Annotated in this window: 97 protein-coding genes, 1 tRNA gene, 1 other RNA gene and 2 pseudogenes (1 of these 101 running past the window's edge); 52 read left to right on the top strand and 49 right to left on the bottom strand. The window is 45.3% G+C overall.

Annotation, left to right across the window (positions count from 1 at the left end):
- Positions 1-347: the end of a DUF3549 family protein gene (locus AC6R16_RS10525; RefSeq protein ID WP_500674338.1), read on the top strand. The gene continues 691 nt to the left of window position 1, outside the view; the window shows 347 of its 1038 coding nt (coding positions 692-1038); the start codon falls outside the window, past its left edge; it ends in the stop codon at positions 345-347.
- 2 nt (positions 348-349) lie between these two features.
- Entirely contained in the window at positions 350-649 is a 300-nt protein-coding gene (locus tag AC6R16_RS10520; RefSeq protein WP_500639514.1) for a DUF3301 domain-containing protein, read from the top strand.
- Here the strand turns inward: AC6R16_RS10520 and AC6R16_RS10515 are convergent.
- Entirely contained in the window at positions 597-1115 is a 519-nt protein-coding gene (locus AC6R16_RS10515) for a GNAT family N-acetyltransferase (protein WP_367938910.1), read from the bottom strand. The genes AC6R16_RS10520 and AC6R16_RS10515 overlap by 53 nt on opposite strands.
- A gap of 787 nt (positions 1116-1902) precedes the next feature.
- On the opposite strand from AC6R16_RS10515, the gene AC6R16_RS10510 reads away from it, so the two are divergent.
- Positions 1903-2190: a hypothetical protein gene (locus tag AC6R16_RS10510; protein WP_500674337.1), complete on the top strand. Its 288-nt coding sequence runs from the start codon at positions 1903-1905 to the stop codon at positions 2188-2190.
- Positions 2191-2281: 91 nt separating this feature from the next.
- On the opposite strand, the gene sucD is transcribed toward AC6R16_RS10510, so the two are convergent.
- The 8 genes from sucD to sdhC all read right to left on the bottom strand — a co-directional run bounded on the left by sucD (position 2282) and on the right by sdhC (position 11910).
- A complete protein-coding gene (sucD, locus tag AC6R16_RS10505) occupies positions 2282-3154 on the bottom strand; it encodes a succinate--CoA ligase subunit alpha (protein ID WP_500674336.1) in 873 nt (290 codons plus the stop codon).
- Entirely contained in the window at positions 3154-4320 is a 1167-nt protein-coding gene (gene sucC, locus AC6R16_RS10500; protein WP_004744517.1) for an ADP-forming succinate--CoA ligase subunit beta, read from the bottom strand. Before sucC ends, sucD begins: the two co-directional genes overlap by 1 nt.
- 207 nt (positions 4321-4527) lie before the next feature.
- Positions 4528-5736, bottom strand: coding sequence for a 2-oxoglutarate dehydrogenase complex dihydrolipoyllysine-residue succinyltransferase (gene odhB, locus AC6R16_RS10495; RefSeq protein ID WP_500674335.1), 1209 nt, complete (start codon positions 5734-5736; stop codon positions 4528-4530).
- A 28-nt stretch (positions 5737-5764) separates the two neighbouring features.
- Positions 5765-8590, bottom strand: a complete 2826-nt coding sequence (gene sucA, locus AC6R16_RS10490) for a 2-oxoglutarate dehydrogenase E1 component (RefSeq protein ID WP_500639510.1) — start codon at positions 8588-8590, stop codon at positions 5765-5767.
- Between the two features lie 93 nt (positions 8591-8683).
- Positions 8684-9394, bottom strand: a complete 711-nt coding sequence (locus tag AC6R16_RS10485; RefSeq protein WP_500674334.1) for a succinate dehydrogenase iron-sulfur subunit — start codon at positions 9392-9394, stop codon at positions 8684-8686.
- 18 nt (positions 9395-9412) lie between these two features.
- A complete protein-coding gene (sdhA, locus tag AC6R16_RS10480) occupies positions 9413-11179 on the bottom strand; it encodes a succinate dehydrogenase flavoprotein subunit (RefSeq protein ID WP_500639509.1) in 1767 nt (588 codons plus the stop codon).
- Positions 11180-11524, bottom strand: coding sequence for a succinate dehydrogenase, hydrophobic membrane anchor protein (gene sdhD / locus AC6R16_RS10475; protein WP_004744512.1), 345 nt, complete (start codon positions 11522-11524; stop codon positions 11180-11182).
- Entirely contained in the window at positions 11518-11910 is a 393-nt protein-coding gene (gene sdhC, locus AC6R16_RS10470) for a succinate dehydrogenase cytochrome b556 subunit (RefSeq protein WP_239852018.1), read from the bottom strand. The genes sdhD and sdhC overlap by 7 nt, the downstream gene beginning before the upstream one ends.
- 395 nt (positions 11911-12305) lie before the next feature.
- Here sdhC and AC6R16_RS10465 point away from each other — a divergent pair, with 395 nt between their 5' ends.
- Positions 12306-13595 (top strand): citrate synthase, encoded by a 1290-nt coding sequence (locus AC6R16_RS10465; RefSeq protein WP_500639508.1) that lies wholly within the window; start codon positions 12306-12308, stop codon positions 13593-13595.
- 371 nt (positions 13596-13966) lie between these two features.
- On the opposite strand, the gene AC6R16_RS10460 is transcribed toward AC6R16_RS10465, so the two are convergent.
- Positions 13967-14725: a Nif3-like dinuclear metal center hexameric protein gene (locus AC6R16_RS10460; RefSeq protein ID WP_500674333.1), complete on the bottom strand. Its 759-nt coding sequence runs from the start codon at positions 14723-14725 to the stop codon at positions 13967-13969.
- 122 nt (positions 14726-14847) lie between these two features.
- On the opposite strand from AC6R16_RS10460, the gene AC6R16_RS10455 reads away from it, so the two are divergent.
- Positions 14848-15597, top strand: coding sequence for a DUF1853 family protein (locus tag AC6R16_RS10455; protein WP_500674332.1), 750 nt, complete (start codon positions 14848-14850; stop codon positions 15595-15597).
- Between the two features lie 283 nt (positions 15598-15880).
- Here AC6R16_RS10455 and pgm read toward each other — a convergent pair whose 3' ends face one another.
- Both pgm and seqA read right to left on the bottom strand, forming a co-directional pair.
- Positions 15881-17527, bottom strand: a complete 1647-nt coding sequence (gene pgm / locus AC6R16_RS10450) for a phosphoglucomutase (alpha-D-glucose-1,6-bisphosphate-dependent) (RefSeq protein WP_500674331.1) — start codon at positions 17525-17527, stop codon at positions 15881-15883.
- 90 nt (positions 17528-17617) lie between these two features.
- Positions 17618-18157: a replication initiation negative regulator SeqA gene (gene seqA, locus AC6R16_RS10445; protein ID WP_500639504.1), complete on the bottom strand. Its 540-nt coding sequence runs from the start codon at positions 18155-18157 to the stop codon at positions 17618-17620.
- 92 nt (positions 18158-18249) lie between these two features.
- Here seqA and AC6R16_RS10440 point away from each other — a divergent pair, with 92 nt between their 5' ends.
- From AC6R16_RS10440 to fldA, 3 genes are all read left to right on the top strand, one after another.
- Entirely contained in the window at positions 18250-19014 is a 765-nt protein-coding gene (locus AC6R16_RS10440) for an alpha/beta fold hydrolase (protein ID WP_500639503.1), read from the top strand.
- A gap of 93 nt (positions 19015-19107) precedes the next feature.
- On the top strand, positions 19108-19329 hold the full coding sequence (locus AC6R16_RS10435) for a DUF2788 domain-containing protein (RefSeq protein WP_004744504.1): 222 nt from the start codon (positions 19108-19110) through the stop codon (positions 19327-19329).
- Between the two features lie 44 nt (positions 19330-19373).
- Complete coding sequence (fldA, locus tag AC6R16_RS10430; protein ID WP_272786581.1) at positions 19374-19907, top strand: flavodoxin FldA; 534 nt, start codon at positions 19374-19376, stop codon at positions 19905-19907.
- A gap of 41 nt (positions 19908-19948) precedes the next feature.
- Here fldA and AC6R16_RS10425 read toward each other — a convergent pair whose 3' ends face one another.
- A complete protein-coding gene (locus AC6R16_RS10425; RefSeq protein ID WP_069665726.1) occupies positions 19949-20452 on the bottom strand; it encodes a DUF4442 domain-containing protein in 504 nt (167 codons plus the stop codon).
- A gap of 202 nt (positions 20453-20654) precedes the next feature.
- Between AC6R16_RS10425 and fcrX the strand changes: the two genes are divergently transcribed.
- A complete protein-coding gene (gene fcrX / locus AC6R16_RS10420) occupies positions 20655-21104 on the top strand; it encodes a ferric iron uptake transcriptional regulator FcrX (protein WP_004744501.1) in 450 nt (149 codons plus the stop codon).
- A 132-nt stretch (positions 21105-21236) separates the two neighbouring features.
- Here the strand turns inward: fcrX and glnS are convergent, their stop codons facing one another.
- Positions 21237-22907 (bottom strand): glutamine--tRNA ligase, encoded by a 1671-nt coding sequence (gene glnS / locus AC6R16_RS10415; protein ID WP_500639502.1) that lies wholly within the window; start codon positions 22905-22907, stop codon positions 21237-21239.
- Positions 22908-23153: 246 nt separating this feature from the next.
- Positions 23154-24728, bottom strand: a complete 1575-nt coding sequence (gene nagE / locus AC6R16_RS10410; protein ID WP_239826336.1) for an N-acetylglucosamine-specific PTS transporter subunit IIBC — start codon at positions 24726-24728, stop codon at positions 23154-23156.
- A gap of 482 nt (positions 24729-25210) precedes the next feature.
- Between nagE and nagA the strand changes: the two genes are divergently transcribed.
- From nagA to AC6R16_RS10385, 5 genes are all read left to right on the top strand, one after another.
- Complete coding sequence (nagA, locus tag AC6R16_RS10405) at positions 25211-26347, top strand: N-acetylglucosamine-6-phosphate deacetylase (RefSeq protein ID WP_500674330.1); 1137 nt, start codon at positions 25211-25213, stop codon at positions 26345-26347.
- Positions 26348-26349: 2 nt separating this feature from the next.
- On the top strand, positions 26350-27564 hold the full coding sequence (gene nagC, locus AC6R16_RS10400; RefSeq protein ID WP_500674329.1) for a DNA-binding transcriptional regulator NagC: 1215 nt from the start codon (positions 26350-26352) through the stop codon (positions 27562-27564).
- Between the two features lie 86 nt (positions 27565-27650).
- Entirely contained in the window at positions 27651-29234 is a 1584-nt protein-coding gene (locus tag AC6R16_RS10395; RefSeq protein ID WP_500639499.1) for a cation:proton antiporter domain-containing protein, read from the top strand.
- Between the two features lie 214 nt (positions 29235-29448).
- Positions 29449-31113 (top strand): asparagine synthase B, encoded by a 1665-nt coding sequence (asnB, locus tag AC6R16_RS10390; protein ID WP_239852032.1) that lies wholly within the window; start codon positions 29449-29451, stop codon positions 31111-31113.
- A 352-nt stretch (positions 31114-31465) separates the two neighbouring features.
- On the top strand, positions 31466-32857 hold the full coding sequence (locus AC6R16_RS10385) for a peptide MFS transporter (RefSeq protein WP_004744493.1): 1392 nt from the start codon (positions 31466-31468) through the stop codon (positions 32855-32857).
- A 69-nt stretch (positions 32858-32926) separates the two neighbouring features.
- On the opposite strand, the gene AC6R16_RS10380 is transcribed toward AC6R16_RS10385, so the two are convergent.
- A complete protein-coding gene (locus tag AC6R16_RS10380) occupies positions 32927-35578 on the bottom strand; it encodes a beta-N-acetylhexosaminidase (RefSeq protein WP_500674328.1) in 2652 nt (883 codons plus the stop codon).
- A 404-nt stretch (positions 35579-35982) separates the two neighbouring features.
- On the opposite strand from AC6R16_RS10380, the gene AC6R16_RS10375 reads away from it, so the two are divergent.
- Together AC6R16_RS10375 and AC6R16_RS10370 are read left to right on the top strand one after the other, a co-directional pair.
- The gene (locus AC6R16_RS10375; RefSeq protein ID WP_500674327.1) at positions 35983-36846 is read left to right on the top strand and encodes a TraB/GumN family protein; all 864 of its coding nucleotides are present in this window, start codon (positions 35983-35985) and stop codon (positions 36844-36846) included.
- Between the two features lie 115 nt (positions 36847-36961).
- Positions 36962-37390 (top strand): hypothetical protein, encoded by a 429-nt coding sequence (locus tag AC6R16_RS10370; protein ID WP_500674326.1) that lies wholly within the window; start codon positions 36962-36964, stop codon positions 37388-37390.
- Between the two features lie 359 nt (positions 37391-37749).
- Here AC6R16_RS10370 and AC6R16_RS10365 read toward each other — a convergent pair.
- Positions 37750-37826: transfer RNA gene (locus tag AC6R16_RS10365), tRNA-Pro, on the bottom strand.
- A gap of 265 nt (positions 37827-38091) precedes the next feature.
- Here AC6R16_RS10365 and AC6R16_RS10360 point away from each other — a divergent pair.
- The 3 genes from AC6R16_RS10360 to rluF all read left to right on the top strand — a co-directional run bounded on the left by AC6R16_RS10360 (position 38092) and on the right by rluF (position 40101).
- The gene (locus AC6R16_RS10360) at positions 38092-38232 is read left to right on the top strand and encodes a DUF3149 domain-containing protein (protein WP_004742983.1); all 141 of its coding nucleotides are present in this window, start codon (positions 38092-38094) and stop codon (positions 38230-38232) included.
- A gap of 158 nt (positions 38233-38390) precedes the next feature.
- The gene (gene smrA / locus AC6R16_RS10355) at positions 38391-38972 is read left to right on the top strand and encodes a DNA endonuclease SmrA (RefSeq protein WP_171322361.1); all 582 of its coding nucleotides are present in this window, start codon (positions 38391-38393) and stop codon (positions 38970-38972) included.
- 94 nt (positions 38973-39066) lie between these two features.
- Positions 39067-40101 carry a 23S rRNA pseudouridine(2604) synthase RluF gene (gene rluF / locus AC6R16_RS10350; protein ID WP_500674325.1) on the top strand — a complete coding sequence of 345 codons (1035 nt, stop codon included), beginning with the start codon at positions 39067-39069 and terminating at the stop codon, positions 40099-40101.
- 285 nt (positions 40102-40386) lie between these two features.
- On the opposite strand, the gene upp is transcribed toward rluF, so the two are convergent.
- The gene (gene upp / locus AC6R16_RS10345) at positions 40387-41013 is read right to left on the bottom strand and encodes a uracil phosphoribosyltransferase (protein WP_004742987.1); all 627 of its coding nucleotides are present in this window, start codon (positions 41011-41013) and stop codon (positions 40387-40389) included.
- Between the two features lie 178 nt (positions 41014-41191).
- On the opposite strand from upp, the gene purM reads away from it, so the two are divergent.
- The 5 genes from purM to AC6R16_RS10320 all read left to right on the top strand — a co-directional run bounded on the left by purM (position 41192) and on the right by AC6R16_RS10320 (position 44166).
- Positions 41192-42232: a phosphoribosylformylglycinamidine cyclo-ligase gene (gene purM, locus AC6R16_RS10340; protein ID WP_500674324.1), complete on the top strand. Its 1041-nt coding sequence runs from the start codon at positions 41192-41194 to the stop codon at positions 42230-42232.
- 2 nt (positions 42233-42234) lie between these two features.
- Positions 42235-42876 carry a phosphoribosylglycinamide formyltransferase gene (purN, locus tag AC6R16_RS10335; protein WP_500674323.1) on the top strand — a complete coding sequence of 214 codons (642 nt, stop codon included), beginning with the start codon at positions 42235-42237 and terminating at the stop codon, positions 42874-42876.
- Positions 42877-42995: 119 nt separating this feature from the next.
- The gene (locus tag AC6R16_RS10330) at positions 42996-43649 is read left to right on the top strand and encodes a tellurite resistance TerB family protein (RefSeq protein ID WP_239826347.1); all 654 of its coding nucleotides are present in this window, start codon (positions 42996-42998) and stop codon (positions 43647-43649) included.
- A gap of 119 nt (positions 43650-43768) precedes the next feature.
- Positions 43769-43975 (top strand): YaeP family protein, encoded by a 207-nt coding sequence (locus AC6R16_RS10325; protein ID WP_039478024.1) that lies wholly within the window; start codon positions 43769-43771, stop codon positions 43973-43975.
- Positions 43975-44166, top strand: a complete 192-nt coding sequence (locus AC6R16_RS10320) for a DUF4250 domain-containing protein (protein ID WP_004742992.1) — start codon at positions 43975-43977, stop codon at positions 44164-44166. Before AC6R16_RS10325 ends, AC6R16_RS10320 begins: the two co-directional genes overlap by 1 nt.
- 64 nt (positions 44167-44230) lie before the next feature.
- On the opposite strand, the gene AC6R16_RS10315 is transcribed toward AC6R16_RS10320, so the two are convergent.
- Together AC6R16_RS10315 and purL are read right to left on the bottom strand one after the other, a co-directional pair.
- A complete protein-coding gene (locus tag AC6R16_RS10315) occupies positions 44231-44581 on the bottom strand; it encodes a DUF3622 domain-containing protein (RefSeq protein WP_239826348.1) in 351 nt (116 codons plus the stop codon).
- Positions 44582-45032: 451 nt separating this feature from the next.
- On the bottom strand, positions 45033-48929 hold the full coding sequence (gene purL / locus AC6R16_RS10310) for a phosphoribosylformylglycinamidine synthase (RefSeq protein ID WP_500674322.1): 3897 nt from the start codon (positions 48927-48929) through the stop codon (positions 45033-45035).
- 315 nt (positions 48930-49244) lie between these two features.
- Between purL and mltF the strand changes: the two genes are divergently transcribed.
- The gene (mltF, locus tag AC6R16_RS10305) at positions 49245-50777 is read left to right on the top strand and encodes a membrane-bound lytic murein transglycosylase MltF (protein WP_500674321.1); all 1533 of its coding nucleotides are present in this window, start codon (positions 49245-49247) and stop codon (positions 50775-50777) included.
- A gap of 207 nt (positions 50778-50984) precedes the next feature.
- Entirely contained in the window at positions 50985-51119 is a 135-nt protein-coding gene (locus tag AC6R16_RS10300; protein ID WP_004743068.1) for a hypothetical protein, read from the top strand.
- A 43-nt stretch (positions 51120-51162) separates the two neighbouring features.
- Here AC6R16_RS10300 and tadA read toward each other — a convergent pair whose 3' ends face one another.
- The 7 genes from tadA to AC6R16_RS10265 all read right to left on the bottom strand — a co-directional run bounded on the left by tadA (position 51163) and on the right by AC6R16_RS10265 (position 58317).
- Complete coding sequence (gene tadA / locus AC6R16_RS10295; RefSeq protein ID WP_500639577.1) at positions 51163-51714, bottom strand: tRNA adenosine(34) deaminase TadA; 552 nt, start codon at positions 51712-51714, stop codon at positions 51163-51165.
- Between the two features lie 93 nt (positions 51715-51807).
- A complete protein-coding gene (locus tag AC6R16_RS10290; RefSeq protein WP_500674320.1) occupies positions 51808-53364 on the bottom strand; it encodes an AbgT family transporter in 1557 nt (518 codons plus the stop codon).
- 334 nt (positions 53365-53698) lie between these two features.
- The gene (locus AC6R16_RS10285; RefSeq protein WP_004749853.1) at positions 53699-55258 is read right to left on the bottom strand and encodes an AbgT family transporter; all 1560 of its coding nucleotides are present in this window, start codon (positions 55256-55258) and stop codon (positions 53699-53701) included.
- Between the two features lie 271 nt (positions 55259-55529).
- Positions 55530-55949, bottom strand: a complete 420-nt coding sequence (locus AC6R16_RS10280) for a prepilin-type N-terminal cleavage/methylation domain-containing protein (protein ID WP_500674319.1) — start codon at positions 55947-55949, stop codon at positions 55530-55532.
- Positions 55939-57183 carry a hypothetical protein gene (locus tag AC6R16_RS10275; RefSeq protein WP_500674318.1) on the bottom strand — a complete coding sequence of 415 codons (1245 nt, stop codon included), beginning with the start codon at positions 57181-57183 and terminating at the stop codon, positions 55939-55941. The genes AC6R16_RS10280 and AC6R16_RS10275 overlap by 11 nt, the downstream gene beginning before the upstream one ends.
- Positions 57180-57815: a pilus assembly protein PilW gene (locus AC6R16_RS10270; RefSeq protein ID WP_500674317.1), complete on the bottom strand. Its 636-nt coding sequence runs from the start codon at positions 57813-57815 to the stop codon at positions 57180-57182. The genes AC6R16_RS10275 and AC6R16_RS10270 overlap by 4 nt, the downstream gene beginning before the upstream one ends.
- Positions 57808-58317, bottom strand: a complete 510-nt coding sequence (locus AC6R16_RS10265) for a GspH/FimT family pseudopilin (protein WP_500674316.1) — start codon at positions 58315-58317, stop codon at positions 57808-57810. Before AC6R16_RS10265 ends, AC6R16_RS10270 begins: the two co-directional genes overlap by 8 nt.
- 103 nt (positions 58318-58420) lie before the next feature.
- Here AC6R16_RS10265 and AC6R16_RS10260 point away from each other — a divergent pair, with 103 nt between their 5' ends.
- Positions 58421-58852, top strand: coding sequence for a type IV pilin protein (locus AC6R16_RS10260; protein WP_500674315.1), 432 nt, complete (start codon positions 58421-58423; stop codon positions 58850-58852).
- Between the two features lie 44 nt (positions 58853-58896).
- On the opposite strand, the gene dnaJ is transcribed toward AC6R16_RS10260, so the two are convergent.
- Both dnaJ and dnaK read right to left on the bottom strand, forming a co-directional pair.
- Positions 58897-60039: a molecular chaperone DnaJ gene (dnaJ, locus tag AC6R16_RS10255; protein ID WP_004743230.1), complete on the bottom strand. Its 1143-nt coding sequence runs from the start codon at positions 60037-60039 to the stop codon at positions 58897-58899.
- A 211-nt stretch (positions 60040-60250) separates the two neighbouring features.
- The gene (dnaK, locus tag AC6R16_RS10250; RefSeq protein WP_004743229.1) at positions 60251-62170 is read right to left on the bottom strand and encodes a molecular chaperone DnaK; all 1920 of its coding nucleotides are present in this window, start codon (positions 62168-62170) and stop codon (positions 60251-60253) included.
- Positions 62171-62561: 391 nt separating this feature from the next.
- Here dnaK and AC6R16_RS10245 point away from each other — a divergent pair, with 391 nt between their 5' ends.
- Positions 62562-62906, top strand: a complete 345-nt coding sequence (locus AC6R16_RS10245) for a four helix bundle protein (RefSeq protein WP_272786537.1) — start codon at positions 62562-62564, stop codon at positions 62904-62906.
- Between the two features lie 90 nt (positions 62907-62996).
- Here the strand turns inward: AC6R16_RS10245 and AC6R16_RS10240 are convergent, their stop codons facing one another.
- Entirely contained in the window at positions 62997-64274 is a 1278-nt protein-coding gene (locus AC6R16_RS10240; RefSeq protein WP_004744364.1) for a dicarboxylate/amino acid:cation symporter, read from the bottom strand.
- A 283-nt stretch (positions 64275-64557) separates the two neighbouring features.
- Positions 64558-65154 carry a nucleotide exchange factor GrpE gene (grpE, locus tag AC6R16_RS10235; protein ID WP_500674314.1) on the bottom strand — a complete coding sequence of 199 codons (597 nt, stop codon included), beginning with the start codon at positions 65152-65154 and terminating at the stop codon, positions 64558-64560.
- Positions 65155-65298: 144 nt separating this feature from the next.
- Here grpE and nadK point away from each other — a divergent pair, with 144 nt between their 5' ends.
- The 3 genes from nadK (at position 65299) to bamE (ending at position 68746) form a co-directional block, all read left to right on the top strand.
- The gene (gene nadK / locus AC6R16_RS10230) at positions 65299-66183 is read left to right on the top strand and encodes an NAD(+) kinase (RefSeq protein WP_367937807.1); all 885 of its coding nucleotides are present in this window, start codon (positions 65299-65301) and stop codon (positions 66181-66183) included.
- A 364-nt stretch (positions 66184-66547) separates the two neighbouring features.
- Complete coding sequence (gene recN / locus AC6R16_RS10225) at positions 66548-68212, top strand: DNA repair protein RecN (RefSeq protein ID WP_500674313.1); 1665 nt, start codon at positions 66548-66550, stop codon at positions 68210-68212.
- 174 nt (positions 68213-68386) lie between these two features.
- Entirely contained in the window at positions 68387-68746 is a 360-nt protein-coding gene (gene bamE / locus AC6R16_RS10220; protein WP_004744368.1) for an outer membrane protein assembly factor BamE, read from the top strand.
- A 365-nt stretch (positions 68747-69111) separates the two neighbouring features.
- Here the strand turns inward: bamE and AC6R16_RS10215 are convergent, their stop codons facing one another.
- Together AC6R16_RS10215 and AC6R16_RS10210 are read right to left on the bottom strand one after the other, a co-directional pair.
- Entirely contained in the window at positions 69112-69465 is a 354-nt protein-coding gene (locus AC6R16_RS10215) for an RnfH family protein (protein ID WP_004744369.1), read from the bottom strand.
- A complete protein-coding gene (locus AC6R16_RS10210; protein ID WP_239855239.1) occupies positions 69455-69898 on the bottom strand; it encodes an SRPBCC family protein in 444 nt (147 codons plus the stop codon). Before AC6R16_RS10210 ends, AC6R16_RS10215 begins: the two co-directional genes overlap by 11 nt.
- A gap of 118 nt (positions 69899-70016) precedes the next feature.
- Here AC6R16_RS10210 and smpB point away from each other — a divergent pair, with 118 nt between their 5' ends.
- Both smpB and ssrA read left to right on the top strand, forming a co-directional pair.
- Entirely contained in the window at positions 70017-70502 is a 486-nt protein-coding gene (smpB, locus tag AC6R16_RS10205) for an SsrA-binding protein SmpB (RefSeq protein ID WP_239855240.1), read from the top strand.
- 67 nt (positions 70503-70569) lie between these two features.
- Positions 70570-70936, top strand: a transfer-messenger RNA (tmRNA) gene (gene ssrA, locus AC6R16_RS10200).
- 49 nt (positions 70937-70985) lie between these two features.
- Here ssrA and AC6R16_RS10195 read toward each other — a convergent pair.
- Positions 70986-71993, bottom strand: coding sequence for a tetratricopeptide repeat protein (locus AC6R16_RS10195; protein WP_500674312.1), 1008 nt, complete (start codon positions 71991-71993; stop codon positions 70986-70988).
- A gap of 477 nt (positions 71994-72470) precedes the next feature.
- Between AC6R16_RS10195 and uhpT the strand changes: the two genes are divergently transcribed.
- From uhpT to AC6R16_RS10165, 6 genes and pseudogenes are all read left to right on the top strand, one after another.
- Positions 72471-73868: a hexose-6-phosphate:phosphate antiporter UhpT gene (gene uhpT, locus AC6R16_RS10190; protein WP_500674654.1), complete on the top strand. Its 1398-nt coding sequence runs from the start codon at positions 72471-72473 to the stop codon at positions 73866-73868.
- Between the two features lie 137 nt (positions 73869-74005).
- Entirely contained in the window at positions 74006-74614 is a 609-nt protein-coding gene (gene uhpA / locus AC6R16_RS10185; RefSeq protein ID WP_171322324.1) for a response regulator transcription factor UhpA, read from the top strand.
- Entirely contained in the window at positions 74614-76113 is a 1500-nt protein-coding gene (gene uhpB / locus AC6R16_RS10180; RefSeq protein ID WP_486794490.1) for a signal transduction histidine-protein kinase/phosphatase UhpB, read from the top strand. Before uhpA ends, uhpB begins: the two co-directional genes overlap by 1 nt.
- A 5-nt stretch (positions 76114-76118) precedes the next feature.
- Positions 76119-77459: an MFS transporter gene (locus tag AC6R16_RS10175; protein WP_500674311.1), complete on the top strand. Its 1341-nt coding sequence runs from the start codon at positions 76119-76121 to the stop codon at positions 77457-77459.
- 105 nt (positions 77460-77564) lie between these two features.
- Positions 77565-78773 carry a mannose-6-phosphate isomerase, class I gene (manA, locus tag AC6R16_RS10170; protein WP_500674310.1) on the top strand — a complete coding sequence of 403 codons (1209 nt, stop codon included), beginning with the start codon at positions 77565-77567 and terminating at the stop codon, positions 78771-78773.
- A 112-nt stretch (positions 78774-78885) separates the two neighbouring features.
- A pseudogene (locus AC6R16_RS10165) lies at positions 78886-79050 on the top strand (BCCT family transporter); the annotation flags it as partial.
- On the opposite strand, the gene AC6R16_RS10160 reads toward AC6R16_RS10165, so the two are convergent.
- Both AC6R16_RS10160 and AC6R16_RS10155 read right to left on the bottom strand, forming a co-directional pair.
- Positions 79045-80022 carry an alpha/beta hydrolase family protein gene (locus tag AC6R16_RS10160; protein ID WP_500674653.1) on the bottom strand — a complete coding sequence of 326 codons (978 nt, stop codon included), beginning with the start codon at positions 80020-80022 and terminating at the stop codon, positions 79045-79047. The pseudogene AC6R16_RS10165 and the gene AC6R16_RS10160 sit on opposite strands and share 6 nt — an antisense overlap.
- Positions 80023-80078: 56 nt before the next feature.
- Positions 80079-81017, bottom strand: a complete 939-nt coding sequence (locus tag AC6R16_RS10155; protein WP_500674309.1) for a DUF2860 family protein — start codon at positions 81015-81017, stop codon at positions 80079-80081.
- Between the two features lie 466 nt (positions 81018-81483).
- Between AC6R16_RS10155 and AC6R16_RS10150 the strand changes: the two genes are divergently transcribed.
- The 3 genes from AC6R16_RS10150 to AC6R16_RS10140 all read left to right on the top strand — a co-directional run bounded on the left by AC6R16_RS10150 (position 81484) and on the right by AC6R16_RS10140 (position 84883).
- On the top strand, positions 81484-83088 hold the full coding sequence (locus AC6R16_RS10150) for a BCCT family transporter (RefSeq protein ID WP_500674308.1): 1605 nt from the start codon (positions 81484-81486) through the stop codon (positions 83086-83088).
- A gap of 120 nt (positions 83089-83208) precedes the next feature.
- Positions 83209-83634, top strand: coding sequence for a VOC family protein (locus AC6R16_RS10145; protein ID WP_500674307.1), 426 nt, complete (start codon positions 83209-83211; stop codon positions 83632-83634).
- Between the two features lie 97 nt (positions 83635-83731).
- Positions 83732-84883, top strand: a complete 1152-nt coding sequence (locus tag AC6R16_RS10140) for an amidohydrolase (RefSeq protein WP_500674306.1) — start codon at positions 83732-83734, stop codon at positions 84881-84883.
- Here AC6R16_RS10140 and lhgD read toward each other — a convergent pair.
- Positions 84867-86099: an L-2-hydroxyglutarate dehydrogenase gene (gene lhgD / locus AC6R16_RS10135; RefSeq protein ID WP_500674305.1), complete on the bottom strand. Its 1233-nt coding sequence runs from the start codon at positions 86097-86099 to the stop codon at positions 84867-84869. The two genes, AC6R16_RS10140 and lhgD, sit on opposite strands and share 17 nt — an antisense overlap.
- 198 nt (positions 86100-86297) lie before the next feature.
- Between lhgD and AC6R16_RS10130 the strand changes: the two genes are divergently transcribed.
- Positions 86298-87257: an L-threonylcarbamoyladenylate synthase gene (locus AC6R16_RS10130; RefSeq protein WP_500674304.1), complete on the top strand. Its 960-nt coding sequence runs from the start codon at positions 86298-86300 to the stop codon at positions 87255-87257.
- 70 nt (positions 87258-87327) lie between these two features.
- Here AC6R16_RS10130 and AC6R16_RS10125 read toward each other — a convergent pair whose 3' ends face one another.
- The 3 genes from AC6R16_RS10125 to AC6R16_RS10115 form a co-directional block, all read right to left on the bottom strand.
- Positions 87328-88044: a DUF429 domain-containing protein gene (locus AC6R16_RS10125; RefSeq protein WP_500674303.1), complete on the bottom strand. Its 717-nt coding sequence runs from the start codon at positions 88042-88044 to the stop codon at positions 87328-87330.
- Positions 88045-88307: 263 nt separating this feature from the next.
- Positions 88308-88646, bottom strand: a complete 339-nt coding sequence (locus tag AC6R16_RS10120; RefSeq protein ID WP_500674302.1) for an ATPase — start codon at positions 88644-88646, stop codon at positions 88308-88310.
- A 9-nt stretch (positions 88647-88655) separates the two neighbouring features.
- Positions 88656-91010, bottom strand: a complete 2355-nt coding sequence (locus AC6R16_RS10115) for a S8 family serine peptidase (RefSeq protein ID WP_500674301.1) — start codon at positions 91008-91010, stop codon at positions 88656-88658.
- 449 nt (positions 91011-91459) lie between these two features.
- On the opposite strand from AC6R16_RS10115, the gene AC6R16_RS10110 reads away from it, so the two are divergent.
- Complete coding sequence (locus AC6R16_RS10110; protein WP_500674300.1) at positions 91460-93109, top strand: mechanosensitive ion channel family protein; 1650 nt, start codon at positions 91460-91462, stop codon at positions 93107-93109.
- 15 nt (positions 93110-93124) lie between these two features.
- On the opposite strand, the pseudogene AC6R16_RS10105 reads toward AC6R16_RS10110, so the two are convergent.
- Positions 93125-94815, bottom strand: a pseudogene (locus AC6R16_RS10105) (class I SAM-dependent methyltransferase).
- 168 nt (positions 94816-94983) lie between these two features.
- On the opposite strand from AC6R16_RS10105, the gene AC6R16_RS10100 reads away from it, so the two are divergent.
- Both AC6R16_RS10100 and AC6R16_RS10095 read left to right on the top strand, forming a co-directional pair.
- Positions 94984-95754 (top strand): 1-acylglycerol-3-phosphate O-acyltransferase, encoded by a 771-nt coding sequence (locus AC6R16_RS10100; RefSeq protein WP_239826372.1) that lies wholly within the window; start codon positions 94984-94986, stop codon positions 95752-95754.
- A gap of 136 nt (positions 95755-95890) precedes the next feature.
- Positions 95891-97222: an MBL fold metallo-hydrolase RNA specificity domain-containing protein gene (locus AC6R16_RS10095; RefSeq protein ID WP_500674299.1), complete on the top strand. Its 1332-nt coding sequence runs from the start codon at positions 95891-95893 to the stop codon at positions 97220-97222.
- A 59-nt stretch (positions 97223-97281) separates the two neighbouring features.
- Here AC6R16_RS10095 and AC6R16_RS10090 read toward each other — a convergent pair whose 3' ends face one another.
- On the bottom strand, positions 97282-98142 hold the full coding sequence (locus AC6R16_RS10090) for an MBL fold metallo-hydrolase (protein ID WP_500674298.1): 861 nt from the start codon (positions 98140-98142) through the stop codon (positions 97282-97284).
- A 109-nt stretch (positions 98143-98251) separates the two neighbouring features.
- Between AC6R16_RS10090 and AC6R16_RS10085 the strand changes: the two genes are divergently transcribed.
- Together AC6R16_RS10085 and AC6R16_RS10080 are read left to right on the top strand one after the other, a co-directional pair.
- Positions 98252-99145, top strand: a complete 894-nt coding sequence (locus AC6R16_RS10085; protein WP_500674297.1) for a LysR family transcriptional regulator — start codon at positions 98252-98254, stop codon at positions 99143-99145.
- A 122-nt stretch (positions 99146-99267) separates the two neighbouring features.
- Positions 99268-100551, top strand: coding sequence for a hemolysin family protein (locus AC6R16_RS10080; protein ID WP_500674296.1), 1284 nt, complete (start codon positions 99268-99270; stop codon positions 100549-100551).
- Positions 100552-100747: 196 nt separating this feature from the next.
- On the opposite strand, the gene AC6R16_RS10075 is transcribed toward AC6R16_RS10080, so the two are convergent.
- Positions 100748-102016, bottom strand: coding sequence for an O-acetylhomoserine aminocarboxypropyltransferase/cysteine synthase family protein (locus AC6R16_RS10075; protein WP_500674295.1), 1269 nt, complete (start codon positions 102014-102016; stop codon positions 100748-100750).
- A 232-nt stretch (positions 102017-102248) separates the two neighbouring features.
- On the opposite strand from AC6R16_RS10075, the gene AC6R16_RS10070 reads away from it, so the two are divergent.
- Together AC6R16_RS10070 and AC6R16_RS10065 are read left to right on the top strand one after the other, a co-directional pair.
- On the top strand, positions 102249-102974 hold the full coding sequence (locus tag AC6R16_RS10070) for a DUF3581 domain-containing protein (RefSeq protein ID WP_004744418.1): 726 nt from the start codon (positions 102249-102251) through the stop codon (positions 102972-102974).
- A 148-nt stretch (positions 102975-103122) separates the two neighbouring features.
- Complete coding sequence (locus AC6R16_RS10065) at positions 103123-103662, top strand: hypothetical protein (protein WP_500674294.1); 540 nt, start codon at positions 103123-103125, stop codon at positions 103660-103662.
- Between the two features lie 5 nt (positions 103663-103667).
- On the opposite strand, the gene AC6R16_RS10060 is transcribed toward AC6R16_RS10065, so the two are convergent.
- Together AC6R16_RS10060 and AC6R16_RS10055 are read right to left on the bottom strand one after the other, a co-directional pair.
- The gene (locus AC6R16_RS10060) at positions 103668-104645 is read right to left on the bottom strand and encodes an ion channel (protein ID WP_004744420.1); all 978 of its coding nucleotides are present in this window, start codon (positions 104643-104645) and stop codon (positions 103668-103670) included.
- A gap of 144 nt (positions 104646-104789) precedes the next feature.
- A complete protein-coding gene (locus AC6R16_RS10055) occupies positions 104790-105674 on the bottom strand; it encodes a LysR substrate-binding domain-containing protein (protein ID WP_425666461.1) in 885 nt (294 codons plus the stop codon).
- 104 nt (positions 105675-105778) lie between these two features.
- Here AC6R16_RS10055 and AC6R16_RS10050 point away from each other — a divergent pair, with 104 nt between their 5' ends.
- Together AC6R16_RS10050 and AC6R16_RS10045 are read left to right on the top strand one after the other, a co-directional pair.
- Complete coding sequence (locus AC6R16_RS10050; protein WP_500674293.1) at positions 105779-107029, top strand: D-amino acid dehydrogenase; 1251 nt, start codon at positions 105779-105781, stop codon at positions 107027-107029.
- Between the two features lie 314 nt (positions 107030-107343).
- A complete protein-coding gene (locus tag AC6R16_RS10045; protein WP_004744423.1) occupies positions 107344-108882 on the top strand; it encodes an alanine/glycine:cation symporter family protein in 1539 nt (512 codons plus the stop codon).
- A gap of 159 nt (positions 108883-109041) precedes the next feature.
- Here the strand turns inward: AC6R16_RS10045 and AC6R16_RS10040 are convergent, their stop codons facing one another.
- From AC6R16_RS10040 to guaB, 4 genes are all read right to left on the bottom strand, one after another.
- A complete protein-coding gene (locus AC6R16_RS10040) occupies positions 109042-109638 on the bottom strand; it encodes an acetate uptake transporter (RefSeq protein ID WP_004744424.1) in 597 nt (198 codons plus the stop codon).
- A 240-nt stretch (positions 109639-109878) separates the two neighbouring features.
- The gene (locus tag AC6R16_RS10035) at positions 109879-111561 is read right to left on the bottom strand and encodes a glycoside hydrolase family 19 protein (RefSeq protein WP_500674292.1); all 1683 of its coding nucleotides are present in this window, start codon (positions 111559-111561) and stop codon (positions 109879-109881) included.
- A 291-nt stretch (positions 111562-111852) separates the two neighbouring features.
- Positions 111853-113406: a glutamine-hydrolyzing GMP synthase gene (gene guaA, locus AC6R16_RS10030; protein WP_272786485.1), complete on the bottom strand. Its 1554-nt coding sequence runs from the start codon at positions 113404-113406 to the stop codon at positions 111853-111855.
- 210 nt (positions 113407-113616) lie between these two features.
- Complete coding sequence (guaB, locus tag AC6R16_RS10025; protein WP_239850989.1) at positions 113617-115080, bottom strand: IMP dehydrogenase; 1464 nt, start codon at positions 115078-115080, stop codon at positions 113617-113619.
- Positions 115081-115343: the final 263 nt, after the last annotated feature.

Below are 115343 nucleotides of genomic sequence, written 5' to 3'. Positions count from 1 at the left end.
CGGACCTATTCCTACTGTCTGCATTGCTGCGCGCGTTATCCGGCGCACCGCAATCACTCTCGCTGCCAATTGTTAGCCAAGTACTCGCTTCACCGAGATTAAGCCATCAAGAGGTGTTGATTGGTATTGCAGGGCGCAGCTGGCATTGGCTAAGTGATGCGAAAATAGCTGAGCAATTTCTACTCAGGTTGGCACAGACGGGTAATCAAGCGCTCTTCAACCAGCTTTTTGCCGATCTTGTCATGCTGCCCGAGTTACGAATGGTTCTGTTGCCGCTGCTTCACTCCAGCCCTTCTGAAGAGCTAGCGAAAGCGTTAATCAACCTTCAACAAGCAGCAAAGGCATAACTATGATTCATGACCTTTTTGCCATACTCGCACTCGCAATTGTCTGTCTTGTGTTTTGGCAACAACGCCGCCAAGCTGAACTCGCTAAAACCATCGCGGCACGTAAATGCAAAGAGCTCGACTTACAGCTACTGAGCGTTGCGCTAAAAGGTCATAAACTAAAAACGCCAGACGGTGTCTGGCGTTGGCATTCTGTTTATCAATTTGAATTTTCTTCGCTTGGCGATGACTGCTATCAAGGCCGAATCTTTATGCAAGGTTTCCGACTAGCAAAGGTTGAGCTTCCACCACATCGGATGTAAACAGATACTCATCAAACGGACCAAAGGTATCTTTCTTGTGTGCATTTAGCTTGAAACCTAGTTTTTGCAGAATTCGTACCGATGGTTCGTGACCTACATTGGCTGTGGCTAGTACCCTATCTAGATTTAAATCTCTGACTGCTTTAGGGAAAAACGCTTGCAGCACTTCACTCGCAATACCTCTGCCCCAATAATCTTTATCAAAAATGTACCCGAGCTCTGGCTGGCTATCGAGGTCTGAGATAAAAACATGACCGATAAAGTCGCGAGTATGACTGTCTAATACTGCCATCGCATAGATGTTGCGGTCATTCAGGACTTTTTCAAATAGTTTCTTTGCAGACGACACCGTATGGGCACCGTTCATCTGAGCGCGATTGATGGCACAGCAATTGAGCATCAAAAATTCAGATTGTAATGAGTCGTTATAGGGAACCAATAACGCACGGCGAGTCACTATAGTCATGACACATCCTTGTTAGCAGCCAAAATTGTCTTGTAAAACAAAGCCGAAAAGTTAAACCAACTTTTAAATACCTTTATTGATCTAGGTAGTTTTTTGAACGTTGTTGTTAGAGTTTTTTATAAAGGTGAGATCTAAGAAAAGCCCCGATACGTTAGTATCGGGGCTATAGTCTTACTCGCAGCAATCCGGCTACAAAAGGTGCTCCATGCATCTTCCTTAATAGTTACTGAATCCTTCAGTAAAATCCTGCCTTCGCCTTCCTAGCGGTGTCCTAATCGTCCTGATAGCTAACAATCCTCGTCAGCTCCACATCACTTGTTCCTTGAGCGGTGTCCTTTGTATCATCCTGATACTGTCCTAGCCTCTTCCTAGAGGTGTCCATTGTCATCCTTGCCACTAACATCCTGTTAGCGAACGTATCCTTACAATGTCCTTTCGCTCCATGCTTGATCAACGTTCCTCGTCAACCAATCTTCATCCTGAAGATTCCCAATCCTTGGTATTTCCTGTTCCGTGTCAGCATCCTTCCGACACCTTCTAATTTACTCCAATTCGCCTTTAAGACAATGCCATGAAAGAAAACCATTATTGAAACAAGTTAGAAACAAAAAAATAAACCGATACAAATCATAAAGTTAAAGTTAAACTAGTGACTATTACTATGTTTCAAACGCACTTTGTCTTACATCACTTGTGAGAAATCTCGCACACACCATTTCTTAATTTTCCATTAGTCAATTATTGCTAAGCTCAGTATTATTGGGGTTCACAGTAAAATGGAGGTTTTATGCTTACTCAAGATGTTAGCCAAGAGCTAAAAGATATCCTTGAACAGTTACACGCAGAAGGAAAGGAGCCGACTGTAGCCTTGGTCAAAGCGCGCTTGAGTACCTCTGTCCCGATGCCGGCTTTAATCACAACACTAAAAAGCTGGAAGAGCTCAAATCGTGTACCCAAAGTTGAAGTCGCGGCGAAAGCTGAATCAAACGAGCAGGATCGTATAAAGCAATTGGAGCAAGAGGTTGCTGATTTAACCGCAAGACTGGTTGCGATTGAGAAGAAGTTAGAGGGATAAAAAGCTGGAGAGCTGGAGAGCTGGAGAGCTGGAGAGCACAAAAACAAAAGGCTTGGCGAATGCCAAGCCTTCATTATCACATTTGGCTAAATTACCAACCTGTGATTTCGCGTAGACCTTTACCGATGTCTGCAAGAGACTTAACCGTCTTAACGCCTGCTGCTTCTAGTGCAGCAAACTTGTCTTCCGCAGTACCTTTACCACCTGAGATGATTGCACCAGCGTGACCCATACGCTTACCAGGAGGAGCCGTTACACCAGCGATGTAAGAAACTACTGGCTTAGTCACGTTCTCTTTGATGAATGCTGCTGCTTCTTCTTCAGCTGTACCACCGATCTCACCAATCATTACGATTGCTTCAGTTTCTGGATCTTCTTGGAACAGTTTTAGGATATCAATGAAGTTTGAACCAGGGATTGGGTCACCACCGATACCAACACAAGTAGACTGACCAAAGCCTTCATCTGTAGTCTGCTTAACCGCTTCGTACGTCAGCGTACCAGAGCGAGAAACGATACCAACTTTACCCTTCTTGTGGATATGACCAGGCATGATACCAATCTTACACTCATCTGGAGTGATTAGACCTGGACAGTTAGGACCGATCATACGAACGCCAGTTTCTTCTAGCTTCACTTTCACGTCGATCATATCCGTTGTAGGGATACCTTCAGTGATTGTTACGATCAGCTCGATGCCCGCGTCAATCGCTTCTAGGATAGCGTCTTTACAGAAAGGTGCTGGAACATAGATAACTGTTGCTGTCGCACCAGTTGCTTCAACTGCTTCGCGTACCGTGTTAAATACAGGTAGATCTAAGTGAGTTTGACCACCTTTACCTGGAGAAACACCACCGACCATCTGCGTACCGTATGCAATCGCTTGCTCAGAGTGGAAAGTACCTTGACCACCAGTGAAACCCTGACAGATTACTTTCGTGTCTTTATTAATTAGTACAGACATTATTTGCCCTCCGCAGCAGCAACAACTTTCTGAGCTGCGTCAGTTAGCGACTCAGCTGCAATGATATCAACATCAGAATTAGCAAGAACTTCGCGACCTAGGTCTGCGTTAGTACCTTCTAGACGAACAACAACTGGTACGCTTACGCCTACCTCTTTAACCGCACCGATAATGCCTTCAGCGATCATGTCACAGCGAACAATACCACCGAAGATGTTAACTAGTACTGCTTTTACATTGTCATCAGATAGGATGATCTTGAATGCTTCTGCTACACGCTCTTTCGTTGCGCCGCCACCTACATCTAGGAAGTTAGCAGGCTTGCCACCGTGTAGGTTTACGATATCCATCGTACCCATTGCTAGACCTGCACCGTTAACCATACAGCCAACGTTACCGTCTAGTGCTACGTAGTTCAGTTCCCACTGAGCTGCATGCGCTTCACGCTCGTCTTCTTGCGAAGGATCGTGCATTTCACGCAGCTTAGGCTGACGGTACATAGCGTTAGAATCGATGTTGATCTTACCGTCTAGACATAGCAGGTTGCCTTCGCCAGTAATAACAAGAGGGTTAATCTCTAGTAGAGCTAAATCGTACTGAGAGAACATGTTGCCAAGACCCATAAAGATCTTAACAAACTGTTTGATTTGATCGCCTTCAAGACCTAGCTTGAATGCTAGCTCACGGCCTTGATAAGCTTGAGGGCCGACTAGTGGATCGATCGCTGCTTTGTGAATCAACTCTGGAGTCTCTTCAGCAACTTTCTCGATTTCAACACCACCTTCAGTCGATGCCATGAATACAACTTTACGCGTTGCACGGTCTACAACCGCACCTAGGTAAAGCTCGTTAGCAATGTTAGATGCTTCTTCAACTAGGATTTTAGTTACAGGCTGACCATTTGCATCTGTTTGGTAAGTCACTAGGTTTTTACCTAGCCACTTTTGAGCAAACTCTTTAACGCCATCTTTAGTATCGTGCAGCTCAACGCCACCCGCTTTACCACGTCCACCTGCGTGAACCTGACATTTAACGACTTTCTTCTCTGTTGAGATACGACCAGCAGCTTCAAAAGCTTCTTGTGGTGTATCACACGCGTAACCTTCCGGTACAGGCAAACCGAATTCTGCAAACAGCTGTTTGGCTTGGTATTCATGCAAATTCATTTTGATATTCCGTTTATTTTCCCTTGTAGGGATTATTATTTCCATAACGCCGCCATGTCAGCGGACGTCTGTAGGGTCTTCTCAAATCAATCTTATCTCACTGTGCAGATAGATAAGATTCAAGTGAAGGCCAGACAGTTGAGCCAGTCTAGCCTTGAAAACTATCGAACGTCTAGCAACCAGCGGCTGCTAGACGTTTTAGCGATATTAAACGTCTAATAGCAGACGCGCTGGATCTTCTAGTAGCTCTTTGATCGTTACTAGGAAGCCCACTGATTCACGACCATCGATTAGACGGTGATCGTAAGATAGCGCTAGGTACATCATCGGCAAGATTTCAACCTTGCCATCCACCGCCATTGGACGCTCTTGGATCTTGTGCATACCAAGAATTGCCGATTGAGGTGGGTTGATGATAGGCGTAGACATTAGAGAACCGAATACACCACCGTTCGTGATAGTGAAGTTACCACCCATCAGTTCATCAACAGTCAGCTTGCCGTCACGACCTTTGATTGCTAGCTCTTTGATGCCTTTTTCAACATCAGCGAAACCTAATGTGTCACAGTCTTTTAGTACTGGAGTCACTAGACCACGTGGCGTCGATACTGCCATGCTGATGTCAAAGTAGTTGTGGTAAACGATGTCATCACCGTCGATAGACGCGTTGACTTCAGGGTAACGTTTCAACGCTTCTGTTACCGCTTTTACGTAGAAAGACATAAAGCCTAGACGAATACCGTGACGCTCTTCGAACTGGTCTTTGTACTGCTTACGAAGGTCCATGATTGGTTTCATGTTCACTTCGTTGAACGTTGTCAACATCGCCGTGTTGTTCTTCGCTTCTAGAAGACGGTTTGCGACTGTTTTACGTAGACGTGTCATTGGAACACGCTTCTGGCTACGCGCAGCAGCTGGTGCTTCTACAGCTGCCGTAGCTTCTGCTTTAGGCGCTTCTTTCGCGTTTGCTAAGTGTGCTTCAATATCTTCACGCGTAATACGACCGCCAACACCAGTGCCTTTCACTTGGCTTGCTTCCAGACCGTGCTCACCAAGTAGGCGGCGAACTGCTGGGCTAAGTGCATCGTTGCTTTCTTCCGTCAATGACGCTTTATGACGCTTATCTGGAGACGCTTCAGACTCTTCAGTGGTGTCTTTCGTCGGCTCACCTGCAACTGCACCCGGCTTAAGCTTAGCGATTAGCTGCTTTGAAAGTACTGTTGCACCTTCTTCTTCGATGATTGCTTCTAGAACACCCGCTTCTGGAGCAGGTACTTCAAGAACCACTTTATCCGTTTCGATATCTACTAGAACCTCGTCACGCTCTACTGCGTCACCAGGTTGTTTGTGCCATGTTGCGACTGTTGCGTCAGCAACCGATTCAGGTAAATCTGGAACCAGAATTTCAATTGTCATATCTGTTTCTTCCTTTCACTTCTAGTTCTTAGTCCGAAGTTTTTGTATTCACGTTAAGCGCATCATCAACCAGCGCTTTTTGTTGTTTCAAATGTACTGACATGTAGCCTACTGCAGGTGATGCTGAAGCTGGGCGACCAGCGTATTTCAGATCAGCGCCGGCTGGAATTGCAGCACGGAAGTTGTGTTGGCTAGAGTACCAAGCGCCTTGGTTTTGAGGCTCTTCTTGACACCAAACGTAATCTTCAACGTTGGTGTATTGCTCGATAGCTGCTTTCACGTCTTCAAGAGGGAATGGGTAAAGCTGTTCAATACGAACAATTGCCACATCTTCTTGCTCATTGTTACGGCGCTGCTCTAACAGATCGAAGTAAACTTTACCTGAACAGAAGACCACTCGTTTCACTTTCGCAGCTTCTAGGTTGTCAATTTCACCAATTGCAGCTTGGAATGTGCCTTCCGCTAGTTCTTCGATAGTAGAAGTACATAGTGGGTGACGTAGCAATGATTTAGGAGACATCACCACAAGTGGACGACGCATAGGTCTTACAACCTGACGACGAATCATGTGGTAAACCTGAGCGGGAGTAGAAGGTACTACAACCTGCATGTTTTGCTCAGCACAAAGTTGCAGATAACGCTCTAGGCGAGCTGATGAGTGCTCTGGACCTTGACCTTCATAACCATGAGGAAGAAGCATAGTCAGACCACATAGACGCGCCCATTTTTGCTCGCCTGATGAGATAAACTGGTCGATTACAACTTGGGCACCGTTGGCAAAATCACCAAACTGCGCTTCCCATAGAGTTAAGCCGCTTGGCTCTGCTGTTGCATAGCCGTACTCGAATGCCAATACCGCCTCTTCAGATAGCACTGAATCGAAAACTTCAAATGGCCCTTGCTTATCATGAATGTTCGCTAGTGGAACAAAAGTGCTCGCATCGTTTTGGTTATGTAGAACCGAGTGACGGTGGAAGAAAGTACCACGACCTGAGTCCTGACCAGAAATTCGAATGCGTTTGCCATCGTCAACCAGAGTTGCGTAAGCCAAAGTTTCAGCCATACCCCAGTCAATCGATTTTTCACCATTTAGCATCGCTTTACGATCGTTATAAAGCTTATTCACTCGGCTTTGCAGCTTGTGGCTATCTGGGTAAGTACATAGTCGCTGGCCAAGCTCCAACAGGCGCTTGGTATCAAACTTACTGTTCCATTCTGTATCCCAGTCGTGCCCAAGGTATGGAGACCAGTCTACTGAATGCAGCGCCATCGGACGCCATTCTTTCACCACGACTTCACCGCGATCTAATGCATCACGGTATTCATTGACATACTGGGTCGCAGTATCAATACCAAAATCACCACGTTCAATCAGCACGTCAGCGTAAAGCTTACGCGGAGTTGGGTGTTTCTTGATTTTTTGGTACATCAACGGCTGAGTCGCGTTTGGCTCATCCGCTTCGTTGTGTCCATGACGACGGTAACAAACCAGGTCAATCACAACATCACGTTTAAATTCATTACGGTAGTCCAGTGCAATACGAGTCACAAAAGCAACGGCTTCTGGATCATCAGCATTGACGTGGAAAATTGGCGCCTGAACCATCTTAGCGATATCGGTACAGTACATAGTCGAACGCGTGTCGGTCGGGTTAGATGTTGTAAAGCCAACTTGGTTGTTTACAACGATACGAACCGTACCACCAACGCGGAAACCACGCGCTTGTGACATGTTGAATGTTTCAGCAACAACGCCCTGACCAGCAATCGCCGAGTCACCGTGGATAGTGATAGGAAGAACTGTATTACCTTCTGTATCACCTAAACGATCTTGACGCGCGCGCACCGAACCGATAACTACAGGGTTAACGATCTCAAGGTGAGACGGGTTAAACGCAAGCGCTAAGTGAACATCACCGCCTGGCGTCGCAAAATCCGCCGAGAAGCCTTGGTGGTACTTAACGTCACCTGTACCCCAGGTATCATCATGTTTACCAGCAAACTCATCAAAAAGATCTTGTGGCTTCTTACCAAGTACGTTCACAAGCATGTTCAGACGGCCACGGTGTGCCATACCAATCACAACTTCGCGCATACCGCTCTTACCCGCATGACGAATCAACTCTTTCGTCATAGGGATTAGGGCATCACCACCTTCTAGAGAGAAACGCTTCGCACCTGGGAATTTCGCACCAAGATAGCGCTCTAGACCTTCTGCTGCTGTTAGCTCTTCGAGGAATTCTTGTTTTTCTTCTTTGCTGAATGACGGCTGACCCACCACTGACTCTAAACGCTGCTGGATCCAACGTTTTTGCTCAGTGTCTGTCATGTGCATATATTCAGCACCGATAGAACCACAGTAAATTTTGTTCAGTGACGAGTGGATGTCTTTCAATTGCATAGTGTCTTTGCCAATAGCAAAAGAACCCACGTTGAAAGTTTCTTCTAGATCGTCTTCGGTAAGATTGTGGAATGCAGGATCTAGCTCCGCCACTGGTGGGCGTTGCCATAAACCTAGAGGGTCAAGCTGAGCCGCTTCATGACCACGAAAGCGGTAAGCATTGATTAATTGAAGTACTTTTACCTGTTTAGCGTCGACATCAGGATCACTAACTTGGACATTGTAATGCTTTGTTTCTTGAGCGAGTCGTCGGAAGTAGTCACGGACACGTGAATGGGGTTGTTCAACCACCTCTTCTGAAGGCTTAGGCAAGCCATCAAAAACACGTGTCCACTCCTCACTTACCAGATCGGGATCACTTAGATACAGTTCGTAGAGGTCCTCTACATACGTTGCATTGGCGCCAGCCAAGTGTGAAGACTCGAGCCACGCCTTCATCACGCCGTTGTGCATATTTTCCCTTAACCAGTAGTTTTCACGTTTGCTTCGGTCTTACGCCGAGCTATTAAGAGCCGACTCAGAATGAGCCGGCAATTTTTTTGTTAATTAAATCGAACGGTTTATAAGCATCGTCTTAATATGGCCGATTGCCTTCGTAGGATTTAGTCCCTTAGGACAAACACTTACACAATTCATGATGCCATGGCAACGGAAAACGCTAAATGCATCATCAAGATTTGACAAACGTTCATCTGTCGCTGTATCACGGCTATCAATTAGCCAGCGATACGCCGCAAGAAGACCTGCAGGACCGATAAATTTATCTGGATTCCACCAGAATGATGGGCATGACGTCGTACAACATGCACACATGATACATTCGTATAAACCATCTAAGTGCGCGCGCTCATCAGGCGTTTGCAGGTTCTCGCGTGATGGTGGCAGTGCGCCGTCATCAATCAAGAATGGCTTAACTTTCGCATAGTTATCGTAGAACTGAGTCATGTCAACGATAAGATCTCGCACAACAGGCAAACCTGGTAGTGGACGGATGACTATCTTGTCACCACTTAATGCAGAAAGTGGTGTAATACAAGCTAGGCCATTCTTACCGTTCATGTTTAGACCATCTGAGCCACACACACCCTCACGACAAGAACGACGGAAAGAGATCGTTGGATCTTGCTCTTTTAGCAGAATCAACGCATCTAGAAGCATCATGTCTGATCCTTCTTCTACTTCCAGCGTGTAGTCCTTCATGTATGGCTTTTGATCAACATCCGGGTTGTAGCGGTACAAAGAGAAATTCAGTTTCATAATATTATCCTCCTCTCCCTAGTACGTACGTGCTTTCGGCGGGAATGCTTCACGATGGATTGGCTCCATGTTTACACCACGCTTTGTCATAGCTTCATTATCCGGATTATAGATTGAGTGGCATAGCCACTGCTCATCATCACGGTCAGGGAAATCAAAGCGAGCGTGAGCTCCGCGACTTTCAGTTCGGTAGTTAGCCGCAACAGCCGTCGCATAAGCCGTTTCCATCAAGTTCTCTAGTTCTAAACACTCGATACGTTGCGTGTTGAACTCGGTCGACTTATCAGAAAGATGTGCATTCTTCAGACGCTCACGGATAACTTTCAGTTCTTCTAGACCTTTTGCCATTGCGTCACCTTCACGGAATACCGAGAAGTTATTCTGCATACATTGTTGCAGGTCTTTGCGGATTTGCGCAGGATCTTCACCGTCAGTACTGTTTTCCCAACGGTTATAACGCTCTAGTGAACGCTCAATATCAGCTTCCGTTGCAGGCTTAGCTTCAGCTTGCTTAGCCAGTGTTTCACCAAGGTGTAGGCCAGTTGCACGACCAAATACAACTAAGTCTAGTAGAGAATTACCACCTAGGCGGTTTGCACCGTGAACAGATACTGATGCGATCTCACCACAAGCGAATAGACCTTGAACTTCAACGTCAGCGCCCGCTTCATCTTGCTTAATAGCCTGACCAGAGACTTGAGTTGGAATACCACCCATCATGTAGTGACAAGTAGGAATTACCGGAATTGGCTCTTTCACTGGATCTACGTGAGCAAACGTACGAGACAGCTCACAAACACCTGGAAGGCGAGACTCAAGGGTGTCTTTACCTAGGTGATCCAATTTCAGTTTAATGTGAGGACCCCAAGGGCCATCGCAACCGCGGCCTTCACGGATCTCGATCATCATTGAACGAGCAACAACGTCACGACCAGCAAGGTCTTTTGCGTTAGGTGCATAACGCTCCATGAAGCGTTCACCGTCTTTGTTCAGTAGATAACCACCTTCACCACGACAGCCTTCCGTTACAAGAACCCCGGCTCCAGCGATACCTGTTGGGTGGAACTGCCACATTTCCATGTCTTGCATTGGAACGCCAGCGCGTAATGCCATACCAACGCCATCACCCGTGTTGATGTGAGCGTTAGTTGTTGAAGCATAAATACGGCCAGCACCGCCTGTCGCTAATATTGTCGCTTTCGACTTGAAGTAGCACACTTCGCCAGTTTCCATGCAAAGGGCTGTACAGCCAAGAACAGCACCATCTTCATTCTTAACTAGGTCGAGTGCATACCACTCTGAGAAGATGGTTGTTTTGTGCTTAACGTTTTGTTGGTATAGCGTATGCAGTAGAGCGTGACCAGTACGGTCAGCCGCTGCAGCTGTACGTGCTGCTTGCTCACCACCGAAGTTCTTCGACTGTCCGCCAAACGGACGTTGGTAGATTCTACCATTGTCAAAACGAGAAAATGGTAGACCCATTTTCTCTAATTCAATCACTGACTCTGGTCCGTTTTTACACATGTATTCGATAGCGTCTTGGTCACCAATATAGTCGGAACCTTTAACGGTATCGTACATATGCTGTTCCCAGTGATCTTCGTGCGCATTACCTAGCGCAACCGTGATACCACCTTGTGCAGAAACAGTGTGTGAACGAGTTGGAAATACTTTAGAAAGCAACGCACAAGATAGGCCTTGCTCAGAGATTTGCAGTGCAGCGCGCATGCCTGCACCACCAGCGCCGATTACTACGGCGTCAAATTCGCGAACTGGAATAGACACTTACGCACCCCACAGAATAAATAGACCAGAGAAGAAGTAACCAAACAAAACAGCAATGATTGCTAGTTGTAGGCCACCACGGAGCTTGGCGCACTTGATATAATCAGTCAGTACCTGCCATAAACCAATCCACGCGTGAATTAGAACAGATACAAGCGCCAGCATTGTGAACACTTTAGTGAATGTACCACCAAAGAACTGGGTCCAAGATACGTAAGAAATATCTGTGAAAGCACAGAAGCTAACCAGATAGATAGTGTAAAGCGTCATAATGATTGCAGTCGCACGAATCAATAAGAAATCGTGCACACCATTACGACCAAAAGATGAAATGTGTTTTACCATACCATTACCCCCGCCAATAGAGACAGAACGGCTGTTGCTGCGAATGCAACCTTAGCGCTCATCGCGCCAGATTCCAGCTCTTCAAAATGACCAAGATCCATTAGTAAGTGACGAATGCCACCTGCAATGTGATAGGCCAAAGCCGTTAGGATGCCCCACAAGATAAACTTCACAAAGAAACCATCGACTAAGTCAACAGCTTGTGCGTAACCGACTGGGGAGGATAGAGAAATGGATAGTAACCAAAGCAGAATTCCGACTGCGACAAACGTAATTACACCGGACACACGGTGTAAAATTGATGCGATTGCAGTGATCGGAAAGCTTACGGTCTGTAAATCTAAATTAACAGGTCTTGACTTTCTTTCTTTCACGGGCTTGCTCACTCAGCTCCATTGAGCATTTATAGTTATGAACGAATTTTGATTGCAAACCTACAAAAGTTAACATTTATTTAACACAAGACTGCAACAATTGCCGAAGTATTTTGTAAAATATTTGTTAACAACAAGGATTAAAACTTCACCTCACATTTGTTTCAAGCCTTGAATTTATAAGGTTTCCACCAAAAATTACTGCGCCACTATACGGCTGGCAACATTCTAATACAATTGATGTAACAATTTTTGCTACACAGACCAGATTTTTCACCTTATACGTTCAAAAAATCATAACAAGTGCACACATCAGATGAGAAAAATTGACTTTGATAACGATCACACGTACAAAAATGGCACACAAACATCCTGGACGGATTAAATAATAAACAAAGGAGATTGTTATGGCAGATAAGAAAGCTACCCTTCATGTTGAAGGTCAAGCACCTATCGAGCTGCCAATTATGGAAGGTGCCCTGGGCACGCCTGTGATTGATGTTCGTACACTTGGAGCAAACGGATTTTTTACTTTTGACCCAGGTTTTCTTGCCACTGCATCTTGTGAATCTCAAATCACCTACATTGACGGCGGTAAAGGCATTCTTTTACACCGCGGTTACCCTATTGATCAGCTAGCGAATAACGCTGATTACTTAGAAGTATGTTACATCCTTCTTTACGGTGAAGCCCCAACACGTGAACAATACGAGCAATTCAAAACTACTGTTACTCGTCACACTATGGTCCATGAGCAAATTGCTAGTTTCTTCCACGGTTTCCGCCGTGACGCTCACCCTATGGCTGTAATGTGTGGTGTAGTAGGTGCACTTGCTGCGTTCTACCACGATTCATTAGATATCCACAACGACGAGCACCGCGAGATCGCGGCATACCGACTGCTGTCGAAAATGCCAACGCTTGCGGCTATGTGTTATAAGTACTCTATTGGCCAACCATTCATCTATCCACGTAATGATTTGAGCTACGCTGAGAACTACCTACACATGATGTTCGCTAATCCATGTGAAGAGTACGAAGTAAACCCTGTCGTTGCTCGCGCAATGGATAAGATCTTTACTCTACACGCAGACCACGAGCAAAACGCGTCAACTTCAACAGTACGTCTATCTGGTTCTTCAGGTGCTAACCCGTTTGCATGTATTGCAGCAGGTATCGCATCTCTTTGGGGCCCAGCTCACGGCGGTGCGAATGAAGCATGTCTGAAGATGCTTGAAGAGATTGGTAGCGTAGAAAACATTCCTGAATATGTTGAGCGCGCGAAAGACAAAGATGACCCATTCCGCCTAATGGGCTTTGGTCACCGCGTTTACAAGAACTACGACCCTCGTGCAACGGTTATGCGCGAAACATGTCACGAAGTTCTTAAAGAGCTTAACATCAAAGATCCACTGCTTGATGTGGCAATGGAACTTGAGCGTATCGCGCTTTCTGACGAATACTTTGTCTCTAAGAAACTATACCCGAACGTAGACTTCTACTCTGGTATCATTCTTAAAGCTATTGGTATTCCAGTATCAATGTTCACCGTTATCTTCGCGATTTCGCGTACTATCGGTTGGATTGCGCACTGGAACGAAATGCACAGCGACCCACTAAACCGTATCGGTCGTCCGCGTCAGCTTTACACTGGTGAAACGCAGCGTGAATTCTCGCCTCTGCATGAGCGTGAGTAAGCGTTAGAGAATCGAGAATCGAGAATCGAGAATCGAGAATCGAGAATCGAGAATCGAAAAATATTAAGGGCTGACGTGAAAACGCCAGCCCTTTTTCGTGGATGCGGGATTTCGGAACGGACTTCGTCCTACGGAAAAAGCTGGAGAGCTGGAGAGCTGGAGAGCTGGAGAGCTGGAGAGCTGGAGAGCTGGAGAGCTGGAGAAATGTTTGAGGGTTGGCACTTAGTGTCAACCCTCTGTTTTTATTATTGTTACCTTCAAGAACGAGGAACAAGTTGGTTGGAAACTCTTATGGCAAATCTTTCTCTCACAGGGCGAAGCCCGATCTCGAAGCGAAGCGTTCCATAGGGCGTAGCCCGTTCCCGCTCTACCTAAACCGGATTATCGATATCAATAAACTCAACATCTAAACCATGTTCAGTGGCTAGCCATTCGCCTAATGCTTTGATTCCGTAGCGCTCTGTCGCGTGGTGCCCAGCTGCAAAGTAATGAATGTCCTGCTCACGAGCAGAATAAGTAGTGCGCTCTGAGATCTCACCCGAAATAAACGCATCTAAACCGTGTCTAGCTGCCAATTCAATAAAGTCCTGACCTCCACCAGTACACCACCCGACCGTTTCAATCAATTTATCTGCATTTTCAGGAGCAATATGAAGAGGCTGGCGTTTAAGTACTTGATCGATCTTGGCGGCAAACTCAGCCCCTGTCATTGGAGATTTCAAACGCCCAAACATAGCTACGGATTGAGGATGCCCTTCTAGGCCACCTTCTACTTCAATATCCAGCAAACGAGCTAGTTCAGCGTTGTTGCCTAGCTCAGGGTGGATATCAAGAGGCAGATGGTAACCCATTAAATTAATGTCGTTTTTTATCAAGGTACGAATGCGTTTGCCTTTCATACCACGAATAGGTTCCGGCTCGCCTTTCCAGAAATAGCCATGATGAACCAGTAATGCGTCTGCTTTTAACTCAACCGCTTTATCAATCAATGCTTGAGAAGCAGTCACACCAGTCACGACCTTTTTAATCTGCTCTATACCTTCAACCTGCAATCCGTTAGGTGCATAGTCTTTGATTAACTGTGGAGAGAGCTTCTCGTTGAGGATTTTTTCTAATTGTAAGTTGTTCATGACAGCTTCCATCTAATTGCTAACATTGCGCTTTATCTTAGTGAGCAAAGTGTATTCGAACCATAGCAACCTTACCAGCACCTAGCTACAATAGTGGCGTTCAAGCAGATATAGGTTTAAGGATGAACGCTTTACAACGTTTTTATCACTGGGTACATGAAACGCCATCGCTATTTAACCTGACACCACCATTTGTCGATGTCAAAGCGCTGAATATCACTCCTTTAAAACAAGATGACTATCAAGGCAACCCTCGACTAGGATTCATCTACCAGCACCTATGCACTGAGCTCATCAGCAATAGCTCAAAATATTCGCTGCTCGAAGAAGAGATTCAAATCAACAAAGCGTCAGGCCAGACCATAGGCGCAATTGATCTCATTCTGGACAACCTTGAGTCACATCAGAAAGAACACTGGGAAGTCGCGATTAAGTTCTATCTTTTACATAAAGGCGTTTGGTACGGACCGAATGCCCACGATCAGCTAGACAAGAAACTCGCTAGAATGCTCTCTCATCAATTAAAAATGAGTGTATCTCCGGAATTCCTTGAACAATACCCTCACTACTCTGATCTCACTGAGCATCTGTTAATCCAAGGGCGTCTTTATATCAATCCTTTTTCACCAGAGACCATTCCGGAGATGTGTCTAGGGCTCACGATAAACCCTAGCCAAATCACCGGATATTGGTGCTACCAAAGTCAGTGGGACCAGATTGGCGAACTGCTGTATGAACTCGAAAAACCACTTTGGGCCATCGGACTAGAAGAATTCGCCAACCCTATCGATAAGCCCAATGGAAGGTTTGTCCACGCTCAGACGAAAGACGGTCAATTTTGGTTTGTTGTGCCTGACACTTGGCCGGGCTAATTAGTACTTAATCAGAAGGTTTCATCACTCTTTTTATCGTCATCCTCAAGAGTGAGGTACGAGCGAGTTGGGGATCTCTTATAACAGAGGCAATACCAAAGAGATTCCTTACTCCCTCATTCTTCGGTCTAAGGAATGACAAATCTTTCTCTCGCAGGGCGAAGCCCGATCCCGTTTTCCATAGCGCAGCGTTCCCGCTCTCCATAGGACGAAGCCCGTTCCTTGTGTCGCAAAAAAGGGCTGACAAATTGTCAGCCCTTGATACAACACTTAGTGGTCGGAATTAAAGACCAGCGTCAGCAAATACCTGATTCACGATATCTTGTGCTTCTGCTTCAATTTGCTTCAAATGCTCAGCGCCTTTAAAGCTCTCACAGTAGATCTTGTAAATATCTTCTGTGCCAGATGGGCGAGCCGCAAACCAACCATTTTCAGTCGTCACTTTCAGACCGCCGATTGCCGCACCATTGCCAGGAGCATGTGTCAGACGTGCAGTGATCACTTCACCAGCTAGTGTTTCCGCTGTCACCATCTCAGCAGACAGTTTCTTCAGCACGTCTTTTCGCGGGCCATTTGCCACAGCTTGAATACGGTTGTATTCAGAAGCACCATGCTTCGCCGCAAGTTCTTCATAGTACTCTTGAGGGTTCTTACCAGTGACGGCTGTAATCTCAGCAGCTAGAAGACATAAAATAATGCCATCTTTATCGGTTGACCAAGGCGTGCCATCTTTACGTAGGAAAGATGCCCCTGCTGACTCTTCGCCACCAAAACCAAATTTACCTTCGTACAGACCATCAACAAACCACTTAAAGCCAACAGGCACTTCACACAGTTCGCGACCTAGATCAGCAACAACGCGATCAATCAATGCACTTGAAACCAGTGTTTTACCAACAGCAACGTCTTTACCCCACCCTTCGCGATGACGATATAAGTAGTCGATACACACTGCTAAGAAGTGGTTCGGGTTCATCAGACCTTTTGGCGTAACAATGCCATGGCGGTCGTAGTCAGGGTCATTACCAAACGCCAGGTCATATTCATCTTTTAGCGCTAACAGACCCGCCATTGCGTAAGGCGATGAACAGTCCATACGAACCACGCCGTCTTTATCTAACGACATAAACTGGAATGATGGGTCAATCGCTTCGCTAACCAAGGTAAGGTCTAGATTGTAAGCAGAGCCGATTTGACGCCAGTAGTCGATACCGCTGCCACCAAGTGGGTCAACTCCAATTTTTAGGTTTGCTTTTTGAATCGCTTCCATATCAATAACATTAACTAAGTCATCAATGTACGGCTTTACAAGATCTTGCTCGATAAATTTTTCTGAAGCTTTGGCTTCGCCCAGAGGCATACGTTTAACGCCTTGCAAACCTTCAGCGATAAGTACATTTGCTCGGTCTTGAATCGCTTGTGTCAGTTCACCTTCCGCAGGACCGCCATGGGTTGGGTTGTACTTAATACCACCATCTTGCGGTGGGTTATGAGACGGCGTGATCACAATGCCGTCTGCTTTGTCTTGATGTTTCAGGTTGTAAGTCAGAATAGCGTGAGAAACACCCGGCGTTGGCGTATAGCCGTTGTCTTGCTGAACAATCACTTGCACACCGTTAGCGACAAGCACCTCTACAACTGTTGAAAATGCTGGCTCAGATAACGCATGAGTATCTTTACCAACAAACAGTGGACCTGTTGTGCCTTTTTCTGCGCGAACTTCCGCAACGGCTTGAGCAATAGCTAAAATATGATGTTCATTGAACGTAGACTTGTCTGAACTACCACGGTGACCAGAAGTACCAAATTCTACTTTGTGGTCAGGGTTCGAAGAGTCAGGTTGGAGAAGAAAATAATTTGCAACGAGGGCTGGAATATTATGCAGGTCTTGCTGTTGAGCTTTTTGTCCCGCTCGTGGGTGCATAGCCATTTGACATCCTTTCTTAAAAATATGTAGAAATAAAAAAACCTCATAATACGTTAACTGAGTTGTGCATTATGAGGTTTCTATCAGAATTCTCTAGATTGAGTTTGTCACTTTCTCAATCAGGTCTGATGGGAAATTCATTCTCGCCATCAGTTGGTCAACCATCTGCCTCTTGCGGCTAGTGTTATTATTAGTGATTACCCAAAATGGTGAACCTGGGATTGATTTCGGCTTAGTCGTGTTACCGTTAGCAAGTAGTGTTTGCTCATTATCAGCAAAGTAAACACGCTTACGACCTTTAACCTGGGTTGCTTCAGAAAAGTCACTCGGGTTAATGCGATGCAGCGTTGATAGAACCAGCATAAAGCGGTCAATCGCTTTCTTAAGACCAGCAAACTCGTCAGAGATAAGCAATGATCGCATCTCTTTAACGCTATCTACTGTTTCTTCTTTTATTGCATCTTTGCTAACCACTACACCCTTTGGTTGCGCCACAACCTGCGGCTTGGCAACAGGAGCTTGACCTTCAGTCATCAAAAGACGACGTAAAATGTCCGAAGCACTCTCACCAATATGCTGGGTTTGACTTGCGATGTAACGGTATAGATCCTCATCAACCTCAATTGTTTTCATTCGCTTTTCACAATCTCTATGTTTAAACTCTGGGGGATTATAGCGAGATCTTTAAAGAGACTCTACGGTTTACCTGTCACGAATAGAATAAAATGTCACATCTGCTCAACTACAAACTCGAAGGTGAGGGTCACACCATTGTATTGATCCATGGGTTGTTTGGTAATTTAGACAACTTAGGTTTACTTGCTCGCGATCTAAAAGAGGATCATCAAGTACTGAGTATTGACCTGCGCAACCATGGCCTCTCCTTCCAGAGTGATGAACATAGCTATCCATTAATGGCGCAAGATGTCTATGCATTGCTGCAACACCTTAACCTTTCTAACTACACTGTGGTCGGCCACTCCATGGGTGGCAAAGTAGCAATGAAATTGGCAGAAATTGCCCAAGATCAGATGCATAAACTGCTTGTTTTGGATATGGCGCCTGTTCGCTACACAGAAAGTCGACATGACAATGTATTCAATGGACTCAAAGCCGTCATCGAGCAAAAGCCAACTCAGCGTAAGCAAGCGCTAAACATTTTGGCCGAGCATATCGAACTAGAAGGTGTTCGCCAGTTTCTCGGTAAATCTTTGTATAACACAGGTGAACATTTGGCTTGGCGCTTTAATGTCGAAAGCTTGTGGGACAACTACTGGGAGATTCTTGGTTGGCAAACTATTGAAACAATTTCGACGCCTACCTTGTTTATCAAAGGTGGCGATTCAGATTACTTAACCGCAGAGCACCAAGGTCAAGTTCAACAGCAGTTCAGTAATGCCAAAGCGCATGTTATCGCCAATACCGGGCATTGGTTGCATGCCGAAAAGCCGGCTGAAGTGATACGTGCTATTCGCAAGTTCATCGCTTAAAACAGAATGAGAGATCAGTTGTACTATGCCCGTTAACTTTATTCAGTAACAGTGGTATAGTGCGGCGCAAGTAATTTGGCATAAAGGGATTCCATGCTCTACGACTACATGAACATGCTCGAGTCAATTGGTCTCGATCTGCTTTTCGCGTCTATCTTTTTCTTTATCGGTATGGCGATAAAAGATGTCTTAAAAGCGGGTAATGTTCCCCCTTTCGGTCGTCGCATTGTATGGTTAGTCCTATTCCTTGGCTGTGCTGGGTTTATCGCCAAAGGCATTATTCAGCTTAGCTGGGAAGGTGGTGGTATCGGCTGATATCAACCGATCCCACAACAGAAATTAGTAAAGGTAACGAATCTATGGCAAGTGTAGGCATCTTCTTTGGTAGCGACACAGGTAACACTGAAGCTGTTGCAAAGATGATTCAAAAGCAACTAGGTAAACAACTGGTTCACGTTCAAGATATCGCTAAAAGCAGCAAAGAAGATATTGATAACTTCGATCTTCTGCTTCTTGGTATCCCAACTTGGTACTACGGCGAAGCACAATGTGACTGGGACGATTTCTTCCCTGAACTAGAGCAAATCGATTTTTCGACTAAGCTAGTCGCAATCTTTGGCTGTGGTGACCAAGAAGACTACGCAGAATACTTCTGTGACGCTATGGGCACAGTACGTGATATCGTTGAGGCTAAAGGCGGTACTATCCTTGGCTACACTTCAACTGAAGGCTATGAGTTCGAAGCATCTAAAGGTCTAGTTGAAGGCGATGACAGCCAATTCGTGGGTCTATGTATCGATGAAGACCGCCAGCCAGAGCTAACAGAAGAGCGCGTGAACAGCTGGTGTAAGCAGATTCACGAAGAGATGTGCCTAGCAGAGCTAGAAGACTAATCTCCTCGCCGAATTAAGAAACCTCCGTTACGGAGGTTTTTTTATGCCGTTTGTTCCTCAGCATCCTCTTCTCTAAATTGAGGTTTTTTACGCACATAGAGTTTGCGCTGCACCTCTGACACCACATTGCCTCGTTTGTCTTTGACATAAATGATGAACTCTGGGAAACATTTATCTCCATCAGCCGTCTGCCTTAAAATGTCTTCAAGCTGATCTTGAGTAACACAAAACTCTGCGAACAGATCACTTTGTCCCGGCTTGATAAAGTTGATGCTCGCTTCCTTGTCCCAGACGTAGTAGCGTTCACCTAAAATTCCCATCAACATCAAAGAATAGACCGGGTCAGTTAGTGAGAAGATGCTGCCACCATATTGGGTACGATTAGCATTTTTATTCCACCACCGTAGCTTAAGTTTCATTTTGACTTCGCGAAAGTCGTCACTTATTGAGAGTATCTTGATCCCTGCCCCCCAAAACGGCGGCCAAGAGTTAAGAGCAAACTTAACCACTCCAGGTTTATAAATTTTAGCCAATGACTTATTCATTCCTTGTCCTTAACTGATTACCTTCCTCACTTGTTAAGCAATTGTAACTGGTCTGACATGTTTTATCAGTGACTTCTCACTTGTTTATAAAAAAATACTAGTAACCCTTTGAAGTTCGTGGTTTATTGTTTATCAGTACTACCCTATAATGATAGGAATATTGAATTCTGTTAATAACTGCAGATCATCAACAGGAAAGTATATGTCAGACAATAACCAAGCGCTCAAGGATGCTGGTCTTAAAGTTACCCTTCCAAGACTAAAGATTTTAGAAGTATTACAGCAACCTGAATGCCAACATATCAGTGCTGAAGAACTGTACAAAAAGCTGATTGATCTAGGTGAAGAGATTGGTCTAGCGACTGTATACCGCGTGTTAAACCAATTTGATGATGCAGGTATCGTAACTCGCCACCACTTTGAAGGCGGCAAATCTGTATTTGAACTGTCAACTCAGCACCATCATGACCATCTAGTGTGTCTAGATTGTGGTGAAGTGATTGAGTTTTCTGATGACATCATTGAAGAACGTCAGAAAGAAATCGCGGCCCAGTACAATGTTATTTTGACTAACCACAGCCTATACCTTTACGGTAAATGTGCTGACGGTAGCTGCAAAGACAACCCAGACGCGCATAAGTCGAAGAAATAATTTCGTCTTAACAACCAACTTTAAAACGTCAGCCAAAAGCTGGCGTTTTTTATTGCCTGCTATCTAATCCCAATCGCCATCAATAAAAAAGCCAGTCACGAGGACTGGCTTTCAAACTAGAATGTAAGACGATTACTTAGCTTCGATTTTCGCCCAAGTGTCGCGAAGACCTACAGTGCGGTTAAACACTAAAGCTTCTGGCTTAGAGTCTTTAATATCTGCACAGAAGTAACCCATACGCTCAAACTGGAAACCCTTCTCAGCTTGCGCTTGAGCTAAGCTTGGCTCAACAAAACCATTCAGCTTAACCAGTGACTCAGAGTTGATTGTCTCAGCAAAGTTATCGGCTGCTGCTGGGTTTGGCACAGTGAACAAGCGATCGTATAGACGAATCTCAGCAGGCAAGCCTTTATCAGCAGACACCCAATGAATAACACCTTTCACTTTACGGCCATCAGCTGGGTTCTTACCTAGCGTGTCCGCATCGTAGCTACAGAAGATAGTGGTAATGTTACCCTCTGCATCTTTTTCGATACGCTCTGCTTTGATCACGTAAGCACCACGTAGGCGTACTTCTTTACCCAGAACCAGTCGCTTGTACTTCTTGTTCGCTTCTTCGCGGAAGTCTTCGCGCTCAATCCAAACTTCGCGAGTGAACGGTACTTCGCGCTCGCCCATCTCAGGTTTGTTTGGATGATTTGCTACCGTCAAAGACTCTACTTTGCCTTCTTCGAAGTTCTCGATAACGATCTTAACCGGATCGAGCACTGCCATTGCGCGAGGTGCGTTTTCGTTCAGATCATCACGAATACAAGACTCAAGAGAACTCATCTCAATCATGTTGTCTTGCTTAGTAACACCAATTCGTTTACAGAACTCACGAATAGAAGCTGGCGTGAAGCCACGACGACGTAGACCAGAAATTGTCGGCATACGTGGATCATCCCAACCGTTCACTAGGTTCTCAGTGACAAGTTGGTTTAGCTTACGCTTCGACATCACCGTGTATTCTAGGTTTAGACGACTAAACTCGTACTGATGAGGCTGGCAATCAATCGTGATGTTCTCTAGTACCCAGTCATACAGACGGCGGTTATCTTGGAACTCAAGCGTACACAGTGAGTGTGTAATGCCTTCTAATGCATCCGAAATACAGTGCGTAAAGTCGTACATTGGATAAATGCACCACTTATCACCCGTTTGATGGTGCTCAGCAAAGCGCACACGGTAAAGAACAGGATCGCGCAGCACAATGAAAGAAGAGGCAAGATCAATCTTTGCACGTAGACAGGCTTTACCTTCTTCGAAACCACCGTCACGCATCTTCTCAAATAGCGCTAAGTTTTCTTCAGGTGTACGATCACGGTACGGGCTTGGCTTACCAGGCTGGGTTAGTGTGCCACGATACTCACGGATCTGCTCAGGACTTAGCTCTTCAACGTACGCTAAGCCTTTGTTAATTAATTCCACTGCGTAGCCGTATAGCTTATCGAAGTAGTTTGATGAGTAACATACGTCCCCATCCCACTCGAAGCCTAACCAGCTCACATCATTCTTAATTGACTCAACGTATTCAACGTCTTCTTTTTCTGGGTTAGTGTCATCAAAACGTAGGTTACACTTTCCCTGGTAGTCCTGAGCAATACCAAAGTTTAAGCAAATTGACTTAGCGTGACCGATATGCAGATAGCCGTTTGGCTCTGGCGGGAAACGAGTATGCACGCTAGTGTGTTTACCATCCGCTAAATCTTTATCTATGATTTGGCGAATGAAATTCGATGGACGAGCCTCAGCTTCACTCATCTATAGCACCTCAATTGTTTTAGTATTGTTCAGATAATTCTTACTTAGACGATTTAAATGACCGTCAAGTACATAGCGTCTAATGATCCACAATTATGGTGGATTACACAACAATATCTCGAAGCAAAACGTCTTTTTTTTCTCTGTATGGTTAATAAGCTAGCAGGGATCAGTTTCAAAGCCCTCAAAACGCAAGAAAGCCTCCCGAAGGAGGCTTTCATCACGTTCTTAGTTTACGTGTCGTAATTAAGGAAGTTTTACATCAGATAGGTCTTCGTTAGCACCGATTGCTTTCATTTCGCCAGCAACGATTTCAGCTAGAGGACCAAGGATAACTTGAAGGTTGTTCTCACCTAGCTTAACAACACCTTTCGCACCAAGCTTCTTAAGTACAACTTCGTCAGCTACTGAGCGGTCTTTTAGAGTAAGACGTAGACGAGTGATACAAGCATCGATTGAAGTTAGGTTGTCGTGACCACCTAGAGCTTTCAGGTATTGACGCGCTAGGTCACCGTTTTTCGCTTCACCAGCAGGAGCACCTGCTGTTTCTTCATCATCGTCTTCACGACCTGGCGACTTAAGGTTGAATGCGCGGATTGCGAAGCTGAATGTGAAGAAGTATAGAGCACCAAAACCTAGACCGATTAGAAGTAGAGTTACCGGTTTAGTTGCTAGACCCCAGTTTAGGATGAAGTCGATTAGACCTGCAGAGAAGCCGAAGCCGTGCAGAGTACCAAACATGTTAGCAACAACTAGAGATAGACCTGTAAATACTGCGTGCATTGCGTATAGCGCAGGTGCAAGGAATACGAACATGAACTCTAGAGGCTCTGTGATACCTGTTAGGAAAGAACAGAAACCTACTGAGAATAGTGCACCACCAACTTGGCTACGTTTTTCAGCAGGAGCTGCTAGGTACATAGCTAGAGCTGCACCAGGTAGACCGAACATCATTACTGGGAAGAAACCGTTCATGAATACACCAGCAGACTTATCGCCGCCGAAGTAACGGTGTAGGTCACCAGATTTAACAGTTTCAGTAACTTCTTTAACTGTTGCTGTGATTTCTGGAGTTACAGAGTTAGCAAACTCAAACGTGTGAGATTGACCAGCAACAAGAGTCTTAGCTAGAGCAGGGTCTACACAAAGTTGCTGTAGAGCAGGAAGTGCTTGACCAGCAGCTTGAGCGCCAGTAACTAGAACTTCTTGACACGTACCCATACCGAACCAGAAGTAAGAGTTAAGAACGTGGTGAAGACCTACAGGGATAAGAGCACGGTTAAGAGTACCGTATACGAACTGACCGATAGCACCAGAAGTAGAAACTGCGTGTGCTAGTGCGTCTAGACCGCCTTGGATAGTTGGCCATACAACACCAGAGATAGCACCTGCAACTAGCGCGAATAGACCAGCCATGATTGGTACTAGACGTTTGCCAGAGAAGAATGCCAACCACTCAGGAAGACGTGTAGCATGGAAAGCGTTGTAAGAGTGACCAGCAATGATACCAGCGATGATACCACCGAAGAATGACATGTTAACGTCTGCGTTGATTGTAGTTGCTGTCGCCGTAAGAACGAAGTAAGCAACTGCACCCGCTAGACCTGCAGCACCTTGACCGTCTTTAGAAAGACCAATCGCGATACCTAGACCGAATAGTAGTGGAAGTTGACCAAAGATAGCGCCACCAGCTTGCGCCATAAATGGAATATCTAATAGGTCACCTTGACCCAAACGTAGTAAGAGCGCCGCAACTGGAAGCGTTGCGATAGGAAGCATAAGTGCTTTACCTAACTTTTGCGCATATCCAAGAATATTCACCTTAAGTTCCCCCTATAGGATTTTGTATTTTGGCTGAGCCACTTTTTTTAGCCGCTCAATTTAGTCCTGCTCAGTTTATGACATTAATTTTGCTCCGCAAATTAAAACCTCATCATTTGTGATCATAATCACCAGAAACAGGTGATCCGGAAGGTTTTTGCTAGCGAGATCATAAAACTTATTTTACAATACAAAAAAATAGCATTCATTGAGTCAGTTTCGCGGTACTCTTACTGTACTAACAAGGCCAAAGTGATTGTCCGGCTTAGCAATAACACCTGATGCCAATGCGACGTGAATCACTTACCATTGAAGCATTCACCACGATGCTTACATAATATTGAGAACTCATTTTTTCGTTTGCTAAAGATATTTTGCGATCTAATTGAAGCTTACAAATAAAGTACAACTATGTAGTGAAACACTGCTTCGATAGATAACCGAAGGCATTAAGATTCTAAACTTATAAGGATTAGCTAACCATGTATGCGCTAACTAACTGTAAAATTTATACCGGCAGCGACGTCCTCGTTGAACATGCGGTAATCATTAACAACAACCTGATCGAATCAGTTTGCCCAATCTCAGAGCTTCCTTCAGACATTGAAACAAGAGATCTAAACGGCGCAAATCTAAGTCCAGGCTTTATTGACCTGCAGTTAAATGGTTGTGGTGGCGTGATGCTAAACGACGAGATTACCGCTGAAACAATGCAAATCATGCATGAAGCCAATCTTAAGTCTGGTTGTACAAGTTTCCTTCCAACGCTCATTACTTCTTCTGACGAAGACATGCGCCAAGCAGTGGCTGCTGCACGCGACTATCATGCTCAGTATCAGAACCAATCTTTGGGCCTCCACCTTGAAGGTCCATACTTGAATGTGATGAAAAAAGGCATTCACAGTGTCGATCATATCCGTCCTTCTGAAGACAGCATGATCGATTTCATGTGCGAGAATACAGACGTCATCGCCAAAGTGACACTGGCGCCAGAACACAACGATCCTGCACATATCGAGCGCCTAAAGGCCGCTGGCATTGTGGTGTCAATTGGTCATACGAATGCCACTTATGCTGAAGCACGTAAAGGCTTTGACGCGGGGATCTCATTTGCCACTCACTTGTTCAACGCAATGACACCTATGGTTGGCCGTGAACCTGGTGTGGTCGGCGCGATCTACGATACCCCTGAGGTTTATGCGGGCATCATTGCTGACGGTTTCCATGTAGACTATGCAAACATTCGTATCGCTCACAAAATTAAGGGCGAAAAATTAGTATTAGTGACCGATGCCACAGCTCCTGCAGGCGCTGACATGGATTACTTTATTTTTGTTGGTAAGAAAGTATATTACCGAGATGGTAAGTGTGTTGATGAAAACGGCACACTTGGCGGCTCAGCACTTACAATGATTGAAGCAGTTCAAAACACGGTTGAGCACGTCGGTATCGCACTGGACGAAGCACTTCGTATGGCTACTCTGTATCCTGCGAAAGCAATGGGTTTGGAAGAGAAACTAGGCCGAGTTAAAAAAGGCATGGTGGCTAACCTTACTGTATTTGATCGTGACTTCAATGTTCAGGCGACGGTTGTTAACGGACAATACGAGCAAAATTAAGAATGAATGGCGGACAAATAGGTAACGTAGATTTAGTAAAACAACTAAATAGTGCAGCTGTTTACAGGCTGATCGATCAGCAAGGTCCTATTTCTAGGATCCAAGTCGCTGATGTTAGCCAACTGGCACCTGCCAGTGTTACAAAAATTACCCGCCAACTTCTCGAGCGCGGCCTGATTAAAGAGGTCGCGCAACAAGCTTCCACAGGGGGACGCCGAGCGATCTCTTTAACGACAGAAGTTGAGCCTTTCCATTCGGTGGCAATTCGACTCGGTCGCGACTACCTTCAGTTCAGTTTGTACGATTTGGGCGGTAAAGAACTTGCCTCAGATTACAACGAGTTCTTCTATACGACCCAAGAAGAATTGGTCGAAGGTTTACTTTCCCAGTTAAAAGCATTTATTCAAGATAACCAGACCAATATCAATCAACTCATTGCGATTGGTGTTGCCTTGCCCGGTCTCGTCAATCCAGAAACTGGCGTGGTTGAATACATGCCAAATATCTCAATTGACAACCTTGCGCTATCTGAGCTGATTCATAATACCTTCCATGTACAATGTTTTGTTGGCAACGACGTTCGTGGTATGGCGCTTGCTGAACACTATTTTGGTGCGAGCCAAGATTGCCAAGATTCCATTCTTGTCAGTGTTCACCGAGGGACTGGTGCAGGTATTATCGTTAACGGTCAAGTATTCCTTGGCTTTAACCGCAACGTGGGTGAGATCGGCCATATTCAAATTGATCCCCTTGGCGAGCAATGCCAGTGTGGTAACTTTGGCTGTCTAGAAACGGTTGCCGCTAACCCAGCTATCGTTGAGCGAGTCAACAAACTGATCAAACAAGGTTATGAATCGAGCTTAACTGAGCTTGAAACCATCAGCATCTCTGACGTCTGTGAGCATGCCAATATGGGTGACGAGCTGGCTAAGCAAAGCTTAGTTCGCGTTGGTAACCAATTGGGTAAAGCGATTGCGATTACGATTAACTTGTTTAACCCACAAAAGATTGTCATTGCTGGTGATATTACTCAATGTGAAGAGATTCTTTTCCCCGCAATTCGCCGCAACGTTGAGAACCAATCACTGACCACTTTCCACACAGATTTGCCGATTGTTGCCTCTAAAATTGACAGACAGCCTACATTAGGTGCATTCGCAATGATCAAACGTGCAATGTTAAACGGAGTTTTGCTACAAAAATTGTTAGAAGATTAATCTTCTCCACCCTGTAAGCAACTAATTGAGTTAGAATAACGGGCTACGATATGTAGCCCGTTTTTTTAGGACGAAACAAAACGAATATGGAACTGATCTTGATTTCAGCGGCGTTTCTCGCCGGATTTATTGCACTGAAATGCAACCTCCCCCCTTTGGTTGGCTTTTTATTGGCAGGCTTCGGACTGCACGCTTTCGGTTTTCAGTCTAACGACACCATAATCACACTCGCTGATCTAGGTGTAACACTGCTTCTTTTTACCATTGGTCTGAAGCTCGATATCAAGACCCTACTCTCTAAAGAGATCTGGGCAGGTGCAACCTTACACAATCTATTGTCCACTGCACTCTTTAGTGTTGCGCTGTTCTGTTTCAAATTCTTAGGGGTCAGTTCGCTAGCGGCGATGTCTGTCGATCAAATCGTTTTACTCGGATTTGCTCTATCCTTCTCCAGTACCGTCTTTGCTGTAAAATCACTGCAAGAGAAAGGGGAGATGAATGCTACCTACGGCACCATTGCGATTGGTATTCTGGTCATGCAGGACATCTTCGCAGTTGTGTTCCTAACCGCATCAACGGGCAAGCTTCCAGAATGGTACGCTATTGCGCTATTTGGCTTACCATTACTCAGACCTCTATTCTTCAAGATGCTTGATTGGGTCGGCCACGGAGAAATGCTAGTACTTCTAGGGATTTTCTTTGCCCTAGTTGCAGGTGCGGGTCTATTCGAATTAGTCGGCATGAAGCCAGATCTCGGCGCTCTTATCCTTGGCATGTTACTCGCTGGACATAAGAAAGCCTCGGAGTTATCTAAATCTCTATTCAACCTAAAAGAACTATTCCTAGTCTGCTTCTTCCTCAATATCGGCTTATCCGCTCAGCCAACGCTTTCTGGCTTTGCACTCGCAATTTTGTTCATGTTGCTACTGCCACTAAAAGGGATTCTCTACTTCTTAGTGCTTAATGCATTTAAGTTTCGCGTGCGCACCTCTCTACTTGCGTCATTAAGCCTATTTAACTTCAGTGAGTTTGGTCTTATCGTTGGTGGATTAGCCTTTAAAATGGGCTGGATGAGCGGTGATATTCTGGTTGCCCTAGCCATTGCAGTTTCAATTTCATTTGTATTAGCCGCACCACTGAGTCGCCACGGTCACTCGCTTTATCAACGCTCTGGTCGTTGGTTACGCGAACATGCAGCAGAAAACCTCAATATTCGCGATCAACTGATCAGCCCAGGGCATGCTCAGGTTCTCATCCTTGGTATGGGTCGAATTGGCACTGGTGCTTACGACGAACTGAGAAATCGCTATGGTAAAATCAGCTTAGGTATCGAAGTTCGCGAAGATGCCGCGCATCAGCACAAAGCTCACGGTAGAAACGTGATTGAAGGTGACGCGACCGACCCTGATTTTTGGGAACGCATATTAGACGTAGCCAACGTAAAACTCGTACTACTCGCGATGCCGCACCACCAAGGTAACCAAATCGCTTTAGAGCAACTACAGCGTAAAAACTTCCAAGGTCAGATCGCCGCTATTGCAGAATACCCAGATCAGCTAGATGCGTTGGTTGAAGGTGGTGTAGACGCTGCATTTAACATCTATAGTGAGGCAGGTAGCGGTTTTGCGAGGCATGTCTGCGATCAACTCAAGCCCAACTTCTCTAAATAATCTCAGTCAAAAGGCAGCAAATCGCTGCCTTTTTTGTCTCCGCCGAACAAAAACAAAGCAACACCTAGACTCCATTCACCAAAAACACAATTTTATTAAATAAAATTTAATAACAACCGAGTTCATTAAACTTTTTCATCAAACACGGTTGATTTTTTTAATCAGAATGGCAAATTGAACTCAACAAGTTAATTTTATTTTAAAGGGAAGTTGTATGTGTTCGATTTTCGGTATTCTTGACATAAAGAGTGATGCAGAAGCGCTACGCCCTGTTGCTTTAGAAATGTCGAAGAAGCTTCGCCATCGTGGCCCTGACTGGTCTGGTATTTATTCTTCAGAGAAAGCAATTCTAGCTCATGAGCGTTTGGCGATTGTTGGTCTAAATAGTGGTGCGCAACCTCTATATAGCTCTGATAAAAAGCACATCCTTGCGGTCAATGGCGAGATCTACAACCACAAAGAAATTCGTGCGCGCTACGAAGGCAAATACGACTTCCAAACCGATTCTGACTGTGAAGTGATCCTAGCTTTGTATCAAGATCTCGGTGCAGATCTTCTAGAAGAACTTAACGGTATTTTCGCTTTTGTTCTATACGATGAAGAGAAAGATACCTACCTCGTTGGTCGTGACCATATCGGTATTATTCCTCTATACCAAGGTTACGATGAGCACGGCAACTATTACGTAGCATCAGAAATGAAAGCGCTCGTACCAGTATGTAAAACAGTGAGCGAATTCCCTCCAGGTTGCTACTACAGTAGTGGTGATGCAGAGCCACAGCGTTACTACATTCGTGACTGGAACGAGTATGCTGCAGTCCAAGGTAACAGCACCAGCAAAGAAGAACTGACTGAAGCGCTAGAAGCTGCGGTTAAGCGCCAGCTAATGACAGACGTTCCTTACGGTGTACTTCTATCTGGTGGTCTAGATTCTTCAATCACTTCTGCTGTTGCTAAGCGTTTTGCTGCTATGCGTATCGAAGATGATGAAAAGTCAGAAGCATGGTGGCCACAGCTACACTCATTTGCGGTTGGCTTAGAAGGTGCACCAGATCTGAAAGCAGCCCGTGAAGTCGCAGACAAAATAGGTACTGTTCACCATGAGATGACTTACACGATTCAAGAAGGCTTAGATGCCATCCGTGACGTTATCTACCACATTGAAACCTACGACGTAACCACCATCCGCGCTTCGACACCTATGTTCCTTATGGGCCGTAAGATCAAAGCAATGGGCATTAAGATGGTTCTTTCTGGTGAAGGTGCCGATGAGATCTTCGGTGGCTACCTCTACTTCCATAAAGCGCCAAACGCAAAAGAGTTCCATGAGGAAACAGTACGTAAGCTACTAGCACTCAACATGTTTGACTGTGCTCGTGCTAACAAATCGCTGGCTGCGTGGGGTGTTGAAGGTCGAGTACCATTCCTAGATAAAGAGTTTATCGACGTGGCAATGCGTCTAAACCCTGAAGACAAGATGTGTGGCAACGGTAAGATGGAAAAACACATCCTGCGTGAGTGCTTCGAGCATTACCTACCAGACTCAATTGCATGGCGTCAGAAAGAGCAGTTCTCTGATGGTGTAGGTTACAGCTGGATCGATACGCTAAAAGAAGTGGCTGAAGCGAAAGTCTCTGATCAACAAATGGAAACAGCAGCCTACCGCTTCCCATACAACACGCCAACAACAAAAGAAGGCTATGTATACCGCGAGATCTTTGAAGAGCTATTCCCGCTTCCATCAGCAGCAGAATGTGTCCCAGGAGGCCCATCGGTAGCTTGTTCGTCAGCTAAGGCTATTGAATGGGATGAGTCATTCAAGAACATGGCCGATCCATCAGGTCGAGCAGTTCAAAGCGTTCATAACGACTCTTACTAATCAAAAACAAACTTAAAAGAGGCTCATAGAGCCTCTTTTTTTTCACCGCAAGCTTCTTCAATTGATGAAAATCAACCCATTTGGTTACTTACCAGCCAACCCTTGTCAATATTGCCTACTTCTCTTTACTCTTTGATATGACAGCGTATTGTAAAAACAACAATCTCGATTTTGAAAACTAAGTTTGTAGCACGTCATTTTTTGAGCAATTAATGAAAATACCTCTATTAATTCAACACCTTAAATAAAAACCATAAATACGACTTATAGTTTGGAGCGTTGCAGATAGATCTACTAAGGAGTATACGTAACAACAAATAAAAATCTTTAATAAATCACATTAGTAAAATTTATGACAAACCAACATCAACAAATCCTTGGCCACCCTCGTGGTCTATTCCTTTTGTTTGGTACTGAGCTGTGGGAGCGTTTTTCCTACTACGCAATGCGTGCCATTCTTGTTCTTTATCTGACAGATACAACCCTTAACGGCGGCTTGGGCTGGTCGACTAAAGATGCTCTCGATCTGTATGGCATCTATACTGGACTCGTTTACATTACGCCAATGATCGGTGGCTGGTTAGCGGATAACTACCTAGGTCAACGCCGCTCAATTCTAATGGGTGGTGCTCTAATGGCTATTGGCCAGTTCACGCTAGCACTGCCAGCTGAAATGGTCGGCATGAGCGCTGTTCACAGCTTCTACCTTGGTTTGGCACTGCTGATTGCTGGTAATGGTCTCTTTAAACCAAACATCTCGACTATGGTTGGTGACCTGTATGAAGAGGGTGACAACCGTCGTGACGGCGCATTCACTATCTTCTACATGGGTATCAACTTGGGTGCCCTTATTGCAGGTGTTGTTTCAGGCTCTGTCACCAATGAATTTGGCTGGAAAGCGGGCTTTGTTGTCGCGGGTATCGGTATGGTCATTAGCCTTATCATGCAAATGACGATGGCAAAATCTTGGTTGGGCGAAATTGGTACTGTACCTGCTGCTGCTCGTGACTTAGAAAATAAGAAATCGGCACAAAAACAGCCTTTAACTAAGCAAGAAGTTGATCGTTTGAAGGTTATTCTAGTTATGGGGCTATTTGTCATCGTATTCTGGGCTGGCTTTGAGCAAGCTGGCGGCCTGATGAATATATATACTCAGCAGTACACAGATCGCATGATCGGTAGCTTTGAAGTGCCTGCTGCTTGGTTCCAGTCACTTAACCCATTCTTTATCATTACTTTAGCGCCTTTACTTGCCGCTTTCTGGGTTAAGCTAGGTAAAAAAGAGCCGAATTCACCAGTCAAATTTGCCTTGGCTCTGTTCTTCTTGGCACTAGGCTTCCTATGTATGGTGGGTGCTGTTATGGAGCAAGGTGGCGATACAGCCGTTAAGACCTCTATGCTTTGGCTAGTCGGTGCATTCTTCTTCCATACTCTGGGTGAACTTTGCCTATCACCAATCGGTCTATCACTGGTAACAAAACTAGCACCACTTCGCCTAGCATCACTGATGATGGGTGCATGGTTTGGTTTCAACGCCATCGCTAACTATGTCGCAGGTTTAATTGGTTCTCATGTGGGTGAGCTAGGTGCAATGTCTATCTTTGGTGGCATCGCCATTGCAGCAACCGTTTCTGGTGTCATCCTATTAATGTTCTCAAATACATTAGTTCGTTGGATGCACGGTGCTGAGTCTCCAATCAGCAATGCAGAACAAGTTGAAGAGCAACAAGCTCAAGTTGCTTGATAGTAAAAATAAAAAATGCCCGACCAAATCAGTGGTCGGGCATTTTTGTTTTTATGGGAAATTAATCCGCTATTTCACGCTAGTCACACGACTGACCTTGTCACCCATCGCTGACACCGAGCGAATAAACACTTCACCTTCCACATTTGGACGAGCATTGTCTGCGTAAGTTAGCCAGTTTTTGCCGTCTAGAGAGTATTGAAGCTTCACGCCAGGGAACTGAACGTTCATTGCAAGTTTGCCATCTTCTAATTTCGCACCTGGTACAGGTAGGCGGTAGTCGATACCTGATTTCTCTAGCTTAGCCAGTTCACGTTGACCAAGTAGGTTCGCAAAGCGGTTGTAGTCTTGGTTTAGCGATGCTTTATCAACTAGATTAGAGTTTTGCGAGTACTCAACACCAACTTTGTAGTCGTTTTCCCAGTCAGCGCGGTGCCATGCACGCTCAGCCGCAGCGAGGACGCGAGGAAATACCATGTACTCGTATTGCTCGTCGTTACGTACTGTCTCAGACCAAAGCTGTGCTGATAGACCGTAGAAAGGTTTCGCTTCGATTTCACCTTTACCAGTGAAGCCATTGCCATCGCGGTCTAAAGACGTTTCTGCGTTCTGAGGCATGTTCTCTGGTGCAAAGCCAAACATTTTACGAGTGTCTGTTGCACGCGTTGCCCAGTAGTAACCACGCTCTTTCGGGTCCACTTCGTATGGCATGTCCATGTAAACGTAGTCTGGGTTAGAAACGATCACGTCGTAACCTTTCTTAGACCACTCGTACACTGATGATGTGCCACCCCAGTAAAGAACGTCCCAGAAGTTAACACGTGTGTTTTCTGTTGCGAACGCTTTCTCACCTTCACTGTACTTAAGGCCATCTTGCCAAGCTTGGAAGTTTGCAATGCCTTTCTCAGCCACAATCTTCGACACCTCTTCTGCGAAGTGGCTTGGTAGATGAGCAAAGTCGGTTACTGTACCGTCTGCAATTAGCGTCTGACATTGTGGAGACTGTGCGAATGGCTTGTCTTGTTTAGACAGGTCAATCGTACCTTTCCAGCTCACTTTGTCTTGTGCGTTAATGTCTTGGAAACCAGCACCTAGCTTGATGTTCTTCGCTTCGTCACCACCGAAGTGCCATGTTGTTAGCGGCGCACCAGCCTCGTTGTGCATTGCTGCGACTTCTGAAATCACTTTATCGACAAAGCGAGTTGAAGATTCCATACATGGGTTGATGAAGCTTTGCTTGTTGTAGAACTGAACCGTGGTTACGTTCGATGTATCTTGTGGATCCATCAATCGATATTCGTTCGCTTCTATTTCTTTACCTTCTTCCATTAGGCGGTCGTAACGTGCTTCCATTGATACCACGGCGGCACGAGCGTGTGCTGGCATGTCGATTTCTGGAATCACTTCGATGTTGCGTGCTTTCGCATACGTTAGGATTTCGACGTAGTCTGCTTTGCTGAAGTAGCCAGAACCAAAGTTATCTGATGTTGGACCAGAGCCAAGCTGAGGCAGTAAACAGCTTTTCTCTTGTGTATCGAAACAACGGTTAGCACCCACTTCTGTCAGCTCAGGCAGACCCGGGATTTCTATACGCCAACCTTCATCGTCCGTTAGGTGAAGGTGTAGTTTGTTCATCTTGTACGCTGCCATTTGGTCTAGCGTTGCAAGAATTGCGTCTTTAGAGTGGAAGTTACGAGCCACATCCACCATCACACCACGGTAATCAAAACGAGGCGCGTCTTTAATAGACAGTTGTGGTAGAGAATCAGCATTTTGGCTATCTACCAGGCCAAAGATAGATTGTACTGCGTAGAAAGCACCTGCTTGGTCAAACGCTTTAATCGCAATACCGTCGCCTTTGATGCTCATCTCGTAAGCACCAGACTTTGCTAATTCACCGGTGAAGTCTGCAGGAACAACAGTGATGCTTACAGGAAGATCACCACGAACATCCACACCTACCACTTCTGCACGATCTTGAATTGCCGCGTATTGAGTCGCATCGAATGCGTCTTTAGGCAGAGCGATACCCGCCGCGATATCTACTGTGCCTTTACCTGCTTCAACAGACAGTGGCGTTGGTAGTAACGTGGTTGATACATCTTGTTTTGCTAGGTCTTGGTTCTTCTCGAAACGAGACACAGCGTTTGCAAATACATTGTTGTCATCTGGCGTACGTTTTAGGTTGTTACCCTCTAGGCCAGTTACGAAAGATGCAACATCTTCTGTGTTAAGAGAAGCGATCATCTTAGGCTCTGCATTCGGTGCAGCAACGAAAGCGCCTGGCATGAAGTCAGTTTCAAATAGCTGCCAGTATTCAGCAACAAGAGGAAGCACAACCTCTTCATCCGCAGCAAAACCATCAAACTTGTCGGTCGGTTCTAGTTTGTGTAGATCACCCGTTACGCGAGAAATTTTGAATTGCTCGTTGTCTACATCCAGAATCAGACGAATGCTGTGGAAGTAAATAGCCCAGTCTTTAGAGTCAACCGCTTGACCTTGGTTAACTAGCGTCACGTTTACTTTGTTACAAGAAGCCCATTCTGCGCCCATCTCTTGGCATGCAAGGCCTTCGTTAGCACCGTGGTTTGTTAGTACTTCATATTGAACATCGAGGTTGTTCGCGAGTGAGTTAACAACACTTTGCTCATTAGATTGAAGCGTAGAACAACCAGCTAGTGTGGCGACAACCGATGCCGCGATCAGACTTTGTTTAAACATCTTACTTACCCCAAAACGTAAATTAAGCCGGAAAAAGTTGGCTCTAAAACTAAGATACAAACAACATATCGCGAGTTATTTTTTATCGTAAAATTATTCAGTAGCGAAAGTGATCTGATTCAAACTTTATATTTTCAAATTAAATTTAAGCGATTAAAAACAGAGAGTTATCTGACTCGTCAATTTCGACGTAGTTAATTTAACGAGATTACTGAGAACCTAATCACACCTTTAAGTTCAAAACACGATTTAAAGTGAAGAAAGATCACAACACGGCATTTGTTATCGTAATATCTAAAGATGACCGAGATACGAAATCGTGATTTTGTACTCACTTTTGCCTCGTCAAACTCCGTTGAAATAACGGATTTCAACAATTTTTCCGCATCGGTAAGGATCCATTAATGCGTAAATTACTTCTCTTACTATTGGTGTTATCAGCGAGCATCCAAGCCGAACCTCTCATCTGGAACATTGAAAAAGGTGAGCTGAAATACACAGTCATAGGCTCTGTTCATGTTGGCGATAAGAGTATGTATCCCTTACCTGAAATGGTCTTCAACCGACTAAAGACAAGCCAAGGCTTGATCGTTGAAACCGACGTTCGCCAAAACGGGGGGATTAAGTACCCGCCAACAACGCTACTATCTAAAGATGTGCTTTCAACAGCTCAACAAAACGAACTCATCGGTATTTCTAATTTGTTAGAGATGAATGGCAATGAACTGTTGCACACTCCGCCATGGGCTGCTGCTCTCGCCATTCAGATGAGACAAATTGAATACCTTGGCTACTCCGCCGCAGATGGCGTCGATGTTAGGCTCGCTTACAAAGCAAGATTGTGGGAAAAGCCTGTCATAAGTCTTGAGTCCCTTCAGTTTCAAATTGACTTACTAACTGGGCAGAAAGAGTCAGGCAAAGAACTATTGGTTAGTGCTATCGAAGAATTTGATCATTCTGAAGACGCAACTCATTGTCTAATCGAAAGCTGGAAAGCGGGTGACATGAGTAAACTTGAAGAATTTGCCTCACTGACACAAATGTCTCCTGAATTTGAAAAGTCATTTCTGATTGATCGTAATCTTGATTGGGCTGAGAAACTTTCCAACCCCAAATGGTTACCTAAATCTAAAGGGTCATATGTCATTGTCGTTGGAACCCTACATTTATTAGGTGAACAAAGCGTGCTGAAGCTGCTGAAAGATGAAGGCTTTAAAGTAACACAGCTATCAAAGAGCAAAACGTCAAACTGTGAGTTTAAATACTAAAGCTGTTTTTTTAACTTTGGCCAATCGATAGATGAATTTTGCAGTGTTTTAACATACTTAGGACGTGGCAAGATGGTACGCTTGAATCAAACTTACCAAATAAACTGAATCATCAATGTCGAAAGAATCAAAAGCTTTAGGCTACTTTCTTGCTTCCTTAAGCTTGTTTTCCGCGCATGCCTTTGCCAAAGCCACATGTACCATAGAATATTACCAACCTATTGATATAGCTTCAGAGACAAAAGGTGGTGTTCTGGATAGAAAAAGTGGTCAAATTCTTATTAAAGAAAAGCCGCCTATGCGCTGTGCTAATGTGACTTTTACTACATCTCATACTCGTGATCGCGTTGCTAATCAAATGCAAGGCAGCTTTGAAGCCATCTATTTTGACAATCAGAAAGGCCAGTCACACTCCATCTCTTTTAACCAAGATGAGGTGCAAGCTGGCTATATTCGCATCGGGCCAAATAATCCCGTTGAGGCTTACATCTGCTTTACGACGTCAGAAACACCAATCAAAGAGATTAGTTGTGATGTGAAGTAGCGAGAAGCGAGAAGCGAGAAGCGAGAAGCGAGAAGCGAGAAGCGAGAAGCGAGAAGCGAGAAGCGAGAAGCGAGAAGCGAGAAGCGAGAAGCGAGAAGCGAGAAGCGAGAAGCGAGAAGCGAGAAATATTTTTTAGGGTTGGCGTACTGCGTCAACCCTTTTGTTTTCAACAAATTACGCCATCATTCTTTGTAGTGAAAGAAGTAGCGATAATTAAAGGGTAATTCATGTACTTCGCAGATTGCCTGCTCATTTTTTCTCGGAGGGCGAAGCCCATTCTCTACTCTAGAGCGAAGCGTTCTCGATTCAGAAAGCCTAAAACGACGAAAGCCTGCTTATAAAAGCAGGCTTTCTAAAAGTGGTCGGTGAAGAGGGATTCGAACCCCCGACCCTCTGGTCCCAAACCAGATGCGCTACCAAGCTGCGCTATTCACCGAGATGTTTATTCGAGCTCATTGCCCGTCAACGAAGGCGTATATTACGGATTCTGATTTCTAACGCAAGCCATTTTAAGTAACTTTTTCAATTTTATTGTCCGTTTGTATAAAACATCATCTAACACGTATAAAGTGTGAGCAAAAACACATCAACAAGAACAAATCCGCAACCTAATAACAACAATTGATCCAGATCAGTGTTGCATATTTAACCGTGTTTTACCTTAACCCTTGTCATCTCACTTTGTACTCTTTGGAGGAACTATGGACTTTTGGCTTGATCTCCTATTTGGTAATGCGGTAGGTCTATCTTCAATGATTGTCATCTTTGGCGCCTTCGGTCTAATGCTGTTCTACGGCGGTTACTTCATCTACAAAGTGATGAACGACAAATCTCCTCACTAGAATCGCTTAGCCCTATTCATAGAATAGACATTCGCTATGCACCGAAGTAGATACCTTGTCTGCTTCGGTTTTTTATTTCTCATCTAGCAAACTCTTGATCCCCCCCATACCCTCACAGGTATAATGTTGGTATTGATTCCCTACTCTGAGATGTAGCTATGTCTCATGATGATGACCTAAGCCTATTCCAACAGATGATGGGCGATGTAAAACCTCTTCAGCAAGATACGACCGAACATAAAAAGCAACATCAGGTAACCGATGCACAACTTGCTAAGCGTGAGGCCGCCATCTGGTTAACAGAAGATGACCCTGAATATCTGTCCATCGATCATGCTGAGATGATAAAGCCAGACGATATTATCGAGTTCAAACGTGATGGCGTCCAAGACGGTGTGTACAAAAAGTTACGTCTTGCTAAATACCCAATACAAGCAAGGCTAGATTTACACAAGCGCACGCTCGAACAAGCGCGTGATGAAGTGGTTAAGTTCTTAAAGCAATGTATGCGGATGGATATTCGTACCGTGGTCATTGTTCATGGCAAAGGTGAACGTTCAAACCCACCAGCGCTAATGAAGAGTTTTGTTGCTCAATGGCTAATGCAAATTAAAGAAGTGCAATGTGTTCACAGTGCCCAGCGCTTCCATGGTGGCACCGGTGCCGTGTACGTCTTACTGCGAAAAAGCGCCGAGAAAAAAATCGAAACTCGTGAACGCCACCAAAAACGACTGGGTTAACGCGTAACACAGTGCTAGAATGCGCGCCCTCGATGTGCTGATTTATTGGTCAGTACACCTTTAAACCGCCGTTGTGAAACGTTAGGAGAACAACATGTCACAAGATAACGCTAAACGCCTCAATAAGTTTATCAGCGAAACAGGTTTTTGCTCACGCCGTGAAGCTGACCGCCTCATTGAGCAAGGCCGTGTCACCATTAATGGTAAAGTACCTGAAATGGGCACCAAAGTTCAGCTAGGTGATGACGTCCGAGTTGATGATAAGCCAATCGCGGCTGCCACTGACAAACCTGTTTACATCGCACTCAATAAGCCGACGGGTATTACCTGCACCACCGAGCGTGATATCCCGGGCAATATCGTTGACTTTATTGGTCACAAGAAACGTATATTCCCGATTGGTCGCTTAGACAAACCTTCAGACGGTTTGATCTTCTTAACCAACGATGGCGATATCGTAAACAAGATTCTTCGCGCCGGTAATAACCATGAAAAAGAGTATGTGGTTCGCGTAGATAAGCCGATCACAGAAGAGTTTATCAAGCAGATGTCTTCGGGGGTAAATATCCTCGACACTGTCACTCTTCCATGTACCGTGACTAAAGAGACTAAATTCTCGTTCCGCATTGTGCTTACTCAAGGTCTCAACCGCCAAATACGTCGTATGTGTGAAGCATTAGGCTATGAAGTCTTCAAGCTGCGCCGTGTGCGCATTATGAACATCTCGCTTGACGGGATTCCTAATGGACAATGGCGTTACCTAACAGATGCGGAAGTAGCTGAGATTCTGGCTATGTGTGAAGATTCTAGTGGCACTGAAGAGGCATCTAAAGTAGATAGCAAGGGTAAACGCATTCGCAAAGCAACCGATGCTAAGCTGTTTGATAGCCGCGAAGAAAACCAAGACTCTAAAGCACGTCGCAATCAGAAGAGTCGTACTTTTAAAGGCCGTAACGCCGATGAGTTCCGCCATGCGCCAAACTCGAAGAAAGGCCGCAATAGTGGTAACAACTCAAGCGACTCGAAAGCCAAGCCAAATAAAGGTAAGACTTTCTATAAGCCAGCAAGTGACAAATCACAGCGCCCTGCAAAACCACGCTCTGGCGGCACTTTGAGTTTGAAGAAATAGAGAGAAGCGAGAAGCGAGAAGCGAGAAGCGAGAAGCGAGAAGCGAGAAGCGAGAAGCGAGAGATATTGAAGGGTTGGCACACTGTGCCAACCCTTTTCTTTTATATCCAGACAATTAGATCCTAAGAAAAATATCACTGCCCGCAATTTTAAAACCACTTACCAAGAACACATCTCGAAGGGCGCAGCCCGATCTCGCAGCGGAGCGCTCTCAAGGACGAAGTCCGCTCTTAAACAAAAAGAGGAGCCGATAGGCTCCTCTTTTAATTCACTTAGCTTCTTCAGATTATACTGTACCGAAGATCTTATCGCCTGCGTCGCCAAGACCAGGAACGATGTAGCCTTTATCGTTTAGTTTCTCATCGATAGCAGCAGTGAATAGCTCAACATCTGGGTGAGCTTTCTCAAGCGCTTCAATACCTTCTGGAGCGGCAACAAGTACTAGCACCTTGATTGATTTACAGCCCTTCTCTTTCAGCAGATCAATAGTAGCGATCATTGAGCCGCCAGTCGCTAGCATTGGGTCAACAACAAGCGCAATACGCTCGTCCATGTTAGACGCTAACTTGTTGAAGTATGGTACTGGCTCAAGCGTCTCTTCGTCACGGTAGATTCCAACAACACTGATACGTGCACTTGGCATGTGCTCAAGAACGCCATCCATCATACCAAGACCTGCACGCAGGATTGGCACAACCGTTACCTTCTTACCTTTAATTTGGTCAACTTCAACTGGACCATTCCAACCTTCAATGGTTACTTTTTCTGTTTCAAAGTCTGCAGTCGCTTCGTAAGTAAGCAGGCTACCAACTTCTGTAGCTAGCTCGCGAAAGCGCTTAGTGCTGATGTCACCTTCTCTCATTAGACCAAGTTTGTGCTTAACAAGAGGGTGTTTTACTTCAACAACTTTCATTTCCATCTCCGGCTTATGTGGTGATTTTTAAACAAACCTTCAGATTATAAACGATTTCGTTCTCAATTTCTTGTTCTAAGACAAAAGAAAAAACTTGCGCAAACGTTTGCTATCTGTGTTTATCCACTGGTAGAATAGCGCCGTTTTCATATCCAACTTTAAACCAGAGGACTTCCCTGTGAGTGCTGATAACACTTCTCTTAGCTACAAAGACGCTGGCGTTGACATCGATGCAGGCAATGCGCTTGTTGACCGTATTAAAGGTGCAGTAAAACGCACACGTCGCCCAGAGGTAATGGGTGGTATTGGTGGTTTTGGCGCACTTTGCGAACTGCCAACTAAATACAAACAGCCAGTTCTCGTTTCAGGTACAGACGGCGTTGGTACTAAACTGCGCTTAGCTCTGGATATGAAAAAGCACGACACTATAGGTGTTGATCTTGTTGCTATGTGTGTCAACGATCTAATCGTACAAGGCGCTGAACCATTGTTCTTCTTAGATTACTACGCAACAGGCAAACTCGATGTTGATACTGCTGCTGATGTAGTATCTGGTATCGCAGACGGTTGTGTACAAGCAGGTTGTGCGCTAATCGGTGGTGAAACGGCTGAAATGCCAGGCATGTACGAAGGCGAAGACTACGACGTTGCTGGCTTCTGTGTCGGTGTTGTTGAAAAAGAAGACGTAATCGACGGCACTAAAGTTGCCGCTGGTGATGCACTTATCGCTGTAGGTTCAAGCGGTCCACACTCAAACGGTTACTCGTTGATCCGTAAGATTCTTGAAGTATCTGGCGCAGACAAAAACGAAGAGCTAGAAGGCCGCACTATTGGTGAGCACCTACTAGAACCAACAAAAATTTACATCAAATCAGCACTTAAGATGATTGAGAAGCACGATATCCATGCAATCTCTCACATCACAGGTGGTGGTTTCTGGGAAAACATCCCACGCGTTCTTCCACAAGGCACTAAAGCCGTTGTTGATGGAAACAGCTGGGAATGGCCTGTTATCTTCAAATGGCTACAAGAAAAAGGCAACGTAACCACTCACGAAATGTACCGCACATTTAACTGTGGTGTTGGCCTTGTTATTGCTCTACCAAAAGATCAAGCAGATGCTGCTGTTAAGCTTCTTCAGGACGAAGGTGAGAATGCATGGGTAATTGGCGAAATCGCAAACGCTGAAGCAGGCGAAGAACAAGTAGAGATCAAATAAGCATGAAGAGTATTGTTGTTTTAGTTTCAGGAAATGGCTCCAACTTACAGGCGATTATTGACGCATGTAACACCCAAATTACAGGTGGCCGAGTCACTGCCGTATTCTCTAACAAGGCAGGCGTCTATGCTTTAGAACGAGCAAAAAAAGCGGGTTCAGCAGCACATTTCCTTGATCCTAAAGCATTCGATACTCGTGATGCCTTTGACCATGAGTTGATGAAGCAGATCGATGAGTATCAACCTGATGTCATCGTGCTTGCGGGTTACATGCGTATCTTAAGTGGCGAATTCGTTCGTCACTATATGGGACGCATGATTAACATCCACCCTTCTCTATTGCCTAAATACCCTGGATTGAACACTTACCAACGTGCTATCCATGCTGGTGATGAAGAACACGGTACTAGCGTTCACTTTGTGACAGAGCAACTTGATGGTGGTCCTGTGATTCTACAAGCGAAAGTGCCGATTTTTGATGAAGATACGGTCGAGACTCTGACGGAGCGTGTTCAAACTCAAGAGCACCGTATTTACCCTATGGTGGTAAAATGGTTAGTGGAAGAGCGCTTGGTAATGAAAGATGAAAAAGAAGCCTACCTCGATGGTAAGCTGCTTGGAATCCACGGTCACGCAGAAGACTAATACGCTACTAAACCCGATCAAATACAAAGACGAGCTCATGCTCGTCTTTTTTCTTTACCACTGTTAATCCTCCATTCATCTTCGCTACCTTATCCTGACAAAAATGACGGAGGTAACGTATGGATCTTAAAAGCCTACTCAATCAAGCCCTTAGCTCAGACATTGTCCAAAAAGGGCAACAGCAGCTTAAGCAGCAATCCAATTCAAACACTCTAAAGTCTTTAGGCGCAGGAGCCGTGGGTGGTGGCTTAGTGAGCCTATTAATGGGTTCGAAGAAGAGCAAAAAGATGGGTAAAAAAGTCGGCAAAAACGCGCTAAAGATTGGTGGCGTCGCTGCGCTTGGCGCATTGGCTTACAAAGTCTACAACGACTATCAAGCTAAGCAGCCTACAGCATCTCCACAAGAAACCTTTAATTCAAATGACAATATCCATGACGAGTTAATAATCAAAGCGATGATTGCCGCTGCTAAAGCTGACGGCCACGTCGATAATGAAGAGATGGAGCGTATTGAATCCACCCTGACACAAGCAGGGGCCAATACCCAACTTCAGCAATTGATTCACAGTGAGCTCAACAAACCACTCGACCCAAGCGAAATAGCAAGGCTAGCTCACTCACCACAGCAGGCCTCTGAGATTTATCTTGCCTCTTTGATTGTGGTTGATGAACAAAACTTTATGGAAAAGGCTTATCTTCAAGAGCTAGCAAAGCAACTCCAGCTCGCTCCAGAGGTCACCTTCCAGCTAGAGCAACAACTGCAAACTGATTAATTTTGCTTAGGTTTTGAACACGTCGTCATACGCTTTGCGTTAGGACAAGCTTACACTTTGAGTTTCCGAATTTGAGTGTGTATATTTGAGAGCAGTTATCATTTATCGGAGTATAAGCCATGCAAGTATACGGCTGTTGTGAATTAGTGCGCGAACTGTACGCACAGATTGGAAGCGGCGATCAAGCCTATGTCCCACAAGCTATTTCATGCGCAGTAAGAGCGTTAAACGACATCGCTGCGGATGAGTCTTTGCCTAAAGAGGCTCGTGAAAAAGCAGCATTTGCAGCGGCAAACTTGCTGATATCAGACTTTGAGGACAAGTAATGAACTTAGCCAACTTTGAATCAATGGATCCTGTCATGTTGATGAGTATCGTCAACATGAAGTTACGTGATGATTTCGGCGGTGATTTAGACAAACTTGTCGCTTTCTTTGACATTGATAAATCAGCGCTAGAAACCAAGTTAGCCTCTGCTGGATTTGATTTCTTACCAGAAGCTGGCCAGTTCCGTTAATCTACCGTTGATTAGATACAAAAAAACCGCCTCTCTGGCGGTTTTTTTATTGAATGACGACTTATTACTCTTCTTCGAAGAAATCATCTTCATCGTCAAGCTCAGCTTGCGCTGCTGCTGCGCGTTTCGCTTCTTCGTAACGTGCTTTCTTCTCAGCGGCTTCTTGAGCCAGTCGCTCTTCACGTTCGATGCGAACTTTACGTGCTTCGCCTTTACGCTCGTTACGTTGAGCTTGGTTTTGGATAAAACCTGCTAGCTCTTTTTCAGCCCACTCTTGTGCTGCTGATTCAGTTTCAAAGCCGGTTTCACGTTTTGATACTGACGTTTTACGTGAAGTCACTTGGCGAGTGATCTCTGCACACCAACCGTTACGCTTTTCAGTAACACGAATGGCAAATTTTTTGTTGTTCGACATTTTCATTTCCTAAGGGATTCTAATGGAATATTGAGGGATTTAGCCATCCCTTGGCAAGCGCGGTATTAGAGCGCAAAAAGTGGCTGTTGGCTATTAGTTTTTCAAAAATAGAGCTGGATAACTGGATAACTGGATAACTGGATAACTGGATAACTGGATAACTGGATAACTGGATAACTGGATAACTGGATAACTGGATAACTGGATAACTGGATAACTGGATAACTAACGTTGCTCTTTGGTGGTTATGGAGTCAACTCTCTTTTCCACAAGGCCGCAGCCCGATCCCGTTTTCTAGCAGCGAAGCGAACCATAGGACGAAGTCCGTTCCCGTAGCAAAGCGTTCCATAGGGCGCAGCCCGTTCCCGCTTCCCGATTCTAAACAAAGAAAGCGCTGGCCTTTCAACCAGCGCTTTACTATTTACAGAGTAGAGAACGAATCTCGGCTTAATTAGCCGATGTTTTTACGTGCGTTTTGGAACATACGCATCCAAGCACCGTTCTCACCCCAACCTTCAGGAGACCAAGAGTTCGCAACTGTACGGAATACGCGCTCAGGGTGCGGCATCATGATAGTCACGCGGCCATCTTGCGTCGTTAGACCTGTGATTGCGTTTGGTGAACCGTTCGGGTTGTTCGGGTATTGCTGAGTCGCATTGCCGTGGTTATCTACGTAACGAACTGCAACCGTACCTGACGCTTCAATCGCCGCTAAGTGGTCAGCATCACGCACTTCTACGCGACCTTCACCGTGAGACACTGCGATTGGCATACGCGAGCCTTCCATACCATCGAAGAATACAGAATCAGACTTTTGCACTTCGACAAGGCTAAAGCGAGCTTCAAAACGCTCAGATTCGTTACGAACGAAGCGTGGCCATAGGTCTGCACCTGGGATCAGCTCTTTCAAATTCGACAGCATCTGACAGCCATTACACACACCTAGAGAGAAAGTATCTTCACGTTGGAAGAAGCCTTGGAACTGGTTACGAGCTTGCTCGTTGAACAAGATAGACTTAGCCCAACCTTCACCCGCACCTAGTACGTCACCGTAAGAGAAGCCACCACAAGCGACTAGACCTTGGTACTCTTCTAGAACCGCTTGACCAGTTAGGATGTCGCTCATGTGAATATCTGTTGCTTCAAAACCTGCACGGTCAAATGCAGCTGCCATCTCAACGTGAGAGTTCACGCCCTGCTCACGTAGGATTGCCATCTTAGGCTTAGCACCTTTCGCGATGTATGGCGCTGCAATGTCTTCGTTCACATCGAAGCTTAACTTAACGTTTAGACCTGGGTCAGAGTTGTCTTTCTTAGCTTCATGCTCTTGGTCAGCACATGCTGGGTTGTCACGTAGACCTTGCATCTTGTGCGTTGTCTCAGCCCAGATAGTACGCAGTTCAGTGCGGTTACGCTCAAGAACTACCGTGTCACCAGAAGTAATCACTAGCTCATCAGACGCTTCAACTGAGCCGATTACGTGTGAACACGCTTCTAGGCCATTTGCTGCTAGCGTAGACAGTACAGAGTCTAGGTCATCGTTCTTAACCTGAAGTACCGCACCTAGCTCTTCGTTGAATAGTGCCGCTAGCGTGTCTTCGCCTAGGTCAGCGATATCAGCTTTCACACCACAGTGACCCGCGAATGCCATCTCAGCTAAAGTAACGAATAGACCGCCATCACCCTTATCGTGGTATGCCACAACTTGGTCGTTCGCGACAAGAGTTTGAACGCCTTCGTAGAAACCTTTTAGCTGCGCTGCGTTGTCTACGTCTGCTGGCTTATCACCAAGCTGCTTGTAAACCTGCGCCAATGCCGTTGCGCCTAGACGGTTTTGACCGTTACCTAGGTCGATAAGTACAAGGCTAGTATCGCCTTTGTCTGTGCGAAGCTGAGGAGTAATTGTCTTACGTACATCTTCAACACGTGCAAACGCAGTGATGATTAGAGATAGCGGAGAGGTTACTTCTTTCTGCTCGCCATTCTCTTCCCACTTGGTCTTCATCGACATTGAGTCTTTACCCACAGGGATAGTTAGACCAAGCGCTGGACATAGCTCTTCACCCACCGCTTTCACCGCTTCGTAAAGACCTGCATCTTCGCCAGGGTGACCGGCTGGAGACATCCAGTTTGCAGACAGTTTAATGTGTTTGATATCACCGATGTTTGTCGCTGCGATGTTTGTAATTGCCTCACCCACCGCTAGACGAGCCGAAGCACCGAAGTCTAGCAGAGCCACTGGCGTACGCTCACCCATCGACATCGCTTCACCGTGGTAAGTGTCGTAGCTTGCTGCAGTTACTGCGCAGTTTGCTACTGGCACCTGCCATGGGCCAACCATTTGGTCACGCGCCACTAGGCCAGTCACCGTACGGTCACCAATAGTGATAAGGAATGTTTTCTCTGCAACCGTTGGTAGACGTAGCACGCGCTCTGCGGCTTCGTTTAACTCAATACCGTCACGGTTAACTGCTGGATTGTTCGCTTTCAGTGTTTTCGCATCACGGTGCATCTTAGGTGTCTTACCTAGAAGCACATCCATCGGCATGTCGATTGGCGTGTTGTCGAAGTGTGAATCTTCAAGTTTCAGTTCACGCTCTTCCGTTGCCACACCTACTACAGCGTATGGTGCGCGCTCACGCTTACAGATCGCATCGAATACTTCCATGTTCTCTGGTGCAACCGCCATTACGTAGCGCTCTTGAGATTCGTTACACCAGATCTCAAGCGGGCTCATGCCAGGTTCGTCGTTTGGTACATCACGCAGTTGGAAGATGCCGCCACGCTCGCCATCGTCTACAAGCTCTGGAAGTGCGTTAGAGATACCGCCTGCGCCTACATCGTGGATGAATGCGATTGGGTTCTCTTCACCAAGCTGCCAACAACGGTCGATAACTTCCTGACAGCGGCGTTCCATCTCTGGGTTTTCACGCTGTACTGAAGCAAAATCTAGATCTTCTGCTGATTGACCAGACGCCATTGAAGATGCCGCACCGCCACCAAGGCCGATATTCATCGCAGGACCACCAAGAACGATTAGGCTTGCACCGACTGGGATCTCTTTCTTCTGTACGTGCTCGTCACGGATGTTACCCATACCACCAGCAATCATGATTGGCTTGTGGTAACCGCGAACCTCTTCACCTGCGTGAGAGTTAACTTTCTCTTCGTAAGTACGGAAGTAACCAAGTAGGTTTGGACGACCAAATTCGTTGTTGAACGCCGCGCCACCAAGTGGGCCTTCTAGCATAATATCTAGTGCGTTAACGATGCGACCTGGCTTACCAAAATCTGTTTCCCATGGCTGTTCAAAACCAGGAATACGTAGGTTAGATGTAGTGAAACCAACTAGACCGGCTTTTGGCTTACCGCCAATACCTGTTGCGCCTTCGTCGCGGATTTCACCACCAGAACCAGTCGAAGCGCCCGGCCAAGGAGAGATAGCCGTTGGGTGGTTGTGCGTTTCCACCTTCATTAGGATGTGCGCTTTCTCTTGGTTGTAACCGTACTGGCGAGTTTCTGGGTTCGGGAAGAAACGACCTACATCAGAGCCCACCATTACTGCTGCGTTATCTTTGTACGCAGACAGCACGTTTTCTGGTGTCGTTTCGAATGTGTTCTTGATCATCTTGAACAGAGACTTCTCTTGCTTAACGCCGTCGATAGTCCAGTCTGCGTTAAAGATCTTGTGACGACAGTGCTCCGAGTTCGCCTGTGCAAACATCATCAGTTCGATGTCTGTCGGGTTACGATCTAGCTTGTTTACAAACGCATCGTAAAGGTATTCGATTTCGTCATCGGCAAGTGCAAGGCCTAGGGTAACGTTTGCGTTTTCAAGCGCAGCACGGCCGCCATTAAGTAGGTCAACATCCGCTACTGGAGCAGGTTCTGCCACTTGGAAAAGCGCTTGTGCAGATTCAAAGTCAGTGAAAACCACTTCCATCATGCGGTCATGAAGAATCGCTTTAAGCTCGACGAGTTGCAGTTCAGTCAGTTCAGCAGAAGTTTCAATGTAATAAGCCGTGCCGCGCTCTAGACGAACGACTTTATCTAAGCCACAGTTATTAGCAATGTCAGTCGATTTTGAAGACCATGGCGAGATAGTACCAGGGCGAGGAGTAGCTAGCAGAAGAAGACCTTCTGGCTCGTGCTCTTCAATTGTTGGACCGTAAGTCAGTAGTTTTTCTAGTTTCTCAACTTCAGACGCATCTAGGTCTGACGTTAGATCAGCAAAGTGAGCAAACTCAGCGTAAATACCGGTTACAGGTAGGCCAAGTTCACGACAAAGCTCTAGAAGCTTGTTAACACGAAATTCAGATAGAGCTGGGGAGCCACGAAAAATTCTCATGCGCTTAGGTCTCTCATGCAATTGATTAAGGTGATATTGGAATAAATTCAGTGGGTTACTGTATTTTCTTCGAAGCTATTCCCGAAGGTTTTTCAAACCTATGCCGATTCCACCTCTTTGATGCGAGCGCATTATATAGCAATTGTTTTTGTGATGTAACACCAAAAGCAACCGTTTGCGTCATTTTTTTTGTCAATTTTGAAATACAGCAAGATTAAGAATTTAAGAACTCTTATCTCGCCTAGTCACTGATTGGCTTGCCTTGTTATGACACTTTGATATAAATGCCGTACTGGATGTATGAGATCGTTGTTAATGAAGAAGTATTATATAAGTCACTTTAAGTCACTGAGCCTAATTATGTTTGCCGCTTTGCTGCTTTCTGGCTGTCAAATAGAGTCTGAACCTAAAAGTGAACTCGACTTAATTAAAGAGCGTGGCGTGCTGCGCGTGGGCACACTCAATAATCAACTATCGTATTACATTGGCCCAGATGGCCCTGCGGGTCTCGATTATGAATTGGCGCGGGAGTTTGCCAATGAATTGGGCGTTCAGCTTGAAATGAAGCCTGCTTATCGTATTTCTAGCCTTTACCCTGCTCTAGAAAAAGGAGAGATCGACATCATTGCCGCGGGGCTGAGTCAATCTCCAGAAAGGCTCAAAAACTTTCGTCCAGGCCCTGCTTACTATTACGTAAGCCAACAAGTGGTCTACAAAAAAGGCAATTGGCGTCCAAGAAACTTAAAGCAGTTGCTTGCAAAGCAGGCTGAATTGATTGAGAAAAATGAAGGAAAAGACGTTTTGAGTATTGTTGGAGATTCTCACTTCAATAAGACTCTGACCGACATTCAGGCTCAGCACCCAGAATTTTCTTACCATATCGACCCCAATGCTGACGTTAACGATCTGCTTAAAGCCGTCTCTCAAGGGGAACTTAGATTCACTGTCGCAGATTCGGTCGAGGTTTCATTATCACAACGTATCTACCCTGATATTGCTTTAGCATTCGAACTGACTGAAGACCAACCTATCTCATGGTTCTTGCGCCCTTCTCAGGATGAAAGCTTATATGGCTTATTGATTGAGTTTTTCGGTGCGGTTAATCAATCGGGACATCTTGCTTCTTTAGAAGAGAAATACATTGGCCACATTGGCAGCTTTGATTATGTCGATACTCGCGCCTTCATTCGTGCACTCGATTCCAAACTGCCTAAATGGTCGCCTTTATTTAAGAAGTATTCAGATGAATTTGACTGGCGCTTAGTCGCAGCATTGGCTTACCAAGAGTCTCACTGGAACCCGGTGGCAAAATCTCCGACTGGTGTACGCGGTATGATGATGCTGACCTTACCAACGGCAAAAAGTGTTGGAGTGACTAACCGTCTCGATCCTGAGCAATCAGTGCGCGGCGGTGTAGAGTACCTGCGTAGAATGGTCGATCGCATTCCTGATTCGATTGAAGAGCACGAAAAGATCTGGTTTGCGCTGGCTTCATATAACGTGGGATATGGGCATATGATGGATGCAAGACGCCTAACCAAACGTCAGGGCGGGAACCCCGATGCGTGGTCAGATGTAAAAGATCGTCTACCATTGCTGCGTCAAAAGAAATACTACAGCCAAACTCGTTATGGTTTTGCACGCGGTGATGAAGCGCGAAATTACGTCGAGAATATTCGCCGTTATTACCAAAGTATCATTGGTCATGTTGAGCAGCAGACAGCATCTAGCGAAGACGTAAGCATAGATGACCTTACTGTGATCCAAGTACCTGAAACTGCGGTCTCAGACGCTATGCCTATCTCAGCGGCAGAGCCTGCATCAGCGAGTAAAAGCACCAACGAATAATCACTGTTAAGAGCGCAACTTTGTTTAAAGATTGCGCTCTTGAATTCCCTATCCCTCGCCCACATATAATATCGTGTCGAAGATCACTTGCGAACTTTCTTAAAATCGTAACAATGAGCAGGTATAAGACGTTAACCGTCTGAATATCAGTTACCTTCGATACCGTTCGTGATTGATTTTATTTTAACCACAATAGGAGGTTGTTTTATGCAAAGACGTAAAATGCAGTCAAAACGCCTTAATAAAACCGTTGCCGCAAACCGTCGTAAGCGTATGTTAAGCAACAACAAGAAAAAGGTGATTGCACGTCACCGCGCATTTATGCAGTTAATCGCTGTATAAACCCAGAGAGCAAACATCTTAGCTAAGATGTTTGCTTGAAAACCTACTGGCCCCTCTGCTGCAACTTTCTCGCTTTTTTACGCTGCGCTTTTTGCTCCTTACGACGACGTCTAAAAAACGTCTGTAACTGAATACGGCACTCATCTTCTAGTAGGCCATATTCAACATCCGCATAGTGGTAAGCCGCTTGGTGTTCGAATAGATTCAACACACTTCCTGCAGCCCCTGCTTTGAGATCGCGCGCCCCAAATACGATTCGCTTGACTCGACTATGTAGAAGTGCGCCTGCGCACATCGGGCATGGCTCTAAAGTGACATAAAGTGTCGTGTCCAGCAAACGGTAGTTCTGCAAGGCTTGCCCAGCTTTACGTAGAGTCTGCATTTCGGCATGAGCCGTCGCGTCATGCTCGCCAATGGATTGATTCCACCCCTCAGCAATCACTTCGCCCTCTTTTACGAGTACAGCGCCAACAGGCACTTCACCTTCAGCTTCTGCTCTTTCGGCAAGCTTAAGTGCCAAACGCATAAAATGATGATCTTGTTCAGAAAATTGTGGGGCTTCTTGCTCAGTAGACACTATGTTTGCTCGCAGCATTAATTGGGGGGATGGATTATAGCGTTTCAAATCGAGTATAACAAAACGCCCAGCGTTTTAAGCTGGGCGGTGTTAATAAAGAGTTCGGTTAGATTAAAAACCTAACGGTAAACCAAAGGTAAAGAAGCCAATCAATACTGCCGACCACAAAGTCAAGAAAGCAACAGAATATGGCACCATAATGGCAATCACATCACCAAATGTCAGCTCAGGTTTGTACTTACGCATAAAGGCCAGAACAACACCCGCATAGCTCATCATAGGTGTAATGATGTTGGTTGAAGAATCAGCAACACGGTAAGCCGCGGTGACTAAATCTGGCGTCATGTTTGGGTTAACCTGATACAGCATAGGAACGAAGATTGGACCAAGCAGCATCCATTTTGACGTTAGGCCACCAACGAACAAGTTAATCACAGCAGTGGTCAAAATAAAGCCAAGTAGCATTAACGCTGGGAACTGTTGAAGACCTAATGACTGTAAGAAAGTGGCGCCAAGGTAAGTCACATAAGTACCTAAACCTGAGTAGCTAAGTAGCGCTAAGAAGTTGTAACAGAAGAAGGTTAGTACTAACACATAACCCATGGTGTTCATCTGCTTAACCATCGCACTTACAACGTCTTGCAGCTTCTTGAACTTGCCTGTTGCCACACCAAAACAAAGACCAACAACAGCAAACACTAAAGAGATCAGCAGGATGATGTTATCTAAGTAAGGGGTAACTTCTTTACCAGCTTCATTGGTATAGGTCGCTAACGGGCCAACCGCTAAGCCATAGATCGCAGCTATGGTTACTAACAGGCCAACACCAGACCAACGCAGACCTTTTTGCTCTTTCTCCGTAAGTTCAAACTCATCAAAATTTACTTCTTCAGGCAGTTGATATGACATCTTTTCCAGACGAGGAGTGATAAAGCGTGTGGTTACCCAAGCACCAACGACAGCGAGTAAGAAGGTTGACACTAAAACGAAGAAATAGTGCATTGTTGCTGGGTTAAGCTCTTCACCGTTGCGACCAACGAATGGGATGTTTTGTGACTCGGCAAAGATCTTAGCGTTCACACCCAAAACAACATCAACTGGTGTTGCTGGTAGTAAGTTAGCGCTAAAGCCTGCTGATACACCTGCAAATGCCGCCGCCATACCAATCAATGGGTTTTTGCCAAGACCTGCATATAGTAGGCCCGCTAAAGGAATCAGTACTAAGTAACCTGCATCAGCCGCAATAGAACTCATGATGCCAAGGAAGACAACTAATAGTGGAAGTAAGCGGTCGCTAATCTTTAGGCCGACTTTTTTGATAACTGCGGTTAAAAGTCCGGAGTTCTCGGCGATACCTACACCTAACATTACAATCAAGATAACGCCAAGTACGCCATGACCAAACGCTAGCCAGTTTTGCAGTAGAGCGTTCTCAAACATCCAACGGAAATTTTCCGCCGCTAGCATGTTCTTAATCGAGAACTCAACGGCTTCCCCACCTTTGCCAATGGTTTCAAAGCTCACGCCATCCATTAATCCGGTAATGACCAGAGAAAGCGCAAACAAGAACATAAATATAATGACCGGATCTGGGATCTTCTTACCCGCTCTTTCGATGAACCCTATCACCCCTGAAGGCTTTGCTTCAGGCGCTGCAATTTCACTCATAAATGACATCCTAAACTTTTAACTGAGTCACATTTAATAAATTGGTCGGGCACATTATCAAACAGAATATATGGTGTAAAACCACACTCATAAGAGTAAGCGATATAAAAAACCATCATTAATAGCTATAACCAAACAAAAGGCCAAAGCGCAACATTCGGATCTACTGTTAATGTCAATTAATCGCCATTTAAAAGAATTTATAACCAATAAAAATTAATTTTTACAATTAAAGAAACCAGTATTAATCCATTTATTAGACTTATATTCCACTCAAAAACAAAAGCCTCGCAAATTAGCGAGGCTTTATCATTCAGTGTTCGGTGACCAACAATTACATCGTGTAAGTGTATGGCGCTTGAATACCTAGAGGGATACCTAGCATCCAGTACGCAACTAGGAAGATAGACCAACCGATTAGCATTGCGATAGAGAATGGCATCATTAGTGATGCTAGCGTACCGATACCAGTCGACTTCACATAACGCTGACAGTACACCACGACAAGTGGGAAGAAGACCATCAGAGGAGAGATGATGTTCGATACTGAGTCACCTACACGGTAAGCTGCTTGAGATAGCTCAGGTGAGATACCTACTGCCATTAGCATTGGAACAAGGATTGGACCAATCAGAGCCCATTTCGCTGACGCAGAACCGATTAGAAGGTTAACTGCCGCTGTTAGAAGAATCATACCGATGATCGTTGCTTCACCAGGCAGATTCATGGCTTTCAAGCCTTCAGCACCGTAAAGCGCTAATAGAGTACCAATGTTTGACTGAGCGAACGCTGATAGGAACTGAGCACAGAAGAACGACATTACGATGTAAGCACCCATGGTAGACATAGTATCCGCCATCGCTTTGATAATATCGTTACTGGTTTTGAACGTACCTGACACTTTACCGTAAACGTAACCAGGGATGATAAACAGAATGAAGATCAATGGAACAATCGACTTCATAATTGGCGCTGAGAACGCTGTAATTTCACCTTCTGGAGAGCGCAGTGCTGATGTCTCTGGGATCAGAGCAACAACCAATAGAGCGATACCCGCAAGCATAGCCCAACCTGCGTAACGGAACGCTTTTGACTCAAGTTCAGTGAATGAACCTAAATCGGGTGCTTTTTCTGCATCTTCATCAACTGGTGTATTAGCTAGGCGAGGTTCAATGATTTTCTCAGTAACGTACCAACCAATCGCTACGATGATGACTGAAGAAATGCCCGTGAAGAAAATGTTCGCCAGTGGGTTAACCACATACTCAGGGTCAAGAACTTGTGCTGCTGTTTGCGTGAAACCTGCTAATAGTGGGTCAATACCTGAAGGGATAAAGTTAGCAGAGAAACCACCAGATACACCAGCAAACGCCGCTGCGATACCCGCTAGAGGGTGACGACCAGCTGCGTGGAAAATGATACCACCAAGAGGAATAACCAGTACGTAGCCCGCGTCTGCTGCAGTGTGCGATACGATTGCGACAAGGATTAGCATTGGTGTAAGAAGCTTAGCTGGTGTGAAGTTAAGCATTTTCTTCAGGCCAGTAGTAATGAAGCCAGAAGAGTCAGCGACACCAACACCTAGCATCGCAACAAGCACGATACCTAGCGGTGCAAAACCAGTAAAGGTAGTTACCATGTTCGCGAGAAAGCTTGCTAGAGATTCGCCAGTCAGAAGGTTGTTGATTGCAAGCGCTTCACCCGAACGTGGATTAATAAGGTCGAACGTGAAGTTAGAAAGAAGGGCAGACGCACCCCATGTAATGATCAGTGCCCAAAAGAACAGAATCGCAGGGTCCGGGATCTTGTTACCTGCTCGTTCAATAAAGTTAAGGAAGCGGTCCATACCACTAGGCTTTGGTGACGGAGCTTTATTAATTGCTTGGTTACTCATGGTAACTCCATATGTGATGTTGTTGCGGTAGACCTTTATGCATTTATTATGTCGGTCTATTTTTCACCACGTATTTTAGTGAATCCACTCTAATAAAGCACAACAATCTAGAGGTTTTTCCATAATTGGAGACATATTTTGCAAAAACGCCATCTACGTGCAACAAAGTCAAAACACAAACACTCGAGATTACTAAACAATAATGAAACCAAAATGCAAAATATAACGTATGCAGGTTAGTAAAATAGATCTACCAATTCACAATATGAATCTATCTGCTTATAAATTCACCATCTCTCGCAATCATTGTGTTAAGAGTTAATTGATGGGGCTCTCCTAGACGATCTTGCCACTGTGCGGTTATCGTTATCTGTTTAAGAGAAGAGGAAAGTTCAGCAGATGGCGTACTAATTTGCCAAACAAGCTGATATGAATGTAGAGAGTCTGAACCACTGCTTATCAATTCGAAATCTGCGACCGCGACGCCAGACTGACTTGGGTCTGCACCTCGGGTACGAAACCACTCCAGTTTATTTTCTATCAGGTTTAATCCTTCAATACTCTTAACCGCAAAATCACTTCTTTGCTCGATGTAAACCTGTAACTTAATCAAAGCTAGACTCGCAATACCGATCAGCAACAAGGCAATTAGCACTTCCAATAAAGTAAAGCCTCGCCGACTATTGCCCATACCAGCCTCCGGGATACCAAGCAAACGCTTTACGCCCCTCAATAGGGTTATTCGCCGCTGAATAATCTAAGTCATAGGAGCCTTTTAGTACCACTTCCCCACCTGATGCATCAAAATGCAGCCCACCTTTAGGATGAAATGAACCGTTATCAAAATAGACAGTATGACTACCCAGCCAAGCCTGAATAGAGCTATGAAAACTAACAGAACTCCAATAATCGCTCAGGCTCGACGCGCTAAAGTCTAATGACGACATGTCCACTAAGTGATAGAAAGAACCGGCAAATACATTTGAACCTGTCGAGGAGAAAATACCATTCTCCACCACTAGTGATGAAGGCCAAGCAATGTTCAAAGGGGTGGTGATGATGCAGTGCCCTTCTATCCATAGCTTGTTATTGGTCGATGTTAAGTGGCTATTAATCACATCAGCGCAGTTGTGGCCGTCAGAAATAGTCGCTAACGAGATCACCTGATATTGCAGTTTAGCGCGCGCTATATTTTCAGCGTTTTTCGCCATATTGAAGTAGTTCTGAAATGTACTAAGCTGTGAGTCTTGCTGGTAATCGTTTTTAAACAGGTTGCCATTTTCAGAGGTGCTTTGGTTACTAGAAAGAGAGGTTTTGTATTCTGGCACGCACTCACCACTAAAACCTGCATAAGGTCCGTTGGCCATAGGCGCGCTAGTCGACAATGTTCCTGCACTTCCCCCTGTTTCAAACACCACTTTAGATAGATACCTCACCGCCACGCAGTCATAAAAACCATCATTTCTAGCCTCTCTTGGGGCATCTGGAGCAATATCAATACTGCCTATCAAACGTAAGTCCGCTGTCGATTGAATCGCGCCCATACCACTTACTTCACTGTGATGAAAACGGCGATTGACTCGATAGTTTTCACTATTGGCGTGTACAACGTAGTTATCTTCACTGAGCGGCTCGATATAAAGCGCTTCTAGCTGCAAGGTTTCTTTACATACATCATTGAGCAAGGTGTTGGAGGCAGAAGAAAGCGCGTTAAGCTGATCCGGAAATGCATTTACATAAGCGTAGGCGCATTCTACGCCCGCTTCTGATAACCAGTGAGCCTGCCTAACCTTTACTTCGTTTTGCGCTCTTTTAATCTGATAAAACAGAACTTTGTAGCTGGTTAGCCCCACTAATAAAGCAGTGACCAAAACAACGCTGGTAATAAGTAGAGTCGCAAACCCTCTTTCAATGACGCGGCTCATTGCCAATTCCTAAGCAACGTAGTGACATTGGCTTGATAGGTTATCTCTGTGTCAGTAACTAGGTGGGCGTGGATTGAAATGTTCACCATTAGCTTCTCAGCCTCGCCACCTTTTATCACCTCTTTGTTCAGGGAAAATCCTGTCACAGATATTTGTTTAGGGTTAAACAAATTAAAACAGTAGCCTCCAAGCCCAGATGAAGAAGCGGAGGAAATTGAGAGAGGCTCGCTAGTGTGCTTTTCACACAGCTTAAGTGAGTCTCCGAGCTCTGAGATCTCAGACTCTTCACGTTTATAGACGATATTACGAAATGAGTCGCTTCCCGTAGAAGCTATGCGGTAAACATAACCCAGCAATCCCGGCTCATTTTCTATATACAAGGGAGAAGTCGCCCCTGACAATAGGGCAGAGGCAGGCGCAACGCCATTAAAACCTGCCCGGTGAATGTCCTCTTTTATTTGCTGCACGGTACTCGATAGATTTTGCGCAAGCAGCAGTTGCTTTCCTCGTTCGGTGGCGAGCTTTTGTCCACTAATAAATACCGAACCGATAACCCCAATCGCCATCACTCCCATGATCGAAGCGATCAGAAGCTCGACTAGACTTGCCCCACGTTGACGGCAATTACTCACAGTTAGGAAAACCATAACTACTTTCACTAAGCGCGCAGATCATGATTCGGTTACCCGCGTAGGAGCTTTTTACAAGCAACGCTTGGCTAGCGTGACCTTTAGGGTAGAAGCTCAAGCTGCCATCTTTTACTCGACCGCGTAGACCATCGAATTTGATTCTATCCGCGGAATAAGTCCAATCGAGTTGTAAGTCTTTAAATGAAGTGCCCTGCAAAAATAAAATTTTGTTCCCCTCTCCCATAGTGTCTGAATCTGTGAGTGTCACCGTCCAGTCTTTGGCTGAAACTGGCGAAGAAGAAAAAGTAAAATGCGCCCATAAATCGCGGTTTCTCCAGATCGCTTCAGAACGAGCTTGGTTTAAAAAGCCATTGAGCTCGTTGGCTGCTCTGAGCATTTGACTATTGAGATGAAGATTATGAAAACTGGGTACAGCGACTGAAAGTAATGCAGCAAACACCAACACCGTGATTAAGAGCTCTAACAGAGTAAACCCGCGAGACATTTCCCAAATTCCTATGCAAAGTCAAATGTAAAGAAGTTTCCAACTTGAAGACATGCTAGCAGCTTAGAAAAATAGGCGAACAACCTGATAGGAAGCATTCGAAATGATTCGAAAAAAGTTATGTAATTCAAGAAAATATCGAGTAAAAGCAATGACACTTGTCGAATTGATGCTCGCTTTAGCCATTATCTCAATAGTCGCGGCAATCGCATATCCAAGCTATCAAAGTCACCTACTCAAGGCGCATCGGACTGCTGCACTGGCGGATCTAGCCAAAATTCAGATTGAACTCGAACGGGACTATTCAGGGAGTTATCAATCGGCAGCGACATCGGTGTTATCTGGAGGGGTGTGTAGTTTTTGCACCTTAGATACTGAGCATTTCACTGTGTCTATTTCAGCCACAGCATCTGCGTACACTATCAAGGCAGAACCTATCGGCCCACAATTAAAAGATCAGTGTTCAAACACTCACTATAGCCAACTGACTATCAATCAAACAGGTGAAATGACACCACCAAATTGTTGGCAATAAAAAAGCCTGCTAAGTAGCAGGCTTTCTAAATCTCAAAGCTAGATTTAGCTTGTTAGGTCATCAAAGAACTTCTTCACACCGTTGAAGAAGCCTTCTGATTTAGGCTTATGTTTCGTCGCCGCTTCACCACCACAAGACTCTTCAAATTCTTTTAGCAGGTCTTTCTGACGCGAGCTTAGGTTAACAGGCGTTTCGACCACTAGCTTAACAATCAGATCGCCTACACCGCCACCACGAACACCTTTAACACCTTTACCGCGCATACGGAACATACGGCCAGTTTGGGTCTCAGTTGGAACTTTAAGGTTTACACGACCATCAAGTGTTGGCACTTCAACTTCACCACCCAGTGCTGCCATAGCAAAGCTCACTGGTACTTCACAGTAGAGGTTGTTGCCATCGCGCTCAAAGATATGGTGCTCTTTGACGTGAACTTGAACATACAGATCACCCGCCGGAGCGCCATGCTCACCCGCTTCACCTTCACCAGAAAGACGAATACGATCGCCCGTATCTACGCCAGCAGGGATCTTAACGTTAAGGGTCTTAGTCTTCTGCTTACGACCTTGTCCATGACATACATTACATGGGTCTTTAATGATCTTGCCTTTACCATGACAGGTAGGACAGGTTTGTTGAACCGCAAAGAAACCTTGACGCATCTGAACCTGACCATGGCCATGACAGGTGCCACAAGTTTCAGCAGAGGTGCCTTTCTTAGCGCCGCTACCTTCACAGCTGTCACAGTGAACCAGCGTTGGTACTTCAATCTCTTTAGATACACCACGAACTGCTTCTTCAAGTGACAGCTCCATGTTGTAACGAAGGTCAGCACCGCGCTGAGCACGATGACCACCGCCACCACGACGACCGCCACCGAAGATATCACCGAACACATCACCAAAGATGTCACCGAAATCAGCACCGCCGCCACCAAAGCCGCCGCCGCCCATACCGCCTTGTTCAAAAGCAGCATGACCGTATTGGTCATAAGCAGCTTTCTTTTGCGGATCGAGAAGAATTTCGTACGCTTCTTTTACTTCTTTAAACTTTTCTGCTGCGCTTTCATCACCCTGGTTACGGTCTGGGTGGAATTTCATCGCTAGGCGCTTGTAGGCCTTCTTAATATCACGCTCTGATGCATCGCGGCTTACGCCTAATACTTCGTAAAAATCACGTTTTGACATGTTCTTCGTCACCAATGTAGTACTGCAAACGGAGGAGGGTTATCACACCGCTTGGTGTTTGTATCATTCTAGATAAAGATTCGAGATTCGAGATTCGAGATTCGAGATTCGAGAACCATTATCTAGACTGACATCTTAGTTACAAACATACGGGCGTATGAGTTTCCTCAAACGCCCGCAAGAAATTAAATTAAGTATGTCGAATCAAGAATTACTTCTTGCCGTCTTCCTTAACTTCTTCAAACTCAGCATCAACTACGTCATCTTGTTGAGGCTGTGCTTGTTCTGCACCAGCTTCAGCGCCTTGCTGTGCTTGAGCTTGCTGTTGAGCGATTTCCATTAGCTTTTGAGCTGCTGCCATAAGTGCTTGAACTTTAGCGTCGATCGCTTCTTTGTCTTCGCCCTTACGTGCTTCTTCTAGCTCAGAGATAGCTGCTTCAATCTTCTCTTTCTCGTCAGCTGGAAGTGCATCACCTGCTTCTTCCACTTGCTTACGAGTACCGTGAATCATTTGGTCAGCTTGGTTACGTGCAGTAGCTAGCTCTTCGAACTTTTTGTCCGCTTCTTTGTTAGCTTCTGCTTCTTGTACCATTTTCTCGATATCTTCGTCGCTTAGACCGCCAGAAGCTTGGATAGTGATCTTCTGCTCTTTACCAGTCGACTTATCTTTCGCAGATACGTGTAGGATACCGTCCGCATCTAGGTCGAAAGTTACTTCGATTTGAGGCATGCCACGTGGTGCTGGCTGAATACCTTCTAGGTTGAATTGACCTAGAGACTTGTTGTACATCGCCTGCTTACGCTCACCTTGAAGAACGTGGATAGTTACCGCATTCTGGTTGTCTTCTGCTGTAGAGAAAACTTGGTTTGCTTTCGTTGGGATAGTTGTGTTCTTCTCAACTAGCTTAGTCATTACGCCGCCCATAGTCTCGATACCTAGAGACAGAGGAGTAACGTCTAGTAGAAGTACGTCTTTAACATCACCAGCAAGTACACCACCTTGAACTGCAGCACCCATTGCTACTGCTTCATCAGGGTTCACGTCTTTACGAGCTTCTTTACCGAAGAACTCAGCAACTTTCGCTTGAACCATTGGCATACGAGTCTGACCACCAACTAGGATAACGTCAGTAATGTCGTTCACAGATAGGTCTGCGTCAGCTAGAGCAACTTTTAGAGGCTCAAGAGAACGTTGGACTAGGTCTTCAACTAGAGATTCTAGTTTCGCACGAGTCACTTTAACGTTCATGTGCTTAGGACCAGTCGCATCTGCAGTCACGTAAGGTAGGTTTACGTCTGTTTGAGAAGTAGAAGAAAGCTCAATTTTCGCTTTTTCTGCTGCTTCTTTAACACGCTGCATTGCTAGAGGATCGTTCTTAAGATCGATACCTTGCTCTTTCTTGAACTCTTCAACTAGGTAGTTGATCATGCGGTTATCGAAGTCTTCACCACCTAAGTGAGTGTCACCGTTAGTCGCTAGTACTTCGAATGTTTTCTCGCCTTCAACTTCGTCAATCTCGATGATAGAGATATCGAATGTACCACCACCAAGGTCGTATACCGCGATAGTGCGGTCGCCGCCTTGCTTGTCTAGACCATATGCTAGAGCAGCAGCTGTTGGTTCGTTGATGATACGTTTAACTTCTAGACCTGCGATACGGCCAGCATCTTTAGTTGCTTGACGCTGAGCATCGTTAAAGTAAGCAGGTACTGTGATAACTGCGCCAGTTACTTCCTCACCTAGGAAGTCTTCTGCAGTTTTCTTCATTTTCTTAAGGATTTCAGCAGAAACCTGAGGAGCTGCCATTTTCTGGCCTTGCGCTTCTACCCAAGCATCACCGTTGTCAGCCTTAACGATTTTGTAAGGCATGATTTCGATGTCGCGCTGAACTTCTTCGTCTTCGAAACGACGACCAATAAGACGCTTAATTGCAAATAGCGTGTTAGTTGGGTTAGTAACTGCTTGACGTTTTGCAGGTTGACCTACTAGCGTTTCACCGTCTGTGTAACCAATTACCGATGCAGTGGTGCGCTCACCCTCTGCGTTTTCAATTACACGTGGTTTGTCGCCGTCTAGTACAGCAACACATGAGTTAGTAGTACCTAAGTCAATACCAATGATTTTACCCATCAGGCTATCTCCGAATAAATTTCTATTTTCGTTTTGCTATATCCCCTATGTGGGGATGGAGAATCGGGTTTCAACCCTTGCTCACAAACAAAAATAATGATGTTTGCTTCTCTATGCCCAATAGATAAGGGCGGCAAATGGCTTTTCAAGGGACGAAGTGAAAAAAAGTTAAAAAAGATTTTGGGAGCGAGAGGCGAGAGGCGAGAGGCGAGAGGCGAGAGGCGAGAGGCGAGAGGCGAGAGGCGAGAGGCGAGAGGCGAGAGGCGAGAGGCGAGAGGCGAGAAACAATTTTAACAGATTGATACTCCTGTCAAGTCTCAACTATTAATACTATTTCTATACGCAAGCATTAACCCTTTGGGTCAAGCTAATGTTTTAAATAGGAATTAACGTGAAATACGAAAAACTAAAAGTCTGGAAAACAAGTTTCGAACTCTGTAAGAAAACGTATCTTTCAGTACAGCATATTCAAGATTACTCTTTTCGTGACCAAATAAGGCGTTCCAGTATATCTATTCCTAGCAATATTGCTGAAGGTGTAGAAAGAACAAGTGGGAAAGAAACGGCATACTTCCTGAATGTAGCCAAAGGTTCGGTGGGAGAACTCAAAACCCAATTGCTACTTGCGTCTGCCCTAAATTATCTTCATTCAAACCAATGTGATGAGTTGTGCAATGTTTGCGATGATATTGCACGTATTTTAGGAGCTTTGATCATAAAGCACAGGTCGAGCTAGTAACGCCTCGACTCTTACCTCTCGTTTCTCGAATCTTAGATCAAAAAAGCGAGCCCTAAGGCTCGCTTTCAAAATCCGACACTTTAATGATTAAGCATTCGCTTGAGCGGGTTTCGCTTCTACTTCTGCTTCTTCTTTGCCGATTTCACCTTCTGTTTTTGCAACGATAGTGTTGACAGCGGTATCGCCTACTACGTTAGAAGATGTACAGAACATATCATTGATACGGTCAACAGCTGCGATGATTGCAAGACCTTCTGGTGGAAGACCTAGTTGGTGAAGAAGAACGCCGACCATTACAACACCGCCACCAGGAACACCACCAGCACCGATAGATAGAAGCAGGATAGTAAGACCTAGAGTGAACACGTCAGCAGTGTTGATTGGCTGACCAAATGCGTTTGCAACGAAGATAGTCGCTAGTGCGATATAGATAGATACACCAGACATGTTCATGGTTGCACCTAGTGGTACACCAAAACCTGCTACTGATTTTGAAACGTGTAGTTTCTCAGTCAGAGTACGCATTGTTACAGGGATCGTCGCGTTCGAGCTTGCTGTAGATAGAGAGAATAAGATCTGCTCACGAGTTGCACGTAGGAACGTCTTTGGAGAAGTACCTGTCGCAATGCCTACTGCCATTGGGTAGAAGAAGAAGATCCAGAACACTAGCATTGCCACAACAAGCGCTACATAGCCTGCTACAGACATTAGCGTGTTCGCGTCTAACGTTGCACCTAGCTGAATCATCAGCGCAAATACGCCGTATGGAGCAAGGCTCATTACTAGACCAACTAGCTTCATCATGATTTCGTTTGCCATCTTGAATGTGCGAATAGCCGGACCACCGCGTGAATCAAGAGCTTGAATAGCAAGACCTGTCAGGATTGCCATGAAGATGATTTGTAGCATGTCACCATTAGCAAACGCTTGAACAGGGTTGCTTGGTACAATGTTAACCACTAGTGAGAAGATATCAGGTGTTTCAGTTGTTGTGAGTTTAACCGTTTCTGAAATCGTACCTGCTAGGTTCGCGTCAGCGCCTGGTTGGAAAATCATACCAACTGTAAGCGCCGCAGTAATCGCGATGATGGTGTTAATAATGTATAGAGCAAAGGTTTTACCACCAAGACGACCAAAGGCAGTGATGTCTTTCAGGTCAACAATACCACATACGATTGAAACGTATACCAAAGGTACAACAAGTAACTTGATCAGTGATACGAACATACCGCCCGCGCCTTCGGCAGCGCCTAGAAGGTAAGTATCAAAGATTGCAATCCCGCTAAATAAGTACTGGATCGCAGTACCGATCAGTAGACCAGCAAACAAGCCTACAAAAATCTTGCTTGAAAGCGATTTATCCATCATCCATCTCCAGAATGTTGTGTTTTCAATTTATGGTTTTATAGTTTATTCCGCCGGTTTTTCCGACAGAGTTCGCACATAATACACACAAAGGTTACAAAATAAAGAACTTGTTTACGATAATGTTACAAGTTTCAAATAAGAAATTAATTTTATGTTAAACCCATCAATTGGAATTATTCGCTAAATCAATTAGTTATTACGAACATACACAGCGGACTGGAAAAATAAAAAAAGAGAGGCCTAAGCCTCTCTTCTGTTTAAAACACGTTATATGTGAAGATTATTTAGCAACCATTACCATTGCAGGGCGAATCACACGGCCGTTAAGTTCGTAACCTTTCTGCATAACAAACATAACCGTATTGGCTTCGTGGTCAGGGCTATCTTGGATAGACATCGCTTGGTGCATTTCTGGGTTAAACACTTCGCCTTCAGGGTTGATCTCTTTTAGACCAAACTTAGAAACCGTGTCTACAAACGTTTTGTGCGTCAGTTCTACACCTTCAAGCAGTGGCTTAACCACTTCGCTTTCAGTGTCAGCGGCTTGAATTGCGCGCTCTAAGTTATCGATAACTGGCAACAGTTCTTCCGCAAACTTGTTTAGAGCGTATTTACGCGCTTTATCGATCTCAGTTTCAGTACGGCGACGCATGTTTTCAACTTCAGCCTTCGCACGTAGCACACCATCTTGCTGTTCCTGAATTTTCGCTTCACTTGTTAGTAGCGCTGCTTCTAGTTGAGCAATCTTAGCGTCTTTCTCATCACCAATCTCTTCAAGCTCTGCTTCAACTTCTTGAGCTGCCGCTTCTACTTTCTCTGCTTCTTCGATGATTTGATCCAGCTCTTCTTCTGTAACTTTGTTTTCTTCGTTGCTCATGATATCTCCAGAATTCAACTTTATTGGTTCCCAACACATCACGTTTATCGTATTGGGATACACAAAAATTCGCATAAATAGCTAACTTGCCATTATTATGGGGATGAAGATTGTCGAATCAAGCCTATTTGGTGCGGAAAACCTATGAAAAAACCTTTTGAAGTGATCGCCATCATTGGTAAACCAAGAGATCAGCAAGCTATAGCGACTCATAAAGAGCTGTATACCTGGCTTCAAAGCGAAGGTTATAAAGTGTATATCGACGATCGATTAAGCGAGATCTTAGATGATATTCCTAGTGACGATTTCGCTAGCCTGATTCAGCTTGGGCGTATTGCCGACCTAGCGATCGTCGTCGGTGGTGATGGCAACATGCTAGGTGCTGCGCGTGTCCTCTCTCGCTTTGATATTTCTGTCATAGGTGTTAACAGAGGTAATTTAGGTTTCCTTACCGACCTAAACCCAGAAGATTTCCAAACAGCTTTATCAGCCGTACTGAATGGCGAGTTCATCGAAGAAGAGCGCTTTTTACTCGAAGCAGAAGTGCATCGACATGGGCAAGTAAAAAGCCACAATGCCGCGCTTAACGAAGCGGTACTTCACCCTGGGCAAGTCGCCCATATGATTGAGTTCGAAGTGTACATCGATGATAGCTTCGCGTTCTCTTTACGAGCAGATGGCCTCATTGTATCTACGCCAACCGGCTCAACCGCCTACTCACTCTCTGGCGGCGGCCCTATTCTGTCACCGAGCTTAAATGCCATTTCACTGGTACCAATGTTCCCACATACCCTATCCAGCCGCCCACTCGTGGTCGATAGCGCGCGCCACATTAAGCTTGTCGTTTCTCCAGATAACCGCGGAATGCAAGAAGTGGGCTGTGACGGTCAAGTATCATTGCCAGTCTCTCCGGGCGACGAAGTCCACATCTACCAAAGCCCGAATGTACTTAAGCTGATCCACCCGAAAGATTACAGCTACTACCATGTATTAAGAAACAAGTTGGGCTGGTCGAGTCGGTTGTTCTAGCGAGAAGCGAGAAGCGAGAAGCGAGAAGCGAGAAGCGAGAAGCGAGAAGCGAGAAGCGAGAAGCGAGAAGCGAGAAGCGAGAACAGTTTTAAGGGTTGGCATTTTGTGTCAATCCTTTTCTTTTAACTTCAAATAATTAAAGCCAAAAGGCACGTCATAGCGGCCTTCTTCCAATTTCACTCTCCAGAACTACATCCCGCATCTCGGAGCGCAGCGTTCTCGCATCTCGTAGGACGCAGTCCGATCTCGTAGCGAAGCGTTCCGGTCTTGATCACAAAATTTTCCCCTCGCCACTTTACTGTATAAAGAAACAGTATATACTGTTTTCTTATACAGTATTGTTCATTTAAACAGGTACAACAAAATGCTGGCTCATCTAAGTGTTAATAATTTTGCAATTGTTAAGTCTCTACAGCTAGAGCTATCCAAAGGAATGACAACCATTACCGGTGAAACTGGCGCAGGTAAATCCATCGCCATTGACGCTCTCGGTTTGTGTTTAGGCGGGCGCGCGGAAGCCAGCATGGTACGTCAAGGTGAAGAGAAAACTGAAGTAAGCGCGGCTTTCTCTTTAGAGAACAATATCAATGCTACTCGCTGGCTAGAAGACAACGACTTACTAGATGGTAGCGACTGTATTCTGCGCCGTATCATCAGTAAAGAAGGCCGCTCACGTGCTTTTATTAACGGTAGTCCTGTCCCACTTTCTCAATTAAAAACTTTGGGGCAACTGTTAATCAACATCCATGGTCAGCATGCCCATCATCAATTGATGAAAAGTGAATACCAAATGGCAATGTTGGATCAATATGCAGGTCACTCTAACCAGCTTAAGAGCACTCGTAACGCCTACCAGTCTTGGCGACAATCAGACAACAACCTTAAGCAGTTGAAAGAAAACAGTGCGGCAAACCTAGCTCAGAAACAACTTCTTGAGTACCAAATCAAAGAGCTTAATGAACTCTCTCTTGGCGAGGATGAATATGAAGAACTCGAACAAGAACACAAGCGTCTCTCAAACAGTGGAGAACTTGCCTCTACCTGCCAACAAGCCATCGAACTTATTTACGAAGGTGAAGAAGTTAACGCGCTTGGTATTTTGCAATCGGCCAATCACTCCTTAATCCAGCTCGCTGAGTTGGATGAAAAATTGGCTGAGTTACCCAATATGCTTGCTGAAGCTATTATTCAAGTTGAAGAAGCGAATAGCGAACTTCGTAATTATTTGGACAACATTGATGTCGACCCTGCACGTATGGCTTACGTGGAAGAGCGTTTCTCTAAAGTCATGTCGATTGCGAGAAAGCATCATGTTATGCCTGATGAACTCTACCAACATCATCAAGATCTACTCGGTCAAATAGAAGCACTTGATTGCTCGGACGAACGCCTAGAAGAACTTGAACAAGAAGTAGAAAACAAATATCAAAGCTTCCTAACAACGTCAGAAAAGCTCCATAAATCGCGCATTCGTTATGCCAAAGAACTCAATAAGCTGATCACGGCTAGCATGCACGAGCTTAGTATGGAAAAAGCGCAGTTCCATATTGAGGTATCAAATGAAGGCACTCACCCGTCCCCACTTGGCATGGACACCGTGTGCTTTGTTGTCTCAACCAACCCCGGGCAACCAATGCAACCTATTGCCAAAGTTGCCTCTGGTGGTGAGCTTTCGCGTATATCGCTAGCAATCCAAGTGATCACAGCGCAGAAAGTCGATACTCCTAGCCTGATCTTCGATGAAGTCGATGTGGGTATCAGTGGTCCAACAGCCGCTGTGGTCGGCAAGATGCTACGCAAGCTAGGCGAATCCACTCAAGTTCTTTGTGTCACTCACCTTCCTCAGGTAGCGGGTTGCGGCCACCAACAGCTGTTCGTCGCGAAACAAACTAAAGCAGGTAAAACCGAAACGCAGATGCACTGCTTAGACAATGAGCAACGCGTTTCAGAGTTAGCCCGACTACTAGGCGGAAGTGAAATTACTGATTCAACACTAGCCAACGCTAAAGAGCTACTTATCGCCGCTTAATCCCCGCTTTTTCGAGTCAAAGTTCCTTTCAATGAAGAATTTTGACTCGACTTTGCAACCAAATTCAAAAATCATGGTCTGAATCAATTCAAAATGCTCTCAGCTTTTTACTTTAGCGCTTAGCTTGTTTATTATCGGCTGAGTTTGATTTTTATCAGTTACAAGAATTTAAGTATGCAATTAAAAAAGTGGCTTATCGCTGTACCACTCGCTATGACAATGCTGACAGGCTGCTCGCTATTAGAAAAGTTGGTATACCGCATTGATATCAACCAAGGCAACTACGTAGAGCAATCTGCAGTAGAGCAATTAAAGTTTGGTATGACTAAAGAGCAAGTCCGTTATGTAATGGGCTCACCTATGCTCGTAGAAAATGGTTATCCTGATACGTGGTACTACATCTACCACCATACCGAAGGTCACAACGACTCAATTCAGAAAAACCTCATCGTTGACTTCAACGGTGAAGGCCAACTCGTTAATGTCGCTGGTGATTTCCCGCCAAGCAAAGACTTTTTTGAGAGTATTAACTAGCGAGAAGCGAGAAGCGAGAAGCGAGAAGCGAGAAGCGAGAAGCGAGAAGCGAGAAGCGAGAAGCGAGAAAAATTTTAAGGGTTGGCATTTTGTGTCAACCCTTTTTATTTCAATAAATTAAGCTTTCATGCTCAAGAACGAAGAATGAATGAGTTGGGGATCTCTTAAAGCAAGTCGATGAAGTATGGAGATTCCCTACTCCTTCCTTCGTCAGTCTAGGGAATGACGGTATATAGCGTCGCTCTCCTCTCAAAGGGCGCAGCCCAATCTCGACTCTCGGAGCGAAGCGTTCTAGCCTCTCGAAGGACGAAGTCCGATCTCGTTATCCAGAAGCGGAGCGGTCCATAGGGTGAAGCCCGTTCTATCTAACCTTCCTTCCTCAACGGATTTTTCTTACCACCCGTAACCGGATCAGCAGAACCTGCGGCTTTAGCTTGCTCGGCTCGCTTGCGGCGGATCTCTTTTGGATCGGCTAGAAGTGGACGATAAATCTCGATGCGATCTTTATCATTGATCGTAGCATCCAGCTTAACATTGCGGCTAAATACACCGACCTTATTCTTCTTCAGGTCAATCTCAGGGTATAACTCAAGCACACCCGACTGAGCAATGATCTCTTCGACGGTCATTGACTGATTAACCACTAACGTAAATACGCGCTGCTCTTGAGGAAGAGCATAAACGACTTCTACATGAATCATTTCAGATTCAATACTCATAAGCTGGGTACACCTGTTTTGCGCGCTTGGTAAAAGCATTAACCATATTGTTGGTCAGTTCGTTAAAAACCTTACCAAACGCCATTTCAATCATTTTGCTTGAAAACTCAAACTCAAGCTTAAGCTCAACTTTACACGCCTGCTCATCAAGCGGCGTAAAGAACCATCCACCTTTCAGTGTTTTGAAAGGTCCATCAACTAAATTCATGATGATTGCTTCACCATCAACGAGCTCATTCGACGTGGTAAACGTTTTGCTAATCCCTGCTTTTGCAACATCAACAGAAGCTACCATCGCATCCGAGCTCGATTCAATCACACGTGAACCAGAGCAACCCGGCAAAAATTTGGGATAGCTCGCGACATCGTTCACTAAATTGAACATCTGCTGGGCACTAAACGACACTAAAGCAGAACGACTAACTTGCTTCATATTGATTCCTCGTAACATCCGCTTGAACTTCAAGCTTGCTGCAATTTTACTTTTATTTGCACTCAGCGCAAATAAAGGGATTTCCTAACTTAACTCCTAGCCGTATAATGCAGCCATTATGGCAAAGAAAAAATCTAAACAAAAAGCGGGTAGCAATACCATCGCTGTCAATAAGAAAGCTCGCCACGAGTATTTCATCGACGATGAAATCGAAGCTGGCATTGAGCTTCAAGGCTGGGAAGTTAAAGCCCTTCGTCAAGGCAAAGCCAACATCGCAGAAAGCTACGTGTTTATGCGTGACGGTGAAGCCTTCGTGAGTGGCATGACCATTACTCCTCTTAACCAAGCGTCGACACACGTAGTGGCGAACCCTACCCGTGTGCGTAAACTATTAATGAGCCGTCGCGAACTTGATAACCTGCTAGGTCGAATCAACCGCGAAGGTATGACACTTGCGGCCCTCTCACTATACTGGTCTCGCTCTTGGGTGAAGATGAAAGTCGGTGTAGCGAAAGGTAAGAAGCTGCACGATAAACGTACTGATCTTAAAGAAAAAGATTGGGCTCGCGAAAAAGCGCGCGTAATGAAGAGTTCACTGCGCTAATATTGAGCACTTAAACGCACAAGTCTAGACAGGTTACACTTTTCTGGTACTATGCGAAGAACACTTTGGGGCTGATTTAGGATTCGACAGGAATTTTGCAGTCTGAGGTGCATGCCGTGGGGCGGTTGGCCACGTAAAAAGCCGCAAAAAAATAGTCGCAAACGACGAAAACTACGCACTAGCAGCTTAATAACCTGCTCAGAGCTCTCTCGCCCTAGCTTCCGCACGTAAGACGGGGACCAACGAGAGATCAAACCCAAACGCGCTAGCCCGGATTCTCCCGCCTGAGAGATGAACGGCGAATTATAATTCAGGATAGTCATTTACTAGCGTGTCGGTTCGCAGGTACTTGGTGAATTTAAAGATCGACTAAGCATGTAGTACCAATGATGAATGGTTTTTGGACGCGGGTTCAACTCCCGCCAGCTCCACCAAACGTTTGGAAAGGCGCTAACTCTTAGAGTTAGCGCCTTTTTTGTATGCTTACCAAATTTCGTCGATAATTTCGTTTTTGTACTGCTGTGCTTTAGCAAGTTCGTCGTTAGACATATATTGCTTCACGTCGAGGATTTCTTTTTCGGCATCCTCATCGCCATTTTCCTGAGCAATCTCAAACCATGCTAATGATTTGGCAAAATCACTGAATACACCATGACCATTTCGATACGCGTATCCCACCATATATTGGGCGTAAGTATCATCTAGCATTGCTGCTTTTTGAAAGTATTCAAAAGACTTAGCGTAATCCGTCGTTTTGAAACCGCAACGCTGTTTGTATTTAGGGTAGTAGTAAATATCACCAAGTTTCGCCACCGAGCGAGTATGATCTTCAAGTTCGATTGCATGCTCGAAGTGTTGTATCGCTTTTTGGCAGTTCATCTCAACGCCTTCACCATTGAGGTAAGCGATCCCTAAGTTATAGATCGCACTAGCATTCTGTTGTTTTGCGGCTTGCTCAAACCAATATGCAGCTTTGGCGTAGTCTTTTTCGACTCCAACGCCATCATTGTAGGAAAAAGCGAGTTGGTACATAGCGTCATCATCGCCAAGTTTTGCTGAGGCTAAGTAGTACTCGTTGCCTTTTTTGACCTCTTGCTCTGTACCTTCACCATCAAAATACATAACACCTAAGCTATACAGTACATAGGGATCTTGACCGTCTTCAGCTTTGTGATACCACGAGAGTGCTTCTTCATAGTTACCATCCGAATACTCTAAATCTGCTTTGAGAGTTTCAGCGCCATCATGACCTGACTTTAGGGCTTGTTCTAGATATTGATGAGCTCTGTCTATATTCGCTTGCATAACAGACTCATCTATCAACAAGTTAGCCGCTTTATAGAGTACGTCTGGGTCGCTTGACGTTTCAGCCTTTTTTAGCAGCGCGAGGTCATCACCTTCAAACAGCTCCCAACTAAGATCATAAGAAAACGCCTGAGTGGACATTAATAACGAGAAACATGTGAGGATAGTGCATCGGCTTTTATTCATAACAACCTAATTTAACCTATTGATTAATTGTATTTATCTTTCCAAACACATCCTATATTTCATTAATTGCAAAAATCTAAAGCCAGTAAATTTTATGCAAACAAACTCACACTATAGTTCAGTCCCATCTAATGCAATCGTTCTCATAAAACCAAGATAAGAGCAGTCATATAGGGAACCTCTTTCACTTTGTCTCTGTCGAAAACGTGCATCTCTGCAACTGGTGCATACACTAGATTTGTTGCTTTAGAGGCTATCCCTCTACCGAAATCTGTTCAGTTTCCATTCCTTCCGACAAAACACTCACTAAGAACGTGATGGTTTTCACGCTTTCTGCGCTATTCAGTCGTTACTAGGAATTTTTCCTAGCCGATCTAAGCCCCCCTCTCATGTGGTTAACAAAGCGACTCTATAAAATCGCTGGCAGAAAAAAGAATAGAGCACTCTGTGCATCACCCAAATAGAAGAGAGTTGATGATGTTAAACTTCCTGGAACAAGTCCGGAAACCTACCCTCGACCTTCCCGTCGAAGCCCGCAGAAAAATGTGGTTTAAGCCATTTATCCAATCTTACTTGGTAGTATTTATTGGCTACTTAACCATGTATTTGATCCGTAAAAACTTCAATGTCGCGCAAAACGACATGATTTCAACTTACGGCTTGTCGATGACTGACTTAGGCTTGATAGGTCTTGGCTTCTCGATTACTTACGGTATTGGTAAGACAGTCGTTTCTTACTACGCTGATGGCAAAAACACCAAGCAGTTCCTTCCTTTTATGCTTATCCTTTCTGGTTTGGCTATGCTTGGTTTCAGCTTCAGCATGGGTGGCGGCAGCGCAAGCCTTTTCCTAATGGTGGCCTTCTACGCTCTCAGTGGTTTCTTCCAAAGTACGGGTGGGCCATCAAGTTACTCAACCATTACCAAATGGACACCTCGTAACAAACGCGGTTCATACCTAGGGCTGTGGAATATGTCGCACAACGTTGGCGGCGCGGGCGCTGCAGGTGTGGCCCTATTTGGTGCCAACTACCTATTCGATGGTCATGTAATCGGTATGTTCGTCTTCCCTTCTATCATTGCCATCATCGTGGGTTTCATCGGTATGCGCTATGGTAACGACTCTCCTGAAGCCTACGGCTTAGGTAAAGTGGAAGAATTATTTGATGAAGCAGTGAGCGAAGAAGACGAAGCGGCTGAAGAAAATCAAATGACCAAGAAAGAGATCTTTGTTGAGTACGTACTGAAAAACAAAGTCATCTGGCTACTTTGCTTTGCCAATATCTTCCTTTACATCGTACGTATTGGTATCGACCAATGGTCTACCGTTTACGCTTACCAAGAACTTGGTCTATCAAAAGAAGCGGCTATCTCTGGCTTCACCCTGTTTGAGGTCGGTGCTCTTGTCGGTACGTTGATGTGGGGTTACCTATCCGATCTCGCAAATGGTCGCCGTGCTTTAGTGGCTTGCGTTTCTCTTGGTTTAATCATTGTTTCACTAGAATTTTATCAACACGCTACCAGCGAGTTTATGTACTTGGCGTCTCTGTTCGTCCTTGGTTTCTTGGTGTTTGGTCCACAACTTTTAATCGGTGTTGCAGCGGTTGGTTTTGTTCCTAAGAAAGCCATCAGTGTGGCAGACGGTGTCAAAGGCACATTTGCCTACTTAATCGGTGATAGTTTCGCCAAGTTAGGTTTAGGCATGATCGCCGATGGAACCCCTATTTTCGGCCTAACAGGTTGGAAAGGTACCTTTGCGGCCCTCGATACTTCAGCGTTTATCTGTATCACTTTGCTTGCTTTCGTTGCGATAGCAGAAGAGAAAAAGATCCGCCAAAACAAGAAGAAACTTGAACTGGCAGAAAGCCAATCTTAATCACAAAGCGCGCTTTGCCAGCCAAGGCGCGCAAGATCATTAAATTAAGCAGTTCAATTTAGTATCATGGCGAATTTTTCTTTGAGCTCTTTGAGAGCTCATTTTCGTTTGCTTATCACGATATTTGGGTATTTATAATGATTAACGTAGCGCTAGTTGATGACCATGTCATTGTTCGTTCTGGTTTCGCTCAACTATTGAGTTTAGAAACAGACATGAACGTTGTGGGCGAATTTAGCTCAGTTGCGGAGGCTCGCATTGGCTTGCCTGCTTGCAAGCCTGACGTTGTCATTTTAGATATCTCGATGGCAGACGAAAGTGGGCTTACCCTACTAGACGAAATTCCCTCCGGCATCGCTTGCGTAATGTTAAGCGTTCACGACTCTCCAGCTATGGTAGAAAAGTCACTAAAACTTGGGGCGAAGGGCTACCTTAGCAAACGCTGTAGTCCCGATGAGCTGGTTCAAGCAGTTAGAACCAGTGCTTCTGGTGGCTGCTACCTGACACCAGACATTGCCCTAAAATTAGCCACTCCAAGTGATAAATCGACCACGCTGACTCAACTCACGCGTAGAGAAAGCGAGGTGTGCCAACTACTTGCCCGAGGGTTAGATGTGAAATCTGTCGCGGTTGAGCTTGGACTTAGTCATAAAACGGTTCACGTTCATCGTTCTAATGCTCTCGACAAGCTTGGTGTCAAGAATAATGTCGAGCTGGCAAAGCTGTTTTCTCAAGAGCCACTGTAATGCGTAGTTACCTTGCGACATCCATTTGCGGTCTATTCATGACAGCTTGTGCATGGTTTTGCCTGTGGGTCATCGCCTACTATTTTGTCAACGACGCTGAGCTTGCGATCTTGCTGTTTCCGTTTGCGCTTCGTCTAGGCATTACTCTGCACACTCGCTCTAAATACTGGGTGACGATATACCTCGCAGAGTGGGGGCTAACTATCGCGCTGGCGATGCTTTTAGAACAGCCGCAATGGTTGATGGTCCTTGTCGCCAGTGTGTTAAGCATTCCAGTGGTTCACCTCGCAAAGAAATACTATACCGGCAATCAAAACCAGCACCTTGCTGTAATGGCGGTTGTTATCCTGATCACATCTTGTATCAATGTCGCCGCGGTCGGCTTTCATGTTGAATCGGTCTACATGCTCTGGCTAGCGAGTATTGCTGGAGGGTTAATGATCTTGCCGATGTGCTATCTGCTTTGGAATTATCTATTTCTAAGCCCATGGTCACCGATCACGTCTAACTTGCTGGCAAACAATGTTGAGTTCAAAGTGCGTCATATCTTGTTGTACGCCGTGCTTCTAATTGCCAGTATTTTGATTCAAACCAGTTTACCAGACGAGCTAAAAAGATTTGCCCCTTTCTGTATGGCGATTCCAATCATAGTGCTCGCTCTGCGTTATGGATGGCAGGGAGCACTGCTTGCCACCATGCTCAATAGTATTGCACTCATTGCTGCGAAAAGCGGTGTCTCTAACTTAGAGATCACCGATCTCCTTTTATCTATTTCTGCTCAAACTCTAACTGGAATTATGCTCGGTCTAGCCGTGCAAAAACAGAAAGATCTCAACCAAAAATTGCGTGGAGAACTATCTCGCAATCAGACGCTATCTCGCCAACTAATACAAGCCGAAGAATCAGTCCGTCGTGATGTGGCGCGAGAGCTGCACGACGAAATTGGTCAAAACATCACCGCCATTCGAACTCAAGCCAGCATTATTAAGCGAGTCGATAACGCTGAAATGAATACTCGCTCTGCGGATATGATAGAGAGCCTCTCATTGAACGTGTATGACACAACTAAACACTTGCTTAGCAAACTAAGGCCGAAAATGCTCGATGATTTGGATCTCAAAGAATCTGTCCAACAGTTAACTCGTGAAATGGAGTTCGATAATCACGGTACTCGCGTCGTACTTGATTGGAGCGGTGATTACGGCTCGTTAAGTGACACATTAAACGTGACCCTTTTCCGCCTATGTCAGGAAGCGTTAAACAACGCCGCCAAATACGCCAACGCAACGTCGATCGTTATCGAACTATCAATCGAAGATGACTTGTCACTGAACATCGCAGACAACGGTATAGGCTTTAAAGCTGAAGACTGTATGAAAGGAATGGGTGTCCGTGGTATGCAAGAGCGAGTTCAGGCACTTGGCGGCAAAATGTATATCTACTCCTTAAACGATCATGTTGATGGTACACAAATCGCCATCACCTTACCTAAGGTATAAGCAGCATGTTTGGCCTATTTCAATCGCCGAGCTATAACCAAGCTCCGCTTAGTAAAATTCGAGTTGATGAACGCTATCGTTACTGGCGTCTGCATATCATGGTTGGTATGTACATTGGCTATGCGGGCTTTTACTTCACCCGTAAAACATTCAACTACGCTGCACCTGCAATGATTGTCGACCTAGGGCTAGATAAAGGTGATATAGGCTTAATTGGCACCCTTTTCTACATCACTTACGGGCTGTCAAAGTTCATTTCAGGCACCATTTCTGACCGTTCTAACCCACGCTTTTTCATGGGAGTCGGTTTGATTGCGACCGGATTGATCAACATCGCTTTTGGTTTCTCAAGCTCATTGGTGACATTAGCGGCATTATGGGTAATGAACGCATGGTTTCAAGGATGGGGGTGGCCTTCGTGCTCTAAACTTCTCACTACTTGGTATTCCCGTTCAGAACGTGGCTTTATGTGGGCCATCTGGAATACCGCACACAACGTCGGCGGCGCACTGATCCCACTGCTTGTTGGCTTTCTCATCCTCCACTATAACTGGCGTGAAGGCTTTATCATTCCAGGTATTATCGGGGTTATTCTCGGTATTATCGTCTGCTGGCGTTTAAGAGATAAACCCACCACACTCGGTTTACCGACCGTAGGGCAATGGCGAAACGACGGATTGGAACTCGCCCAAGAAAATCACGGACATGGCCTTAGCTACAAAGAGATCTTGCAGCAATACGTATTCAGCAATAAATACATATGGTTGCTCGCTTTTAGCTATGTGCTGGTTTACATCGTTCGAACTGCGATTAATGACTGGGGCAACTTATACCTAACAGAGCAACACCATTACAGTTTAATTAATGCCAACGCTGCGCTGTCTATGTTTGAAATCGGCGGCTTTGTCGGCTCTCTTGTTGCGGGTTGGGGCTCTGACAAACTGTTCGGCGGTAATCGTGGCCCTATGAATCTGCTATTTGCCGCGGGTATTTTCTTGTCGGTTGCCGCTTTATGGTTAATGCCTTTGACTAATTTTGCCTTTCAAGCGGCTGGGCTTTTCTCCATTGGCTTCTTTGTGTTTGGTCCGCAGATGTTGATTGGTATGGCTGCAGCAGAATGTTCACACAAAGACTCGGCAGGCGCCGCAACAGGTTTTGTCGGATTGTTCGCCTATATGGGAGCAGCATTATCGGGCTACCCGTTAGCACTGATTCTTGAAGAATATGGCTGGACCGGATTCTTTATCACTATATCAGTGTGTGCCGCCGTTATTGGCTTACTGTTACTGCCCTTTCTTCAGGCGCAGCCTTCACGCAAACCTCTGGCGCCAAAGCTTCGATTATAGCGACCGCCACGCTACACATCTTAGGGTGAGTTAACCGCTCACCCAACTACCTCCACTCTTTTTTGCTTCCGATTCAGTTCGGAGGGTTTTCTACGGGTAAAATTTATGATTTTGAATACTATTTCACCAAAAAGCTTCTTCAAAATGGACAACAAGATCCAAAACTACGACTGGGGAAGTCGTACTGCCATCCAAGGTTTGTTTGGTTTTGCCAACGACAAGCAGCAACCGCAAGCCGAAGTCTGGATGGGCACCCACCCAAATGGTTGCTCGATGATCAAACAAGGAGGTGACAGTATTTCGCTGTCAGATTTGATCAAACCAAACCCATCAGCATTTTTATCGCAAAACACGTCAAACATTTATGGCGACTTGCCTTTTCTGTTCAAAATTCTTGCGGCAGATAAAGCCTTGTCGATCCAAGTACACCCTAACAAGCAAGATGCAGAGCAAGGCTATGCAAACGAACAAAAGCTTGGTATCCCGCTAGGCGCTTTCAATCGTAACTACAAAGACGCCAACCACAAGCCTGAGCTCGTTTACGCACTCACCGACTACCAAGCGATGAACGGTTTTCGCCCATTCAATGAAATCATTGACGCTTTCAAGCAGTGTGACATTCCTGAGATCAGCGAATATTTAGCTCAGTTTGAACGCAATCCAAACCAAGAGGGTTTGTGTACTTTCTTTGTAGAGCTACTATCGATGCAAGAAGAACGCAAAACCAATGCTCTTGATCATCTACTTAGCTATGCAGCATCGAACAATACCTGTGCCACTTGTGAACTCATTTTGTCTCTTTCACAGCAATACCCGAATGATGTCGGCTTGTTCGCACCATTTCTGCTTAATGTCATTACTCTTAAGGCCGGGGAAGCCATGTTCCTAAGTGCCAGAACTCCTCACGCCTACATCAAAGGTACTGGCCTCGAGATTATGGCGAACTCCGACAATGTGTTGCGCGCTGGCTTAACCCCAAAACACATGGATGTTGAAGAACTAGTCAAATGTACGGATTTTATTCCTAAGTCAATCAACTCTCTGCTTACACATGCTGAAGTAAAAGGTTGTGAGCATCACTTCCCTGTTCCTGTACAAGATTTCAAGTTCTCAATCTACCGCGCTCCAAAGCAGCAACCAGTGCAAATGTCGAGTGCAGAAATTCTCATGCCAATTGATAGTGAGCTAACGCTACATGCTGATAGCGGAGAAACTCTGATACTGGGTAAAGGGCAATCAGCTTTCGTACCTGCTTACGTTAAGCAATACACCATCAGTAGTGAAGGTCGAGTAGCTCGTGCTTTTAATGGTTAAAATCACTAAACATTAACGATTTCAACCAGCTAAACCAAAGACCAAACGCGCCTGTTTTGCTCAATAGGCGCTTTTAGTGGTTTCTTGAAAAAGTGAAACACATTATAAAAACGTAAACCTTTGTCTACTGACTCTTTTAATTATGGACCCAACGACTGCTCGAGACACTCTGAACGGTCTTAAAAACAGCATTATTAGAGATGTTGATTCCTTCTATATGTGGTCAGCAAATTTCTTCATTTTGTTCACCGCAGTGCACCTACTCTCCACACTAGGTGTCCAGCGTAAGTAACCACTCCTCAATACTTTTTAGAAATTGAGGGGCGTAGATACTCTCTCCCCAGAACCATAGTTTAAACAGCAGATTTAGGCTTGAGGTCTGACTGTTAATTTCAGGGTACTTAAGTAAACCATGAGTTGCGTTGGGTATTAGCTTAATTGTGGTATTTTGGCTTTTATCAAAGATTGAGGTAAGTACTTGGTAAGTGTTCTCAACATCAACTAACTCATCATTTTCACCCAGAAGCACTAGCAGTGGCTTTTCAATGCCTGCAAAGTCTTTACTTGAATCCGAGCTGACGTTTCTTTTCACAAAATAGAAACGTGCTTCGCTCATAACATCGTCACTATCATCAAGCGTCTGTAAGTAATCAGCATAGCTTGGATCCCCTTTCCAAAAAGAGTGTTCTGCCAAATGCTGACTTTTGGCGTTCAGGAGTTCAGCCTCCAGTGCACCTTCACGCTTTAATCGTAGTTGTGTCATATACCAGCTTTGCTCCATCCAATTAATGGAATATCCAACGCCGATCATAAATGACACATCTTGATGTTCTTTCAACAGTGAAGGTACTACCCAACCAGCCTGACTAAAGCCAAAAATACCAAGCCGATTTGACTGGTCTGGATACGTTCGCTTTACATAAGCAATCGCAGCCTCTACCTCACTCCTTCGGTCTGCCATACTTTGTCCAAGCCAATTTCCACTGGACTCACCCACACCTGGTTTATCCCAACTGAATATCGCATAGCCAGATTTTAATAGTCGCTCCCAAATCGCGTCGTAGTAGCCATAAGCGTCATAAGGGATGTCTCCATCACCCGATACAAAAACGACAACACCTTTCACCTGAGCATTATTGTCAGGCGCTTTATAGTAGGCTGAAAGTGAATTTTCACCATGTTTAAAACTATGAATCTGGCTTGTGTCACTCGCAAAAGCCAAGTAACACCAGTTAGTCGCAAACAACATACTCAATAAAGCCCAAAAGTGGTTTAACCTCATTTAGTTCCTCCTCAAGAGTGTGGTTAAAAGCGATATAAACCACCTATAAGAAATGATAAGCCCTCTTCATCATAAAATGAGATATTGGCATCCGACTTTTCATAAGTTACTTGCGCGATTAGGCTCATGTGAGGGTCTCCAAAAATCTCCCGTTCCTCAAACAATAACCCGAGATGCAGCTTATCCTCTTCTCTAGTCACACCAAAAATTGGATGAGTTGCATCATATTCACTAGTAGAAAAACGCCCATCGAACACAAACGTATAATGACCCGACAGTATCGAAGCTGTGATACCCGCACCTATTTTGTCAAACGCCATTGCACTCCCTTGAGCATCATCCATTTGATAAAAAACACTCGGCTCGATTAACGCAGACGTAGACAAGGGAAGTGAAATCGCAAGCTTAGAAAAATAGCCCTTTCCTTCCCTGTTTAGTGCTTTATTCGGTGATGCTTCAGTGTCAATTTTTCGATCATAATAGGCGAAATCCATAGTCAGGATCTGGTGCTCATACTTTATTCGATAGACATTACCTTTACTGTCCGTTTTTGCACGTTTATCGTTGACTAGATAGGGATTTGACCACACTTCTCCGTCTTGAACCGTAGGGGCAATCGCGACAGATAATGATGAGTTTCTATTGATTTGATTCCTATATCCTAGCTCCAACGCAAGCACACCTCGCACAAACGTATCTTCGCTCTGGCCTATAAATACCAGATGATTGCCCCACTGATATTGAATGTTCCCCAATGGAAATACACTACTTTCTGATACGGACGCGCTCTCATTTTTCAGCGATGTTAAAGCCTTATCACTCCCAGTTGATAAGTTACTTTTTATTTCTTGGTGTTGAGCAAATAGCCCAAGCTCCCCAGAAATACCTTGCTCAGAGCTATTAGAATGAAACGATAAGAAAGTCATAAATATGCTCACCGTTATAGGCAGTTTCTTTTCCACAGTTTTCTCCAATTATGAAATACACAAAGTGGACCATCGCCGCATGCAATAAGAAGGGCCCGACAAATTCACAAAAGAAATATTTCACAATGCAGAATAAAAAAAGTGTCCCAAATTGCTGATTTAAGAGATAAAGAACAGAACGTCGTTCACTTTTTATAAGGTTACTGAATGCGGTTTTGGCGAGATCACCCTGAAAAAGAAACTGTCGGGAGCAGTAAAATCAAAGCGAATTTTCAGCTATTTTCTATACAAAAAACGAAGTAAAACTTACACATCAAATAATTAGACAGCAAACCAATCTACGTACAACAAATCTACACAAATGAATCAAATTTGCACCATGTCACACTAAAGGTTATAGTTGCGCCGCAAAAATTACTTTGAACTCAAAACAAATGGAGGGCGCTTTTAGTGTTTTTCTTGAAAAAGTGAAACACATTATAAAAACGTAAACCTTGTATTTATGGAAAATGCATTAAAAAAATACAGTATCGAAACCACTGATTATCAAGTTGGACAAGACAACGTACAAAAGTGGGGATTCGATATCCACAATCCGGTATTTGGGATTAGTGCTGGCCTTGTGATCCTTTGTCTACTGACTCTTTTAATTGTTGACCCAACTACTGCTCGAGACGCTCTCAACGGTCTTAAAAACAGCATTATTGTAGATTTTGACTCCTTCTTTATGTGGTCAGCAAACTTCTTCATTTTGTTCGCTGCAGTGCTCCTACTCTCCCCTCTAGGTAAGATCCGTATTGGTGGGATCGATGCCAAAGCCGAGCACTCGACCATTTCATGGTTATCCATGCTGTTTGCAGCTGGTATGGGAATAGGGTTACTTTTCTGGAGTGTTGCCGAGCCAACGGCATACTTTACTGATTGGTACGGTACGCCGCTTAACGCGGAAGCATATAGTGAAGAAGCGAAAGCGCTTGCTATGGGTGCCACTATGTTCCACTGGGGTATTCACGGTTGGGCAATCTACGCTATTGTGGCGCTATCTTTAGCCTTCTTTGCCTTCAATAAAGGATTACCACTTTCACTACGATCGGCTTTCTACCCACTGTTTGGCGATAAAGCTTGGGGTTGGCTAGGTCATGTAATCGATATTCTCGCCGTCCTCGCTACTTTGTTTGGCTTAGCCACTTCTTTAGGTTTAGGCGCACAGCAAGCCACCAGCGGCATCAATCATGTATTTGGTCTTGATGGTGGCATCGGCATGCAGATGATCGTGATCACTTTCGTGACCTGCATTGCGGTACTCTCTGTTATTCGCGGTATCGATGGAGGCGTTAAGCTTTTAAGCAACATCAACATGGTGATTGCTTTTGCTTTACTTGCGTTCGTATTGTTCATCAGTTTTGACACTGCAATGCTGTCACTTTGGGACACGACCATTGCCTATGCGCAAAACATTCTTCCGCTAAGTAACCCTCACGGCCGAGAGGATACTGGCTGGATGCACGGTTGGACAGTGTTCTATTGGGCTTGGTGGGTATCTTGGTCACCATTTGTTGGTATGTTTATCGCGCGCGTATCAAAAGGTCGAACCGTACGTGAATTCCTGTTTGCGGTGATCATTATTCCAACTACAGTGACGCTTATTTGGATGTCGGTATTTGGCGGTATTGCTCTTGATCAAGTCGTCAACCAAGTCGGTGAGCTTGGTGCGAATGGCTTAACCGATATTTCGCTGACCTTGTTCCAGGTTTATGATGCTCTACCATACAGCTCAGTCATTTCTGTGCTTTCAATTGTCCTAATTTTGGTGTTCTTTATTACCTCATCAGACTCTGGTTCACTCGTTATCGACAGTATCACCGCTGGTGGCAAAATTGATGCACCTGTCCCACAACGTATCTTCTGGGCATGTATTGAAGGCTCGATTGCAGCGGTTATGCTTTGGATTGGTGGTAAAGAGGCATTGCAAGCGCTTCAATCTGGGGTTGTTGCAACAGGTCTTCCTTTCACTCTTGTCCTACTCGTAATGTGTGTCAGCCTGATCAAAGGCTTGCGCTCAGAGCTACCAGCTTATAAGTCTTCGACTCGACAAGTAACGGCCTAACTCTAAGCGAGACAAACTCAATGGGCGCTATTTCTAGCGCCCTTTTTTATTTTTCTCAATCGATCACCTCTTCCACAACTGCGTATACTAAATTTATTGCTTTAGAGGAGGCAGCAATCAATGAGTAAACGGCCTATCAATATCATCGCACTCGATCATATTGTGCTGCGAACGAGCCAGCTCGATAACATGGTGCACTTTTATCAAGACATTCTTGGCTGCGTGATTGAACGAGAAAAGCTCGATATTGGGCTTACCCAACTCAGAGCGGGGAGCGCATTAATTGACATCGTGACAGTCGATAGTGAACTAGGTCGAATGGGGGGCAAAGCGCCACAACAAAACGGTAGAAACGTTGATCATTTCTGTCTGCAAGTGTCCGCATTTGAGGAAGAGGAATTACTCGACTATCTAAAGCAACACAATATAACTACATCAAGCTTTGCCGAACGATACGGCGCACAAGGATACGGTCGCTCTGTTTACGTTGATGATCCTGAGGGCAATGTTGTGGAACTTAAACCCTTTAAAATTACCATCAATTAGAAAATCACTCGAATTTAGATAGTTAGAGCCTCATCAACATACTGTTTTTAGCCTCAGCGTATAGTATTTCACTGGTTAAAAAGTGTATGGATAGCACATGTTAGATCTCCCCCAACTTACTCAGCTTAGAAAAAACATTCACCAGCACCCCGAACTTTCACATCAAGAGCAACAAACGGCTCTGCGTATAACTCACGTGTTTGAAAGCTTCTCGCCGGATGAAGTCCACACTCAGCTTGGTGGTCATGGCGTCGCATTTGTCTTCTACGGTCAAGAAGCAGGACCTTCAACCTTAATACGCTGCGAATTAGACGCCCTACCAATACACGAACACAACACCTTTGACCATCGCTCTATCCTTGATGGCGTGTCACATAAATGTGGCCACGATGGTCATATGGCGATTATCTCTGCTTTGGGCGCGACACTCGCGACTCGCAAACCGCAATCTGGAAGAGTGATACTTTGTTTTCAGCCAGCGGAAGAAACAGGGGCTGGCGCGATTGATATGGTCAACGATGAGAAATTCGCTCCCCTAAAACCAGACTACGCCTTTGCGCTACATAACTACCCAGGCCTAAAACTTGGCTCGGTAGCAGTACGAGCAGGGACTTTTAATTGTGCTTCTCGCGGCATCATCATTAAGCTCAGCGGCAAAACATCACATGCCGCACATCCTGAAGATGGTATCAGCCCCGCTAGAGCAATGTGCCAGATCATCGAAAAACTCAACCAGCTTCCAGAAGAGTTAGCCGAACAAGGCGTCGAAGATAAACTATGGGTTACCGTCATCCATGCCAAACTTGGCGAAGTGGCTTTTGGTACTGCCCCTGGAGATGCCGTTGTCATGGCAACACTTCGTAGCGAAACCAATCAAGCAATGGACACCTTAGTAGAGATCACACAAAAGTTCGCGCGCGATTGTGCTCTCAAGGCCGGATTAGAAATAGAATTCAGTTTTGATGATGTTTTTCAGGCAAGTGTTAACTCAAATGAAGGCTGTGATCGCGTCGTTCAGGCTTGCCGCAACACATCCACGGAATACATCTTGCTGGATGAACCTATGCGCTGGTCTGAAGATTTTGGCCAATTCACCGCAGTAGCAAAGCAAGGGGCAATGTTTGCTTTGGGAGCCGGTGTCGACACACCTCAGCTACATAACCCTGACTATGACTTTGAGGACGAGCTAATCCCTATTGGGCACGCTTTGTTTCTCGACCTTATTAAGCAAATTAATGGTCTTGAATAGTCTTAGCTTGCTTGCTCGCAATCTTGTCGCAAATATAGCTACCTATTGGGATAGAAGAGGTCGCTGCGGGTGAAGGGGCATTGCACACGTGCAAGCTACGCGGGCTTTCTGCAAACAGAAAATCGTGTACTAGCGTGCCATCTTTTAGCACAGCTTGAGCTCTAATCCCTGCAGGATAGGGCTCAAGATCTTCAACTCGAATTTTTGGGCAGTACTTATTCACCAATTTCAAATAGCCTGCTTTCCACCAAGAGTTTTTCGTCTCAATTAACCCCGTTTTTAGATGCTTAGCCGTCACTTTCCAGAAACCACTGAACGAGAGCATTTCGCACACATCGCGAAAACTAAAGTTAATGCGTGAGTAACCTTCCCTTTTCCATCCTTGCACCGCATTCGGTCCAACAGTGACACTGCCATCAATCATACGAGTGAGATGAACACCAAGAAAAGGTAAATCGGGATCAGGAATTGGGTAAATTAGATGGTTGACGATCTGGTTGTACTTAGGCGCAAGGCGGTAATATTCACCGCGATAAGGAATGATCTGAAAATCCGTTTGTAGCCCCATCATCTTGGTCATGCGATCGGCCATTAACCCCGAACAGACGACCAAAAACTGACCTCGAAGTAATTGCGCCCGGCCGTCACTGACAACCGAGACCTCTACCCTATCTGAGTACTCTTGTAAGTTCACCACAGGTGTTCCAAGGCGCACCTGTCCGCCCGCTTGGCGGAACTCTTGTGCCATCGCCTCGGTGACTTGGCGATAATCCACAATACTGGTGGCTGAAACGGCAATAGCCCCCAACCCAACAATGTTAGGTTCGCGCCTTTTAAGCTCTTGCTGATCGATCAGTTCAACCTCTATGCCATTTTGCTGACAACGGGTATACAGCGCTTGCATACGCTCGACTTCAATTGGGCTTGTTGCAACCAGCAATTTGCCACAGTTCTCGACCTTAATATTATGTTTGTTACAGAAGTCGATTGTAGCGGCAACTCCGGCCTTACAAAACTCCGCTTTCAAACTTCCAGGCGCATAGTAGACACCAGCGTGAATCACACCACTGTTGTGTCCGGTTTGATGGGATGAGAGTTGCTGCTCTTTTTCTAGCAAGAGAATGGACTTATCCGGATAGCGATTCTGTAGTTGCCAAGCCGTCGATACACCGACTATCCCACCACCTATCACAATGTAATCGTAACTCTGTTCCACTCTATTGCTCCTTGCCGCCAAACTAACCCTAGTCACCAATATTAATCGTGGCGTTAAGCGATTGAAAGATCGACTGATATAGAAAAAACTTATCGATAGATACAATTCATACTCAATTAAACGTCGAAACTTTGTGAAACATGGTTAAAATAGCCCGCTTAGATTTTCTAACCCTATTGGTTGTTTGAGGAAGAGACATTGAACACGCAACACCTTTTGGCAAGTGACAGCAAAGATATCGAACAAGCTAAAGACATTCTCGCATCTGGCGAGCTTGTTGCGATTCCGACTGAAACCGTTTATGGCCTTGCTGCAGATGCATCAAACCCAGAAGCGGTGAAAAAGATCTTTGCCGCCAAAGGTAGACCAGCGAATCATCCACTGATCGTTCATATTGGAGAGGTCGAGCAACTGTCTGAGTGGGCAAAAGACATTCCTCAAGAAGCGTACACCATTGCCAAAGCGTACTGGCCTGGACCTGTGACTGTACTGCTCAATAAAGCTGACCAAGCAACACCAGTGGTAACCGGCGGTTTGGACACCATAGGCATTCGCATGCCCGCTCATGAAGTGTTTGCTACTTTGCTGAAATCTTCAGGTATGGCTGTTGCAGCGCCTTCAGCAAATCCATATAAAAAACTTAGCCCCACGTCAGCCGAGCACGTGCTCAACTCTTTAGGGGGCAGAATTGCGGCTGTACTCGACGGCGGTAACTGTGCTCATGGTTTAGAGTCAACCATCATTGACCTAACCCAAAAACCTTTCCGTATTTTGCGCAGCGGTCCGGTGACAGCAGCGCAGCTATCAGAAACGCTGGGCGAAGAAGTGCAGTCACCGAAGGCACACACTGTTGCCGTTCCGGGGAATGTGACTAGCCACTACCAACCTAATACCAGAGTACGTTTGGTTGACCTTGCTGAGATTGAAAACGCTGAAGGAAGTAACATTGCCTGCCTGCATATTTCGGCGATTGAAAACCAAAGCTTTAAGTCGAAGCAAATGCCATCAGATGTGGCTGACTATTCTCACGACCTTTATCGCGCGTTAGATGAAGCAGATAAATGGGGCTGCGAAGAGATCTGGGTTGAACATCCACCTATCTCAGACGAGTGGTTGGCTGTTCATGACCGATTAAGTCGAGCACAGTCTAAGCTTTAAGCTCAGGCCAATAAATTAAAACAACACGCCAGAAGCCCTATCTTCTGGCGTTTTTGATTGCGCTCACCTGTTATTGGCTTTGTGGCTGCCAGTAAACAATTTCCCTCACTCGCCCTGTTGAGTCTTTATCTGGTACTTCGGGTAAGCAGCTTAAGTGCTGAGAATGCTTTGCAGCCAACATCAAAACGAAAGCATCCACTAAATCATCTGGGCTGGCATGTTTCGCTAACGTCAATTCTATCTGATGCTCTAAAACCCTTACCCACTCTAATGGAGTGATGGCTTGGATGATCGCCAGTCGTTCTTGATAGCCTTCCCGACTCTTCTTCCCATAGTCTAATGGCTGTCTATTATTTAACGCTGCAAAAACTACTTCTGGGTGTGACTCTCGAAGATATAGATTAGGAAATTGGTTAAGCAGCTGATCAACTTGCTTGACCTTTGGCAAAATAAACCAACTTTGCTTAGATAGCTTCTTACCAAGCCGAGCGACGTTGATATCACACGCCTCTTGGTACGTGTTTGCGTAAGTCGCCTCTCGGCAAGGAACCGGGAAAACCGACGAGCCACGTTTAGGGCTTAAAAATCGACGCGCCGCTTTATCACATGCTCGGTCAGGACTAGCGGTATCACTAAAACCAATAGGAATATCAATCAATGCTGTGCCTTGTTGGATCAACGGTACCGCATCTGCTATCTCAGGCACAATTTGGCAAGTGGGAACACCATCAGAAACCTGCCAAATTACCCAGCCGGCTTTACAACCGTCTATTCCTATCGCTCTCATAATTTCTTTCCTACGCCTTAATGAGCGTAGTTTAAGTGGTTAAGACAAAATAAAAAACGCCCCATCTCTCGATGGGGCGTTTTGTTATACCAATCAGTATAAATAGGTGCTCAGATAATTGCGCAGGAAAAATCGCTTATAGCAAGGCATGGATTGCAGCTAGCTAGTTGACCTACCTACACCATTCTTTGAAAACATAGCCATAACGCAGCTATCAGCGATTTTAACCAGCAAGCATGACCAGATATTTATTCTGGTTGGTATTATTGCGAGTATAAGCTTCGAATTGGTTCTGGCTCAACATAGTCGATGTATTGACTGGATGTCAGTTTATCGACTTGCTGCTGGCTGCCCGATACTACCAGCACTTGTTGGCTGTCTAACGTTTCGACAACGTCTAGCTGGTAAGATTGAAGAAGCTCGCGAGTCTGCTGTTCAGTACCTTTATGATACTTCACAAAGAATCGGGTTGATTGAGCCTCTGCTTCTGCCTGTCTTTCATCAACAGGTGGAAACGCTGGGTTATCAGCATGGCTCAATGTCGCAACCGCACTCATCAGCAAGGCAATTAAACCAACGCCATAAAACACTTGCTTCTTCATATTCACTCCTTATTGAAATGACAGTGACCAGCTGTTGATCGTACCTGTATCTTGGCGAGCACTATCTACCGCTTTTAGTTTCCAGTTACCTTTTGACTCAAAGCCAGTAAAGTTGGCTTGGAAGCTAGTACGAATGTCATTTGCTGAACCACCCGTATTTTCATGCAGCACAACTTGACCACCGGTTGGTGAAGTCAGCGTGACGTTAAGGTCACCCACATAGCTATGGCTAATATCAACTGCAACTGTCACTGTACCAGAATCACCAGAACGCAGTACATCGATCTCACTCGTTGCACCTAGCGCGCTGTTGTCTGGAATCGCCATTGCATTTTGGTTGCTGTAGTTCGATGGTGCTTGACCACCATTGTCAGAACCGTTGTGAGTAGCAACAAGCGAAGCACCTGAGTACGCCGAGTAACCATCGATCAATACTTGGTATGTGCCAGCTTGAGTGACATCCAGAGAACAAGATTCGTTGTTACCGCTTTCCCATGAACGGCAATCGTATGTTCTTGTTGTCGGTGTACCGTCAAAACGAACATACATATCCGCATCACCGCTACCGCCAGTTAGCTTGAATGTCGCTTTTGTTGCACTTGCAGGGACTTCAAAGGTGTAAACCGTGCCTGATTTGCTTGCGCCAGATAGAGGGCCTTTCGCCACACCGTTTTCTAGTACAGTGCTTGTATCGACAGGACCATTACAGCCCACATCTAGGTAAGTTTTTGCAGCATCTGCATTAACCAGGCCATGACCCGTGCGATCATCACGTCCTGCTACATCAATATCTGTCGCACTTGCGTTTAGTGCTTTACGTACTTGCGCTGCTGTACAGGTTGGGTGGTAACTCCACACTAGCCCTGCAACACCTGCTACGTGTGGCGTCGCCATAGAAGTACCATTGTAGTACTCGTAGTCTTTACCCGTTTCCGTAGAAACCGTCACGGTATCACCAACTTTACCTGCTAGATCTAAACCAAATGCTCGGTCAACGGTAACTGAAACCATACGGTAGCTATCGTTGTCATCCAAAACAAATGGGTTCTGAAGACCAGGTAGATCTTGATTACTGTATACAATCGCCGCTTTAGCGCCCGCATCAGAACATGCTTTCACTGGGTTGATTTCAGGTCGAACACCCGTTCTTTGGTTTTCAATACGTTCAGTCAGACAGATCTTGTCCGTCATATCACCACAGTTGTAGCTACCGGAAGAGATATCACATGCAGCGATAGGAGCGGTAAACGAACCTGCCACTGGTGCTGACTCGTAACTGCCGGAAGTTTTGATTTTACGGTTATGTGGCACAACGCCGCGATCAAAGCTGCTCGCACCGTTGATGGTAATATCAGACAGAACACCTTCACCTACTGTCACAGTTGAAAGTACCGCTACACCTGGCGCTGCAATATCTACTTGGTCAGTTGCTTGAGAGAACGCAGCGTGGTCGTTGTTTGTATCAACTGCTGCAACTGACATTACCGCATCATAAGATGCTGGGTAGCTGTGTGCCGTATTACCTGAGTTACCTGCCGCTGCGATAAGCAGAACACCTTTGTCGTAAAGGTCTTGCATCGCGTTTTGTTCAGTAATACTTGAACGGCTACCACCCAAGCTCATGTTAACCACGTTGGCGCCATTATCCGCACAAGTTTGAATTGCTTTAACTAAGCTCGATGAGTAACCCCAACCAGATTCGTTGAACACTTTAACAATATGTAAGTTCACATTCTGATTCGGCATTACCCCTTTAACACCTTCGGTATTGGCAATCGCCGCAATCGTACCAGCCACGTGCGTACCGTGGGCATTGTTGTTGCCCGGAGAACTCCATGAGCCTGTGCCGCTATCGTTGGTACCGTTAACACGGTTACCACTTAGGTCATTGTGGCTGATGTCATAGCCAGAATCGATAATACATACCGTGCGATTACCAGCATTTGAATCATTCAAAAGCTGAGCATTCACAGCATTGTAGCCCCACGGCGTCGTTTCACTTAGCAGGTAACGTGGGGGATCGACCTCCACGTATTCCACTTGCGCGTTAGTACGCAAAGAAGACAGCTCGTTGTCATCCATTTCTACACTGTAGATTGGCTCAGAGCCTAGCTTTTCGACCTTACGAGCTTTAACTTGCTGAAGCACCGATTCGCGAACTTCACTAGCAGCCATAACTGGCTCACCAGCACGAGTAAACGGCATAGGTGCGTCTTGTTTAAATTTAACGATGTACTTAGTTGGTAGATCAGCCTCATTGAATCCCATTGAAGGCGAAGCGTTCGCCACTGAGATTCCAGCCATAGCCACTGCGATAGTTGAAAGGGTAAATAACCCTTTGGTTTTACTTGTTATGTTATGCATCTGCTCTATTCCTCATTGAGCTATTTTTATTCATTTTCCACTCATGAATCATCATTTCTAGTGATGATTCACAAGCTATCTAGCTATAAAGAATGATTATAAAACCGCCAACATTTTATAAAGTTAATGCTCTATTTTTACGCTAAGGCTCACCCTTTACATCTAAAAAGTGAACACTCATTAGAAAAATTATTTCCTTAAAAAGCAATTACTTAATAACACTTATTATGCTTAGACACCTCTTAAACAACCAGCTAACCTTAATCCAAGAACTCAAAATCTAAGGGCCAGTTGCACGCCACATAACTAAACGAAAGTACCAATCAAACCTGACTTGATGAACAGCACACAATCCAGTGAAAAAAGGCTGAGAGAAAAAAGCATAGGTATGCAATCAAAAGGATATGAATTAGCTTATAAATGTCAGGGAAAGACTAGGTTTATCAAACATGTTTAAAGCAGCTATTAATGTATTTATTTCAACTTTGTTACTGGTGATCACTACAGGGATTTACGCACAAGATCGGTTCCCCCTCGCCCCGCCAGACACCAGTAGCCCCAAAGCCACATTTGATAGCTTTCATCAGCTCGTCGACGCGGCTAATAACCAACTCGCGCAGTTACCAAACTTACCGAGTGAGCAGCAAGAAGGCGCTCGGCAGTCTGTCTATGCGCTGTTCAACAAAGCAGTGCAATGCTTTGATTTCTCGCAACAACCTAAATCTGAGTACCCACGTATCTCTTTAGAGTCCGTCATGCTGATGAAAGAGATCCTCGATCGAATTCCAGCGTTTGATCTAAACTCCATTCCCGATACAAATAGCATTGAGCGATGGACGATCCCCAATACTCAACTGTCGATTGAAAAGCAGCCAAACGGACAATTCCTTTTTTCTGCTCAAACTGTCGAAGCACTGCATTCCAACTATCAATTAGTCAAGCACCTACCCAACCGTGATGGCACTGTCAAAGATTTCTACCGCTACTTCTCGCTGTCTGCTGGTAAGCTCGTGCCGCCAAATTGGTTTACTTGGGTTGAAAGCTTACCGCCGTTCTTCATGCTAGAAGTTGCCGATCAAGCAGTATGGCAATGGATAGGTTTAGCGGTGTTATCTGCCGGATTGGCACTTTATGCCTTGTTCATTTATCGCTCCAACAAACTGGTGCTATTACGCCCGCTACTTATGGCTGCAGGTATTGGCTCGCTTGTCTATTTGAGCAACCACCAGCTCAATCTAACGGGTAAGTTAATGTCTGTTATGTCGATCTCTGGTGAGCTCATTGTTTGGTTATTGGTCGCACAGGCCGCCTACTTGCTTGGCTATAAAACGTGCAGTGCCATGGCAAAAACTCGCAACGCCTCAAATCTGCGCCAAAGCATTACTCAGATTATCGGCACACTGGTTGGTTCAGCATTAGCTGTCAGCATTTTCGGCTATGGATTGCACCGAATCGGCGTACCAGTGTATGGCATCGTTACTGGACTAAGTTTAGGCGGGATGGCGATTGCACTTGCCATTCGACCTACGATGGAAAACCTGATTGGTGGTGTGATTCTATTCTTAGACAAGTCACTTTCGGTCGGTGATTACTGCCAGATGGGAAAAGTCTCAGGTGTTGTTGAGCGTATTGGCGTGCGTTCAACCCGAATCCGCGCCAAAGACCGTACGCAAATCACCATCGCCAATGGCGCATTAGTTAAAATGGAGATCGTTAACTACAGTCGCCGTGATCGATACCCGTTTAAAACTGACATCGCGCTGCGATTTGGCACCCCAACCACCGTAGTTACAAAGATCACGCACGAAATTGAAGCGATGCTTGTCGCTCATCCAGACACGCTAGAATCGCCCGTACGCGTACATTTCTCGACATTCGATAACTATCGCATCAACTTAGAGATTCTTGCTCACCTAGATACCACCAACAGAGAACGTTTCTTGGAGCTGCAACAAGAACTGCTGTTTAGCATCGAACGCATCATCAAACAAAACAACGCCGAGTTCGCCATCCCAATTCAAACCATGATTTTGCAGATGGAGAGTGGTAAGCAAGGAACGATGAGCGAAGAGAAGTTAGAAAATTACTCGGTTTCGTGAGACCTAAAATTGGTCTCACCACTCACCAACCAATAATCGACTCTTAACCCCTCTTACCTGAAGGCCAAGAGCTTCAAAGACTTGTTCAAAGTCGCGGCATTGGTTTGGGACATTCGGTAAGGCAAGCGTGGCTTCCGAGAAAAAGCATTGTTGTAACTGCTCATTCTCGCCCCAAGCTAATTGCCACCACTCTAAAATCCTTTGGCGAGATGAGCAAAGACGGTAATGAGTAGGAATACGATCTTTTTTATCAAGATTCTCTTTTGCTGTGGTTGGCAGTAAATTCCACTTATCGTTATTCGGCCAATGAGCAAAAGGTAAGCAATGATCAATGTGGTAGTCATTTTTGAGTGACTTACCACTCCAAACACTTTTCATGACTAAACTGCCTTTACGTAATGCCTCAACCCTAGATCGAACATCGCGCGTATTGTGTTTGTGGTCTATCCAGACAAGGCAGTCATGGTAAGTTTGCAAAGAAATATTGCGCTGCTTATTCCTGTCAAAGCGCTGCATTTCTAAGATCCATTGATTTACAACTAGTGGCTCTATCCAAGAATGGTACAAACGGAAACAGTCCCATAGACTCTCGTCCAAAACAAACTCACCGTAACTTTCTAGGAAATCCAAATCGATAATATACGTGCTAGTTTTCTTAGACTTTCTACGGTGCATATGAAAATAGGGATTTGAAATATCACTTTGGTAAGTGTATTTGACCGGACCACTCTTCAATGTAGCTAAAGTGTCGCGAATGGCCTTGTCTAAAGCTTTTGCCTCTTCACCCGTAAAGAGTGAACCAACAGCGAGATCTTCAGCAGCTAAGTGAGTTAGCTTTCCCCACCCTTCGGGCTTTACAAAACCAAGTCCAGCCGAAGAATTGGCACTTTGCTGAATATCTTCAATGTCTATCAGGCGCTTAAACTGACGGTTCCAGTAAAGAGCAACCAAACCTAAGGGGATAGCTACCTTGCCGTCACTTCGATCTATAACCGCCCCCGAGTGTGCGTCAGCGATACGTAGCAAAGTACGTAGTAACGCCAATTTGTACGTGGCTGACTTAGTGTCATTAACGATGATATGGCGGACTTTATTTAAGTCACCAGAACCATCATCAGGTAATGTCATGACAACAGTTTGCCATGAAACATCAGAACGATTGAGTTGATCCGATTGGTCAGTAACGTCGCGCACCAATAGAGCACTATCTTTAGAGAGTTGTTCCAACTCCTCAACCGAGACGTCATAGCTCACCCGACCATCATCAAATTCACCGTGACGGAGAGAAATGATCAACTTTCCATTGGGTGCGAGAAGGTTGGCGAGCTTTCTGAATGCGCGCTTTCTGTGGTCGGAGCAAGATGCATCCAAACAGCGCTGACCAGAATCACATCAAACCGAATACCTAAGTTGGTTGTGCGAGACAAAGCGGGTAACGAATCATCAAGCCAAACAACAGATTCCCCTGTGTGTTCATTGCCTAGATTGCGTAAAGCCTGACAAGGTTCGATGGCATACACTTCACAACCAGACTCCGCCATCCACTTCGCATCACGCCCACACCCTGCACCGACATCAAGGACTTTATCCCCCGAAATAGGCCAATAGAGGCGCCAAGCGCTATTCACTGATTCCGCTCGGAGAGCGTTATATTGAGCGCACAGTTGTTCCGCATTTTGCTCGTAAAAAGAAGAACTTGAAGACATAGTTTTGCTACCGAAGTGGAACTTACTGCATAGTAATTGGCTTTATAATTGATTACCACCCAAGTGCCAGCAAAACTTGTTGCAATTTGGTTAAATAGAATTAAAACTCTAACTGTATCAACCAGATTGACCACTCATACGTGGGTTGGATAACGGAAGGAGCGCGTTTTGTTAAGTATTCTTCGCCTTGTATTGGCTGCTATTTTTATCGTGTTTATGACCCTCTTCGCTATGGTTTATTGCCTGTTTAGCCCCAGAAATCCGCGGCATGTGTATTTCTTTTGTCGTTGGTTTAACCAACTGCACAAACTGGTAGGTTTAAAACTGATTCAGCGCGGGTTAGAACGAGCGCCTACGCCGAAAAACAGTGTTTATATTTCTAACCACCAAAGCGTGTATGACTTTGTTACTTCACCGGGAATGCTAAGACCACGTACCGTTTCATTAGGTAAGAAAGAACTGATTTGGGTACCGTTTTTTGGTCAACTGTATTGGATCACAGGCAATATTTTGATTAACCGCCAAGATAAGTCCAAAGCTCGCGATACGATTAAGCAAGTTGCGGAAGCCATCCACCAGCGCGACCTGTCCGTTTGGGCCTACCCGGAAGGTACCCGCAGTAAAGGGAGAGGATTGCTACCGTTTAAAACCGGTGCCTTTCGTATGGCAATTGAAGCCGGTGTGCCCATCACACCTATGGTAGTGAGCACTACGCACAACAAGATTGACCTTAACCGTCGTAACAATGGTGTGGTGATCACTGAAATGCTTGAGCCAATTGATACCACTCAATACAACCTGAGTGATGCCCGCGCTCTTGCTGAGCATTGTCACCAGTTAATGGAAGCTAAAATCGCAGAACTGGATAAAGAAGTGGCAGCGATCGAAGCGCAACAAAACTGTGGCGTAAGTACGCAGGATAATACGATCAAAGAGTAACTCAGTCGCAGATAAACCACTGAGTACTCTATAACTTACTGCCAAAAGTGTTCAATCCTCGCAAATTTGACTGGGCTAGTTGTCGTAAAATAGCTTTGTCGGCACAGTCAGCTTGAAACGGTTGCGAGGGTTTAACATGAAGATCATTCACCATGGCGGCAAACAAACGATTACAGGCTCTTGTCATGAGCTAAGATCAGAGGCTCAAGCCATTCTTATCGACTGCGGGATGTTTCAAGGCGCTGATGCTCGGCCATTGGATATTGAATTTGAAACCTCTCACTTGACCGCGATTGTCATTACCCACGCCCATATTGATCACATAGGTCGACTGCCGTGGTTACTCGCAACTGGCTATAACCAACCTATTTACTGCACTACCGCAACAGCCGAACTGATCCCATTAATGCTCGAAGATAGCCTAAAGCTGCAACTCGGTTTAGACCGCAAACAAACCGAGCGAGTGTTAAACAAGATACGTCGACTGATTGAGCCATTGGACTACAATTGTTGGTATTGCCTAGACGAGAGTAACCCCCTTAGTTCGATGACGATACGTTTTCAACCTGCGGGGCATATACTCGGTTCCGCCTATGTGGAAGTGCGCTTGGCGAATCAAGAAGTGGTGGTCTTTTCTGGCGATCTCGGTCCAAATAACACCCCACTCCTACCTGATCCTAAACCTCCACAGCGTGCTGATTACCTACTGATTGAAACAACCTATGGCGACAAGCAGCATGAAGACATTGCAACACGCGGTGAGCGGTTAAAAGCCATCATAGATCGCTCTCTTGAAGATGGAGGAGCAATCTTGATTCCTGCGTTTAGTGTTGGACGTACTCAGGAATTGTTGTTCGATATTGAGCAGCTCATCCACCACCATCAAATTGATGTTTCTATCCCTATTATTCTCGATTCTCCCATGGCCCAGCGTGTCACTCGTTCCTATCGCCATTTCAAACAGTTATGGGGCAAGGAAGCGAAACAGCGGCTAGAGAGGCATCGCCACCCACTCGCATTTGAGCAATGTATTACGGTCGAAGATCATCGCACTCATCAGCGCTTGGTTAATCGCCTCCAATCCACCCAAGAGCCTGCGATAGTCGTCGCCGCCTCTGGAATGTGCCAAGGTGGTCGTATCATGGACTACCTGAAAGCGCTACTGCCTTTGGAAACAACCGATGTTCTTCTAGCAGGGTACCAAGCGCAAGGGACTTTGGGCCGAGAAATTCAAGCTGGCGCGATGGATGTGGAAATTGACGGCGAAGAAGTCGAAGTCAAAGCGAAAGTTCATACAATGTCAGGCTACTCTGCCCATGCAGATAAACACGATCTATTGCGCTTTATCCGTGGCATTGCTGACAAACCAAAGCAAGTTCACTTGATTCATGGCGAGCCCGATACTCAAACGCAGTTTGCATCTGAGCTTAAAGCACTCGGGTTCGAAGTGAAAAGCGACTCCGACTAACCAAAGCGAACAGCCTTAACCTGTTCGCTATATAGCCATTGATATTGGCTAAACGGCTGTTACCAGCTCGCCTCTTTCATGTGGACCTGAGCTCCAAGTTCTAGACTAAAATCTGAACCGAGTTTTGGGTAGTGGTTAGTCATCATCTTAATCAGTTGAGCGCTGTTTTTACTCTGCTTTTTCGCTTCAACAAAGCGCTCTATCCATGTATGAGTATAAGCAATGGTGCTGGCATCTAATCGACCTGATTTTTGCATATGTCCAGGCACAACAAACTCTGGGTTTAGCGCCTGCATCTCTTCCAACTGTGCCAACCATGTTTTAACTTCCCGGTCGGTTTGAGTATCGGCCATCCACACATGCATACCTTGAACAATGCCAACGTTACCCAATACGGCTTTTTCACTCGGCACCCACAAATATGGTCGATGCGCTAGCACTCCCTCTGTACCACGTATTTCGATCTTTTCGCCATCAATCGTTAACTCGTTACCTTTCACCACCTCTGGCAGAACGGGATCTTTCGGCGCATTTAATCCCATTTTCGGCCCCCAGAAGCTGACTTTTTTCTCAAGTTTTTTCGCAATCGCCTCCCTTACCGCGGCCGTGGTGACTACATGCGCATCAGGGAAGATGGTGAGCAATTCAGAGGCGCCAAAGTAATAATCTGGATCGGCCTGACTGATGAAGATGGTTTTTAGAGGTTTACCTGCATCCAATACTTTAGCTGCAATACGGAGTGCGTCCGCGCGGGTGAAGCCAGTATCAATAAGTAAGGATTCTGTTCCTCCAACAACCAGAGTCGAAGTGACGTTGAAGCTGTGCTCATCGGCGTTGTAAACCTCAAAGTTCAAATCGGTTGCCGCCATCGCAGCTGAAGATGTGGTAAGTAGTAAAGCAAGTGTTGTTAAGGCTTTCATGCTGTCTCCTAGTGAATTGCTTGTTTTGTTGATAAGCATGTTAGCCTCTGGTTTTATTTCTAAATAGAGCCTATTCTTTTCATCATTATTTCGTAAAACGATCATATCAATGGATAAGTTAACCGCAGCAAAGGTGCTACTGGATGTGGCCCAAACAGAGAGCTTTACCGCCACTGCCGACCGTTTAGATATTTCTCGTCCTATGGTTACTCGCCATGTTGAAGCGGTAGAAAACTGGCTCGGTGCGAGGCTCTTGCAACGCACCACCCGCAAAGTCTCCCTGACCAATACCGGGGAACAAATGCTGCCAGACTTACAGCGCTGGGTAGAACAAGCGCAGCAAATTGAAGAAAGCCTAATGCCTACTAAAGCGATACAAGGCTTTGTGCGCGTGTCAGTCAGCATGTCGTTTGGATTTTCAGAACTGATGCCCGCTTTGACGGTTTTTCGCCAACAATATCCGGGAATAAAGCTTGATATTGATGCTCAAGACAGAGCCGTAGATATGGTGAGCGAAAGAATCGATCTTGCTATTCGCACCACCAATGATCCAAATCCTGCTTTAATAGGGCGACCGTTTGCAGTTTGCCACTCTAAGCTGGTGGCATCTAAAGCGTATTTAGATACGCAAGCCGCTATTACCCACCCAGCTGATTTAGAACAGCATGCTTGTCTTGGCTACAAAAACTTTGGTCGCCATATCTGGCAATTGACGAAAGGTGAGCAGAAACATCAGGTCGAGGTGAATTGTGATATCACCGCTAACGAAGCCACCGTGTTACTCCATGGCTCACTCTCTGGGTTAGGAATATCTATGCAGCCAACCTACCTAGCCGATAGCAAGATAGCCAGTGGCGAGCTGGAATGGATACTGCCAGACTGGCAACTGAATACACTGCAAATGTATCTACTCTACCCTTCTCGTAAGCACTTATCTCATCCTGTTAGAGCCCTGATAGATTTCCTTGTGAATCATTTTGAGCAACAGCAGAATGCCCGCTAAAAGTCACTCTGCTAGGGATCAAATATTTTAATCCATACCATAAAAACTATTCGCCAATATGCTGATATCTTTTAACCTTAACTGAGGCTATTCTGAACAAGTGTTTATCACTGGAACTCTCAATGGACATATTCATACTGGTGGGGCTTATCACCCTTAATGGCTTATTTGCCATGTCAGAACTGGCGCTTGTTGCCGCTAAATCGAGTCGTTTAAAAAGCCTAGCTCAGACTCAACCTTCCGCACAGCTCGCTCTTGAGCTAAAGAACAACCCAACCCGCTTTTTATCAACCATTCAAATTGGTATCACGGCTATTGGTATTTTGAGTGGTATTTTTGGTGAAGCGACCCTTTCAGCACCTTTTTCTTTGTGGCTCACACAGCAAGGGCTTGATGCTGAATTGGCTTCTATCGTCGCAACCGCCAGTGTCGTGGTATTAATCACTTATTTTGCGATTGTGGTCGGTGAGTTGGTGCCAAAACGTTTTGCTCAGCGAAATGCAGAGAAGATTGCCGTTATTGTCGCCTACCCGATCCATTGGCTAGCCATTATCACCACACCTTTTGTGGTTCTGCTGAGTACCTCTACCGATGCGTTACTCAAGCTTTTTCGTCAAAACGGCGGCGATAATGACCAAGTCACCGAAGAAGATATTTTTGCTGTGGTCAATGAAGGCTCCGAGTCCGGTGCAATTGAGCCACAAGAACAAGAGATGATCCGTAATATTCTGCACTTGAATGACCGATTCGTGACTTCTTTGATGACGCCGCGTTGCGATATGGATTATCTCGATATTGAGCAGCCCATTGAGTCTTGTTTAAAGCAGATTCGTCAGACTCAGCACTCGGTTTGGCTGGTTTGTCATGGCGGCTTAGACAATATTATCGGGACGATTTCCTCTAAGGTTCTGCTCGACCAATATGAATCGCTTTCGATTGAAAAGATCGCTCGCTTAGTAAGAAAGCCGCGATACTTCCCCGAGTCAATGAAAGGCTTGCCTTTGCTCAATCAAATGCAGCAAAACAACTGTGAGATGGCGTTTATCGTCGATGAATATGGAGACATTCAAGGACTAGTCACCCACTACGACATTCTTGAGTCAGTCGCAGGAGAACTCGGTTTAGCGCCCCAACACACATGGGCAAGGCAACATCAAGATGGTAGCTGGTGGATGGATGCACTGATTCCACTCAATGAGCTAAAACGACGTTTAGACATCAGCACATTCGAAGGAGAAGAAAGCGAAGGATTCCAAACCCTGAATGGTTTTCTAACCTGGTTAATCGGCCGAGTCCCTGAAGTAGGCGAAGTAATTGAGTATCAAGAATGGCAATTTGAGGTTTTGAAGGTACAAAACAACCGGATATTGCAGGTTAGGGTGAGTTTAAGAGCGGAAAGAGATTAGAAACGAGAAACGAGAAACGAGAAACGAGAAACGAGAAACGAGAAACGAGAAACGAGAAACGAGAAACGAGAAACGAGAAACGAGACAATGCTATAGGCTGACGTACAACGTCAACCTTTAGTGCTTTCATCGCGGAGCGTAGCGTTCTATAGGACGCAGTCCGTTCTCGTTTCTCGCAGGGCGAAGCCCGTTCTCTCTAGGCCCTAAGCGCCTGCTCCAAATCAGCAAGAATATCGTCGATATGCTCAATACCGACAGATAGGCGGATCATCTCTGGTGAGACGCCAGCTTGTTTCTGCTCGGCTTCACTTAACTGACGATGCGTGGTTGAGGCCGGGTGGCAAGCGAGCGACTTAGCATCGCCAATGTTGACCAAACGCTTAAAGATCTGCAGTGCATCATAGAAACGCACACCGGCATCGTAACCGTCTTTAAGACCAAAAGATAAAATCGCTGAAGGTTTACCTTTCATGTATTTTTCTGCAAGTGGGAAAAACTCTGAACTAGGCAGACCTGCGTAGCTCACCCAGCTCACTTTCTCGTGCTGCTGTAAGTACTCGGCCACTTTCATTGCGTTCTCAGTGTGGCGCTCCATGCGCAGAGATAATGTTTCTAGCCCTTGCATTAGCATAAAGGCATTCATCGGTGACAAGGCAGCCCCTGTATTACGCAATGGCACGGTGCGCGCACGACCAATAAAGGCCGCTTCACCAAAGGCTTCTGAGTAAACAACACCATGATATGAAGGCTCCGGCTGATTAAATACAGGGAAGCGATCTTTGTGCTGAGCCCATGGGAATTTACCAGAGTCGATAATGATTCCACCAAGTGTCGTACCATGACCACCAACATACTTAGTCAGTGAGTGTACGACAATATCAGCACCAAACTCGATTGGCTTACAAAGCGCTGGTGTAGCAACGGTGTTATCGACGATAACAGGCACACCCTGAGCATGAGCAAGCTCTGCTACTCGCTCTAAATCAATGATGTTACCTGCTGGGTTACCGATACTTTCACAATACACAGCCTTGGTGTTTTCATCGATCAGCTCGGCAAGGCTCTCTGGCTTATCATCTTTGGCAAACTTAACATTGATGCCCTGACTTGGCAGCATATGCGCGAACAGCGTATAAGTGCCTCCGTAAAGCTGAGGTGTCGAAACAATATTGTCACCTGCTTGAGCCAAAGTCAGGATTGCGTAGTTGATTGCCGCGCTACCCGCACTCACAACAAGACCAGCGATCCCGCCTTCTAAAGCTGCCATGCGTTTTTCCAACACATCATTGGTTGGGTTCATTATGCGCGTATAAATATTGCCCGGGACTTCTAGGTTAAATAGATCGGCGCCATGCTGAGCATTATCAAACTCATAAGCGACCGTTTGATAGATAGGTGTGGCAACAGATTTTGTTGTTGGGTCAGTTTCGTAACCAAAATGGATTGAGAGCGTTTCGTCTTTCATTTGCCTTCCTTGCGTGAGTAACGTGAATTATGTGTATTGTCATATCAGCAATCATCACTAACTTGTTCATTAATTACGCAAATATGTGGATTCATTCACATTCATAGGCACATTATTTTCAATGTCACTTTCGCGACAAAGGTTAAGCTTTGGTCAATATCATCTGGATAGACCATTTAATTGCATAGCTTCATGTATACTGCGCGGCAGTTATAGCCACATGAATAAAAGTATGTTTCTGACACCGTATTTTTCACAAGATAACAATCAGTTCCAGTTCACTCGCCAACAAGCAAGCCACTTTGCTAAGAAGGTCGCGGGTGACTTTAACCCTATCCATGATGAAGACAACAAACGCTTCTGCGTACCTGGCGATCTGCTATTTGCGGTATTGCTAAGCAAAGAAGGCATTAGCCAAAAAATGCGCTTTGACTTCTCTGGCATGGTTAACGATGGAATTTCGCTATCAATTGAGAACAAGTGTGAGAAAGAAAGCGCGTTGGTCGATGAGAACGCGAAAGAATACCTACATATGTCGCGCGAAGGTGAAGTTAGCCGTGATGCTGCATTTATCGAACATGTTGTTACTAGCTATGTTCAGTTCTCTGGTATGAACTTCCCTCACATCATGGTGCCGCTCATGGAAGAAGCGCAAATGATGATTAACTGCCAACGTCCACTCGTGATTTACGAAAGCATGGAAGTAGAGTTTGATCGTCTTGATCTGACTCACCCTGAAGTTGAGTTTGCGGGCGCGACCTTTGACGTTGAAGGCAAGCGTGGTGTTGTCACACTAAACTTCAGCTTTAAAGAAGATGGCGAAGTGGTTGGCAAAGGCATTAAGCGCATGGTGGCAAGCGGCTTGAAACCTTATGACCAAGATGCGGTTGACGATCTTGTCGAGCGTTTTAACGCGCGCAAAGAGTGCTTCTTAGCCGAGTTTGCAAACGCCGCTTAATCAGCAAAAATTTCTGCATAAAGGGTTACCCTCGGGTAACCCTTTTTGTTTTCCGCGACACTAAGTTCAAACAATTCAGATGACTCACTAGCCTCGCTCTCCTATCTTAGTTAGCCTCTGCTTTTCTCTTATTTACCAATAAACTAAGATGACGTTACACGCCCAATATTTCGCTTCCATACTCGATTTTGTCCAATCTGAAAACTCAGACATCTGCGCGCAGCTTTCACACTCGACTTCAGACTGGCAGACAAAAATTGACCTACTTAAACAGCAATTTAATCAACTGCCTTATTTAGCGGGCGATATTGTTTTGGGTTTGTCGCAAGCAGATTCTAATGTGGGTATCGAGGTTGTTATTCTTTATCGCGGTTTGGTGTTTCCAGTCGCCATTGACCTTGTTAACCAAGACTATACTGAAGAGTTAAAAGCTAATATCCACCAGCAAGCGAGGCGACTAAAAGAGTGCCATCTTGAAAGCAAGTCGAAGTTTATAGTCCCAGTGCAGATAGCGACAAACGCTACTCCTCTAGGCGGCGCGATTACCGTCTCTGAAGATTTAGTTGCTGACACCATGTGCGACACAGGCGAGCACCTTGCCGCTTTAATTGAGCACTTTTCTAACCAGTACAAAGACGACCAAATAATCCTCTCTGACTGGCTAGATAGTGACTACAAAGCAAAGTAGTTGGTTTAACGAGTCATCTTCTTAACAAACACCACCACAAACAACGCCATGGTAAAGCTGCCTAAGAAGGCTTCACAGGCAGCGATAAACCTCGCGACCCCGACGGGCGATATATCTCCATAGCCTAAAGTGGTAAAGGTCACGACGCTGAAATAGAGCGAATTGAAAAACTCTAAAGCGTAAAACTTCCACCCCGTGACCCCTTCATAAATAGGATGTGCTCCGGTCGTGTCTAACAAGAAATAAGCCAACGCACAAACCAGTATCAAGAAGATAGAAAAGCCGACGACTCGCACAGGATCTTCACCATATCCACAAAAGACGTCCACCAACTTGGAAATCATTCTTTTCAAACTGAACAATGGCATTTGATAGCGCCGATATCGCATTTCGCGCTTAAAGAAGTCACCAGCCATTTCAAATAGCCCCTGCTTCTCACACTGCTTGCGAATGTTACGGCACACCTCTTCGGCTTCCTGACACAGCATGACAGACTTCTTTCGGTCCCTCTGCTTTAACGCTTTCTTCGCTTCAAGTTCTTGCTTTAAACAACCACCCCATTCGATGTTTTCTAACTTGGCTCGAGAAAGCTCTGCCCCAAGTAAGTTGCAATTGTCTAACTTGGCACAATGTAAATTCGCGCCAATAAGCTTGGCTTTCATCAAAGATGAACCACGTAAATCTAAGCCAAAAAAGTGAGCATCGGTTAAGTTTGCTCGATAAAAATCAACATCTCGACATAGATAACCTTCTTTACAGCCTCGGTTTACTAAATCTATGTCTTCGAGGTTTGTTTTTGCCAACTGAAATCCGTCTAAAGGTTTACCCGCTGCGGCCCATTCTTCAACCTGGTCTTTTATATCATCTTTGCTTTTATCGACTTTTGGGTCATGCCAGTAACACAAGCCTGACTCCCCACACGGTTGATCGCAGCACCAGCCATCAGGATTTTGATAGCTGCATTTGCCTTGGTGAGATTCCATATGCGCTGCCCCTAACATTATCTATCTCGGCAGAAGCCAACATAGACACATTACTAAGTGTAGTGGGTGCATATGGTCGCGCCATTGTTATTTACAATTTAATTAATAACACTTAGGCTTAATGACTGACTTTACGTAAGAAATTTAGTTGACCTGCTCTCTCAACCATTGTTTGAACAATCGAGTGTAGGGATCATCGATATGAGTAAGAACAAAATAGCCCGCATTGGCTTCGATGGCAGCAAAAGGCGCAACCAACTTCCCCTGTTCAATCTCATCACCTAATAGCGCAACCCTTGCTAGCGCTATCCCTACTCCGGCCTCTGCTGCAGACATCGCCATGTCGGTACGATTAAAAAAATGGCCGCGATTGGTTTCAAAATCTAGCTGCTGCTGAGACGCCCAATAGAGCCATTCATAATCTTTCGGCGCACCATGCCAAGGCATCACATCATGTAATAGTGTCACTTGTTGCCACTCGGTGTTTCCCTCCGTTAGCTGCGGATGTGAGCGCAAGTAGTCACGGCTCATGACCGGGATCAGCGACTCCTCCATCAACAGCTCGGCATCTGAGTGCTTGTAAGGGAGCGGCCCGTAATCAATCGCAATATCGAAGTTGCGCTTGTCACTGTCGACTAGCGCCCCTTCTGCAAAGGTATGAATTTGAATGTCTGGATACTGTTTGTGGAAGTTTTCTAGTCTTGGCACCAGCCATTTAAAAGCAAAAGAAGGTGTTAGTTTGAGGCGGATCTGCTTACGCTCTGAAACCTGTGTCAGCTGAAAGACATTTTCTTCAATCGAAGCCAGATGATGGCTAGTCGCATCAACCAATTTCGCGCCCTGCTCTGTTAAACGGATTCCACGAGCATGACGTTCAAATACACTAAACCCTAACCGTTGTTCGATTTGCTGTAGTTGTTGGCTGACAGCTCCGAGCGTCAGGTTCAGCTCTTTAGCAGCGCTTGTTAGGCTCTGATGGCGAGCAACAATGCAGATTAAGTTCACCCCGTGCAGCAAGGTCGATTTCATATTAAGCCTTTAGAAAAACTAAAACCTAATGTCAATTCTTATCGATTGTTAAGCAGATGTAAATTCTTCATCCTTAGCAAAATTTCAAACTGTGAGTAGCGTTCGTGAAGGTTATTGTTTTAGGGAGTGGGGTCATCGGATTAACCAGTGCTTGGTACTTAAATCAAGCTGGATTCGATGTCACTGTGATAGACAGACAAGCTAAAGCGGGAGAAGAAACCAGCTTTGCCAATGCAGGCCAAATCTCATATGGTTACTCTTCACCTTGGGCAGCGCCCGGCATTCCTACCAAAGCCATTAAGTGGCTGTTTGAACAACATGCCCCGCTGAAAATTAAGCCCTCTCTTAGCCCTGATTTGCTCCATTGGGCGAGCCAAATGCTCGGCAATTGCCAGTTGGATAAGTACCGTGTCAACAAATCTCGCATGCTTACCATCGCCAATCGTAGCCGCGAGTGTTTAGCCGCATTAAACCAACAGTTTGAGCTCGATTACCAAGGACGTACTCAAGGCACGCTGCAAATATTCCGCACTTCTACCCAGCTTAAAGCCGTAGAAAAAGATATGGCGCTGCTCGAAGAGAGTGGCACCCAATTCAAATTACTCGATGCCAAGCAATGCCTCAATCAAGAACCTGGGCTGGCTAATATGCAAGGTGAATTGGTTGGCGGGCTTTACCTGCCCGATGACGAAACCGGAGATTGCTATCTGTTTTGCCAACAGCTGCATAAGATGGCAGAGCAAGCCGGAGTTGAGTTTATGTTTAACACCGATGTTGAGGCTCTGCTGACGGAAAGCACTAAGGTGGTGGGTGTTAAAACCTCTCTAGGGACGTTAAGTGCCGATCACTTTGTGGTCGCATTAGGCAGTTACTCGAAAGCTCTACTTAACCCGATCGGTATCGATATTCCGGTTTATCCGGTTAAGGGCTACTCATTGACCCTGCCAGTCACTAACGAGCAGCAAGCCCCTTCATCCACCATTATGGATGAAACCTATAAAGTAGCACTCACCCGCTTTGACCAAAGGATCCGTGTCGCAGGTACTGCAGAGTTGGCAGGGTTTGATCCTGCCTTACCCGATAAGCGCCTCGCAACACTGAACCACGTTGTCAGTAACTTGTTCCCACAAGGCGTTGATTTCTCGCGGGCTGAGTACTGGACAGGGTTTCGCCCCATGACACCGGACGGAACGCCAATCATAGGCCAAACAAAGTTCAGTAATTTGTTCACCAACACAGGGCATGGAACATTGGGCTGGACGATGGCATGTGGTTCAGCCGATATCTTAGCGGAGTTGATAGCATCAAACGGTCAGAAGCCTCTTTCAGAGCTCAGTATGGAGAGGTATGCCTAAAGGCTAAGCTAGACCACACTTTTCACATCAACACAATTAACTCATTTACGTTCTATTAACAAAATATATAGCAACGTATCTGGGTTATTTGTCGTACGTATAAACCACCACCAAACCTCCCCATTCGACCATATAGCGTTCCAATTGAAGCCCAGTAAGTAATCAATCGCTACTATTTAACAATTTTTTAGCACTTTGTGTTTTGGGTCACGCTAATTAACACTAACAAATAAATAAATTAACAATTACATTACAGAAAGGGTAATATCCTGTTCAGAAAACAACCACTACAAAACAAAACAGGGAAAATACTTATGCAGTCATTAGTTGATTTTCTGAATGGAATTATCTGGAGCCCGGTATTGATTTACCTTTGCCTTGGCGCTGGTTTGTTCTATTCGATCATGACTCGATTTGTTCAAGTTCGTCACTTTAGTGAAATGTGGCGTTTACTTCTTTCAGGGAAAAGTTCTACTAAGGGTATCTCATCATTCCAAGCACTAGCGGTTTCGCTATCTGGTCGTGTGGGTACAGGTAACATTGCAGGTGTTGCGGCGGCTATCGGTTTTGGTGGTCCTGGCGCAGTATTCTGGATGTGGGTTGTTGCCTTCTTTGGCGCAGCGACTGCATATGCAGAGTCAACACTAGCACAGATCTACAAGGAAGAAGACGAAGGTCAATTCCGTGGTGGTCCGGCTTACTACATTGAAAAAGCAATGGGGCAAACTTGGTACGCATGGATCTTCGCAATCGCGACTATCTTTGCTTGTGGTTTCCTACTACCTGGCGTTCAGTCAAACAGTATCGGTAATGCGGTTGAAGCAGCATTCGGTTCTGGTGAAATGATTGAAACAGCTATCGGTACATTCAGCTTTGCGAAGATCTTCACGGGTACACTGATTTCAGTCATCCTAGCGTTTATCATCTTCGGTGGCGTTAAACGTATCGCTAACTTCACGCAGATTGTTGTTCCTTTCATGGCGCTTGCGTACATCGTGACGGCGTTCATCATCATCCTTCTCAACATCGGCGAAGTACCACGCGTATTCTCTATGATCATTGGCGATGCATTCACACCTATGGCGGGTGTTGGTGCTGCTATCGGTTGGGGTGTTAAACGTGGTGTTTACTCAAACGAAGCGGGCCAAGGTACTGGTCCTCACGCAGCGGCAGCAGCGAGCGTTGACCACCCTGCGCAACAAGGTCTAGTACAGTCGTTCTCTATCTACATCGATACACTGCTAGTATGTTCTGCAACTGCATTTATGATCATCATCACTGGTGCATACAACGTTCATGGCGCTGAAGGCTTCCTAGTACAGAACGTTGCTGCTGATATTGCTGCAAACGGCCCTGTATTCACTCAGATGGCGATTGAAAGTGCACTACCAGGCATTGGTAAGCCATTCATCGCAATCGCACTGTTCTTCTTCGCGTTTACTACGATTCTTGCTTACTACTACATCGCAGAAACTAACGTGGCTTACATCCGTCGCCACATCAAAGTTAATGGCCTGATGTTCCTACTAAAAGTGGCACTAATCGCAGTCGTGTTCTACGGTACAGTTAAGACAGCAAACCTTGCATGGGCAATGGGTGACGTGGGTGTAGGTCTAATGGCGTGGCTAAACATCGTTGGTATCCTAATCATCTTCTTCATGTCTAAGCCTGCTTTGAAAGCTCTGAATGATTATGAAGAGCAACAAAAACAAGGTGTTACAGAGTACACGTTCAACCCAGTAAAACTAGGCATCAAAGGTGCTGACTACTGGGAAGACAAGTACCGCCGTAAGACAGGCAAAGAGCCTTCGGCTGAAACTGAGTCTAAACCGGTTGAACAACCTTCAACCTAATAGCGACACGCTATAAAAAATAAGAAAATGCAGTGGTAAAAAAAGGGGTTAGCCAATGGCTAACCCCTTTCATCTTATTGTTCCCAAAAATTTACTAAGTTAGATAACTTAGGTTTAGTCAATGTTGCTTCAGGCACACCGTCAACCAAATTCTTTTAATTATGCAGCTACCTGTTCTAGCGGCATTTCTTGGACTGGCTTCTTCTCACCAATTGGCAAAATAGTACGACCGTATTCGTTGTTTAGTACTTGTGCCATAGCGAAGTAAATCGCACTCGCGCCACAGAAGATACCTTCAAAGCCAGCAATAGTGCCGATAAGCTGACTTCCAGTGAAATCACGCGCTGCCAGTAAGAAGAACAGGATTGTTAGTGAGCCAAATACCACTTGCTTTGCTACTGGGTAGCATAGTGAGCCAATAAACATAAAGCCTGTGAAAATACCCCATAGTGCTAGGTACCAACCCATAAAGCTTGCTGGGCTTGCTGGTAGCCCCATGTAAGGCATAACAAGAATTCCAACCAGTGTTAGCCAGAACAGGCCGTAAGAAGTAAACGCCGTAGTACCAAAAGTATCACCACGTTTGAAACACATCATGCCGACAAAAACTTGGCTCAGACCACCATAGAAAATACCCATTGCTAGGATCATTGAATCAATAGGGAAAAAACCTGCATTGTGGATGTTTAGCAGGATGGTTGTCATACCGAAACCCATTAGGCCCAGTGGAGCCGGGTTTGCCAGTTTTGTTGACATTTTGCGCACCTTTAAAAAAAGTTAATAAAATTTACGCGCAAATTTTAGTGGCGTTCAATAAAAAAGATAGTGTTCGGAATCGCAATCTAAGGTTGCGCAAATCATTAAATGAGAACTTTGACCGTATTTGAGCCGATAAGGGATATAAAACACGTGAAATCCGTACAACATCGAACAATAAAAAATAGGCCCTGAAATAATTTCAGGGCCTATTCAATCAATTTATCTTGTTTTAATGGCTTACTGGCAAGAAATTTCGTCCCAGAACCAGTTTGCTTGGGTTGGTGTATCCCACGTTCCTGGACCATTTTTAGCAATAAAGCACTTACCGTTGTAGGTCACTTTATCGCCATTCGCGACCTGAGAAACACCCGGTTGCCACTGAATAAAAGTATTTGGATCCGGTGTTGGTTGTGGGTCCGGAGTTGGCGTCGGCTGCGGATCAGGCGTTGGGGTTGGGTCTGGAGTAGGCTCAGGCGTAGGCTCTGGTGTACCAGCCACTAGTTCCCAAGGACCACCTAAGCTTGGATCATCACCTTGCGTCCACCACTTCGCTTTGTAAGTGACTCCTTTATATGTCACTTGATCGCCTGTGTTATATACCTTAGTCGCGCTCCAGCCTGTTCCATTGTCTGGATTTGGATCGACGGGGTCTAACTTATCGACAACTCGGACTTCAGGCCAGCTAGCGTGTGAGCCGTAGAGGTTGGTTACACACTTCTCGTAGTCACCCGGAACCAGTGCTGAATAAGCAGTCTGGAAGCCCACCAGTTCACACTCAAACGAGTAACCACCCGGTCTGTCTGCATAGTATTTCCAGTTACCATCCCAGTTGGTGTAAAGCACATCCGTTGCACCATTAAGATTCAGGCTGCCGTAAGGCGTTTGCTGCCAGCAGGTGTTCTTTTCATCGGCCTCAATAGGAATCTGATAGTGTGCCGACAAACCTTCCCAATAGCGTATACGGTTAACTGGCTGACCTTTGTCTCTGTTTTGCTCACCACACTCAATGCCACCGTTAATAATGTTGATAGTGGTACCAAAACCGTAACCAATACCAGCGTCAATTTCGCGCTGAGAAGGCGTCCATGTTTTGTCGATGACATGCAGCATGGCTGGCTTAGGTGCTTGTGGTGTCAAAAAGAACCAAATCGCAGAAGCTAGGTTTAACCAAGAGTCGGCAACTAACCCTGGATTGTTGAGCAACACTGACGCGTCACCATCAAACATGACTTCAGAGAACGCACCATAGTTGAAGTGATAAGAAAGCTGTTTAGCCCCACGACCAAAATAGCCCTGCCCTGCAGCACATGGCCATTTTTTGTTTTGCCAGTCGTTTTGTCCACACCCGGTTGTGTAGCCTTCCTGACCTTCAGACCAGCCCATTTCACGCACATGTACTAGGGCTTGTTGCCACTCTTCCAACGCTAACGGGTTATCAGAGGTATTATCTTTAGCGATGTGGCCACCTGTTTCTTGCGCAAAGTGCGCAAAAGCGGTCACGATCGAACGTTTACAGATGGCATCAGAATCACGCCCATCGGTGTACTCGGCACACAATGCCGGGAACTTACCAATCGCACGTAAGAAGCGCGTATAGGTGTATTCCGGTGCTGCCATGTGGGTCAGAAAATCCCATTCCGCTCTTGGGAAGACACGTTCGGCCCTTTTGACGTTATCTGGGTTGGTGGCTAACCCAGAATCAATCGCTTCAACAACCGAGTTGGGTGCAGTGCGCAGCGCTTGAGACCAGATTTGATACATAGGGTTCGCCGTCTTTTGATTCTCTGCTGCTTGGATATCAGCACGTGAAACGACATAACCAGTAGGATTTTGAGGATCGGGTTGGATATTCATCGTAGCCCAAGAGGTAGGTGCCGCAGATAGCATAGCTATTGTGGCGAGGTAGCTTGTTTTCTTCATCAGACAAGTCCTTATGTGAATTTCTGATGAAAAGACTAGAAAACTCGAGCACTAACTTCACGGCTAGTGTGATGTGGCAAGGTCAACTTGCGAGTGACTCTTAAGTTGCAACGGAATTTGAAACTATAGGTTTAGTAAAAAGTGTCTAGTGGGTTCAAAAACCGAAAATACTAAAACTGCCCACCTAAATAGTGTGATCATTCGGTAAAACAACAAAAGCCATACTTTAAATCTTCCAAAATAAAAAAAGCCAGTCTGATGACTGGCTTAGCTTATCTATTCAAACAGGGGTTATTCCCATTCGATTGTCGCTGGTGGCTTACCTGAGATGTCGTAAACCACGCGAGAAATACCGTCAACTTCGTTGATGATGCGGTTAGATACCTTACCTAGGAAGTCGTATGGCAAGTGTGCCCAATGCGCAGTCATGAAATCGATGGTTTCTACTGCACGTAGAGAAACAACCCAGTCATACTTACGACCATCGCCCATTACACCTACAGAACGTACAGGTAGGAATACCGTGAACGCTTGAGATACTTTGTTGTATAGGTCAGCAGCGTGCAGCTCTTCAATGAAGATAGCGTCAGCACGGCGTAGCAAATCACAGTACTCTTTCTTGATTTCACCAAGAACACGAACACCTAGACCAGGACCTGGGAATGGGTGGCGGTAAAGCATGTTGTAAGGCAGACCAAGCTCTAGACCAATCTTACGAACTTCATCTTTGAACAGCTCACGTAGTGGCTCTACAAGGCCCATTTCCATATCATCTGGAAGACCGCCCACATTATGGTGTGATTTGATGACGTGCGCTTTACCCGTCTTAGATGCTGCAGATTCGATTACGTCTGGGTAAATCGTACCTTGAGCAAGCCATTTCGCGTTTTTCAGCTTCTTCGACTCTTCATCGAATACGTCTACGAATACGTGACCGATTGTCTTACGCTTCTCTTCTGGATCAGACTTACCCTCAAGAGCCGCAAGGAAGCGATCTTCTGCGTCAACCTTGATAATGTTTAGACCGAACTTGTCGCCAAACATATCCATTACTTGTTGACCTTCGTTTAGGCGAAGTAGACCGTTATCAACAAATACACATGTTAGTTTATCGCCAATTGCACGATGAACAAGCATCGCAACAACTGATGAGTCAACACCACCAGAAAGACCTAGGATAACTTCGTCATCACCCACTTGCTCTTTAATACGTGCTACCGCATCTTCGATGATAGATTCTGAAGTCCATAGACGCTCACAGCCACATACGCCAAGAACAAAGTTCTCTAGCATTTGTAAACCATTTTTAGTGTGCGTTACTTCTGGGTGGAACTGAACGCCGAAGTATTTTTTCTCTTCGTTCGCCATCGCAGCGTAAGGACAGGTGTCTGTCTCACCGACTTTCACAAAGCCTTCAGGGATCTCGACAACTTTATCGCCGTGGCTCATCCATACATCTTGAGAAGCTTCAAGATCTTTAAAGATTGATGATTCGCCAGAAACTTGTACTGCAGCGTAACCGAATTCACGCTCATCAGAAGTTGAAACTTTACCACCTAGCTGCTCTGCCATTGTCTGCATGCCGTAACATACACCAAGCACAGGAACACCTGAGTCAAATACATATTGAGGAGCGCGAGGAGAGTTGTCCTCGGTAACACTTTCAGGGCCACCAGATAGGATGATGCCATCTGGGTTGAATTCACGAATATCCGCTTCTTCTACATCCCAGCTCCAAAGTTCACAGTAAACGCCGATTTCACGTACGCGGCGCGCGACAAGTTGAGTGTACTGAGAACCGAAGTCCAAGATCAGAATACGTTGGTCATGGATATTTTTAGTCATTTTGAGCAGTCTTATAAGCTAGGTTATTAAAACGGAGGCGAGTTTACTCGCCTCTTATTAATGCTTCAAGGAAAAAGCAAACGTTTCCGTTAAAAATATAGGTTTTATTTTTACGACGATATTTCGTTTGAGAGCCAAGAGAAAGCGCGCAGTTTATAAGTATAAATGAGCACTTTCGATGCAGCTATCGAACGAAATAGCCAGTAAAAATTAACCTAGACGGTAGTTTGGTGCTTCCTTCGTGATCTGAACGTCGTGTACATGAGACTCTTTCATGCCAGCGCCTGAAATACGTACAAATTCAGCTTTAGTACGCATATCTTCAACCGTTGCACTGCCTGTAAGACCCATGCTTGAACGTAGACCACCCATCTGTTGGTGAACGATCTCTTTTAGGCGGCCTTTGTATGCGATACGGCCTTCGATACCTTCTGGTACTAGCTTGTCTGCTGCGTTATCTGACTGGAAGTAACGGTCAGAAGAGCCTTGAGACATAGCGCCTAGTGAACCCATACCACGGTAAGCTTTGTATGAACGACCGTTGTATAGAATCACTTCACCCGGAGCTTCTTCAGTACCCGCAAACATTGAACCAACCATCACACAAGATGCGCCAGCAACGATTGCTTTACAGATATCACCTGAGAAACGAATACCGCCGTCAGCAATAACAGGAATGCCGTACTCGCCAGCAACTTCTGCTGCGTCTGCAATAGCAGTAACTTGAGGTACACCAACACCAGTAACGATACGAGTTGTACAGATAGAACCAGGGCCAATACCCACTTTCACTGCGCTTACGCCAGCTTCGATCAGAGCCTTCGCACCTGCACCTGTTGCTACGTTACCGCCAATGATGTCTAGATCTGGGTATGCTGCGCGAGTTTCGCGAATACGGTTTAGAACACCTTCAGAGTGACCGTGTGAAGAGTCGATAAGTAGAACGTCAACGCCTGCTTCAACTAGAGCTTTTACGCGCTCTTCGTTACCCGCGCCCGCACCAACGGCTGCACCTACACGTAGGCGACCTTGCTCGTCTTTACATGCGTTTGGTTTACGCTCTGCTTTATGGAAGTCTTTTGCGGTGATCATACCGGTTAGTTGGAACTCATCATTCACAACCAGTACTTTCTCTACGCGCGCTTCGTGCATTTTCTCTTGAACTTCTTCGCGAGTCGCACCTTCTTTAACAGCAGCTAGACGCTCTTTAGGCGTCATCACAACTTCTACTTTCTTAGAAAGATCCGTTACGAAACGAACGTCACGACCAGTGATGATACCAACAAGTTCATTGTTTTCAGTAACTACAGGGAAACCTGCAAAACCATGCTTTTCAGTAAGAGCAACCACATCAGCAATTGATGCATCAGGGCTAACTGTCACAGGGTGAGAAACCACACCTGCTTCGTAAATCTTAACCTGATGAACCATTTCTGCTTGCTGCTCAATCGACATGTTCTTGTGGATAAAGCCAATGCCACCCTCTTGCGCTAGTGCAATTGCTAGGCGCGCTTCAGTAACGGTGTCCATAGACGCCGAAATCATTGGGATGTTTAGGGTGATGTTCTTAGTTAGCTGAGTGCGAAGATCAGCTGTGTTTGGGAGAACAGTGGAGTGTGCTGGCACAAGTAGTACGTCATCGAATGTCAGCGCTTCTTTGGCAATTCTTAGCATTTGCAATATCTCACAATTAGAGGAGTAAAAAGAACAATCCAATCTCATCGTTTCGCATAATGAGGGCAGTAAGCGGAGATGCTTGGCTGCATTTGGATTAGATATTGCGGACGGATTATACGGCTAACGCAATCGCTTGACCACAAATTTTTTAATTTTTTTCTTGCATTTACCCCCTTGCTATGTATTATATTGCCGCTAATTTCCATACCCACGTCCACGGGATTAGCTGTGTCTTCTCTGACCAATCAAAACATCTTCAC

The organism is Vibrio sp. R10-SG3-ISO10, assembly GCF_059834185.1.
This window is presented reverse-complemented; position numbering and strand designations above follow the sequence as displayed.

Bases quoted from the DNA above. Each gene is read 5' to 3' on its own strand.
- AC6R16_RS10520 (WP_500639514.1), top strand. From the start codon at position 350: ATGATTCATGACCTTTTTGCCATACTCGCACTCGCAATTGTCTGTCTT.
- AC6R16_RS10515 (WP_367938910.1), bottom strand. From the start codon at position 1,115: ATGACTATAGTGACTCGCCGTGCGTTATTGGTTCCCTATAACGACTCA.
- AC6R16_RS10510 (WP_500674337.1), top strand. From the start codon at position 1,903: ATGCTTACTCAAGATGTTAGCCAAGAGCTAAAAGATATCCTTGAACAG.
- sucD (WP_500674336.1), bottom strand. From the start codon at position 3,154: ATGTCTGTACTAATTAATAAAGACACGAAAGTAATCTGTCAGGGTTTC.
- sucC (WP_004744517.1), bottom strand. From the start codon at position 4,320: ATGAATTTGCATGAATACCAAGCCAAACAGCTGTTTGCAGAATTCGGT.
- odhB (WP_500674335.1), bottom strand. From the start codon at position 5,736: ATGACAATTGAAATTCTGGTTCCAGATTTACCTGAATCGGTTGCTGAC.
- sucA (WP_500639510.1), bottom strand. From the start codon at position 8,590: ATGCACAACGGCGTGATGAAGGCGTGGCTCGAGTCTTCACACTTGGCT.
- AC6R16_RS10485 (WP_500674334.1), bottom strand. From the start codon at position 9,394: ATGAAACTGAATTTCTCTTTGTACCGCTACAACCCGGATGTTGATCAA.
- sdhD (WP_004744512.1), bottom strand. From the start codon at position 11,524: ATGGTAAAACACATTTCATCTTTTGGTCGTAATGGTGTGCACGATTTC.
- AC6R16_RS10465 (WP_500639508.1), top strand. From the start codon at position 12,306: ATGGCAGATAAGAAAGCTACCCTTCATGTTGAAGGTCAAGCACCTATC.
- AC6R16_RS10460 (WP_500674333.1), bottom strand. From the start codon at position 14,725: ATGAACAACTTACAATTAGAAAAAATCCTCAACGAGAAGCTCTCTCCA.
- AC6R16_RS10455 (WP_500674332.1), top strand. From the start codon at position 14,848: ATGAACGCTTTACAACGTTTTTATCACTGGGTACATGAAACGCCATCG.
- pgm (WP_500674331.1), bottom strand. From the start codon at position 17,527: ATGGCTATGCACCCACGAGCGGGACAAAAAGCTCAACAGCAAGACCTG.
- seqA (WP_500639504.1), bottom strand. From the start codon at position 18,157: ATGAAAACAATTGAGGTTGATGAGGATCTATACCGTTACATCGCAAGT.
- AC6R16_RS10440 (WP_500639503.1), top strand. From the start codon at position 18,250: ATGTCACATCTGCTCAACTACAAACTCGAAGGTGAGGGTCACACCATT.
- AC6R16_RS10435 (WP_004744504.1), top strand. From the start codon at position 19,108: ATGCTCTACGACTACATGAACATGCTCGAGTCAATTGGTCTCGATCTG.
- fldA (WP_272786581.1), top strand. From the start codon at position 19,374: ATGGCAAGTGTAGGCATCTTCTTTGGTAGCGACACAGGTAACACTGAA.
- AC6R16_RS10425 (WP_069665726.1), bottom strand. From the start codon at position 20,452: ATGAATAAGTCATTGGCTAAAATTTATAAACCTGGAGTGGTTAAGTTT.
- fcrX (WP_004744501.1), top strand. From the start codon at position 20,655: ATGTCAGACAATAACCAAGCGCTCAAGGATGCTGGTCTTAAAGTTACC.
- glnS (WP_500639502.1), bottom strand. From the start codon at position 22,907: ATGAGTGAAGCTGAGGCTCGTCCATCGAATTTCATTCGCCAAATCATA.
- nagA (WP_500674330.1), top strand. From the start codon at position 25,211: ATGTATGCGCTAACTAACTGTAAAATTTATACCGGCAGCGACGTCCTC.
- nagC (WP_500674329.1), top strand. From the start codon at position 26,350: ATGAATGGCGGACAAATAGGTAACGTAGATTTAGTAAAACAACTAAAT.
- AC6R16_RS10395 (WP_500639499.1), top strand. From the start codon at position 27,651: ATGGAACTGATCTTGATTTCAGCGGCGTTTCTCGCCGGATTTATTGCA.
- asnB (WP_239852032.1), top strand. From the start codon at position 29,449: ATGTGTTCGATTTTCGGTATTCTTGACATAAAGAGTGATGCAGAAGCG.
- AC6R16_RS10385 (WP_004744493.1), top strand. From the start codon at position 31,466: ATGACAAACCAACATCAACAAATCCTTGGCCACCCTCGTGGTCTATTC.
- AC6R16_RS10380 (WP_500674328.1), bottom strand. From the start codon at position 35,578: ATGTTTAAACAAAGTCTGATCGCGGCATCGGTTGTCGCCACACTAGCT.
- AC6R16_RS10375 (WP_500674327.1), top strand. From the start codon at position 35,983: ATGCGTAAATTACTTCTCTTACTATTGGTGTTATCAGCGAGCATCCAA.
- AC6R16_RS10370 (WP_500674326.1), top strand. From the start codon at position 36,962: ATGTCGAAAGAATCAAAAGCTTTAGGCTACTTTCTTGCTTCCTTAAGC.
- AC6R16_RS10360 (WP_004742983.1), top strand. From the start codon at position 38,092: ATGGACTTTTGGCTTGATCTCCTATTTGGTAATGCGGTAGGTCTATCT.
- smrA (WP_171322361.1), top strand. From the start codon at position 38,391: ATGTCTCATGATGATGACCTAAGCCTATTCCAACAGATGATGGGCGAT.
- rluF (WP_500674325.1), top strand. From the start codon at position 39,067: ATGTCACAAGATAACGCTAAACGCCTCAATAAGTTTATCAGCGAAACA.
- upp (WP_004742987.1), bottom strand. From the start codon at position 41,013: ATGAAAGTTGTTGAAGTAAAACACCCTCTTGTTAAGCACAAACTTGGT.
- purN (WP_500674323.1), top strand. From the start codon at position 42,235: ATGAAGAGTATTGTTGTTTTAGTTTCAGGAAATGGCTCCAACTTACAG.
- AC6R16_RS10330 (WP_239826347.1), top strand. From the start codon at position 42,996: ATGGATCTTAAAAGCCTACTCAATCAAGCCCTTAGCTCAGACATTGTC.
- AC6R16_RS10325 (WP_039478024.1), top strand. From the start codon at position 43,769: ATGCAAGTATACGGCTGTTGTGAATTAGTGCGCGAACTGTACGCACAG.
- AC6R16_RS10320 (WP_004742992.1), top strand. From the start codon at position 43,975: ATGAACTTAGCCAACTTTGAATCAATGGATCCTGTCATGTTGATGAGT.
- AC6R16_RS10315 (WP_239826348.1), bottom strand. From the start codon at position 44,581: ATGTCGAACAACAAAAAATTTGCCATTCGTGTTACTGAAAAGCGTAAC.
- purL (WP_500674322.1), bottom strand. From the start codon at position 48,929: ATGAGAATTTTTCGTGGCTCCCCAGCTCTATCTGAATTTCGTGTTAAC.
- mltF (WP_500674321.1), top strand. From the start codon at position 49,245: ATGAAGAAGTATTATATAAGTCACTTTAAGTCACTGAGCCTAATTATG.
- AC6R16_RS10300 (WP_004743068.1), top strand. From the start codon at position 50,985: ATGCAAAGACGTAAAATGCAGTCAAAACGCCTTAATAAAACCGTTGCC.
- tadA (WP_500639577.1), bottom strand. From the start codon at position 51,714: ATGCTGCGAGCAAACATAGTGTCTACTGAGCAAGAAGCCCCACAATTT.
- AC6R16_RS10290 (WP_500674320.1), bottom strand. From the start codon at position 53,364: ATGAGTGAAATTGCAGCGCCTGAAGCAAAGCCTTCAGGGGTGATAGGG.
- AC6R16_RS10285 (WP_004749853.1), bottom strand. From the start codon at position 55,258: ATGAGTAACCAAGCAATTAATAAAGCTCCGTCACCAAAGCCTAGTGGT.
- AC6R16_RS10280 (WP_500674319.1), bottom strand. From the start codon at position 55,949: ATGGGCAATAGTCGGCGAGGCTTTACTTTATTGGAAGTGCTAATTGCC.
- AC6R16_RS10275 (WP_500674318.1), bottom strand. From the start codon at position 57,183: ATGAGCCGCGTCATTGAAAGAGGGTTTGCGACTCTACTTATTACCAGC.
- AC6R16_RS10265 (WP_500674316.1), bottom strand. From the start codon at position 58,317: ATGTCTCGCGGGTTTACTCTGTTAGAGCTCTTAATCACGGTGTTGGTG.
- AC6R16_RS10260 (WP_500674315.1), top strand. From the start codon at position 58,421: ATGATTCGAAAAAAGTTATGTAATTCAAGAAAATATCGAGTAAAAGCA.
- dnaJ (WP_004743230.1), bottom strand. From the start codon at position 60,039: ATGTCAAAACGTGATTTTTACGAAGTATTAGGCGTAAGCCGCGATGCA.
- dnaK (WP_004743229.1), bottom strand. From the start codon at position 62,170: ATGGGTAAAATCATTGGTATTGACTTAGGTACTACTAACTCATGTGTT.
- AC6R16_RS10240 (WP_004744364.1), bottom strand. From the start codon at position 64,274: ATGGATAAATCGCTTTCAAGCAAGATTTTTGTAGGCTTGTTTGCTGGT.
- grpE (WP_500674314.1), bottom strand. From the start codon at position 65,154: ATGAGCAACGAAGAAAACAAAGTTACAGAAGAAGAGCTGGATCAAATC.
- nadK (WP_367937807.1), top strand. From the start codon at position 65,299: ATGAAAAAACCTTTTGAAGTGATCGCCATCATTGGTAAACCAAGAGAT.
- recN (WP_500674313.1), top strand. From the start codon at position 66,548: ATGCTGGCTCATCTAAGTGTTAATAATTTTGCAATTGTTAAGTCTCTA.
- bamE (WP_004744368.1), top strand. From the start codon at position 68,387: ATGCAATTAAAAAAGTGGCTTATCGCTGTACCACTCGCTATGACAATG.
- AC6R16_RS10215 (WP_004744369.1), bottom strand. From the start codon at position 69,465: ATGAGTATTGAATCTGAAATGATTCATGTAGAAGTCGTTTATGCTCTT.
- AC6R16_RS10210 (WP_239855239.1), bottom strand. From the start codon at position 69,898: ATGAAGCAAGTTAGTCGTTCTGCTTTAGTGTCGTTTAGTGCCCAGCAG.
- smpB (WP_239855240.1), top strand. From the start codon at position 70,017: ATGGCAAAGAAAAAATCTAAACAAAAAGCGGGTAGCAATACCATCGCT.
- AC6R16_RS10195 (WP_500674312.1), bottom strand. From the start codon at position 71,993: ATGAATAAAAGCCGATGCACTATCCTCACATGTTTCTCGTTATTAATG.
- uhpT (WP_500674654.1), top strand. From the start codon at position 72,471: ATGTTAAACTTCCTGGAACAAGTCCGGAAACCTACCCTCGACCTTCCC.
- uhpA (WP_171322324.1), top strand. From the start codon at position 74,006: ATGATTAACGTAGCGCTAGTTGATGACCATGTCATTGTTCGTTCTGGT.
- uhpB (WP_486794490.1), top strand. From the start codon at position 74,614: ATGCGTAGTTACCTTGCGACATCCATTTGCGGTCTATTCATGACAGCT.
- AC6R16_RS10175 (WP_500674311.1), top strand. From the start codon at position 76,119: ATGTTTGGCCTATTTCAATCGCCGAGCTATAACCAAGCTCCGCTTAGT.
- manA (WP_500674310.1), top strand. From the start codon at position 77,565: ATGATTTTGAATACTATTTCACCAAAAAGCTTCTTCAAAATGGACAAC.
- AC6R16_RS10160 (WP_500674653.1), bottom strand. From the start codon at position 80,022: ATGTTGTTTGCGACTAACTGGTGTTACTTGGCTTTTGCGAGTGACACA.
- AC6R16_RS10150 (WP_500674308.1), top strand. From the start codon at position 81,484: ATGGAAAATGCATTAAAAAAATACAGTATCGAAACCACTGATTATCAA.
- AC6R16_RS10145 (WP_500674307.1), top strand. From the start codon at position 83,209: ATGAGTAAACGGCCTATCAATATCATCGCACTCGATCATATTGTGCTG.
- AC6R16_RS10140 (WP_500674306.1), top strand. From the start codon at position 83,732: ATGTTAGATCTCCCCCAACTTACTCAGCTTAGAAAAAACATTCACCAG.
- AC6R16_RS10125 (WP_500674303.1), bottom strand. From the start codon at position 88,044: ATGAGAGCGATAGGAATAGACGGTTGTAAAGCCGGCTGGGTAATTTGG.
- AC6R16_RS10120 (WP_500674302.1), bottom strand. From the start codon at position 88,646: ATGAAGAAGCAAGTGTTTTATGGCGTTGGTTTAATTGCCTTGCTGATG.
- AC6R16_RS10115 (WP_500674301.1), bottom strand. From the start codon at position 91,010: ATGCATAACATAACAAGTAAAACCAAAGGGTTATTTACCCTTTCAACT.
- AC6R16_RS10110 (WP_500674300.1), top strand. From the start codon at position 91,460: ATGTTTAAAGCAGCTATTAATGTATTTATTTCAACTTTGTTACTGGTG.
- AC6R16_RS10095 (WP_500674299.1), top strand. From the start codon at position 95,891: ATGAAGATCATTCACCATGGCGGCAAACAAACGATTACAGGCTCTTGT.
- AC6R16_RS10090 (WP_500674298.1), bottom strand. From the start codon at position 98,142: ATGAAAGCCTTAACAACACTTGCTTTACTACTTACCACATCTTCAGCT.
- AC6R16_RS10085 (WP_500674297.1), top strand. From the start codon at position 98,252: ATGGATAAGTTAACCGCAGCAAAGGTGCTACTGGATGTGGCCCAAACA.
- AC6R16_RS10080 (WP_500674296.1), top strand. From the start codon at position 99,268: ATGGACATATTCATACTGGTGGGGCTTATCACCCTTAATGGCTTATTT.
- AC6R16_RS10075 (WP_500674295.1), bottom strand. From the start codon at position 102,016: ATGAAAGACGAAACGCTCTCAATCCATTTTGGTTACGAAACTGACCCA.
- AC6R16_RS10070 (WP_004744418.1), top strand. From the start codon at position 102,249: ATGTTTCTGACACCGTATTTTTCACAAGATAACAATCAGTTCCAGTTC.
- AC6R16_RS10065 (WP_500674294.1), top strand. From the start codon at position 103,123: ATGACGTTACACGCCCAATATTTCGCTTCCATACTCGATTTTGTCCAA.
- AC6R16_RS10060 (WP_004744420.1), bottom strand. From the start codon at position 104,645: ATGGAATCTCACCAAGGCAAATGCAGCTATCAAAATCCTGATGGCTGG.
- AC6R16_RS10055 (WP_425666461.1), bottom strand. From the start codon at position 105,674: ATGAAATCGACCTTGCTGCACGGGGTGAACTTAATCTGCATTGTTGCT.
- AC6R16_RS10045 (WP_004744423.1), top strand. From the start codon at position 107,344: ATGCAGTCATTAGTTGATTTTCTGAATGGAATTATCTGGAGCCCGGTA.
- AC6R16_RS10040 (WP_004744424.1), bottom strand. From the start codon at position 109,638: ATGTCAACAAAACTGGCAAACCCGGCTCCACTGGGCCTAATGGGTTTC.
- AC6R16_RS10035 (WP_500674292.1), bottom strand. From the start codon at position 111,561: ATGAAGAAAACAAGCTACCTCGCCACAATAGCTATGCTATCTGCGGCA.
- guaA (WP_272786485.1), bottom strand. From the start codon at position 113,406: ATGACTAAAAATATCCATGACCAACGTATTCTGATCTTGGACTTCGGT.
- guaB (WP_239850989.1), bottom strand. From the start codon at position 115,080: ATGCTAAGAATTGCCAAAGAAGCGCTGACATTCGATGACGTACTACTT.